Source organism: Streptomyces gossypii, assembly GCF_025165795.1.
GTDB lineage: Bacteria > Actinomycetota > Actinomycetes > Streptomycetales > Streptomycetaceae > Streptomyces > Streptomyces gossypii.
This window is the reverse complement of sequence record NZ_JAJAGO010000005.1, coordinates 230,686-346,028: the sequence shown is the minus strand read 5'-3', so window position 1 is coordinate 346,028 and position 115,343 is coordinate 230,686. Positions and strand designations below refer to the sequence as shown.

General features: G+C 71.2%; 91 protein-coding genes and 1 pseudogene (2 of these 92 only partly in view). 38 read left to right on the top strand and 54 right to left on the bottom strand.

The genetic code is table 11. The annotated features are described in order from the left end of the window. From LHJ74_RS13065 to LHJ74_RS13030, 5 genes and pseudogenes are all read right to left on the bottom strand, one after another. On the bottom strand, window positions 1-287 hold the 5' end (the start) of the coding sequence (locus tag LHJ74_RS13065; RefSeq protein ID WP_260218135.1) for an S-(hydroxymethyl)mycothiol dehydrogenase. The gene continues 805 nt to the left of window position 1, outside the view; the window shows 287 of its 1,092 coding nt (coding positions 1-287); the start codon lies at window positions 285-287; its stop codon lies off the left edge, out of view. A gap of 3 nt (window positions 288-290) precedes the next feature. Continuing rightward, entirely contained in the window at window positions 291-1,019 is a 729-nt protein-coding gene (locus LHJ74_RS13060; RefSeq protein WP_260218134.1) for a sarcosine oxidase subunit gamma, read from the bottom strand. Then, window positions 1,012-4,160: pseudogene (locus LHJ74_RS34165) on the bottom strand (sarcosine oxidase subunit delta family protein). Before LHJ74_RS34165 ends, LHJ74_RS13060 begins: the two are co-directional and overlap by 8 nt. A gap of 57 nt (window positions 4,161-4,217) precedes the next feature. Continuing rightward, window positions 4,218-5,438, bottom strand: a complete 1,221-nt coding sequence (locus tag LHJ74_RS13035; protein ID WP_260218132.1) for a sarcosine oxidase subunit beta family protein — start codon at window positions 5,436-5,438, stop codon at window positions 4,218-4,220. Window positions 5,439-5,619: 181 nt separating this feature from the next. Continuing rightward, window positions 5,620-6,420, bottom strand: a complete 801-nt coding sequence (locus tag LHJ74_RS13030) for an IclR family transcriptional regulator (protein WP_260218131.1) — start codon at window positions 6,418-6,420, stop codon at window positions 5,620-5,622. 206 nt (window positions 6,421-6,626) lie between these two features. Here LHJ74_RS13030 and LHJ74_RS13025 point away from each other — a divergent pair, with 206 nt between their 5' ends. Together LHJ74_RS13025 and LHJ74_RS13020 are read left to right on the top strand one after the other, a co-directional pair. Next, the gene (locus tag LHJ74_RS13025) at window positions 6,627-6,989 is read left to right on the top strand and encodes a bifunctional 3-phenylpropionate/cinnamic acid dioxygenase ferredoxin subunit (RefSeq protein WP_260218130.1); all 363 of its coding nucleotides are present in this window, start codon (window positions 6,627-6,629) and stop codon (window positions 6,987-6,989) included. Continuing rightward, on the top strand, window positions 6,989-8,194 hold the full coding sequence (locus LHJ74_RS13020; RefSeq protein WP_260218129.1) for an NAD(P)/FAD-dependent oxidoreductase: 1,206 nt from the start codon (window positions 6,989-6,991) through the stop codon (window positions 8,192-8,194). Before LHJ74_RS13025 ends, LHJ74_RS13020 begins: the two co-directional genes overlap by 1 nt. A gap of 16 nt (window positions 8,195-8,210) precedes the next feature. On the opposite strand, the gene LHJ74_RS13015 is transcribed toward LHJ74_RS13020, so the two are convergent. Beyond that, a complete protein-coding gene (locus tag LHJ74_RS13015; protein ID WP_311203289.1) occupies window positions 8,211-8,996 on the bottom strand; it encodes an IclR family transcriptional regulator in 786 nt (261 codons plus the stop codon). A 94-nt stretch (window positions 8,997-9,090) separates the two neighbouring features. On the opposite strand from LHJ74_RS13015, the gene LHJ74_RS13010 reads away from it, so the two are divergent. Next, window positions 9,091-10,275 (top strand): zinc-dependent alcohol dehydrogenase, encoded by a 1,185-nt coding sequence (locus LHJ74_RS13010; protein ID WP_260218128.1) that lies wholly within the window; start codon window positions 9,091-9,093, stop codon window positions 10,273-10,275. Window positions 10,276-10,316: 41 nt separating this feature from the next. Beyond that, entirely contained in the window at window positions 10,317-11,426 is a 1,110-nt protein-coding gene (locus tag LHJ74_RS13005; RefSeq protein WP_260218127.1) for an NAD-dependent epimerase/dehydratase family protein, read from the top strand. A 98-nt stretch (window positions 11,427-11,524) separates the two neighbouring features. Here LHJ74_RS13005 and LHJ74_RS13000 read toward each other — a convergent pair whose 3' ends face one another. Continuing rightward, entirely contained in the window at window positions 11,525-11,899 is a 375-nt protein-coding gene (locus tag LHJ74_RS13000; RefSeq protein WP_260218126.1) for a DUF2795 domain-containing protein, read from the bottom strand. Between the two features lie 471 nt (window positions 11,900-12,370). Here LHJ74_RS13000 and LHJ74_RS12995 point away from each other — a divergent pair, with 471 nt between their 5' ends. The 5 genes from LHJ74_RS12995 (at window position 12,371) to LHJ74_RS12975 (ending at window position 18,466) form a co-directional block, all read left to right on the top strand. After that, window positions 12,371-13,663: an MFS transporter gene (locus LHJ74_RS12995; RefSeq protein ID WP_260218125.1), complete on the top strand. Its 1,293-nt coding sequence runs from the start codon at window positions 12,371-12,373 to the stop codon at window positions 13,661-13,663. Beyond that, window positions 13,660-15,567, top strand: a complete 1,908-nt coding sequence (locus tag LHJ74_RS12990) for an alpha/beta hydrolase family protein (RefSeq protein WP_260218124.1) — start codon at window positions 13,660-13,662, stop codon at window positions 15,565-15,567. Before LHJ74_RS12995 ends, LHJ74_RS12990 begins: the two co-directional genes overlap by 4 nt. Further along, entirely contained in the window at window positions 15,564-15,689 is a 126-nt protein-coding gene (locus tag LHJ74_RS12985) for a hypothetical protein (RefSeq protein WP_260218123.1), read from the top strand. Before LHJ74_RS12990 ends, LHJ74_RS12985 begins: the two co-directional genes overlap by 4 nt. A 115-nt stretch (window positions 15,690-15,804) precedes the next feature. After that, window positions 15,805-17,739 (top strand): RiPP maturation radical SAM C-methyltransferase, encoded by a 1,935-nt coding sequence (locus LHJ74_RS12980; protein WP_260218122.1) that lies wholly within the window; start codon window positions 15,805-15,807, stop codon window positions 17,737-17,739. A gap of 79 nt (window positions 17,740-17,818) precedes the next feature. Then, window positions 17,819-18,466, top strand: a complete 648-nt coding sequence (locus tag LHJ74_RS12975; RefSeq protein WP_260218121.1) for a DUF5825 family protein — start codon at window positions 17,819-17,821, stop codon at window positions 18,464-18,466. A 403-nt stretch (window positions 18,467-18,869) separates the two neighbouring features. Here LHJ74_RS12975 and LHJ74_RS12965 read toward each other — a convergent pair whose 3' ends face one another. The 3 genes from LHJ74_RS12965 to LHJ74_RS12955 form a co-directional block, all read right to left on the bottom strand. Continuing rightward, window positions 18,870-19,502 (bottom strand): GNAT family N-acetyltransferase, encoded by a 633-nt coding sequence (locus LHJ74_RS12965; protein ID WP_260218120.1) that lies wholly within the window; start codon window positions 19,500-19,502, stop codon window positions 18,870-18,872. A gap of 310 nt (window positions 19,503-19,812) precedes the next feature. After that, window positions 19,813-21,018, bottom strand: a complete 1,206-nt coding sequence (locus LHJ74_RS12960) for an MFS transporter (protein WP_260218119.1) — start codon at window positions 21,016-21,018, stop codon at window positions 19,813-19,815. 96 nt (window positions 21,019-21,114) lie between these two features. Then, the gene (locus tag LHJ74_RS12955) at window positions 21,115-21,540 is read right to left on the bottom strand and encodes a carboxymuconolactone decarboxylase family protein (protein WP_375546742.1); all 426 of its coding nucleotides are present in this window, start codon (window positions 21,538-21,540) and stop codon (window positions 21,115-21,117) included. 73 nt (window positions 21,541-21,613) lie between these two features. Between LHJ74_RS12955 and pdxR the strand changes: the two genes are divergently transcribed. Continuing rightward, window positions 21,614-23,131, top strand: a complete 1,518-nt coding sequence (gene pdxR, locus LHJ74_RS12950; RefSeq protein ID WP_260218117.1) for a MocR-like pyridoxine biosynthesis transcription factor PdxR — start codon at window positions 21,614-21,616, stop codon at window positions 23,129-23,131. A 115-nt stretch (window positions 23,132-23,246) separates the two neighbouring features. Here pdxR and kilB read toward each other — a convergent pair whose 3' ends face one another. Both kilB and LHJ74_RS12940 read right to left on the bottom strand, forming a co-directional pair. Beyond that, entirely contained in the window at window positions 23,247-23,714 is a 468-nt protein-coding gene (gene kilB, locus LHJ74_RS12945) for a plasmid transfer protein KilB (protein ID WP_260218116.1), read from the bottom strand. 4 nt (window positions 23,715-23,718) lie between these two features. Beyond that, window positions 23,719-24,207, bottom strand: a complete 489-nt coding sequence (locus tag LHJ74_RS12940; RefSeq protein ID WP_260218115.1) for a hypothetical protein — start codon at window positions 24,205-24,207, stop codon at window positions 23,719-23,721. 246 nt (window positions 24,208-24,453) lie between these two features. Between LHJ74_RS12940 and LHJ74_RS12935 the strand changes: the two genes are divergently transcribed. Further along, entirely contained in the window at window positions 24,454-26,115 is a 1,662-nt protein-coding gene (locus tag LHJ74_RS12935; RefSeq protein WP_260218114.1) for a translation initiation factor 2, read from the top strand. Between the two features lie 45 nt (window positions 26,116-26,160). Here LHJ74_RS12935 and LHJ74_RS12930 read toward each other — a convergent pair whose 3' ends face one another. Beyond that, window positions 26,161-28,164 carry a hypothetical protein gene (locus LHJ74_RS12930; protein WP_260218113.1) on the bottom strand — a complete coding sequence of 668 codons (2,004 nt, stop codon included), beginning with the start codon at window positions 28,162-28,164 and terminating at the stop codon, window positions 26,161-26,163. A gap of 311 nt (window positions 28,165-28,475) precedes the next feature. Between LHJ74_RS12930 and LHJ74_RS12925 the strand changes: the two genes are divergently transcribed. After that, a complete protein-coding gene (locus tag LHJ74_RS12925) occupies window positions 28,476-28,820 on the top strand; it encodes a VOC family protein (RefSeq protein ID WP_260218112.1) in 345 nt (114 codons plus the stop codon). Between the two features lie 18 nt (window positions 28,821-28,838). On the opposite strand, the gene LHJ74_RS12920 is transcribed toward LHJ74_RS12925, so the two are convergent. Both LHJ74_RS12920 and LHJ74_RS12915 read right to left on the bottom strand, forming a co-directional pair. Then, on the bottom strand, window positions 28,839-29,714 hold the full coding sequence (locus LHJ74_RS12920) for a sigma-70 family RNA polymerase sigma factor (protein WP_260218111.1): 876 nt from the start codon (window positions 29,712-29,714) through the stop codon (window positions 28,839-28,841). A 304-nt stretch (window positions 29,715-30,018) separates the two neighbouring features. Further along, complete coding sequence (locus LHJ74_RS12915; RefSeq protein ID WP_260218109.1) at window positions 30,019-30,456, bottom strand: hypothetical protein; 438 nt, start codon at window positions 30,454-30,456, stop codon at window positions 30,019-30,021. A 292-nt stretch (window positions 30,457-30,748) separates the two neighbouring features. On the opposite strand from LHJ74_RS12915, the gene LHJ74_RS12910 reads away from it, so the two are divergent. The 4 genes from LHJ74_RS12910 (at window position 30,749) to LHJ74_RS12895 (ending at window position 35,569) form a co-directional block, all read left to right on the top strand. Beyond that, a complete protein-coding gene (locus tag LHJ74_RS12910) occupies window positions 30,749-33,079 on the top strand; it encodes a serine/threonine-protein kinase (protein ID WP_260218108.1) in 2,331 nt (776 codons plus the stop codon). Window positions 33,080-33,284: 205 nt separating this feature from the next. Then, entirely contained in the window at window positions 33,285-34,226 is a 942-nt protein-coding gene (locus LHJ74_RS12905; protein ID WP_260218107.1) for a glycoside hydrolase family 113 protein, read from the top strand. 67 nt (window positions 34,227-34,293) lie between these two features. Next, entirely contained in the window at window positions 34,294-35,031 is a 738-nt protein-coding gene (locus LHJ74_RS12900) for an ArsR/SmtB family transcription factor (RefSeq protein WP_260218106.1), read from the top strand. 115 nt (window positions 35,032-35,146) lie between these two features. Then, window positions 35,147-35,569 (top strand): VOC family protein, encoded by a 423-nt coding sequence (locus tag LHJ74_RS12895; protein ID WP_260218105.1) that lies wholly within the window; start codon window positions 35,147-35,149, stop codon window positions 35,567-35,569. Between the two features lie 8 nt (window positions 35,570-35,577). Here LHJ74_RS12895 and LHJ74_RS12890 read toward each other — a convergent pair whose 3' ends face one another. Together LHJ74_RS12890 and LHJ74_RS12885 are read right to left on the bottom strand one after the other, a co-directional pair. Then, a complete protein-coding gene (locus LHJ74_RS12890; protein ID WP_260218104.1) occupies window positions 35,578-35,976 on the bottom strand; it encodes a RidA family protein in 399 nt (132 codons plus the stop codon). Next, entirely contained in the window at window positions 35,973-37,148 is a 1,176-nt protein-coding gene (locus LHJ74_RS12885; RefSeq protein WP_260218103.1) for an acyl-CoA dehydrogenase family protein, read from the bottom strand. Before LHJ74_RS12885 ends, LHJ74_RS12890 begins: the two co-directional genes overlap by 4 nt. Before the next feature lie 144 nt (window positions 37,149-37,292). On the opposite strand from LHJ74_RS12885, the gene LHJ74_RS12880 reads away from it, so the two are divergent. Genes LHJ74_RS12880 through LHJ74_RS12870 form a run of 3 tightly spaced genes read left to right on the top strand, consistent with a single transcriptional unit; the run spans window position 37,293 to window position 40,031 of the window. Continuing rightward, window positions 37,293-38,981, top strand: a complete 1,689-nt coding sequence (locus LHJ74_RS12880) for an AMP-binding protein (RefSeq protein WP_260218238.1) — start codon at window positions 37,293-37,295, stop codon at window positions 38,979-38,981. After that, window positions 38,951-39,829 carry a PaaX family transcriptional regulator gene (locus LHJ74_RS12875; protein ID WP_260218102.1) on the top strand — a complete coding sequence of 293 codons (879 nt, stop codon included), beginning with the start codon at window positions 38,951-38,953 and terminating at the stop codon, window positions 39,827-39,829. Before LHJ74_RS12880 ends, LHJ74_RS12875 begins: the two co-directional genes overlap by 31 nt. 4 nt (window positions 39,830-39,833) lie before the next feature. Continuing rightward, window positions 39,834-40,031, top strand: a complete 198-nt coding sequence (locus LHJ74_RS12870) for a DUF3099 domain-containing protein (protein WP_260218101.1) — start codon at window positions 39,834-39,836, stop codon at window positions 40,029-40,031. A 70-nt stretch (window positions 40,032-40,101) separates the two neighbouring features. On the opposite strand, the gene LHJ74_RS12865 is transcribed toward LHJ74_RS12870, so the two are convergent. The 3 genes from LHJ74_RS12865 to LHJ74_RS12855 all read right to left on the bottom strand — a co-directional run bounded on the left by LHJ74_RS12865 (window position 40,102) and on the right by LHJ74_RS12855 (window position 43,724). Continuing rightward, window positions 40,102-41,724, bottom strand: a complete 1,623-nt coding sequence (locus LHJ74_RS12865; protein WP_260218100.1) for an MFS transporter — start codon at window positions 41,722-41,724, stop codon at window positions 40,102-40,104. A gap of 27 nt (window positions 41,725-41,751) precedes the next feature. Beyond that, window positions 41,752-42,966, bottom strand: coding sequence for an MFS transporter (locus LHJ74_RS12860; protein WP_260218099.1), 1,215 nt, complete (start codon window positions 42,964-42,966; stop codon window positions 41,752-41,754). Between the two features lie 125 nt (window positions 42,967-43,091). After that, window positions 43,092-43,724 carry an NADPH-dependent FMN reductase gene (locus tag LHJ74_RS12855; protein WP_260218098.1) on the bottom strand — a complete coding sequence of 211 codons (633 nt, stop codon included), beginning with the start codon at window positions 43,722-43,724 and terminating at the stop codon, window positions 43,092-43,094. Between the two features lie 118 nt (window positions 43,725-43,842). On the opposite strand from LHJ74_RS12855, the gene LHJ74_RS12850 reads away from it, so the two are divergent. Further along, complete coding sequence (locus LHJ74_RS12850) at window positions 43,843-47,244, top strand: ATP-binding protein (protein ID WP_260218097.1); 3,402 nt, start codon at window positions 43,843-43,845, stop codon at window positions 47,242-47,244. 33 nt (window positions 47,245-47,277) lie between these two features. On the opposite strand, the gene LHJ74_RS12845 is transcribed toward LHJ74_RS12850, so the two are convergent. From LHJ74_RS12845 to LHJ74_RS12800, 10 genes are all read right to left on the bottom strand, one after another. After that, window positions 47,278-49,563 (bottom strand): bifunctional salicylyl-CoA 5-hydroxylase/oxidoreductase, encoded by a 2,286-nt coding sequence (locus LHJ74_RS12845; protein WP_260218096.1) that lies wholly within the window; start codon window positions 49,561-49,563, stop codon window positions 47,278-47,280. A gap of 52 nt (window positions 49,564-49,615) precedes the next feature. After that, window positions 49,616-50,443, bottom strand: coding sequence for an enoyl-CoA hydratase family protein (locus LHJ74_RS12840; RefSeq protein ID WP_260218095.1), 828 nt, complete (start codon window positions 50,441-50,443; stop codon window positions 49,616-49,618). A 113-nt stretch (window positions 50,444-50,556) separates the two neighbouring features. Then, window positions 50,557-51,567: an ornithine carbamoyltransferase gene (gene argF, locus LHJ74_RS12835; RefSeq protein ID WP_260218094.1), complete on the bottom strand. Its 1,011-nt coding sequence runs from the start codon at window positions 51,565-51,567 to the stop codon at window positions 50,557-50,559. Window positions 51,568-51,628: 61 nt separating this feature from the next. Then, window positions 51,629-52,852, bottom strand: a complete 1,224-nt coding sequence (locus tag LHJ74_RS12830) for an arginine deiminase (protein WP_260218093.1) — start codon at window positions 52,850-52,852, stop codon at window positions 51,629-51,631. A gap of 59 nt (window positions 52,853-52,911) precedes the next feature. Continuing rightward, entirely contained in the window at window positions 52,912-53,841 is a 930-nt protein-coding gene (mmuM, locus tag LHJ74_RS12825) for a homocysteine S-methyltransferase (RefSeq protein ID WP_260218092.1), read from the bottom strand. Continuing rightward, window positions 53,838-54,761 (bottom strand): LLM class F420-dependent oxidoreductase, encoded by a 924-nt coding sequence (locus LHJ74_RS12820; protein ID WP_260218091.1) that lies wholly within the window; start codon window positions 54,759-54,761, stop codon window positions 53,838-53,840. The genes mmuM and LHJ74_RS12820 overlap by 4 nt, the downstream gene beginning before the upstream one ends. A gap of 76 nt (window positions 54,762-54,837) precedes the next feature. Continuing rightward, entirely contained in the window at window positions 54,838-55,302 is a 465-nt protein-coding gene (locus tag LHJ74_RS12815; RefSeq protein WP_260218090.1) for a DUF6099 family protein, read from the bottom strand. 103 nt (window positions 55,303-55,405) lie between these two features. Further along, complete coding sequence (locus tag LHJ74_RS12810; RefSeq protein ID WP_260218237.1) at window positions 55,406-55,738, bottom strand: nucleotide pyrophosphohydrolase; 333 nt, start codon at window positions 55,736-55,738, stop codon at window positions 55,406-55,408. Window positions 55,739-55,835: 97 nt separating this feature from the next. Then, on the bottom strand, window positions 55,836-57,002 hold the full coding sequence (locus LHJ74_RS12805; RefSeq protein ID WP_260218089.1) for an AAA family ATPase: 1,167 nt from the start codon (window positions 57,000-57,002) through the stop codon (window positions 55,836-55,838). A 149-nt stretch (window positions 57,003-57,151) separates the two neighbouring features. Then, on the bottom strand, window positions 57,152-60,592 hold the full coding sequence (locus LHJ74_RS12800; RefSeq protein WP_260218088.1) for a HelD family protein: 3,441 nt from the start codon (window positions 60,590-60,592) through the stop codon (window positions 57,152-57,154). A 375-nt stretch (window positions 60,593-60,967) separates the two neighbouring features. On the opposite strand from LHJ74_RS12800, the gene LHJ74_RS12795 reads away from it, so the two are divergent. Beyond that, the gene (locus LHJ74_RS12795) at window positions 60,968-61,456 is read left to right on the top strand and encodes a GtrA domain-containing protein (protein WP_260218087.1); all 489 of its coding nucleotides are present in this window, start codon (window positions 60,968-60,970) and stop codon (window positions 61,454-61,456) included. Window positions 61,457-61,600: 144 nt separating this feature from the next. Here LHJ74_RS12795 and LHJ74_RS12790 read toward each other — a convergent pair whose 3' ends face one another. Genes LHJ74_RS12790 through LHJ74_RS12775 form a run of 4 tightly spaced genes read right to left on the bottom strand, consistent with a single transcriptional unit; the run spans window position 61,601 to window position 65,640 of the window. Further along, window positions 61,601-62,473 carry an ABC transporter ATP-binding protein gene (locus tag LHJ74_RS12790; RefSeq protein WP_375546735.1) on the bottom strand — a complete coding sequence of 291 codons (873 nt, stop codon included), beginning with the start codon at window positions 62,471-62,473 and terminating at the stop codon, window positions 61,601-61,603. Next, complete coding sequence (locus LHJ74_RS12785; RefSeq protein ID WP_375546734.1) at window positions 62,452-63,537, bottom strand: FecCD family ABC transporter permease; 1,086 nt, start codon at window positions 63,535-63,537, stop codon at window positions 62,452-62,454. The genes LHJ74_RS12790 and LHJ74_RS12785 overlap by 22 nt, the downstream gene beginning before the upstream one ends. Beyond that, window positions 63,534-64,571: a FecCD family ABC transporter permease gene (locus LHJ74_RS12780; RefSeq protein WP_260218085.1), complete on the bottom strand. Its 1,038-nt coding sequence runs from the start codon at window positions 64,569-64,571 to the stop codon at window positions 63,534-63,536. The genes LHJ74_RS12785 and LHJ74_RS12780 overlap by 4 nt, the downstream gene beginning before the upstream one ends. 16 nt (window positions 64,572-64,587) lie before the next feature. After that, on the bottom strand, window positions 64,588-65,640 hold the full coding sequence (locus LHJ74_RS12775; RefSeq protein WP_260218084.1) for an iron-siderophore ABC transporter substrate-binding protein: 1,053 nt from the start codon (window positions 65,638-65,640) through the stop codon (window positions 64,588-64,590). Window positions 65,641-65,862: 222 nt separating this feature from the next. Here LHJ74_RS12775 and LHJ74_RS12770 point away from each other — a divergent pair, with 222 nt between their 5' ends. Beyond that, on the top strand, window positions 65,863-66,225 hold the full coding sequence (locus LHJ74_RS12770) for a carbohydrate ABC transporter permease (RefSeq protein ID WP_260218083.1): 363 nt from the start codon (window positions 65,863-65,865) through the stop codon (window positions 66,223-66,225). Between the two features lie 25 nt (window positions 66,226-66,250). Here the strand turns inward: LHJ74_RS12770 and LHJ74_RS12765 are convergent, their stop codons facing one another. Next, window positions 66,251-67,087, bottom strand: a complete 837-nt coding sequence (locus tag LHJ74_RS12765) for a helix-turn-helix domain-containing protein (RefSeq protein WP_260218082.1) — start codon at window positions 67,085-67,087, stop codon at window positions 66,251-66,253. Window positions 67,088-67,149: 62 nt separating this feature from the next. On the opposite strand from LHJ74_RS12765, the gene LHJ74_RS12760 reads away from it, so the two are divergent. Then, window positions 67,150-67,596 (top strand): ATP-binding protein, encoded by a 447-nt coding sequence (locus LHJ74_RS12760; protein ID WP_260218081.1) that lies wholly within the window; start codon window positions 67,150-67,152, stop codon window positions 67,594-67,596. A 65-nt stretch (window positions 67,597-67,661) separates the two neighbouring features. Here LHJ74_RS12760 and LHJ74_RS12755 read toward each other — a convergent pair whose 3' ends face one another. The 9 genes from LHJ74_RS12755 to LHJ74_RS12715 all read right to left on the bottom strand — a co-directional run bounded on the left by LHJ74_RS12755 (window position 67,662) and on the right by LHJ74_RS12715 (window position 77,486). Further along, window positions 67,662-68,756, bottom strand: a complete 1,095-nt coding sequence (locus tag LHJ74_RS12755; protein ID WP_260218080.1) for a hypothetical protein — start codon at window positions 68,754-68,756, stop codon at window positions 67,662-67,664. 168 nt (window positions 68,757-68,924) lie between these two features. Further along, window positions 68,925-70,511 (bottom strand): cytochrome P450, encoded by a 1,587-nt coding sequence (locus LHJ74_RS12750; RefSeq protein WP_375546733.1) that lies wholly within the window; start codon window positions 70,509-70,511, stop codon window positions 68,925-68,927. Then, window positions 70,504-71,130 carry a GTP-binding protein gene (locus LHJ74_RS12745; protein ID WP_260218079.1) on the bottom strand — a complete coding sequence of 209 codons (627 nt, stop codon included), beginning with the start codon at window positions 71,128-71,130 and terminating at the stop codon, window positions 70,504-70,506. The genes LHJ74_RS12750 and LHJ74_RS12745 overlap by 8 nt, the downstream gene beginning before the upstream one ends. Then, window positions 71,111-71,497 carry a DUF742 domain-containing protein gene (locus LHJ74_RS12740; RefSeq protein WP_375546732.1) on the bottom strand — a complete coding sequence of 129 codons (387 nt, stop codon included), beginning with the start codon at window positions 71,495-71,497 and terminating at the stop codon, window positions 71,111-71,113. Before LHJ74_RS12740 ends, LHJ74_RS12745 begins: the two co-directional genes overlap by 20 nt. Beyond that, on the bottom strand, window positions 71,494-71,910 hold the full coding sequence (locus LHJ74_RS12735; RefSeq protein WP_260218078.1) for a roadblock/LC7 domain-containing protein: 417 nt from the start codon (window positions 71,908-71,910) through the stop codon (window positions 71,494-71,496). Before LHJ74_RS12735 ends, LHJ74_RS12740 begins: the two co-directional genes overlap by 4 nt. Before the next feature lie 3 nt (window positions 71,911-71,913). Continuing rightward, window positions 71,914-73,407 carry a sensor histidine kinase gene (locus LHJ74_RS12730; protein ID WP_260218077.1) on the bottom strand — a complete coding sequence of 498 codons (1,494 nt, stop codon included), beginning with the start codon at window positions 73,405-73,407 and terminating at the stop codon, window positions 71,914-71,916. A 284-nt stretch (window positions 73,408-73,691) separates the two neighbouring features. After that, on the bottom strand, window positions 73,692-74,210 hold the full coding sequence (locus LHJ74_RS12725) for a hypothetical protein (RefSeq protein ID WP_260218076.1): 519 nt from the start codon (window positions 74,208-74,210) through the stop codon (window positions 73,692-73,694). A 5-nt stretch (window positions 74,211-74,215) separates the two neighbouring features. Next, window positions 74,216-76,459: a CHAT domain-containing WD40 repeat protein gene (locus LHJ74_RS12720; protein WP_260218075.1), complete on the bottom strand. Its 2,244-nt coding sequence runs from the start codon at window positions 76,457-76,459 to the stop codon at window positions 74,216-74,218. A 136-nt stretch (window positions 76,460-76,595) separates the two neighbouring features. Continuing rightward, window positions 76,596-77,486, bottom strand: a complete 891-nt coding sequence (locus LHJ74_RS12715) for a hypothetical protein (RefSeq protein WP_260218074.1) — start codon at window positions 77,484-77,486, stop codon at window positions 76,596-76,598. 367 nt (window positions 77,487-77,853) lie between these two features. Between LHJ74_RS12715 and LHJ74_RS12710 the strand changes: the two genes are divergently transcribed. Continuing rightward, a complete protein-coding gene (locus tag LHJ74_RS12710) occupies window positions 77,854-79,752 on the top strand; it encodes a sugar-binding protein (RefSeq protein WP_260218073.1) in 1,899 nt (632 codons plus the stop codon). A 492-nt stretch (window positions 79,753-80,244) separates the two neighbouring features. Beyond that, window positions 80,245-81,507 (top strand): PQQ-binding-like beta-propeller repeat protein, encoded by a 1,263-nt coding sequence (locus LHJ74_RS12705; protein ID WP_260218072.1) that lies wholly within the window; start codon window positions 80,245-80,247, stop codon window positions 81,505-81,507. A 311-nt stretch (window positions 81,508-81,818) separates the two neighbouring features. Here the strand turns inward: LHJ74_RS12705 and LHJ74_RS12700 are convergent, their stop codons facing one another. From LHJ74_RS12700 to LHJ74_RS12675, 6 genes are all read right to left on the bottom strand, one after another. After that, window positions 81,819-82,757: a S8 family serine peptidase gene (locus LHJ74_RS12700; RefSeq protein ID WP_260218071.1), complete on the bottom strand. Its 939-nt coding sequence runs from the start codon at window positions 82,755-82,757 to the stop codon at window positions 81,819-81,821. Between the two features lie 153 nt (window positions 82,758-82,910). Beyond that, window positions 82,911-83,117, bottom strand: a complete 207-nt coding sequence (locus LHJ74_RS12695; protein ID WP_260218070.1) for a hypothetical protein — start codon at window positions 83,115-83,117, stop codon at window positions 82,911-82,913. A 295-nt stretch (window positions 83,118-83,412) separates the two neighbouring features. Continuing rightward, a complete protein-coding gene (locus LHJ74_RS12690) occupies window positions 83,413-83,592 on the bottom strand; it encodes a hypothetical protein (protein ID WP_260218069.1) in 180 nt (59 codons plus the stop codon). A 55-nt stretch (window positions 83,593-83,647) separates the two neighbouring features. Further along, the gene (locus LHJ74_RS12685) at window positions 83,648-83,836 is read right to left on the bottom strand and encodes a hypothetical protein (protein ID WP_260218068.1); all 189 of its coding nucleotides are present in this window, start codon (window positions 83,834-83,836) and stop codon (window positions 83,648-83,650) included. A 25-nt stretch (window positions 83,837-83,861) separates the two neighbouring features. Next, window positions 83,862-84,839, bottom strand: a complete 978-nt coding sequence (locus LHJ74_RS12680) for a cyanobactin maturation protease PatG family protein (protein ID WP_260218067.1) — start codon at window positions 84,837-84,839, stop codon at window positions 83,862-83,864. A gap of 98 nt (window positions 84,840-84,937) precedes the next feature. After that, window positions 84,938-85,210, bottom strand: coding sequence for a hypothetical protein (locus tag LHJ74_RS12675; protein WP_260218066.1), 273 nt, complete (start codon window positions 85,208-85,210; stop codon window positions 84,938-84,940). A 578-nt stretch (window positions 85,211-85,788) separates the two neighbouring features. Between LHJ74_RS12675 and LHJ74_RS12670 the strand changes: the two genes are divergently transcribed. The 3 genes from LHJ74_RS12670 (at window position 85,789) to LHJ74_RS12660 (ending at window position 88,488) form a co-directional block, all read left to right on the top strand. Beyond that, window positions 85,789-87,483 (top strand): MFS transporter, encoded by a 1,695-nt coding sequence (locus LHJ74_RS12670; RefSeq protein WP_260218065.1) that lies wholly within the window; start codon window positions 85,789-85,791, stop codon window positions 87,481-87,483. A 262-nt stretch (window positions 87,484-87,745) separates the two neighbouring features. Further along, window positions 87,746-87,964, top strand: coding sequence for a hypervirulence associated TUDOR domain-containing protein (locus LHJ74_RS12665; RefSeq protein WP_260218064.1), 219 nt, complete (start codon window positions 87,746-87,748; stop codon window positions 87,962-87,964). After that, a complete protein-coding gene (locus LHJ74_RS12660) occupies window positions 87,961-88,488 on the top strand; it encodes a DUF488 domain-containing protein (protein WP_260218063.1) in 528 nt (175 codons plus the stop codon). The genes LHJ74_RS12665 and LHJ74_RS12660 overlap by 4 nt, the downstream gene beginning before the upstream one ends. Before the next feature lie 106 nt (window positions 88,489-88,594). Here the strand turns inward: LHJ74_RS12660 and LHJ74_RS12655 are convergent, their stop codons facing one another. Next, the gene (locus LHJ74_RS12655; RefSeq protein WP_260218062.1) at window positions 88,595-91,177 is read right to left on the bottom strand and encodes a GmrSD restriction endonuclease domain-containing protein; all 2,583 of its coding nucleotides are present in this window, start codon (window positions 91,175-91,177) and stop codon (window positions 88,595-88,597) included. 188 nt (window positions 91,178-91,365) lie between these two features. Here LHJ74_RS12655 and LHJ74_RS12650 point away from each other — a divergent pair, with 188 nt between their 5' ends. The 3 genes from LHJ74_RS12650 to LHJ74_RS12640 all read left to right on the top strand — a co-directional run bounded on the left by LHJ74_RS12650 (window position 91,366) and on the right by LHJ74_RS12640 (window position 100,823). Next, window positions 91,366-92,556 (top strand): serine/threonine-protein kinase, encoded by a 1,191-nt coding sequence (locus LHJ74_RS12650; protein ID WP_260218061.1) that lies wholly within the window; start codon window positions 91,366-91,368, stop codon window positions 92,554-92,556. Window positions 92,557-92,701: 145 nt separating this feature from the next. Continuing rightward, window positions 92,702-95,683, top strand: a complete 2,982-nt coding sequence (locus tag LHJ74_RS12645; protein WP_260218060.1) for a DEAD/DEAH box helicase — start codon at window positions 92,702-92,704, stop codon at window positions 95,681-95,683. A gap of 25 nt (window positions 95,684-95,708) precedes the next feature. Continuing rightward, the gene (locus LHJ74_RS12640) at window positions 95,709-100,823 is read left to right on the top strand and encodes a class I SAM-dependent DNA methyltransferase (protein ID WP_260218059.1); all 5,115 of its coding nucleotides are present in this window, start codon (window positions 95,709-95,711) and stop codon (window positions 100,821-100,823) included. Between the two features lie 66 nt (window positions 100,824-100,889). On the opposite strand, the gene LHJ74_RS12635 is transcribed toward LHJ74_RS12640, so the two are convergent. Both LHJ74_RS12635 and LHJ74_RS12630 read right to left on the bottom strand, forming a co-directional pair. Then, the gene (locus LHJ74_RS12635; protein WP_260218058.1) at window positions 100,890-101,090 is read right to left on the bottom strand and encodes a DUF397 domain-containing protein; all 201 of its coding nucleotides are present in this window, start codon (window positions 101,088-101,090) and stop codon (window positions 100,890-100,892) included. Then, the gene (locus LHJ74_RS12630) at window positions 101,087-101,902 is read right to left on the bottom strand and encodes a helix-turn-helix domain-containing protein (RefSeq protein WP_260218057.1); all 816 of its coding nucleotides are present in this window, start codon (window positions 101,900-101,902) and stop codon (window positions 101,087-101,089) included. Before LHJ74_RS12630 ends, LHJ74_RS12635 begins: the two co-directional genes overlap by 4 nt. 382 nt (window positions 101,903-102,284) lie before the next feature. On the opposite strand from LHJ74_RS12630, the gene LHJ74_RS12625 reads away from it, so the two are divergent. The 6 genes from LHJ74_RS12625 to LHJ74_RS12600 all read left to right on the top strand — a co-directional run bounded on the left by LHJ74_RS12625 (window position 102,285) and on the right by LHJ74_RS12600 (window position 108,061). Further along, window positions 102,285-103,271, top strand: coding sequence for a hypothetical protein (locus LHJ74_RS12625; RefSeq protein WP_260218056.1), 987 nt, complete (start codon window positions 102,285-102,287; stop codon window positions 103,269-103,271). 36 nt (window positions 103,272-103,307) lie between these two features. Next, complete coding sequence (locus LHJ74_RS12620) at window positions 103,308-104,534, top strand: AAA family ATPase (protein ID WP_260218055.1); 1,227 nt, start codon at window positions 103,308-103,310, stop codon at window positions 104,532-104,534. Continuing rightward, a complete protein-coding gene (locus LHJ74_RS12615) occupies window positions 104,531-105,199 on the top strand; it encodes a hypothetical protein (RefSeq protein ID WP_260218054.1) in 669 nt (222 codons plus the stop codon). Before LHJ74_RS12620 ends, LHJ74_RS12615 begins: the two co-directional genes overlap by 4 nt. 52 nt (window positions 105,200-105,251) lie before the next feature. Next, window positions 105,252-107,216 carry an SMI1/KNR4 family protein gene (locus LHJ74_RS12610; protein WP_260218053.1) on the top strand — a complete coding sequence of 655 codons (1,965 nt, stop codon included), beginning with the start codon at window positions 105,252-105,254 and terminating at the stop codon, window positions 107,214-107,216. A 165-nt stretch (window positions 107,217-107,381) separates the two neighbouring features. Beyond that, a complete protein-coding gene (locus tag LHJ74_RS12605) occupies window positions 107,382-107,516 on the top strand; it encodes a hypothetical protein (protein WP_260218052.1) in 135 nt (44 codons plus the stop codon). An 80-nt stretch (window positions 107,517-107,596) separates the two neighbouring features. After that, window positions 107,597-108,061: an ATP-binding protein gene (locus LHJ74_RS12600; RefSeq protein ID WP_260218051.1), complete on the top strand. Its 465-nt coding sequence runs from the start codon at window positions 107,597-107,599 to the stop codon at window positions 108,059-108,061. A gap of 11 nt (window positions 108,062-108,072) precedes the next feature. On the opposite strand, the gene LHJ74_RS12595 is transcribed toward LHJ74_RS12600, so the two are convergent. Next, window positions 108,073-109,653, bottom strand: coding sequence for a hypothetical protein (locus LHJ74_RS12595; protein WP_260218050.1), 1,581 nt, complete (start codon window positions 109,651-109,653; stop codon window positions 108,073-108,075). A gap of 156 nt (window positions 109,654-109,809) precedes the next feature. On the opposite strand from LHJ74_RS12595, the gene LHJ74_RS12590 reads away from it, so the two are divergent. After that, window positions 109,810-115,343, top strand: the 5' portion of a protein-coding gene (locus LHJ74_RS12590) for a DEAD/DEAH box helicase (RefSeq protein WP_260218049.1). The gene runs 1,519 nt beyond the window's last position; the window shows 5,534 of its 7,053 coding nt (coding positions 1-5,534); it begins with the start codon at window positions 109,810-109,812; its stop codon lies off the right edge, out of view.

The following is a 115,343-nucleotide window of genomic DNA, read 5'->3' as shown; positions in this document are numbered from 1 at the left end:
CACCGGCCGCACACCGCACGCCAGTTGAGGATCACGAAGTCGTCGGCGGCCACCTCGGTGACTCCCTCGCCCACCGCTTCGACCACCCCCGCGGCCTCGTGCCCCAGCAGGAACGGGAACTCGTCGTTGATCGCGCCCTGCTTGTAATGCAGGTCGGTATGGCACACCCCGCACGCCTGGACCGCCACCACGGCCTCCCCGGGCCCCGGGTCCGGCACGACCACCGTCTCCATTCGCACCGGCTCATCCCGGCCAGGAGCCACGAGCCCGCGAACATGCTGCACCATGAGTTACCTTTCCTCGTTCTTGAACGGGCTGTCCCCGGCCGCGTATTCGGCCATCGAGTCGAGGAGCCAGTCGGTGACGTAGTCGGCGAAGGAGGCACGTACGAAGAGCAGGAAACCGTCCGGCTCGCGATCCGCCACGAGCAGCACCCGGGCGCCGCGCGCCAGCAGCGTCTGCGCGCACGCGTCGCCGCCGAAAGCCCGCGGATGCAGGTCGATCGGGCAGACCTTGCGCAGCACGTCCCGTGCGCGGGCGCCGCTGATCCGCAGCGTGGTGCTGTGCGCGGACACCTCGGTGTACGCGGTGTACACGGTGTCCGCCTCGCCGTCCGGACCGGCCGACGCCTCAGCGACCGCGCGCAGCGTGTTCCCGGTCTCGGCTGCCGTGCCGGGCGGGGTGACGATCAGCCACTCGTCCGGGCCCAGCCAGACGGCCATCCGGTCGCCGGAGCGGCGCACGGTACCGGGTGTGCGGGGCAGTGCCAGCGGCGGTGTGAAGCCGAGAGTCGCCGCCGCGTTGTGCCCGGACCGCTGCCGGCGGCGGAGGTTGAACTGGGTGAGGAACGGAACTTCCCGCAGCTCCACCCCCGACCGTCCGGGCCGTCCGGCCCGCGCCAGCTCGTCCGCCCGGTGCTGGAGTGGGGAGTGCCGCCCGTGCGGCCCTGCCGCCGGAGGCTCCGGCGGCGGTGCTGCGCGGGTGAGTGCTCCGGGGAGTGTCGCGACCGTGTCAGCCATCCCTGCGGCTCCCTTCCCTGTCGTAGAAGACCGGCTCGGTGACCTGGGCGGCCACTGTCCGGTCGCCGAGCGCCACGTGCACCGTGCCGCCGATGCGGTCCCGTCCGCCCCGTACGAGGGCGAGCGCGAAGGTGCGGCCCAGCGCGGCGCTGCGGTAGCTGGAGGTGACGTGGCCGAGCGACGGCACCGGTGTCCGGGCCTCCGGCTCCCCGGAACCGGCGCAGACGAGGTGGCTGCCTTCGGGGAGAAGTTCACCCGTGTCCCACGGCAGCAGTCCGACGAGGTGTTTGCGGTCCGGCCGCGAGGTGTCCGGGCGACGGTGGGACCGTCTGCCGATGAAGTCCTTGCGCGTGGAGACCGCCCAGTCCATGCCCAAGTCCTGCGGCGTCACGCTGCCGTCGGTGTCCTGGCCGACGATCACATAGCCTTTCTCCGCCCGCAGCACGTGCATCGTCTCGGTGCCGTAGGGCGTGATGCCCTCCACCGCTCCGGTCTCCAGGACCGCCTCCCACAGGGCCGCCCCGTCCCAGCCGGAGACGTAGACCTCGAAGGCCAGTTCGCCGGAGAAGCTGATCCGCGCTACCCGCGCGGGCAGCCCGGCGACCTCGGCGTCCCGCCAGGCCATGAAGGGAAAGTCGCCGTTTTCCAGCGGCAGTTGCGGGGCAAGCCGGGCGAGTACGGCACGGGCCCGGGGGCCGACGACGGCGACGCCGGCCCACTGCTCCGTCACGGAGGTGCAGAACACGCGAAGCTGGGGCCACTCCGTCTGGAGCCACTCCTCCAGCCAGTCGAGTACCGCCGCGGCGTTGCCCGTGGTGGTGCTCATCTGGAAGCGGTCCTCGGCCAGTCGCATGGTCACGCCGTCGTCGAAGACCATGCCGTCGGCGGTGCACATGACGCCGTAACGGCAGGAGCCGACGCGGAGTTTGGCGAAGCCTCCTGTGTAGACGCGGTTCAGGAACTCGGCGGCGTCCGGCCCCTGGATGTCGATCTTGCCGAGGGTGGAGACGTCCATGGCAGCGACACCCTCGCGGGCGGCCCGGCACTCGCGGTCCACCGCGGTCGCCATGTCCTCGCCGGGACGCGGGTAGTAGCGGGGTCGCTTCCACTGCCCGACGTTCTCGAAGACGGCGCCCCGCGCGAGGTGCCAGGCGTGCAGCGGCGTGGTGCGGACCGGGTCGTGCAGCCGCCCCCGTGCACGGCCCGCCAGCAGCGCGAACGGCACGGGCGTGTACGGCGGCCGGTTGGTGGTCGTGCCCAGCTCCGCCACCGGCACGCCCAGTACGCCGGCCGTGGCCGCCGCGGCGGTGACGCCCGAGGTACGGCCCTGGTCGTGCGCGGTGCCGATCGTGGTGTAGCGCTTGACGTGTTCGACGGAGCGCATGCCGCCGCCGACGGCCCGTTCGATGTCCGCGAGGGTGGCGTCCCGCTGCATGTCGACGTACTGGGCGGCCGGATCGCCCGCCGCCGGGCACGCGGGCAGCGGCCACAGCGGAGGCAGCGGTGCGGGTTCCCAGGCGCCCGGTGGCTGTGGCGTCTGCCCGGCGCTCAGGCCCAGGTCGGATGCGGCGTCCGCGCCGGCGGCGGCGCCGTCGGCGAGGCAGTCGCCGAGCCGTGCCAGGCCCCGCGCGGCGCCCGCCACCCGGCGGCGCGGATCCGGCTCGTGGGGGACGTGGCAGCACAGCCGCTCGTCGTAGCGCGTGCGGCCGCCCGACTGCGTGTGCAGTTGCACCGCCGGGTTCCAGCCGCCGCTGACCAGCAGCAGGTCGCAGTCGGCTGCCGAGGATGCGGTGCCGTCCCCCTCGCGTGCCGCCAGCAGTGCGGCCGTGACCGTACCGTCGCCGCCCCGGCTGCCGACCACCACGTGCCCGGCGGACACGTCGATGTGCCGGTCCGCGCAGCGCGCCGCCCAGTACGGCGGCACGTGGTCGCGTGCGTCGACGATGCGGGCGATCTCCAGGCCGGCGTCGGCGAGTTCGAGTGCGGCGGCGTACGCGCTGTCGTTGTTCGCGGCGACGACGGCGCGGCGGCCGGGGAGCGTCCCGTAGCGGTTGGCGTAGGTGCGGGCCGCGCCGGCCAGCATGACGCCCGGCCGGTCGTTGTCGGCGAACAGCAGCGGCCGTTCGTGGGCGCCGGTCGCGAACACGATGCGGCGTGCCCTGATCTGCCACAGACGCCCGCCCCCGCCGGCCGCGGGCAGGCGCCGTTCGGCGGCAACGACGTAGTTGTGGTCGTAGCAGCCCACCGCGGTGGTGCGGGTAAGCAGGGTGGTCTCGGCGCGGCCCGCGAGTTCGGCGAGGGCGTGCCGCACCCACTCGAGCGCGGGCCGGTCCGCGATGTGTTCGCGGGTGCCGAGGAGGCTGCCGCCCATCTCCGGCTGCTCGTCGAGGAGTACGACTCTCGCCCCGGTCGAGGCGGCCGTGCGGGCTGCGGTGAGCCCGGCCGGTCCGGCGCCGACGACGAGCACGTCGCAGTGGGCGTGCATGGCGTCGTGCCTCCCGTGGTCGCCCGGCCGGCCGGCCTCCAGCCGCCCCTTTCCGCGCAGGGAGGTGGCGCGCAGGCCGTCGTACAGTTCGGTCACGGTGGCCTGTGTCATCGGCTCGGCGGGCCGTGCGGCGGCGTCCGGCGCGTGCGGGTCCGGGTGCAGTCCCACCAGGGCGTTGGGCTCGTCCACGCCTGCGGCGTAGATGCCGCGCGGGCGGCCGTGCGTGAGGCTCGTGGTGAAGGTGCGGACGCCGTTCGCGAGCAGGGCGGAGGCGAGGGTGTCGCCCTGGTAGCCGGTGTGGACGGTGCCGTCGAAGGTGAACGTGAGCGGGTGGGCGCGGTCGATGCGACCGCCGGTACGGAGCCGGTGGGAGTTCATGACGCGATCACCGGGACCGGCTCGCCGGGGAGGTAGGCGCCGTACACCTCGTGGGTGACGGTGTGCCGGAGGACGTTGAACCAGCGGCGGCAGCCCGCCGCGTGGCTCCAGCGCTCGGCGAACCAGCCCGCCGGGTTGTCCCGCAGGAACAGATAGCCGGCCCACTCCTCGTCGCTCAGCGCGTCCGGGTCCGCCGGGTGCACGAGGTGCGCCTGACCGCCGTAGTGGAACTCCACTTCGTCCCGGTCACCGCACCACGGGCAGGGAATCAGTTGCATGGTGTCTCCAGTGCTCGTCCGCGTGGGTGCCGTGTCGCGGCCGCGGGGCCCGAGGTATCAGTGAGCGACGGCCGCCGCGCCGTGCTCGTCGATCAGTGCGCCCGTGGTGAAGCGCTCCAGCGAGTAGGGCTCGTTCAGCGGGTGCGGCCGGTCGTGCGCGATGGTGTGCGCGTACACCCAGCCCGCGCCGGGGGTGGCCTTGAAACCGCCCGTCCCCCACCCGCAGTTGAGGTAGAGGCCGTCGACCGGCGTACGGCCGACGATCGGTGAGGCGTCGGGTGACACGTCCACCACGCCGCCCCAGGTGCGCAGCACCCGGGCCCGTGCGAACGCGGGGAACAGCTCCAATGCGGCCGCCATCTGCTGCTGGATCACGTGGAAGCCACCGCGCCGGCCGTACGAGTTGTACTGGTCCACGCCCGCGCCCAGCACCAGTTCACCCTTGTGCGCCTGACTGACGTACACGTGCACGGCGTTGGACATCACGACGCACGGGAGCACGGGTTCGAGCAGTTCGGAGACTAGCGCCTGCAGCGGGTGGCTCTGGACGGGCAGCCGCAGCCCGGCCATTTCGGCCAGCAGCGTGGAGTGGCCGGCGACGGCGAGCGCGACCCGGCCCGCGGTGACCGGCCCGCGGTCCGTCTCCACCCCCGTCACCCGGTCTCCGCGCACCGTGATGCCCGTGACCTCGCAGTTCTGGATGAGGTCGACGCCGAGCGCGTCCGCGGCGCGGGCGTACGCCCAGGCAACGTGGTCGTGTCTGGCGATGCCCGCCCGGCGCTGCAGCGTGGCACCGAGCACCGGATAGCGCGCCTTTGGTGAGACGTTGACGACCGGGCAGAACTCCTTGACCTGCTCCGGAGTAAGCCACTCGGCGTCGACGCCCTGCAGCCGGTTGGCCTCGACGCGCCGCACTCCGTCGCGCACGTCCTGCAGGCTGTGGGCGAGGTTGAGCACACCGCGCTGGCTGAACAGGACGTCGTAGTCCAGCTCTTCGGACAGGCCCTCCCAGAGTTTCATGGCGTGTTCGTAGAGGGCCGCGCTCTCGTCCCACAGGTAGTTGGAGCGGATGATCGCGGTGTTGCGGGCCATGTTGCCGCCCGCCAGCCAGCCGCGTTCGATGACGGCGACGTCTTCGATCCCGTGGTTCTTGGCGAGGTAGTAGGCGGTGGCCAGGCCGTGTCCGCCCGCTCCCACGATCACCACGTCGTACGTGCGCCGCGGTTCGGGGTTGCGCCAGAGGCTGGCGGGATGTCCGGGGGGTTCCGCAAGTGCCATGGACGGACCTTTCTGTCAGCGCGGGGACAGGTCCAGGCAGAGAGGGTGCGCGAGAGCGGCGCGGAAAATCGTTTCGCATTGCGCAACTCAGAGCTTCATGAGAAACGAACTGCGAGCACGAGTATGGAGCTTCATAGCCGTGCGTCGTCAACCCCCCACGGAAGGAAATCCAGCGAGTGGCTCAGGCGCGGCGGCCGATGCGGGCGCTGACCTCCGCCGCCGCCTCGCCCACCGTGCGCGCGAGCTGCGGGAAGACGTCCGTCGACAGCCGGTACGACGGACCCGAGATGCTCAGCGCGGCGACGACCTCGCCCCCGGCACCGTGGACCGGGCACGCGATCGCGTTGAGGCCGAGCTCCAGCTCCTCCGTCGTGCTGCTCCACCCCCGGCGGCGCACCTGTTCGAGCTCGGCCTGCAGGTCACGGACGTCACAGACGGTGTGCTCGGTGAACCGCTCGAGCCTGCCGGAGATCAGTTCGCGTTCCCGCTCGGGCCGTTCGAAGGCGAGCAGCACCTTGCCGCTGGAGGTTGCATGCAACGGGGTGCGCTGGCCGACCCAGTTGTAGGCGCTGACGGAGCGCAGAGCGCGGATCTGGCTGACGTTGATGGCCTCGTCCCGGTCCAGAACGGCGATGTTGACGCCCTCCCCGGACTCATCGGCCAGCCGCTGGCACACGGCGCTGCTCTCCCGCGTGATCTCCAGTTGGGCGCTGGCGGCTCCGGCGAGCCGCACGATGCCGTACGCCAGCTGGTACTTGCCGCGGTCCTCGGTCTGCTCCACGAGGCCGCGCTGCTCCAGGGCGCTGACAAGCCGGAAGGCCGTGGACTTGTGTACGTCCAGCTCCTTGGCGATCTCGGTGACTCCGGCCTCGCCGTGCCGGGCCAGGATGTCCAGCACGGTGACGGCCCGGTCCACCGACTGCACGGGCGAGGCCCCGCCGTTCCCGCCGGACGTCACGGCGTTCTGCGTCTCGTTGCCCATGGGCGAACGGTATACCGCGTGTCGCGAACTGCCGCTTGACACCGGCTCCCCCGCGCCCGCATCGTTTGTTGCGTATAGCCAACCAGGTTGCGCTATGCGGAACAAACGAGTGGCGACTCGTCCAACGCCGTGTTCCCCCACCGCTCTTGCATCCCCTTGTCGTATCCGCGGAGGCGCCTGCCACCGCCCGCGTACGGAGGAATGACATGGAACACAGTGAAACCCTCACCCGCGAAGGCACCGTCCTCGTCGCATGCCGCATCGAGGACCTGCCGCCCGGAGAGTCCGTCCGGATCGACGCGGCCGACGGCACCCAGGCCGTCGCAGTCTTCAACGCCGACGGCGAGTTGTACGCGATCGACGACACCTGCACCCACCAGGACGCCTCCCTGGCGGACGGCTGGCTCGAAGGCTGCACGGTGGAGTGCCCGTTGCACGCCGCCTGCTTCGACCTGCGCACCGGGATGCCCAACGGTCCGCCCGCCAAGCGGCCCGTGCGCACGCACCGGGTGACCGTCGAGGACGGCTTCGTGCGCGTGCACGTCGCCGTGCCCGTCCAGGCGTTCTGATGCGGTCCGTCGCGGTCGTCGGCGCCTCGCTGGCGGGGCTGACGGCGGCGCGCGCGCTGCGCGCGCAGGGGTACGACGGCGGGATCACGCTGATCGGGGACGAGCGGCAAGCGCCGTACGACCGTCCGCCGCTGTCCAAGGACTTCCTGCTGTCCCGGACGTCCGCCGAGGACTTGGCGCTGACCACCGAGGACGACCAGTCCCTCGGCATCGACTGGCGACTGGCCACCGCGGCGACCGCCCTCGACACGGCCGGGCGCCGGATCACGCTTTCCGACGGCGGCGAGGTGCGCGCCGACGGTGTCGTCATCGCGACCGGCGCGCGGGCCAGAACGCTGCCCGGTGCCGGCGGAATGTCCGGTGTGCACACGCTCCGCACCCTGGACGACGCACTCGCGCTCCGCGAATCGCTGTGCGCGGGCGGGCCGTTGGTCATCGTCGGTGCCGGGTTCATCGGTTCCGAGGTCGCCTCGGCGGCGCTCGCCGCCGGCGTCGGGGTCACCGTGGTCGAGGCACTGCCCGTGCCGCTGGCCGGGCCGCTCGGCGCCGAGATGGGCGCGGCCTGCGCCGGGTTGCACGCCGATCACGGGATCCCGGTGCTGTGCGGCTCGCCCGTGCGCGAACTGCTGGGCGGCGCACGGGTGGAGGGCGTACGGCTGGAGGACGGGACCGTGCTCCCCGCCGCGGCCGTCCTCGTCGGCATGGGCTCGGTGCCCAACACGGAGTGGCTCGCGGGCTCCGGCCTGGACCTGCGCGGCGGCGTACGGACCGACTCCCGGGGTGCCACCGGGCTCCCGCACGTCGTGGCCGTCGGCGACTGCGCCGCCTCCTACCGGCCGGACGCGGCCCGGCACGTACGGACGGAGCACTGGACGGACGCGCTACGGCAGCCGGAGACCGCCGTACGCACTCTGCTCGCCGGGCCGGACACGGCGCCGGGGACCGCCTCCGCGGGGGGCGGTTCGGTGCGCGGCCTGCTGCCCTACTTCTGGTCCGAACAGTACGGCGTGCGCATCCAGTTCGCGGGCGCCCGCCGGGACGGGGACAGCGTGCGGATCGATTCGGGCGACCCGGAGGACCGGTGCTTCCTGGCGGTCTACGAGCGGGACGGCCGTCCGACGGCCGTCCTGGGGATGGACCAGCCGAAGCAGTTCACCTGGTGGCGCCGGCAACTCGCGGCCCAGTGGGCTGCGGTGGCGACATGACCGCTTCCGGTGGGACTCACTCGGGGAGGTAACCGAGCAGCCAGGAGAGTTCCGTCGCCGTGTCGATCACCGACTTCGCCACGTCCGGCAGCCGTTCCGCGGTGAGGCGGTACGAGGGCCCCGACGCGCTCACGGCGAAGACCACGGTGCCGTCGGCGGCACGTACCGGCGCCGCCGCCGCGTTCAGCCCCAACTCCAGCTCCTCCGAGGCCAGTCCGTAGCCCTGTGCGGTGATCCGGGCCAGCTCCTCTTCCAGCGCCGCCAGGTCCGTCACCGTCGAGGAGGTGTACTCCTCCAGCCCCGCCGCGAACAGGTCGGAACGCTCCCGCGCGGGCGTGAACGCCAGCAGCACCTTGCCGCTGGCCGTCGCGTGCAGGGGCGTGCGGCGCCCCAGCCAGTTCTGCGTGATGACCGCGGCCAGTCCGCGCGCCTGTGCGATGTTCACGGCCATGCCGTCCTCGGAGACGGCGATGTTCACCGTCTCTCCGACCTCTTCGGCGAGCCGCTCGCAGACCGGGTTCGCCAGCGTGATCATGTCCGGCTGGAAGCGCTTGGCGCCGCCCAGCCGGATCAGTTCGAAGCCGAGGCAGTACTTGCCCCGCGGCGTCCGCTGCTCCACCAGTCCCCGCGCCACCAGCGCGTTCACCAACCGGAACGCCGTCGATTTGTGCACACCCAGCGCCGCGGCGATCTCCGTGCCTCCCGCTCGCCGCCTGGCGGCCAGGAATTCGAGCACGTCGACCGCCCGGTCGACCGCCTGCACGGTCGCGGTGGTGGACGGATCGCGCGATCTGTTGCTCATGCTGCGACTATACGGCGCCCCAGCCTCCTTCCCCAGGCCAGCGTCCGGCGGTGGCCGTATGTGTAGCCCGCCCGGAATCTGGTACCCGGCACAGATGAAGGCAGCTGTGTGGCATGGCAAGCGCGACGTCCGGATCGACAACGTTCCCGATCCGGAAGTGGAGAAGTCCACGGACGCCGTCATCAAGGTGACGTCGAGTGGTCTCTGCGGTTCTGATCTGCATCTTTACGAGGTACTCGCCCCGTTCATGACGCCCGGCGACATCCTTGGGCACGAGCCGCTCGGGCGGGTGGAGGAGGTGGGCTCGGCGGTACCCGGTCTGGCCGTGGGCGACCGGGTCGTCGTACCTTTCCAGATCGCGTGCGGCTCCTGTTACATGTGTGACCTCGGCCTGCAGACCCAGTGCGAGACCACCCAGGTGAGGAGCCAGAACGCGGGGGCCGCGCTCTTCGGCTTCAGCAGGATCTACGGTGCCGTGCCCGGCGGCCAGGCGGAGTACCTCAGAGTGCCCCAGGCGCACTACGGCCCTGTCAAGGTGCCCCCCGACGTGCCCGACGACCGTTTCCTCTTCCTCTCCGACGTGCTGCCCACCGCCTGGCAGGCGGTGGCCTACGCGGAGGTACCCGAGGGCGGAACGCTGGCCGTCCTGGGGCTCGGCCCCATCGGCGACATGGCCTGCCGCATCGCGCTGCACCAGGGGGTGCGGAAGGTGATCGGCGTGGACCTCGTCCCCGAACGGCTGGAACGCGCCCGGTCCTTCGGCGTACACACCCTGGACCTCAAGGAAGTGGACGACGTGACGGGGGCGGTACGTGAACTGACGGACGGCCGCGGTGCGGACAGCGTGATCGATGCGGTCGGCATGGAGGCGCACGGCGGCAGGGCGGGCAAGCTGTTGCAGGACGCCGTAACGCTGCTGCCGGACAAGGCGGCGGAGAAGACGGCCGGCACCCTCGGGGTCGACCGGCTCGCGGCTCTGCTGACGGCCATCGACATCGTCCGCCGTGGCGGCACGGTCTCGCTGAGCGGCGTCTACGGCGGGATGATCGATCCGCTGCCGATGCTGAAGCTGTTCGACAAGCAGATCCAGCTGCGTATGGGACAGGCCAACGTGAAGCACTGGATTCCGCACATTCTCCCGCTGCTGACCGGCGACGGGGACCCACTGGGCGTCGACGGCTTCGCCACCCACCACCTCCCGCTGTCGGACGCTCCGGAGGCGTACCGGATGTTCCAGCAGAAGGAGGACGGGGCGGTCAAGGTCGTCTTCCGTCCCTGAGCCTCGGTGCCCCGCACCGCTCGCGACCCGAGGGAGAAGCGATGCCGAAGTCCCAGCGTGAGGAGCCCCGCCCCCCGCAGATCCGGGTGGTGGTGACCGGCGCCAGCGGGAACATCGGGACGAGCGTGGTGAACGCGCTTGCAGCCGCACCCGGGATCAGCTCGGTCCTCGGCCTGGCACGGCGGTCCCCGGACTGGCACCCGCCGAAGACCCGCTGGCACCGGGTCGATGTGGGCCAGGAGGACGCCGAGCGGGAACTGACCGGAATCTTCCGGGATGCCGATGCCGTCATTCACCTGGCCTGGCTGATCCAGCCGAGCCACGATTCCCGCGTGACGTGGCGGACCAACGTACTGGGCACCGACCGGGTGCTCCGGGCGGTCGCCGCCGCCGAGGTGCCCGTTTTCGCCTGCGCTTCCTCGGTCGCCGCATACTCGCCCCGGCCGGACGGCGCACGAGGCGGGTGGGTGGACGAGTCCTGGCCCACCCATGGCTGGCCGACGGCGGCCTACAGCCGGGAGAAGGCGTACGTCGAACGCCTGCTGGACGTCTTCGAGCAGAGGTGTCCCGGCATCCACGTGACCCGGATGCGCCCCAGTTTCGTCTTCAAGAGGGGCTCGGCGATGGAGCAGCGGCGGCTGTTCGCCGGTCCGCTGCTTCCGCACCGGCTGGTCCGCCCCGGCCTGGTGCCCGTGGTGCCGGATGTTCCGGGGCTCCGTTTCCAGGCCGTCCACGCGGACGACGTGGCGGACGCGTTCGTCCGGGCCGTCACCCGGAAGACGCGTGGGCCGTTCAACCTGGCCGGTGAGCAACCGCTGAACGCCCAGAGCCTGGCCCGTCTCCTGGGCGCCCGGACGGTCCGGGTGCCGCTGCTACCGGTGCGTTCCGCACTCTCACTCGCCTGGAGGCTCCGGCTCGTCCCCGCCTCGCCGTACCTTTTCGACGCCCTGCTACGGCTGCCCCTGCTCAGCACCGACCGGGCGCGAGGGGAGGAACTGGGCTGGACGCCGAGCCTGACGGGCCCCGAAGCGATTGCCGAGATGCTCGCCGGCATGAGGGAGGGCTCCGGACTGGACACCCCTCCGCTGACTCCTCGCGTGCCCGGCGGCCGGTTCGGGGAGATCGCGACCGGCGTGGGCGGCCAGCCGTGACGAGGTGAGCTTCTGCTGTCACTCCCGCGGTCCCGGGGTCCCGTGCGGCGGCTGGTGGCGCGGTTCGGACGCCGGCTGGTGGCGCGGTTCGGACGCCTTCACCCTCCTGCCAGCTCGTTGATCAGGGCCTGCATGTCGCTGACGGTGCGCTCGGCGGGCAGCCGGTCCACCGCGTCCACCAGCGAGTCCGGTGCGTGGTCGCGCCGGAGCCGCTCGGCCAGGTGTTCCGGGCCGGCCGGGAAGTCGCTGCGGGTCAGGTACCGGGTCACCTCCATCCGAAGCGCCTCGGGGTCGGCTTCGCCGCCCGGCGGCGGCACCGGGTCCTCCGCCGCCAGAGGATCGTCGTCCGCGGGCGGCTCGGCGTCGTTCCACTCGTGGGCGCGGGTCGGGTGTGCGGACCGGAGCCGGCCCTCCAGGCTCTGCTTGAGTTCGTCGTCCTGCCGGGCGCTGTGCTTGTCGCTCTCTCGCTCCACTGCGGCCTCCTGACTCGATCCTCCGTGCAGGGCACACACGGACGCGGGTAGCCGCCCTTGCCGCTTCGAAACGAAGGCCGCCCGCGCCCTGGGAACGGTCCGACAGGGAGACTTTCTCGTTCGGAATGCCGAACGATGGACGACCCGCGTGGCAGCTGTACGCCGAAAGACACCGGAGAAGGGTCGTCGAACCGGTTCGACGCCACACTCCGGCCGCTCCCACCAGCGCTCCGGCCTGATGCGCCTACAGGCCCCAGTGTCATATGTCTTGCGCGAAGATGACGACCACTGATATTTCTCAAGACCCCCACATGTGAGTCACAGAACCTTCGCACGATCCGACTCGTGGACCGGAGGACGACCCATGGCGCGTCACCACGGCAAGAGCTTCTTAGCCGACCTGACCGACTCAGCCGATCCAGCCGTACTGCCGCCACCGCCCCTGACACCACGGCGCTCTCCCACTGCCTGATGAGCCCGGCAGCCGCCCGCTTCCGCAAGCGGACGACGGACGACGCCACCGACCGCGACTTCCGCCGCTTCTGGTGGGCCGGCACCACCGACGCCCTCGGCACCCAGACCTCCGGCCTCGCCCTCCCGCTGCTGCTGCTCGCCCTCGGTGAATCACCGGCGGTCGTCGGCACGGTGGCCGGGGTGTCGGCCGGGTGCGGCATCCTGGCCGGCCCGTTCGCCGCCGTCCTCGCCGACCGCGGGGCCCGCAGAACGGTGATGGTGCTCGCCGCGCTGACCGCGGCCACTGCCATGGCCTCGGTCGCCGCCGGCACGCTGCTCGGCGATCCACCGCTGTGGCACCTCTTCGCCGCCGTGCTCGTGGAGCGCACCGCGACCTCCTGCCAGGAGGCAGCCTCGGCCGGAACCGTGGCCGTCATCGTGCCGCCGGACCGCTATCCGCAGGCGGTCTCGCGTCTCCAGGCGGGGGAACAGGCCGGACTCGTAGTCGGACCGGCGCTGGGCGGGGCACTCTTCCAGCTCGGCCGCTGGCTGCCGTTCCTCGCCGACGCGCTCTCGTACCTGGTCTCCGCGCTCTGCGTGGCGGCCATGCGGTCGGACCTCCGCCCTCGCCGGGACGGCGAAGCGAGCAGCGAATCAAAGCGGCCCTCGCCCGCCCCGCGCGGCGGACTCGCCGCGGCCGGCCACGGCTTCCTCCGGGAACTGGGAGCCGGGGCCGTCTTCGCCCGACGGCAGCCCTTCCTCCGCTTCGTGCTCCTCTGGTCGACGGTGATGAGCGTCCTGCTGGCCGCCCTCTCCTACGGCACGCTCTTCACGCTGCGGGACGCGGGCGCGGCCGGCGGCCCCATCGGGGCGGTGCTCGCGGTGGCCGGGGCCGCCGGACTGGCCGGTGCGCTCCTCGCGCCCCGCCTTGCCCGCGCACTTCCCGGCCCCCGCCTGGTGGTCACCGTCTCCTGGCTGCTGGTGGCACCCGCCGTCGGCCTCGCGCTCACCACCCGCGTCTGGGTCTCCGCCCTGCTGTTCGGGCTGATCTCGCTGCTGCTGCCCGCAGCAGCCGTCGTCCTGCAGTCCCGGGCGATCCAGGTGACTCCACAGGAACTCCAGTCCCGCACCGGCACGGTGCTCGCCACCACCACCGGACTCGCCGCCGCCGCGGGCCCCGTCGCCGCAGGTGCGCTCGAAGGGTCCGCGGGCACCGGAGGTACGGCGCTGAGCTGCGCCGCGGTGCTGGCCCTGCTGGCCCTGTGGTCCACGACGGCCGCACCCCGGGTGCTGGGAAAGGAGACCGCATGACGACCGGCGGGACGGGAACGAGGGAACCGGAGCCCGGCGGAGCGGAGACGGAACGCGGCTACCGCGTCTACCGCGCCGTCATCCCGGAGGTCTGCCCCACCGACCCCACCCGGATGGTTCTCACCGCCGACGCCGGCGGTCGCTGCGAGGTGTTCGCCCACGACGCCGCGACCGGCCGCGACCGCCAGGTGACCGACCGGCCGCACGGCACACTGCACGGCACCCTCGACCGTGACGGCGTGGTGTGGTGGTTCGACGAGGACCTCGCCGGCCACGGCGTTTGGCGGATCCAGGACTTCGGCGGCGGCCCGGACAGCCCAGGGCTGCCGCCCGCACCCGCCGGCACTCCTCGCGGGCTGGCGATGAACGCCGCCGGGCAGGTGGCCGCCGGCATCGGCGGTCCGGACGGGCTCACCGTCTGGCTCGGGCGGCGCGGCGGCCCGGCGCGGATCGTCCACCGGGCCCCGGGCCCGCGGCGCCTGACCGGACTCTCGCCGGACGGGGAGCTGCTGACCGTCGCCGGACCGCCGTCCGCCGACCGCGCCGTGACGGTGCTGACGCGGGACGGCGGGACGGTGGCGGAGTTCGGCGGCGGCGGCCTGCGCATCTGGGCACTGGGCTTCGCACCCGCCGCCTCGCCCTCCGAACTGCTCCTGGTCACCGAGCACGGCGCCCGTTACCGCCTCGCCACCTGGGACGTCCGGCACGGTCTGCGCGAGCACGACTGGTGCGCCTTCGACACCGAGATCGACGCCTCCTGGTACCCCGACACCCACCGGGTCCTGATCCGGCAGGACCGCCACGGCCGGAGCCTGCTGCACACCGCCGACCTGGACCGGCGCACCCTGAGCGCCGTCACCACGCCGCCGGGCAGCATTCCCGACGCCGCCCCGCGCACCGGCGGTGAGATCCACTATCTGTGGACGGACAGCGCCACCCCGCCCCGGCTGCGTACCACGGCGCCCGCCGGCACCGCCCGTACCGGGCCGCCGGTGCTCGGCACGCTGCCCGGCCGCGTCCCCGGCGTGCACAGCGACCTCTGGACACCGGGCCCGGACGGCCCGGTGCACACACTGCTCAGCCTCCCGGAACGCACCGGCGCGCGGCCCGCACCGCTGGTGTTCCTGCTGCACGGCGGCCCCGCCGACCACGACCGGGACGCCTACGACGGCATCGTGCACTCCCTCGTCGCCTCCGGCCTCGGCGTCGCACGGGTCAACTACCGCGGTTCCACCGGCTACGGGCCCCGCTGGCGAGCCGCCTTCAGCCGCGGCGTCGGGCTCACCCAGGTGGACGATCTGGTGGCGGTACGCGCCGACCTGCTGCGCCGCGGCCTCGCGCGGGAGGACGGCGTCGGACTCTGGGGCACCTCGTGGGGCGGGGCGCTGGCCCTGCTGGCACTAGGGGTGCGGCCCGCGCTGTGGCAGGCGGGCATCGCGGTCAAGCCGATCGCCGACTTCGCCGCCGCGCACCGGACCGGCCTGCCGGCCCTGCGGGCCCTGGACGAGCGGCTGTTCGGCGGCACCCCGGACGCCGTACCGGAACGCTACGCGCGAAGTTCGCCGGTCACCTACGCCGCCCGCGTCACCGCTCCCGTGCTGGTCGTCGCCGCCAGCCAAGACGCCAAGTGCCCGCCGCAGCAGATCGCCGACTACCTGACGGCGCTGCGGAAGGCGGGCGTACCGCACGAGTCCGTATGGCTGGAGTCCGGCCACGACGGCTACCGGGGCGCCGACCACGTGGCCACGCTGCGCCGCGCCCTGGAGTTCCTGCACCGCCACCTGGGCGCGCGGGCGCGCCCGGCGGCTCCCGAAGCTCCCCGCTCCGAGCGGAGCGGGGCCCGTCAGGCCGGTGACCCGGAAGTGTCCGGCACCGGCCGTCAGAGCACCGAGGGGAGGAGATGACCATGCAGAAGGACGTCATTCACAACAACCCGCTCGAGGACGACGAGGAGAACCGCAAGCCGGGCATCAGCATCACGATCACGGTTCCGATCCGCAACGCGGAGGAGACCGAGGAGATCTGATCCGCGGTCCCGGTCCGGCCGCTCCGGCGCCGGACCGGGACCGTACCCGCCGTCCCCACGGGCCGACCCAGCCCGGCCGCCCCAGCCCGACCGCGACTGTTCGAGGAGCCCGCCCATGCGTGTGCTGCTGGTCAACATGCCCTGGTCCCCCATCGACGTGCCCTCGCTCGCCCTGGGCATTCTCAAGCGCAGCGCCACCGAGAACCGGCCGGACACCACGGCGGAGGTCTACCACGCCAACCTCGAGTACACGGACTGGATCACCGAGCGCACCGAGTTCGGCAGGGACGACTACGAGTACTACGCGCTCTCCTCCTACTTCCTCGGCTGCGGCGACTGGGTCTTCTCCTCGGCGCTCTACGACGACCCCGACTGGCGCACCGAGGAGTTCACCGCGGCGATGCGCGGCAAGCTCTCCGCCTCCCGGATGCGGCTGAGTCACGAACTGCACCGCACCGCGCCGGAGTTCGTGCAGCGGATCGCCCGCGAGATCGTGGCGTGGGAGCCCGACGTGGTGGGCTTCTGCTCGACCTTCCAGCAGAACACCGCCGCGCTGGCGGCCGCCAAGTACGTCAAACGGCTCGCCCCGCACCTCACCACCGTCATGGGCGGCGCCAACTGCGACGCCGAGCAGGGGCACGCGGCGCACCGCAACTTCCCCTTCGTCGACTACGTGGTGCGCGGCGAGGGCGAGTCCGCGTTCCCACGGCTGCTCTCCGTGCTGGAGGGCTCGGGCAGTCCCCGTGCGATACCCGGACTCTGCTGGCGGGACGGCGAGGGCGCCTCGGTCGCCAACCCGATGGCCACCTCCCCGCTGCCGCCCGCCGCCATCACCTCCCCCGACTACTCCGGCTACTTCGAGCGGCTCGCCTCCTCGGCCGCCCGGCACTGGGTGGAGCCCAAGCTCGTGGTGGAGGGCGCCCGCGGCTGCTGGTGGGGCGAGAAACACCACTGCACGTTCTGCGGGCTCAACGGCACCTTCATGGAGTTCCGCAGCAAGACCCCTGACCGGTTCTACGACGAGATCATGGAACTCGCTCGCAAGCACCGGGTGCTGGACATGTACGTCGTCGACAACATCCTGGACATGGGGTACGTGAAGACGGTGCTGCCGCGCATCGCGGAGAGCGGCTACGACCTGCGTCTGCACGTCGAGATCAAGGCGAACATGCGCCGCTCCCAGCTCCAGACCCTCGCCGACGCCGGAATGATCTACGTCCAGCCGGGCATCGAGAGCCTCAACAGCCGCGTGCTGGACCTGATGGACAAGGGCGTGAGCGGCTGCCAGAACGTACGGATGCTGCGCGACGGCGCCGAGACCGGCCTGGCCGTCTCCTGGAACTACCTGCACGGCTTCCCGCACGAACGCGACGAGGACTACGACCCGGTCATCGCGCAACTGCCGGCGCTGGAGCACCTCACGCCGCCCGTCGACCTCTCCGCCCGCATCGCCATCGAGCGCTTCAGCCCCTACTTCAACCGCCCCGAACTGGGCTACGACGGGCTGCGCCCGGACGTCCACTACCGCTTCACCTACGACCTGCCGGAATCCGAACTCTACGACCTCGCCTACGTGTTCGAGGCCCCCGACCGCGGGATCGGGGAGGAGACGGCGAAGCGGCTCAACGAGGGCATCAAGACCTGGCACGAGGCGTACGCGTCCAGCCGTCTCACGCACACCGACCTGGAGGACCGGATCGTCCTGGTCAGCCGGCGCCGGGCATTCGACTGGCGCACCCGCGAACTGACCCGGCCGGCGGAACTGGCGGCCTTCCGCCTGCTGGACCAGCCGCACACCCCGGCGGCCCTCGCCCGGAAGATCACCGCACGGCTCGGAACCGTCGTGGACCAGGCGGCGGTGCGGGAGCTGCTGAAGCGCTGGACGGAGTGGGGAGTGGTCTTCACCGACGCGGGCCAGTACGTGCACCTCGCACCGGCGGCCGTCAACGAGGACCTGCTGCGCCTGGAGTTCAGGCGCAGCATGGCGCCCGTACCCGAGACCCCGTCCGAAGAGCAGCCCGGAGTCCGGCTCGCCGCTCCCGTCCCCTGACTCGCCCAGTCCGGCCCCCGCCGCACCCCGTTTCCGCCGCACCCCACCCCACCCGTCCGCACCGGCACCGAGGAGCACCATGCACACCGTCACCGCCTGGCGCGACTACGAGCTCGAGGCCGCCGGCCTGCCCGGCATGTCCCTGGGCGAGCTGGAGGCATCCGGCCCGGCCTCCGACACCGCCGCCCGCCTGTGGAAGGACGGTGCCCGGCGCGTCCGCCTGCCCGGCACCACCGACCTGCGGGCCGCCGCCAACGAGGACCCCGCGGCCGCCGCCCGTACGGTGCGTGCGCTGTGCCTGGTGCGGGACCTGACGGCCCACGCCGTCTACGTCGAATGGGAGCTGCGCACCGGCCCCGAACCCGAGGCGTGGCGCCCGCTCAACCACCTCCAGCCGCCGCTCGCCCTGGCCGGCCCTCCCGAGCCGGACGCCGTGCTGCGCACCTGGCGCGAGGAGCACTACCTGTGCAAGTGCCTCTGGCGGCAGGGGCCGGGCTTCATCCAGATCCGGGACCGGCGCTGGGACGAGCTCTACCGCTTCACCGTGGACGAGCCGGAGTACCAGGAGGCCATCGAGCTGCTCGCCGAGGGGGCACCGGCCTCCGCGGTGGCGCCGGAGATCCTCGACGACTTCCGTTCCGAGCAGTTGGTGGGGGATGTCGGTCCGCTTGTCTGGTGGCTCCCCTACCGGGTACGGCGGTGGATCCAGGAGGCGATGGCCATCTAGGGTCTCCCGTGCTGCTCCGTATCGCCGGAGCTTCCGGCTGCGGCACGCCATCGGCGTCGCGGTGCCGGAGCCCAGACTCCGCTGGACGGCGGTGTCGACACCGTCCACCCCGCCGACATCGCCACCGCAGCGCACCTAGGCGCCCGTGTCGCCCGCCAGGCCACCCTCGTGACGGCCGGACGCCACACCGCATCCGTCACCGCCTGACGCCGCTGCCGTCCGGCGGCACCGGGTGAGGCGTAGCCGTCCGGGCCGCCATAGCGGGTGGCGGCACGGGCCACCGCCTGCTGTGGGGTGAGGGAGCGCCCGGCATGGGCGGCGATCAGGCGCCCCGCCCGGGCGGCGCGGGCCGCATGCCGTGGACCACCGCACGGCTGGTCAGCGTGAGAGCGCCGACCTGCCGTCACAGCCTGTCGAGGTCCTTCGTCGTGCGCCCGAGATAGGTGAGGATTCCGGGGTCCGGGACTTCGATCTCGTGGAAGCCGAGGCGGTCGTAGAAGGCTCTGGCCGGGGTGTTGGCCGTCACCATGCTCAAATGGGCGGCCGGGACCGCGCGTTCGGCCAGGGTTCGCAGAAACGACCGCATGAGCGCCCTGCCATGGCCGCGGCCCTGCCACTCGGGGAGCAGATCGATATGCAGATGCGCAGGGTAGGCCGCGGCCTGCGGGACGACCATCCGCTCGGGGCGGTGCAGGAGTTGGATCATCGACTCGTCCGGGGTGCCCGGGGCTCCGCTCGGCTCCGGATAGCGGTCGGCCACCAGGGGCAGCCACTTGGTGCGGAAGTCCTCGGCGAAGCGCGGGGTGTCGGCGGCCCCGACGATGTAGCCGACGGCCTGCCCCCGCCCGTCGTCCAGCACGAACGCCAGCCCCGGCTCCAGATGGACGTACGGGACCGCGAAAATCACCGGAAAGATACCGGGGTCGGCGTAGAAGGGCCTGCTGTCCCCACCGTTGTGCGCGGTGCGGACGCAGATGTCCTCAAGGGCCTCGCGGTCCTCGGGCCGGTAGGGACGGACGGCGGGAGACGAAGTCACGGCACCATCCTGCACACCTGGGAGCGCTCCCACAACCCGTCGGCGGATCAGCGGGCCAGCGGATCAACGGTGCACGGGCCAGGAACCCTCCGATCGCCCGCCTCGCCTGGACGTCCAGCGAGTCCCGCTCCGTCCGCTCCTGAGCTGTCGAGAGGTCCCGCGTGCCCTGGTGACCGACGTACTGTCCGGTTCGTTTTCGCAAAGACGAGGGCCGAACATGGAGAACCGGGGGGAGCCCGTCCCCCGTGCACGGGGGACGTGAAGCACGGGGAGCGGGCGTTCGTCGGGGCCGGGCGGACGACCCCTGGTCTCACTCGGCGGCGACGGCCGCCCCGCGCCGGGAGCTGCCCACGACGAAGAGCGTGAGGACGGCGAGCGCGGCACCGATCCACAGCACGCTCGTGGTGGAGATGCCGTCGACGGCGAGTCCTCCGAAGAGCGCGCCGAGCGCGATCGAGAGGTTGAAGGTGGAGACGTACAGCGAGGAGGCCGCCTCGGTGGCGTCCGGGGCGGCTTCGAGGATCCAGGTCTGGAAGGTGACCGGCACCGCGCCGTACCCCAGGCCCCACAGGATCAGGATCGCGGCGGCGGTGGGGACCGAGGTGTCGGCGAGGGCCAGGACGGCCATAGCCACGGTGAGGATCACGGAGATCCCCATGACGGTCTGGCGCAGCCGCTTGGCGATGAGCGCTCCGGCGATGAAGTTGCCGCAGATTCCGGCGACGCCGAAGGCCAGCAGCAGGGCGCCGACCATGTTCTCGCCGACGCTGTCGTCCTGGAGGATCGGCCGGACGAACGTGTAGGCCAGGAAGTGGCCGGTGATGACGAGGAAGGTCATGGCGATCCCGGTCCGGACGCCCGCGTTGCCCTTGAGCACCTTCGACAGGTCGGCGAAAGCGATGGTCCGCTCGGCCGGGACCTTCGGCATCAGGAACACCATGCAGACCAGGGAGACCAGGCCGAGGATGCCGACGACCGCGAAGGCGGTACGCCAGCTGCTGAGGTCGCCGATGAACGTGCCGGTCGGCACGCCCAGGACGGAGGCGGTCTCGACACCGCCGAAGATGACGGCCGTGGCACGGGGGACGTGCTTCGCGGGCACCAGCCGCATCGCGATGCCGCCGGCGATCGGCCAGAAACCGCCGACGCTGATGCCGACGAGGAACCGGGCGGCGAGGACGACGGCGAAGCTGTCCGCGAACGCCGACGCGAGGTTGGCGGCGCCGACCAGGCCGATCAGGACGACGAGGACGAGACGGCGGTCGACACGGCCGGTGGCCACGGTGACCAGGGGCGCCGAGATGGCGGCGACGAGACCGGGAACGGTCACCATCAGGCCCGCGGTGCCCTCTGACACGTTCAGGGCCGAACCGACCGGGGTGAGCAGGCCCACGGGCAGCAGCTCGGAGGTCATCAGGGAGAAGATGCCCAGGGTCACCGCGAGGACGGCGAGCCAGCCCTTCACGGGCGAATGGTCCCCGCTGGTGGCGGGCGCCGGGGTGTCGACGGAGGTCACGGCTTCAACAGCCCTTCATGAGGAGAATGGTCCACGGCTGCCAGGGAGCGGGGGTCGCGGGGGTCGGCCCCCGCCCCGTGGGGTGGAGCTGCGCGGCTACTCGGTGCCGGGGGTCTTGCGCGTGGCGACGTTCATGCGGTTCCACGCGTTGGTGGTGAAGATCAGCGCGATCAGCTGGGCGAGTTCCTTCTCAGCGAAGTGCTTCGCGGCCTCTTCGTAGACCGCGTCCGGCACGCCCTCGGGGAGACGGGTGACGGCCTCGGTCAGCGCGACGGCGGCCCGCTCCCGCACGGTGAACAGGCTCGACTCCTCCCACGCGGAGAGCTGGTGGATCCGCTCCTCCGTCTCCCCCGCCTTGCGGGCGTCGGAGGTGTGGTAGTCGATGCAGTACGCACAGCGGTTGACCTGGGAGGCGCGGATCTGCACCAGCTCCAGGAGGACGGGGTCGATGCCGTCGCGGGCGGCGGCGTCCAGGGCGAGGACAGCCTTGAAGACCTTGGGAGCGACAGCGGAGAAGTTCATGCGCTCTGGTACCTGAAAAATGGACATGCCATGAACCTAGGAGCGGAAACGGCCCAAGATATGGTGCATTCCCATGGAGGACTCATGGGTCAATTCCTCGGAGCCGGACACCGCTGACGCCGCAGCGGGTACGAGGCCGCCCGTCGGGACCGACCTCCATCTGGAACTCACCGGGGAGGGCAGTCTGCGGACCCAGCTCATGCACGCCCTGCGCGAAGCCGTCCGCTCCGGCCGGCTCCTCCCCGGGACCCGGCTGCCGCCCTACCGCAGCCTCGCCGTCGACCTGGGGATCGCCCGCAACACCGTGGCCCACGCCTACGCAGAGCTGTGCGAGGAGGGTTGGCTCTCCGCCCGGCAGGGCTCCGGCACCCGGGTGGCCCAGCGGGCCGTCCCCTCCCAGCCGGAGCTCGCCCGACGCCCGCAGCGCCCCACCCGCCGGCGCACCGTGCACGACCTGCGGCCCAGCTCGCCCGACGCGGCCGCCTTCCCGCGTGCCGCCTGGCTCACGGCGACCCGGCGGGCCGTCGCGGCGGCCCCCAACAGCGCCTTCGGCGTCGGCGATCCGCGTGGCCGGCCCGAACTGCGAGAGGCGCTCGCGGAGTACCTGGCGCGGGCTCGAGGGGTACGCACGGAGCCCGACCGGATCGTGATCTGCGCCGGGTTCGCGCACGGGCTGCGGCTGGTCGGCGGGCTGCGCGAGGGCCGGGTCGCGGTGGAGTCGTACGGGCTCGACTTTCACCGTGACGTGCTCGACGAGCCGGGGCCGCGCACGGTCCCGCTGACCGTGGACTCGCACGGGGCCCGGATCGAGGAACTGCCCGGGACCGGGGCGAGGACGGTGCTGCTCACGCCGGCGCACCAGTTCCCGACCGGCGGGCCGCTGCACCCCGAGCGGCGGGCGGGGGTCGTCGACTGGGCGCGCGCGTCGGGCGGGCTGATCGTGGAGGATGACTACGATGGCGAGTTCCGCTATGACCGGCAGCCGGTCGGCGCGGTGCAGGGCCTCGACCCTGACCGGGTGGTCTATCTCGGTTCGGCGAGCAAGAGCCTGTCGCCGGCGCTGCGGCTCGGATGGATGGTGCTCCCGGGGTGGATGGTCGACGACGTGCTGGCCGCGAAGGGCTCCCGCGAGATGTGGTCCGGGGTCGTCGACCAGCTGACGCTCGCCGACTTCGTCGCCTGCGGAGCGTACGACAGGCATCTGCGGCGGATGCGGCAGAGCTACCGGCGGCGGCGCGACCTGCTGGCGAGCACCCTCGCCGTACGCGCGCCGCACATCCGGGTGAGCGGGATCGCGGCCGGACTGCACGCGGTTCTGGAACTGCCGGAGGGCACCGAGGACGAGGCGCTGCGGGCGGCCAGGCGGCAGGGTCTCGCCCTCGACGGGCTGCGCTCCTACCGCCACCCCGACAGCGCGATGCCGCCCCGCGACGGCCTGGTCATCGGCTACGGCACCCCACCGGACCACGCCTTCTCCGCTGCCCTGGACGCCCTCTGCCTCGCCGTCCCGGACTCCCCGCAGGAGGACCGCCCGGAGCCCCCGCCGATGCGCGGGGGTGATCCCCGCAAGGGACGGGCCCCTCAGAGCTGACCGGCGAAAGCCGGTCATGGCGTGGCCCGATGGCTCCAGGTGGACGTACGGGACCGCGAAGACCGCCGGAGGGATTCCCGGTTCGGCGTGGAAGGGCCTGCCGTCCCTGGACGGATCAGCGGGTCAGCGGTGCGGCACGGGCCACGAACCCTTCGATCGCCCGCCTCGCCCGGGCGTCCAGCGGGTCCCGCTCCGTCCGCTCCTGAGCTGTCGAGATGTCCCGCGTGCACTGATAGGCGCGCTCGGCCGCGAGGATCACCTCCCGGTCATCAGTGACGAGTTTGACCCGGTAGAGCGCCTGCCGTGCCACCGTGCGGAGACGGTGCGCCTCGTCCCGTGCCGCGAGGTAGGCCGCTCCGTCCGGATCCTCCTGGCCGCTGTACCAGCGTCCCGCCTGGCCGTGGCGGTAGTCCTCCAGCACGGCGGCGAACGAACTGTAGGTGGTCATGCGCTCCTGCCGGAGCGCCTCGGACCGCGCGAACAGCTCACCGCGCTGGGAGGCGGAACGCTGGAAGACGTGCGTGATCACGGCACCCATGAGCGTGCCACCGACCGCTACGACACTCGCCCAGAGCGCTTCCACGGCTTCAGCTGATCACAGGGGATGCCAGTGCCGTTCCGGAGGGTTCCAAGGTGCCCCGGGCCGTCGTGATGAAGTTGCGGCGGGCGTCCTCGAGATCGTCGGGCCGACCACCGGTGCGCAGACAGCGGTCCAGCTCCTGCGCCGCTCCGGCCACTTCGGAAGGGCCCTCCAACATGACGGCCCCGAGGGCCCGTTGCAGGGCAGGGCCGTCGCCGGACTGCCCCGCGCCGCTGCTCCGCCGGGCCAGGAGGACCACCTCCGCGGCTTCCAGAAACCGCAGGTAGGTCTGGCGGCGCAGGTCCAGCAACCTGACGGTGCGCTGCTCCTCGAATGTCCTGCGGACCGTTTCGAGCAGCGCGTCCGCCTGACGGTCACCCGCGTGGCGTGCCGCGTCCGCCTGTCGGACGCCCGCGCTGCGGGCGAACCACCCGGTGACCAGACCGCCCGCGAGCGCCGAACCTGCCGAGATCAAGGCGATCCCCCACTCACTCATGAGCCACATCCTCCCCGCTGGGCTCGGGTGCACACGCGGTACGCCCTCAGGGCCTGTTTCGCGCGCTGCGGATACCATCTGCGCATGCCGCCGGACGACGCGAGGACATCATCACTGATCTGCGGAAACGCAGGTCAGGTAAAGGCCCGCCCAGTAGCATGAACACTACGGGCGACGGGCGACGGGCGACGGGCGACGGGCGACGGGCGACGGGCGACGGGCGACGGGCGACGGGCGACGGGCGACGTGACCGACGGAACGGTGCTCTTCGCTGCCCGGTCGGCGACCGCGCTCTACCGGCTGCTCGACGTGCTGCCGGTCTTCGCGGGTGACGCCCGCATCGACCGGCGCTTCACCCTCGTCCCCGGTTCGGATTTCGGCATCGACGCCCTCGCCGCCATCGAGCACGCCCGGGCCCGGACCATTCCCTGGGACGAGGCACTCCGCCACACTCACGACCTGATCCTGGCCGCGAGCCCGAAAGGCGAGCTCCGGCTGCTGCGCGGCACCCGCGCGCTCCTGCCGCACGGGGCGGGCTTCAGCAAGAGCCTGCGCGGCGAGGGTTCGGGCGATTCCGCCTCCGGGCTCGATCCCGCCTATCTGCTGCCCGACGGGAATGCCCTTGCCTCCTTCCACGCGCTGGCGCACCCCAGCCAGGTCGCCCAGCTGGCAGCCGCCAGTCCGCAGGCCGCCGCACGTGCCGCAGTGGTCGGTGACCCGACCCTGGAACGGATCCTCGCCTCCCGCGACCACCGCGACCGCTATCGGGCCGCACTGGGCACCGGCGCGCGGAAACTGATCGTCCTCACGTCCACCTGGGGGCCGGAATCCCTCTTCCGGCGCCGCCCCGGGCTGCTTTCCGGCCTCGCGCTCCACCTCCCGTACGACACCTATCAGTTGGCGTTGGTCCTCCACCCCAACGAGCGCAGCCTCATCGGCGCCTTCGATCTGACGGAGCGTCTGGCGCCCGCCATCGACGCCGGGATGGCCCTCGCTGGCCCCTACGAGGAATGGGGTGCCCTGCTCACCGCCGCCGACGCCGTGGTCACCGACCACGGATCGACCGCGTTGTACGCGGCGGCACTGGGCTGTCCGCTGATCGGCGCATACGACGGCGGTGACGAGCTGATACCCGGCAGCCCGATGGCCGAACTCCTCTCCCAGAGCCCCCGCCTGGAGGAGCCCGGCGATACGGGGAGTCTCGAAGCCGCACTCGGCGCGCCCCACCGCCCCGGTGCCGTACGCGCCCTCGCGGACACGGTCTTCGCCGAACAGGGGCGCGCGCTGGGGAGGTTGCGGGAGGAGCTGTACGGACTGCTCCGGCTGGCCCCGCCGCCCCAGCCGGTCGCCGCCCGGCTCCTGCCGTCTCCGTCCCCGCCCGCCCGTACCCCTGCTGCTTTCGCGGTGCGTACCGAGGTGTCCGGCGAGGAGATACGGGTGGAGCGTCTTCCCGCCCACACGGACGCGCCCGCGCAGTACCTCGCCGCCGAGCACGGCGCGGCCGGGGAGCCGTACGCCCAGAGCGCCGGGCTCCTCTACCGCCGCCGTGCGCCGCAGCCCGCCGCGGCCCCGCACAGCGTGGCCTGGACGGCGGCCGGATGGACCGCCCACGCGCTGGGCGGCTATCCGGGGTGCCGGACGGCCGCGGCCATTCTGGAACCCTGGCTGTGCGTGGTGCGCGCCCGCTCCCGTTCGCTGCTGTCGGTCCGTATCGAGCCCCGACAGGAGGACGGGCGTGTGGTGCGTGCGGATCCGGCCGCGGTGCTGTGCGCGGTGCACGCCTGGCTTGCCGGGCGTGCCGGACCGCGCGCCGAATCCGCCGAACTCAGCTGTGTGATCGGGGGCGTGGCCTTCCGCGCACGGCTCTCCCCCGCCACCGCCGACGAGGCGGCACACGTGCTCGACTAGGGTCTCTCGGCCAACAGCACCAGCAGCACCAGCAGCACCGAAGCGTCAGCCCGCCCCCTCGTCGGCGGTGTTCCGCTCGCGCGCGGCGCGGGCGGCCTCGCGGTGCTCACGGGCCTCGGCCTCGTTGCCGTCCTCCTGCGCCAGCGCGGCGAGCGCGTCCAGAGTCCGGGCCTCGTCCTGACCGGAACCGCGGGCTCGGGCGCTTCCGAGCGACTCCAGATACAGCTCGCGGGCCCGCGCGGGCTGCCCGATCCGGCGCAGGACACCGGCGAGCGCGAATCCCGTACGCGCGGTCATGCGGGCACGGTCGAGTGCGGCGGCCGTCGCATGCGCCTCCTCCAACAGCTCGGCGGCCTGCTCCAGCCGCCCCAGCTCGGCCGTTGCCTGCCCGAGCCGGTAGGTCTGGAGCATGACTCCGTACGGGTTGGGGATGGCGCGGTGTGTCTCGCGGGACGCTCGGAAGAGCTCCGCCGCCCCGGCCCAGTCGCCCTGAGCGGAGAGCAGCATGCCCCGGAACTCCATCACCGACGCCCGCAGCTTGTCGCGGTCCCCGAAGGTTGCCGGCAGGGCCTCGGCGGCACCGCCTGCCTGGTCCAGTTCGTTCGCCGCCTCCTCGAACCTCTCCTGCTCCCACAGGGGGCGGGCACGCTGGCAGCGCATGCGCACCAGCGCGGGGAGGAGCCCGGCGCGCTGGGCGGAGGCCACGCCGGTCCCGAACGCGTCGACGGTGTCGGCGTGGTGAGGGTGGTCGAGGAAGTGCGTCCACAGCGGTTCGCACAGCGCGACCACCTCGGCGTCGGCACCCGAGGCGTAGGCGAGGCGCACGCATCCGTACAACGCGTGCCGTTCGTTCTCCAGCCAGTGATACGCCTGTGCCGCGCGCTCGAACTGCACATCGGGCGCGCTGGGGAGCGGCGGCACGAGGCCCGCCACGGTCAGCCGGCTGCCCGCCGCCAGCGCGTCGGCCCGCTGGGCCTGCCGCAGATACCAGCGGACGATGCGCGTGCGCGTGTCGCCGGATTCCTGCGCGTTCCCGTCCTGTCGGGCCCGGCGCTCCGCGTGCGCGCGCAGCAGCCCCGGCAGCCGCATCCGGCCGTCTCTGGTGTGCAGCACATCCCTGGTGTCCAGCAGCCCGGCGGCTTCCAGTTCGTCCAGCGCGTCGTCGGCGGCGTCCCGCCCCCGGTCCAGCAGCGCGGCCGCGGATTCCGGCGAGAAGGTCGGCCCAGGAGCGAGCGGCAGCGACCGGTAGAGCAGAGCGGCGTCCGGCGTGAGCTCCCGGTAGGCCGCGTCCCACACCCGCTCCACCACGGGCAGCCCCTTCCCCTGGAGTTCGGTGGTGAGCTCGGCGAGCAGGCGTGACAGCGGACGGCGGCCGTGCTTGCGCATCCAGTGCCCGGCGACGCGCACGGCGGCAGGCAGGCCGGAGCACAGGTGTACGAGTCCGGTTACCGCTTCGGGCTCGGCGGACAGCCGCCTGTCGCCCGGGTCCACGAGGCGCGTCAGCAGCTCCCGTGCATCGTCGTCGTCCAGTGGGTCCAACGGGAGCGGTACCGTCGCGCCGTGTTCCAGGTCGTGCAGCGGACCATGGCTCATCATGATCACCAGGCTGGCGCCGGACGCCGGGAGCAGCGGCACGGCCTCGGACCCGTAGCGCACGTTGTCGACGATGACGATCAGCCGCTTGCCGTCCGTCCGCGACCAGTACGCGCGGCAGCGGTCCTGGAACGCGAGGCCCCACTGCTCCGGCTCCACCCGGAGTCCGCGCAGCAGCATGCCCAGCGCGTCGAGGACGTCCACCGCCCCGTCCCGCCGCAGGTCGTCGAGGTCGACGTAGAGGGTGTCGTCGGGATAGTGCTGCCGCTGTGCACGGGCGATGAGGAGACCCAGCTCCGTCTTGCCGACTCCGGCCAGGCCGCTCAGCGCGAGACACAGCGGCCGGGACGTCGGGCCGTGCTGCTCGCCGCGTTCCGCGACGGCCTGGAACGCCAGCGCCTGCTGGCCCTCCCGGTCGACGAAGTGCGGTACCTCCGGCGGGATCTCATATGCCATGGGGAGCCTGCTCCGATGCTCACGCCGGTCCGGACGCGCGTGCCGACGGGGAGCCCGGAGCCTCAGCACGCTGCCGCGCGCCCCTCGACCGCCACCCAACTCTAGGGGAGAACAGCCCCGTTGAGCTGGAGGTCGGTGCGATGTGCCGGTTGCGGAGAACGGCAGGGGCCGCCCGGCCTCTTCCGCCGCGCCAGGGACATCCCGTGTGTCCCGGGCCGATTCGTCCGGTAACGGCCTAACGTACCCGTGACGGGGGAACCGCGTCGGTGCGAGGAACGGCACAGCACCGGACACACCACGAGGAGCAGTTCATGACCAAAGGTGTCCAGACGATCATCTACCCCGTCGACGACCTGGCGCGTGCCAAAGCGGTCTTCCGTGCGCTTCTGGGCACCGACCCCTACATGGACGAGTCCTACTACGTCGCCTTCAGCGCCGGTGGCCAGGACGTCGGGCTGGACCCGCACGGGCACAGCAAGGGGATGACCGGCCCGGTCGGCTACTGGCACGTCGAGGACATCAACGGCAGCGTGCGCCTGCTCCTGGACGCCGGAGCGGAATCGCTGCAGGAGGTGCAGGACGTGGGCGGTGGCAAGCTGACCGCCTCCGTCCTGGACGCGGACGGCAACGTCATCGGGCTCATCCAGCCTGCCTGACGCGGCCCTGGTGCCGCGTCAGCCGGCCACGGCTGCCGGGGGAAGCCGGGCGAGGACGACGGGGTCGGCGAGAAGCTCGATCTCGACGACCCTGCCGTCCTCGATCGTGAAGCCGAAGGCGATGCGCGGCTGTCCGTTCGGCGCCCAGACGGCACCCGCCGACCCGTCCAGCAGCACCGGCTGCGCGTACTTGCTGCGCCCCGAGAAGGTGCGGGCGACCGAGCGCGCGCCGCGGACCTCGCTGTCCGCGCCGACCCGCACCGCCGCGTCGTCGGCACGCAGCATGACGTCCGGGTCGAGCATCGTCAGCAGCGCGTCGAAGTCGCCGCCGCGCGAGGCGGCCAGGAACGCCTCCACAACCCGCCGCTGACGGTGCAGATCGACCTCGGGCGCGGGGGCCGACCCCTGCACCCGGCGGCGGGCACGGCTGGCGAGCTGCCGCGCCGCGGCGGTGGAGCGGCCCACCATGGGGGCGATCTCGTCGAAAGGCACGGCGAACATGTCGTGCAGCACGAACGCGAGGCGTTCGGCGGGAGCGAGCGTGTCCAGTACGACGAGCAGCGCGGGACCGACCGAGTCGGCCAGCACGGCCTGCCCCTCGGGGTCCCCTTCGTACCGGCCGGTCAGCACGGGTTCGGGCACGAACTCGTCCAGCGGCTCCTCGCGCCGCGACTCCCGTGAGCGCAGCATGTCCAGACAGACGCGGGCGACGACCGTGGTCAGCCAGCCGCCCAGGTTCTCCACCGGGGAGGTCTGGGAACGGCTCAGCCGGAACCACGCCTCCTGGACCGCGTCGTCGGCCTCACCCGGCGATCCGAGCATCCGGTATGCCACCGCGCGCAGCCGCGGCCGGTGCTCCTCGAAACGCTCCGCCAGCCAATCGCCTTGGTCCATCAGTCACGATCCTCCACCGAGTCCGCCGTGGCAGCGACATACCGGATCCAGCCTAAGGGGTGTCCTGTCACTCTTGGCGACAAGGCGGACACGCCGCCCGGTACGTGGCGTGGCGGACGGGTGCCCGGCCAGGGCCTGTCCTGTGGGTCTTGCCGGGTTCGCGTGCCCCGGCACGCGACCTCGCCGCGTTGTCGTCGGTCACCAACGGTCCGCGTCGGCTCCCTCCTCCGCCTTGCGACCCCACGCACCAGACCCCGCTCACTCATCCAGCCTGACCCGGACGACAGACCCTGAGGGCCAGCCCTCAGGAGAACTTGCTCTCCATCTCGGCGAAGAACGCCTTGGCGAGCCGCTCGAAGTCGTCCGCGCTCAGCCGGACCTCGTCGCCGACCGCATAGCCCAGCACCGACCGCTCGGGCTTGAGCTTGATCTGCTTGTCGGCCGCCAGCCTCCCGTTGTTGGCGGCGAGTGAGGTGCACAGGACCCGCACCTCGTTGAGTGCGTTGCCGTCCTTCAGCTCCAGCGTCCGGCTCCGGTGCTCGAAGTAGCGGTCCATGGCCAGCACCATGTTGTTGAAGAACACTGGTTCGAATGCTTCGAGTGCGGCGGCGGCCTGAGCCTTGCCCTTGCCGCTCGTGCCGCCCACGGCAGTCGCCAGCTCGCGGTACGAGGCGATGTCCTCGTCGACCGCCATCCGGCATTCCGTGATGTATTCGCGGCTGTACTGATTGACACACAGCATGAGGGCTGCCTCCTGGTACTCGGTCGCACGGTCCGCTTCCGGCGGCCGGGCGCCATGGGTGCCGTACCGAGGGGCGGCTTGCCGCGCGGCACGGAAACTCCTACGTCACTGCTATGACGGATGCCGGCGGAGATGTGTGACAGCCCGGCGGAGAGCGTCCGCGCCGCACCGCCGAGAACCGTGTGCAAGGGTTCACCGGACCGTGCCCGGGAGGGGCACTCCAGGCTTTACGATCATGTCTCGTACACGGCGGGAGCGGGCAGCACCCGGTCGCCCGAGGAGGGGAGACGGCATGAGGACGCTGCGGGCGGGCGACCCTGAGCGGATCGGCGGCTACCGGCTGCTGGGCCGGCTCGGCGAAGGCGGCATGGGCCTCGTGTATCTGGCCCAGTCGCCACGGGGGCGCACGGTGGCGGTCAAACTCGTCAAGCCCGAGCTGGCCGGGCTTGCCGACTTCCGGACCCGGTTCGAACGCGAGGTCAGCGCGGCACGGCGGGTCGGAGGCGAGTGGACCGCTCCGGTCCTGGACGCCGACACGGCCGCGGACCAGCCCTGGGTGGCCACCGGATACGTCCCCGGCCTCTCCCTCCACGAGATCGTCTCCGGCCGTACGCGCCCGCTGCCCGCCCGTACGCTGCGCATTCTGGCGAACCGGCTGGCGCTCGCGCTGCGGGCCATCCATGAGGCGGGGCTCATCCACCGCGATCTGAAGCCCTCGAACATCCTGATGACCATCGACGGCCCCCGTGTGATCGACTTCGGCATCGCCCGCGCGCTGGAGACCGTGGCCGACGGGCAGCTCACCCGTACGGGGGCGGTCGTCGGTTCGCCGGGCTTCATGTCGCCGGAGCAGGTGCGCGGTGTGCGGCTGACCCCGGCGAGCGACGTGTTCTGTCTGGGATCGGTACTGGCGTTCGCCGCCACCGGCCGCACGCCCTTCGGTGCGGCCGACAGCGCGGGCCACGCGCTGCTGTTCCGCGTCGTGCAGGACGAGGCCGAAATCTCGGGCGTACCGGAGGACGTGCGGGAGCTGGTGGGCGACTGCCTCGCCAAGGACCCGTCCGACCGGCCCGGCCTGGACGACGTGCTGCGGCGTACGGCGGACGAGGAGAACGCGGCGGAACCGGGCGATCCCTGGCTGCCCGGCGATCTGGTCGCGCAACTGGGGCGGCACGCGGCGCGGTTGCTGGATGTGGAGGTCCCGGAGGCGGCGGAGGTGGTGCGCGCCGCGGACGCGGGAGGCGTGCCGTACGTGCCGCTGCCTCCGGCCGTACCCCCGCGCGTGGCACTCGGCCCACCGCCACCCAACCCGCCGCCCCGCGCGCCGTCCACACCGCCGCCCCCGCCGCAGCCGCCGGACACTCCCCCCGCTCCGGACACTCCCCCCGCCCCGGAGACACCCCCGGTTCCGGCGACGCCGCCCCCGCCCGCGGCTCCGCCGGTGCCGCCTCCGGGCGCGGTCCGGGCCGCCCCTACGGTCACGGGCTCTCCCGCCACTCCGGCCGGCCGCCCTTCGGCCGCCGGCCCGGTACCGACCGCCGGCCCGGCCGACCAGGGCACGCCGGACGTACCGGCGCACGGCATGACCACGGTGACAAGCGGGCTCGCCGGTCCGGTGCCGCCCGGCCACGGGGCGGGCTCCCCGGCCGGGTACGGCGCGGGCGGCAGCAGCACCGGACCGGGGCCCGGTGAGCGTGGAACGGGCTTCCGCCGGGGCCTGCTGCTGGTCGCCGTCGCTGTCGTCGGCACCCTGATCTCCGGTGCCGCCACCTTCTTCGTCCTGCGCGGCGTCGACGACGACGGCGGCGGCAACGACAACGCCGGTGAATCCGGAGGCGTCCGAGAGCAGCCGACCGCCGATCCGGACTCCGGAAGCCAGGACGGATCGTCCGACGGCGCGTCCGGAGCACCCTCCTCGGAACCGTCCGCCGCCGGCGCCGTCCCGCAGAAGTACATGGGTTCCTGGCAGGGGAAGGTCAAGGAGCCCGGGAGCGACGCGGAGATCACCCGCCGGTTCGAGATCGGCTCGGGCGACGAGGGTGACGTGGTCGCCACGACCATCAACCTCCACAAGGACCTGCTGTGCGAGGGGGAGGCGACTCTCGTCTCGTTCGAGGAGCACATGGTGGTCACCAGCGAGATCACCGACAGCTCCCCGGCCGACAGCTGCGCCCCGTACGGCGAGCAGCGGCTGAAGGTGCTGGGCGACGGCTCCATGGAGTGGTCCTATCCGGCGAGGAACCTCAGTGCGACGCTGGTACGGGTCAGCAGCTCCAAGGCGGCTGTGCCCAAGGAATTCCTGGGCGACTGGGAGGGGTTCACTGACTCCGACGAGGAGCACAAGCGCCTCCTGACCTTCACTCAGGGCCCCGTCGGCAGCGTCCGTATGGCCATCGACGGTGACGGCCCCGGCTACCGGTGTGCGTGGGAGAAGACTCTGGCGGCGGTGGAGGACGAGACGCTGAGCTTCGGCCCCGGCAAGGTCACCTCGGCCGGTCCGGACCCGGAGTGCACGTCCGACACCGCGTCGACCGTCGTCACCGTCCGGGGGGAGAACGAGCTGGTCGTCGACAGTTCGACGGGGAACCGTCCACCCCGTACCTACCGCCGCGCCGCCGGCTGACGGTGCCGAGCCTGCCCGGCGTTCACGAATCGGCCACCCACCAGACCCGGACGGGTGAACGTGTCCCGCAGCATGCTGCACGCTGCGGGACTTGCTCAGTGGTCGGCTCCGGAAGTCCTTCGGGGATTGGCTGCGGAGCCGGTGTCGTGCGTGGTGCCGGGTCAGATGCTGGAACACGGCAACAGTGATGTGAAGGGGCAACGACGTGCGCGCACGGGGCATCAACTACGACACCGGTTTCCTCCCTGGGGAAGAGCTCTCCCGCAAGAACTTCACCCCTGGGACGGTCCGGCACGACATGGCGGTGATCTCCGGGGAACTGCACTGTGACGCCGTTCGTATCTCCGGGAGAGAGCCCGAACGGCTGAGCGTCGCTGCCCGGCACGCTGCGGACGCCGGACTTGAGGTCTGGTTCTCCCCCTTTCCCGTGGACCTGCCGCCCGACCAGCTACTCCCGTACTTCGCCGACTGTGCCCGTCGGGCCGAAGCCGTACGGGAGGCCGGCGCCGAGGTGGTGTTCGTGGCCGGCTGCGAGATCAGCGCGTTCTGCGGCGGTTTCATTCCGGGCGACACCTACGGCGACCGTCTGCGGGCCATGGCCGCCGCCGACATGGAGTGGTGGTCCTCCCTCGGGCCGGTGCAGGAGCGCCTCAACGCATTCCTCGCCCAGGTCGCCGCGCGTGTCCGCGCGCACTTCGGCGGGCGGGTCACGTATGCCTCCGCTCCCTGGGAGTTCGCCGACTGGAGTCCGTTCGACATCGTCGGCATCGACGCCTACCGGGCCGCCTACAACGTCGACAGCCTCCGGGACGAACTGCGGGGGCACCTCGCCCACGGCAAGCCCGTTGCGGTGACCGAGTACGGAACCTGCGCATACCGGGGAGCGGGAGAGCGCGGCGGCATGGCCTGGCAGGTGCCGCACGGTGCGGTACCGGATGAGGAGGAGCAGGTGCGCTACCTCACCGAGCTGCTGGACATCTTCGAGGCGGAAGGCGTGGACACCGCGCTCTGGTTCACCTTCGCCGGTTACAGCAGGCCCCGGGAGCAGGACCTCGGCTCCTACGGCGTCGTCCGGATGCTCGACGAGACCCGCTGGGAACAGAAGAAGGTATTCCGCACGATGGCGGCCAGGTATCGACGGAGCTGAGGCGCCAAGCCCCCAGCCCCTGACAGCACCTGCTCTGCAACACCCGATTGCCGGTCATGATGGGTGGATGGAGCGAAGCGAAGCCCCCGCCCAGGCCGGTCCGGTTCCGGCGCTGGCGCGGCTGGCCGGGCTGCTGGCGGACGAGACGCGCGCCCGGTTCTGTCTGGCGCTGCTGGACGGGCGTGCCTGGACGGCGGGTGAGCTGGCGCGGGCGGCGGGAGTCGCGGCGTCCACCGCGAGCGGGCATCTGGACAAGCTGGTGGCGGGCGGCCTGCTGGCCGAGGAGCGGCAGGGGCGGCACCGGTACGTACGGCTGGCCGGTCCGCAGAGCGCGCAGCTGATCGAGGACCTGGCGGCGCACGCGGGCCCGGCGCCCGTCCCGCGCGGTCTGCGGGAGATGTCGGCGAGCGCGGCCATGGCGCGGGCCCGTACCTGCTACGACCATCTGGCCGGGCGGCTGGGGGTGGCCGTCACGGACGCGCTGCTGGAGCGTGGCCTGCTCCAGCATTCGACGGGCTTCGCGGTGACCGAACGGGGCATCGACTGGTTCCGCGGCCTGGGCGTCGACCTCGCGGTCCGTCCGCGCGGCCGCCGTCCGATGGCCCGCTCGTGCCTGGACTGGACGGAGCGCCGCCCCCATCTGGCGGGCCTGGCGGGCGCCGAGCTGTGCACGTACGCCCTGACGGAGGGCTGGTGCGAGCGGATCGGCAGCGGCCGGGCCCTGCGGGTGACCGCACGGGGCGGGGAGGCGCTGCACGGGCTGCTGGGCGTCGCGCACCGGGAGTTCGAAAGAAATATCGACTGATGGTGCGTGGAGCGATGAGTTCCGCCGCGACCTGCCGTCTGTCTCTGTGAAAGCCACCGCACGGTGGCGGCAGCGGGTCCGCGCACACGCGGTACCGAGAGAGACGAGGCAGACCATGTCAAAGATGATCTTCGTGAACCTTCCCGTGCGGGACCTGACCCGATCCCGTGAGTTCTTCGGCAAGCTCGGCTTCACGTTCAACGAGCAGTTCTCCGACGACAACGCGGCGTCCCTCGTCATCGACGCCGACAACGGCATCTACGCGATGCTGCTGACGGAGCCGTTCTTCAAGACGTTCACGACGAAGGAGGTCGCCGACGCCGCGACGACCGCCGAGGTGATCGTGGCACTGGGCGTCGAGAGCCGTCAGGAGGTCGACGACCTGGCGGACAAGGCGCTGGCGGCGGGCGGAAAGTCCTCGAAGGACCCGATGGACGAGGGCTTCATGTACGGGCGCTCCTTCCAGGACCTGGACGGCCATCTGTGGGAGGTCATGTGGATGGACCCGGCCGCGGTCCAGGATCCGGCGGCGAGCTGAGGCTCCCGTCACGGCAGCACGGCGATGCCGTCGAGTTCGACCAGCGCCTCCTCGTCCCAGAGGCGCACGACACCGACGAGCGCCATCGCCGGATAGTCCCGCCCCGCCTGGTCGCGCCACACGCGCCCCAGCTCACGGGCGTGCTCCCGGTAGGCCGCGACGTCGGTGGTGTAGACGGTGACGCGGGTGAGGTCGGCCGGGGTGCCGCCGGAGGCGTGCAGCGCGGCCAGCAGGTTGCTCAGCGCCCTGGCGAACTGGGCGGGCAGATCAGCGCCGGTGATTCTGCCCGCCGGGTCGAGCGCCGTCTGACCGGCCAGGAAGACCAGCCGGGAGCCGGTGGCGGTGACCGCGTGCGAGAAGCCGGTGGGCGGTGCCAGGTGCGCGGGGTTCGTCCGGCGGAGAGTCAACGGTAGAGCTCCTTGGCGATGATCGAGCGCTGCACCTCGGTCGCGCCCTCGTAGATGCGGGGGGCGCGGACCTCACGGTACAAACGCTCGAGGAGATGTCCTCGCTGAAGGGCGGCGGCGCCATGGATCTGCACGGCGGCGTCGACGACGTACTGAGCCGTCTCGGTGGCCAGCAGCTTGGCCATCGCCGCGCGCTTGGCGACCCCGGCGTCTCCCCTGTCGTAGGCCGCCGCCGCCGCGTAGACGAGCAGCCGGGCGGACTCGGTGCGGGTGGCCATCTCGGCGAGCTGGTGGGAGACCGCCTGCAGGTCCCCGAGCACGCCGCCGAAGGCGGTGCGGGTGGCGGCGTGGGCGAGCGCCGCGTCGAGCGCGGCCTGTGCCATGCCCACGGCGAAGGCGCCGACGCTCGGGCGGAAGAGGTTGAGGGTGCGCATGGCGACGCCGAAGCCCTGACCGGGCTCGCCGAGCATGTCGTCGGCGGTGACGGGCACGGCGTCGAAGGTGAGAGTGCCGATGGGGTGCGGCGAGAGCATGTCCAGCGGCTCTCCGGTCAGGCCGGCGCGGTCCGCGGGCACGAGAAACGCGGTGATGCCGCGGGCGCCCGCCTCCTCACCCGTACGGGCGAAGACGGAGTAGACGTCGGCGTACGGTGCGTTGGAGATCCAGGTCTTGGTGCCGCTGAGCAGCCAGCCGCCGGACCCGGACCCGGACCTGGACGCGGGCGCGGACGTGGGCGCGGGCGTGGGCGTGGCGGTGAGGGACAACGCGGCGGCGTCGGAGCCCGCGCCGGGCTCGCTGAGCGCGAACGCGGCGATCGCGCGCCCGGCGGTGATCTCGGGGAGCCAGCGGCGCCGCTGTATCTCGCTGCCGGACTGGGCCAGCGGACAGGCTCCGAGGCCCTGCAACGCGAGCGCGGTCTCCGCCTCCGTGCAGCCACGGGCCAGGGATTCGCGCAGCAGGCACAGGTCGAGCGCGGAGACCGGAGAGCCGTCGGGCGGGAAGATCCGCGCGAGCAGGCCCAGCTCGCCCAGCGCGGCGACCAGCGGCCGGTTGATCCGGCCGTGCGCGGGTGGGTCCGTGCCGTCGGTGAGCGGACGCAGCCGCTCCGTCGCGAGGGTGCGCAGCTCCTCGCACCACCGGTCCTGCTCGGCTTCCAGCGCGAACGCCCGCATCGGCGACCCTCCTTCACGGTGCTCTGCCGTCCGCTTTATCGCGGCCCGTTGACTGCCGTCAACAACACGTTACGCTCATCGGCACACCGGCGACCGGCGCCAGAACCCTCTCCCTCGGGAATGCCGCAAGGGGGCATGAACGCCATGCAGCTGAGCCCGTCCGCGCATGTCGACACCTTCACGCGTGACCATCTGCCACCCCCCGAGCAGTGGCCGCAGCTCACCTCCGACCTGCCGGAGCTGCGCTATCCCGCCCGGCTCAACTGCGGCGAGGAACTGCTCGACCGCACCGTGGAGCGGTACGGCGGCGACCGGCCCGCGATCCTCGGTGCCGCCGAGAGCTGGACGTACGGCGAACTGCGCTCGCGCGTCGACCGCATCGCCCATGTGCTGACCGAGGAGCTCGGGGTGCTGCCCGGCAACCGGGTGCTGCTGCGCGGCCCGACCACGCCGCAGCTCGCCGCCTGCTGGCTGGCGGTGATGAAGGCGGGTGCGGTGGCGGTGACCGTGCTGGCCGTGCAGCGTCCCAAGGAGCTGCGGACGGTCTGCGAGATCGCCCGGGTGAGTCACGCACTCTGCGATGCGGGGGCGATGGACGACCTGGTCAAAGCGGAGGTGCCGGGGCTGCGGCTGACGGCCTTCGGCGGTGCGGCCTCCGACGATCTGCTGCGCCGGGCCGAGGGGCGGCCGGCGCGCTACCAGGCCGTCCGGACCGCCGCCGACGACGTGGCGCTGATCGCCTTCACCTCCGGCACCACGGGCCGCCCCAAGGGCTGTATGCACTTCCACCGCGATGTGCTGGCAATCGCCGACACCTTCTCCGCACGGATCATTCACCCGCGCCCGGACGACCTGTTCGCTGGCAGCCCGCCGCTGGGCTTCACCTTCGGACTCGGCGGCCTGCTCGTCTTCCCGCTGAGGGCGGGCGCCGCGGCGCTGCTGGAGCAGTGGAGCGGCCCGGAGCAGATACTCGGCGCCGTCGCACGGCACCGGATATCCGTGCTGTTCACGGCGCCGACCGCCTACCGGGCGATGCTCGCCAAGCTGGGCGGCGGCTCGTACGACCTCTCCTCGCTGCGCCGATGTGTCTCAGCGGGCGAGAACCTCCCCGCCGCCACCTGGCAGGCATGGCACGAGCACACCGGACTGCGCCTGATCGACGGCATCGGGGCGACCGAGATGCTGCACATCTTCATCTCCGCCGCCGATGACGCGGTCCGGCCGGGCTGTACGGGCATACCCGTGCCCGGCTTCGAGGCGCGGATAGTGGAGGAGGACGGGGTGACCGGGGTACCGGACGGTACCCCGGGCCTGCTCGCCGTACGCGGTCCGGTCGGCTGCCGCTACCTTTCCGACGAACGGCAGCGGGAGTACGTACGCGGCGGCTGGAACATCACCGGCGACACGTATGTCCGCGAACCGGACGGCTACTTCCGCTATCTGGCCCGTGCCGACGACATGATCATCTCTTCCGGGTACAACATCGCGGGCCCGGAGGTCGAAGGGGCGCTGCTGCACCACCCCGAAGTCGCCGAGGCGGCCGTGGTGGGGGTACCGGACGAACGGCGCGGTCAGCGGGTTGTCGCTCACGTGGTGCTGCGCGAGGGCGTGCCGCGCGGGGACGCGCCCCGCTCCTCCGCCGAAATCGCCGACGAACTGCGGGAGTTCGTCCAGGCGGAGCTGACGCCGTACAAGTGCCCGCGCGAGATCGTCTTCACGGCCTCGCTGCCGCGCACCCCGACCGGCAAGGTCCAGCGCTTCCGGCTGCGCGGCGCCGATCCGGCAGCCTCTAAAGTGACGCCGTGGCACAGCACCCCTCCCCCGGCTCCCTGATCGTCACCTTCTACGGCGCGTACGGGCGCGAGTTCGGCGACGGCGGCACCGTGCCCGTATCCGTACTGATCCAGCTGCTCGGGGCGCTCGGCGTCGATCCGCCGTCGGTGCGCTCCGCGGTCTCCCGGCTGAAGCGGCGCGGGCTGCTTGTCGCCGTACACCCCGGCAGCAGGTCGGCCGGTTACGCGCCCTCGGCGGCGGCCCGGCAGTTGCTGGAGGACGGCGACCGGCGGATCTACAGCCGCCCCCGTCCGGACGGCAGCTGGCTGCTCGCGGTCTTCTCGGTGCCGGAGAGCGAGCGGCGGCGGCGCCATGTGCTGCGCTCCCACCTCGCCCGCCTGGGCTTCGGCAACGCCGCACCGGGTGTCTGGATCGCACCCTCCCATCTGGAGGAGGAGACCCGGCACACCTTGCGGCGGCTGGAGCTGGCCGCGTACGTGGAGCTGTTCCGGGGCACGCACACGGGCTTCGCGGCGACCGCGGAGGCTGTCGCCCGCTGGTGGGACCTCGAGTCGCTGGCACGGCTGCACCAGGAGTTCCTCGACACCCACGAGCCGGTGCTCCGCTCCTGGTCACGGCGGCGTACGCGGCCCACGCGGGAGGCGTACCGGGACTATCTGCTCGCGCTGGACGCCTGGCGCAGGCTGCCGTACGCCGACCCGGGGCTGCCTGCCGAGCTGCTGCCCTCCGGCTGGCCCGGCGAGCGCTCGGCCCGGGTGTTCGCGGAGCTGCACGACAGGCTGCGGGAGCCGGGGGCCCGATATCCGGCGGAGCTGCGCGAGGGAGGCGTGACGGCAGCGCCGCACGGGCGACCGCACACGAGAGCGGCTGCGCGCGCTCTACCCTGAAGGCGTGTACGCGCGACGGCGACGACGCTACCTCGTGCTGATGGGAGTCTGCCTGACGCTCTTCATCAGCGCCTGGGCCTTCGTGCGCCTGTGGTCCGTGCCGGTCGCGGTGGGCATGTGCGTGGCCGCCATGGTCATTCCGCCCGTCGCGGTGATCGTCGGAAACCGCCGGGAGCCGGACGACCGCTGGTGGGACGAGTAGCACGCAGGCTGTGCCCCGTCCCACCCAGGGCGGCGGGGTCGGCGCGTCGACCTGCCGCCCCAGCGTCCCGTCATCGGGCGGAGAGCGAGCCCTCGGCCTCCTCGGACGGGTCAGCCTCGGACGGGTCAGCCTCGGACGCCTCCTGCTGCGGCGGAGCCCCGCCGGCCGGGTCGGCGCCGCGGCTCTCGCGCAGCATGGTGAGCGCGAGGACCGCGCTGATGGCGGCGATAACCGCGCAGGCGACTCCGATGGTGTTGAGCCCGTTGGTGTAGGCGTCCCCGGCGGCGGTCAGCAGCTCCCGCCCGGCGGCGTCCGGCAGGTCCCGGGCGGCCGTCATGGCGTCCTCCATGCTTTCCCGGGCGGCGACTTCGGCGCCGCCCGGGGTGTCGGCGGGCACGCTGACCGTATCGCGGTAGACGGCGGTACCGAGGCTGCCGAGGGTGGCGACGCCGAGCGCGGTGCCCAGGTCACCGCTGATGGAGGAGAGTGCCGCCGCGGATCCGCCCTTCTCCGGCGGCACGGACCCGACGACCAGGTCGGTGCCCAGCGCCCCGATGGTGCCGACACCAATAAAGATGATCACCAGACCGGCGATCAGCAGCGGCAACCCGCCGACCGGGTCGACGAAGACGATCAGCAGGTAGCCGATCGTGCCGGTGATCAGGCTCACTCCGATGACGATGCTGAGCGGGTGCCGCCTGGCGAGGGCCGGAGCCAGCTGCGCGGCGAGGATGGACGCGACAGCCGAGGGCACCATCCACAGACCGGCCTCCATCGGCGACAGCCCCTGAACCATCTGGAGGAAGCCGGTGATGAAGAGGTAGCCGCCGCCGGTGCCGAGCATCGCGACCATCAGGATCAACAGCGCGGCGGTGAACGCGCCCACCTTGAACAGCTTCAGGTCGAGCAGCGGATCGGCCAGTCTGCCCTGCCGGGAGATGAACACCGCGCCGACGGCCAGGCCGACGACGAGCGCGGCGGCCGGCACCGGCTCGAGGCCGTAGCGCGCCAGCTCCTTGAGCCCGTAGATGACCGGCAGGATCGACGCCAGCGACAGCACGACGCTGAACAGGTCGAGCTTGCCGGCGCTCGGGTCCTTGTACTCCGGCAGCAGGAAGGGAGCGACGATCAGCAGCACCACCATGACGGGCACGCCGATCAGGAACACCGAGCCCCACCAGAAGTACTCCAGCAACGCGCCGCCGATCACGGGGCCGAGCGCGGTGCCCCCCATGAAGCAGCTGGCCCACACGGCGATGGCACGGCCGCGCTGGTACTTGTCAGGGAACATGTTGCTGATCAGGGCGAGGGAGGACGGCATCAGCGTCGCGGCGGCGATGCCGAGCAGGCCGCGGGTGACGATCAGCTGCTCGGCGCTGTCCGAGTAGGCGGCCAGCACGGAGGTGATGCCGACGGCCGCGGCGCCGATCATCAGCAGCTTGCGGCGTCCGATCCGGTCCCCCAGTGTGCCCATGGTGATGAGGAAGCCGGCGATCAGGAAGCCATAGATGTCCATGATCCATAGCGTCTGGGTGCCGGTGGGGTTCAACCCCTCGGCGAGGTGGGGCAGGGCCAGGAACAGCACGCTCTGGTCGAGGGCGATCAGCAGGGTGGGCAGGGCGAGCGCGGCAAGCCCCAGCCACTGACGGACCCCGGCCTTCGGGACGGCGGCCCCGGGGGCGTTCGACGACATGGAATGTCCTTTCTTGGTCCGTGATCCTCAGGAGCTGACGGCGAGGGCGGCGATCGCCGGACCGAATGCGGCGCCGAGCAGGTAGCACAGGTTGAACAGGCCCATCGCGGTGACCCGTTGGGGCTCCTGCACGGCCGCTCCGGCGTGCAGGGCGAGCGCACCCTGCCCGGTGGAGGCGGCGAGTGAGCCCGTGGCCATGCCCGCGAACAGCAGCGGCAGCACGGCAGCGCCGAAGACCACAGCAGCCACCGCGGCCGCGGCCGCGCAGGCCAGCGCGGTGGCCAGGACCGGGTAGGCGAGGCGCCCGGAGCGGGCGACCAGGTACCAGGACAGCACGCCGCCTGCCAGGTAGGGCACGGCGACGGCGATGCCGAGCCCGCCATCGCTCCACCCGGTGAGATCGTCGAGCAGCTCGGGTGCGGCGTAGACGATCCCGAAGTTGGCCACGGCGAGCAGGAACGCGATCCCCGCGCTGAAGACGAACCGGTGGTTGGTGAGCAGTGCGGCAGGCAGGAAGCCGTGCGGGGTGCGGCGCAGGTGCGCGGCCAGCAGTACCACCGCCGCGAGCGCAACGCCGCCCGCGGGCAGCGGGTGCCGCGGCACCAGCACCAGGGCGGTCACCAGGCCGACGAGCAGGGTGGCGCCCAGGGCGTCGAACCGGCTCCCCGCGCCGGTGGCGCGGTCCGCCGCGCGCCCGCGGTCTTGCGGCAGCCGAGAGGCCCCGGGCCGGTGGCGTTCCGCGCCGCGGAGCACGGCGGGTATCGCCGCGAGGCTCAGCACGGTCATGGCCAGCGCGGCGGGCCACGAGAGTGCCGAGCTGACCCGGGTGCCGATCAGTGGCGCGAGGGCGCCCAGCCCGGCCATCGACGAGGTCACCATGCCCATCGCCCGTGCGGAGTCGGCCAGGCTCATCGCGACGACCACCATCCCGGCCGCGCCCAGCGCCTGGAGTCCGGCGCCGACGACGAGGGCCGCCAGCACCGGAACGGTCAGCACCAGCCCCGCGCCGACGGCGATGAGCAGCGCACACACGGCCAGCGCGGCGCGTACGCCGCGACGGGCCACCAGCACGCCCATCGTGGGCGTGCCCACCGCGATGCCCCAGCCGTACGCGGTGACCACGGATGTGGCCGCCGGGATCGAGACTTCGAGGTCGTGCGCGATGTCGCCGAGCACGAGCGTGGGCCCGGTGATGCCGAACGACACCGGACCGGCCAGTGCCGCGAGAGCCACCGCCGGCACGCGCCGCCTCCCCACCCGGGACCCGGGGCCGTCCGGTCCCGCGCCGCGTGTCGTCCGGGGCGGCTCGCTCGCGCCCCGCGAAGTGGAGATCTCCTCGGTCGGGCGGCTCGGTGTCATGGCGGCGCTCACGCGGTGTAGGCCGAGGCGGTACGGGCGGAGTGCAGCGCATCCGCCCACCATTCGAGCCGCTCCAGCAGCCTCTTCGCGGCGGTGGACGCGCCCGTGTGCTCGCGGACCCAGCCGAGGTCGTCGACCTCGCCGTCGCTGACGTTGACGCTCACCGAATCGCGCAGCGTCACCGCGTGCAGCTCGGCGAACACCTGCCGCAGCTGCTCCACCGCTCGCAGCCCCCGCCCGACGCCGCCGTAGGAGACGAACCCGACGGGCTTGGCGTGCCACTCGCGGTAGAGCAGGTCGATCGCGTGCTTGAGGGCGGCCGGGTAGCCGTGGTTGTACTCGGGCGTGACGATGACGAACGCGTCCGCGCGGTCGATGCGGGCCGACCAGGCGTCGAGCTCCGGCGTGACCTCCTCGGTGAGGCGCACCGGGAGCGGCACCTCGAGCAGGTCCACCATGTCGAGCTCGAAGGCGTCGTACTGCTGTGCGTGAGTGGCGAACCAGCGGGCGACCGCCGCGCCGACGCGGCCCTCCCGGGTGCTGCCGATGATGACGGCGACCCGCAGCCTCTCCCCGGCGCCGGCCGAAGTGCCGGAGTCTCCGCCGCGGGTTTCGCGCGTGGTCAGCAGATCAGTGCTCATGATGCCTCCCGTAGGATCGGTGTCTCACCCCTTTGGGCGCGAGAGCTGCTCCCACAGCCGTGAGACCGGATCTCACGGGCACATCGCATGGACGAATCGGAGAGGCGCGGGCCACGCCATGTCGTACTCCCTCATCGGGCGTGAGCATCCCGCCGCGATCCTCCGGACCGAGGTCGGCCGGGTGCTGGACAGCCACGGAGGGCTGGTCTTCGTGACCGGGGAAGCCGGGATCGGCAAGACCACGCTGCTGGCCGAGGCCGCCGAGGACGCGGCCCGGCGCGGTGCACGGGTGCTGAGCGCCTCGTGCTGGGAGGGCGACGGCGCACCGGGCTGCTGGCCGTGGGTCCAGGTCGTACGGGATCTCGCGCGGACCGCGACCACGAGGGAGTGGGCGCTGGCGTCCGCGACGGCCGGAGACCGCCTGCCGGTGCTGCTCGGGGAAACCGTGCAGCCCTCCGCGGCGGCGCGGCCCGCTGCGGACAACGTGTCCTTCCGGCTGTACGACGCGTTCACCACGCTGCTCGTCACCGCCGCCCGCAGCAAGCCGACCGTGATCGTGCTGGACGATCTGCACTGGGCGGACCCGGCCTCCTTGCGCTTGCTCGACTTCCTGGCACGGCATGCCTGGTTCGAACCGCTGCTGGTGATGGGTACCTACCGCGATGTCGAGGTCGAGCAGCCGGCCCATCGGGCGCGCGGCCTCCTGCTGCCGCTCGCGTCACGCGCCAGGACCGTACGGCTGTCCGGCCTGGACGTGGCGCAGGTCGGCGCGCTGATCGAGCGCACGACCGGCAGCGCGGCCGGGGCCGGGCCGGTGGCCGAGATACACCGGCGCACCGGCGGCAACCCGTTCTTCGTCGAGCAGACCGCGCACCTCGGTGCGGGCGGGGCGGGCGGGGCGGGCGGGGAGCCGGTGGGGGCGAGCGTGCGGGACGCAGTGCAGCAGCGCCTGGGGCTGCTGCCACCCGCCGTCGTGCAGATGCTGGTCACCGCCGCCGTCATCGGCCATGAGTTCACCGGGGGTCTGCTGGCGGCAACCCACGCCGCCCGCCTCGTCCGCCCCGGCCGCCCGCCTCGCACCGAGCCGCCCGCGTCCGCGGGTCCGCACCCTCCCGCGGACCTGCCGGGCGAGATTTCCGCGCTGCTGGAACCCGCACTCGCGACCCGGCTCGTCAGTCGTACCGGAGACCGTCGGTACGCCTTCACGCACGATCTCGTGCGCGAATGTCTGTACACCTCACTCGACGCCCACCAGCGCCGCGCAGGCCATCTCGCCGTGCTCCGTGTGCTCGACGGGCAACCCGAACTGAGCCCGGCCGCCCTCGCCCACCATGGGCGGCTGGCCATGCCCCTGCTGCCGGGCGGCGAGGCCGCCGGATATCTGCTGGCAGCAGCTCGGCACGCCTGCAGCCGCCTGGCCTCGGAGGAGGCCGTGGGGCACTACCGCGCTGCCCTGGAGGCCGCCGGCCACGGCCCGGGCCGCGACCGGGCCCGGATCGAGCTGGAGCTCGCCGCCCAGCTGGACCGCGCAGGTGAACTGACCGCCGCCCGCGCGACCTTCACCTCCGTGCTCGATACGGGCCGCGAGCTGGCCGATGCCGGACTCGTCGCCCGAGCCGCCCTCGGACTGCACCGGCTCGGTAACCCGTCCCACCAGGCCAACGACGAGATCGACCTGATGGACGAGGCCCGTGCCGGGCTCGAACACCGGCCGATCCGTGGCGGCCACCAGGAGCGCGGCGACGCCGCGCTGCGTGCACGCGTGCTGGCCGCGGGCAGCATGGCCCGCACGCACCGGGCCGTCGAGCCGCACACCGCGCGAAAGCTGGGCCACGCGGCCGTCACCCTGGCTCGTGAGCAGGGCGACGAGGAGACACTCGGCTGGTGCCTGCTCGCCCACCACGACGCGATCTGGGGCCCGGGCAGCGAAGAGGAGCGAATCACCATACTGGACGAGCTCACCGCCGCCGCCCGTCGCGCCGCCGACCGCGAACTGGAGTCGCTGGCCTCGTTCCTGCGCACTCTCGCACTCCTGGAGCAGGGCAGCCCGGCCAGCCACGACGAACTCGACACCTTCACCGCGCTGACCGAACGCACCCGGCTGCCCCGCCACCGGTTCCTGGCGATATCGCGGCGCGGCACGCTGGCCGCGCTGCGGGGACGTTTCGACGAGGCGCGTCGTCACACGGACGCGGCACGCGTCCTGGGCGAACGTGTCGGCGAGGTCGACAGCCACCGGGTCTGGCGGGACCAGGTGTGGGCGCTGGAGCTGCTGCGCGGCGAGACCGACCAGGCGAGGGAAGTGGCGCGGACGGCCACACCGGGCGACCCGTTCGTCGCGGTGCTGGAGGGCATCACCGCGGCGTACCGGGGCGATGTCGACACTGCCGTACGACGCTTCCCCGAAGTCGAGGCGCTGCTGAGCAGAATGCCCTCTCGCTACGCACCGATGCTGCTGGTCTGCCGGGCCCAGCTCGCCGCCGCAACCGGCGACGACGAGCGGTGCGAACAGGCCCGCCGGGCCATCGCGCCCGTCGTGGACCGGTGGGCGGTGTTCTCCGGTTGCACCGTCTTTGGCCCGATGGCCCACTGGGCGGGCAGCATCGACGCGGCCCAGGGGCGGTGGGACGCCGCCGTCGGGCACTTCGGCGCAGCCGCCGCAGCCGCCGACCGCCTCGGCGCGCGCCCCTGGTCCGTCCTGGCGCGCGCGCAGCTCGCCCGTGCGCTGCGGGCACGCGGCGACGCCGCGGCGGCGGAGACCACACTTGCCGCGGCGGCGGACGAAGCCGCACAGCTCGGCATGTCCGCCGCGATCGAGGACGTCACCCGTGCCGTGGCGCGGCCCGCGTCGGGCGGCGGTGACGGAACCGGGCGTGGGCGGCGTACCGGCGGAGGCGGCGGCTTCGACGACGGCCCGGACAACAACAGCCCTGGCACCGACAGCTCTGCCGCCACCGACGCCGACGCCGACGCCGATCGCATATTCCGGCCCGATGGGCAGGTGTGGACCCTGCGCTACGCGGGACGTACCGCCCATGTCCGCGACGCCAAGGGCCTGCACGATCTGCGCGTCCTGCTGGGACGGCCCGGTGTGGAGGTCCCGGCCACCGAACTGCTGGCCCCGTCCGCCGCACACGAGGCGGCCGGCCCCCGCCGTCTCGGGGCTGATCCCCTGCTGGACGAGCAGGCGCGGGCCACGTACCGCGATCACGTGCGCAAGCTCGACGACGCCATCCATGAGGCCGTGGCCCGCAACGACGAGCACCGGGCCGCGGCGCTCGACGAGGAGCGCTCGGCTCTGCTGGACGAGCTGCGCCGGGCCACCGGACTCGGCGGCCGCCCGCGCAGGCTGGGTGACGACGCGGAACGGGCGCGGCAGGCGGTGACCGCCCGCATCCGGGACGTCCTGCGCAAACTCGGCACGGCGCACCCGGAACTGCACGAGCATCTCGCCGCCGCCCTCTCGACCGGTGCCCAGTGCAGTTACCGCCCCGGGACCCCGATCCGCTGGTCTCTTTGAACGTGTTCCTCGCGGTCGCACTGCCGGCGTGGTTCAGCGGCCCAGGGTGAGACGTGGCCTCGGTGCGTCCGTGCGGCCGGCCGGCGGCTTGCGGCTGCCCGCGCGGTACGGCTGCGGCCAGGGCGCTCCCGGCCCCTGGTAGCCCTGGTCGGCGGCGGCGTGCAGCGTCCAGTGCGGGTCGTAGAGGTGCGGCCTGCCCAGGGCGCACAGGTCGGCGCGGCCTGCCAGGATCAGCGAGTTCACGTCGTCCCAGGAGGAGAGGGCGCCGACGGCGACGACGGGGATGCCGGCGGAGTTGCGGATGCGGTCGGCGTACGGGGTCTGGAAGGAGCGGCCGTATTCGGGCTGCTCGTCGGAGACGACCTGGCCGGTGGAGACGTCGACGGCGTCGGCGCCGTGCACGGTCAGGGCACGTGCGACGGCGACGGCGTCCTCGCCCGTCATGCCGCCCTCGGCCCAGTCGGTTGCGGAGATGCGGACGGTCAGCGGGCGGTCGTCCGGCCAGATCTCCCGTACGGCGTCGAGCACTTCGAGGGGGAAGCGGAGCCGTCCGTCCAGGTCGCCGCCGTAGGCGTCGGTGCGCAGGTTGGTCAGCGGGGAGAGGAAGCCGGAGAGCAGATAGCCGTGTGCGCAGTGGAGTTCGAGCAGATCGAATCCGGCGGTGGCGGCGCGGCGGGCGGCGTCCGTGAACTGCCGGCGCAGCGCGGCGAGTTCGTGCCGCTCCAGTTCCTTCGGCAGTTGGCTGATCCCCGGCCGGTACGGGAGCGGGGAGGGCGCGACGAGCGGCCAGTTGCCGTCCGGGAGAGGGTCGTCCATGCCCTCCCACATCAGCCGGGTGGAGCCCTTGCGGCCCGAGTGGCCGAGCTGGATACCGATCGCCGTGTCGGGGCTGCGGGTGTGCACGAAGTCGGTGATCCGGCGCCAGCCGTCCTGCTGGCGGGAGTTCCACAGACCCGTGCAGCCCGGGGTGATCCGGCCCTCGGGCGACACGCACACCATCTCGGTCATCACCAGTCCCGCGCCGCCGAGCGCGCGGGCGCCGAGATGGACGAGGTGGAAGTCGCCGGGGAGGCCGTCCTCGGCGGAGTACATGTCCATGGCGGAGACGACGACCCGGTTGCGCAGAGTCAGGGGACCGAGCCGGAAGGGGGTGAACATCGGGGGCGTGCCCTCGGGGACGCCCGCCGCGCGCTCCACGCCGGAGACGAAGCCCGGGTCCCTCAGCCGGAGGTTGTCGTGCGTGACCCGGCGGCTGCGGGTGAGCAGGTTAAAGGCGAACTGGTACGGCGGCTGGTCCGCGTAGACCGCCAGATCCTCGAACCATTCAAGGCTGGCGCGGGCGGCGCGCTGCGTGGAGCGGACGACGGGGCGCCGCTCGGCTTCGTAGGCGGCCAGCGCCGAGGGCACGTCGGGGTGCTCCTCCAGGCAGGCGGCCAGCGCGAGGGCGTCCTCGACGGCGAGCTTGGTGCCGGAGCCGATGGAGAAGTGGGCGGTGTGCGCGGCGTCCCCGATGAGCACGGTGTTCCCGTGCGACCAGCGCTCGTTGACGACGGTGCGGAAGGCCGTCCACTGGGAGTCGTTGCCGCGCAGCGGGCGCCCGTCGAGGGTGTGCGGGAAGAGCGCGGCGCAGTGGGCGGCGGATGCCGCCTCGTCGAGCCGGTCCAGCCCGGCCGCGCGCCACACCTCCTCGCGCATCTCGACGATCACGGTGGAGGCGTCCCCCGCATAGGGGTAGGCGTGCAGTTGGGCGATGCCGTGGGGGGTCTCGGCGATCTCGAAGCGGAAGGAGTCCAGCGCGAAGCCGGCGGCCAGCCAGATGTACCGGCAGCCGTGCCGGGTGATCCGGGGGCGGAACGCCTCGGCGTGTGCCGTACGGGTGGTGCTGTGCACGCCGTCGGCGGCGATGACCAGGTCGTAGTCGGCGGCCAGCAGGGCCGCCGGAGGTGCCTCGGTGCGGAAGCGGAGCCGGACGCCGAGGGTGCGGCAGCGGTCGTGCAGGACGGCGAGCAGCTGGCGCCGCCCCAGCGCGGAGAAGCCGTGGCCGCCGGAGGTGAGGGTGCGGCCCCGGTGGGTGATGTCGATGTCGTCCCAGTGGACGAACTCCGCTCCCAGGGCGGTGTAGACGGCCGGATCGGCGTGTTCGATGCCGCCGAGGGTCTCGTCGGAGAGCACCACGCCGAAGCCGAAGGTCTCTTCGGGACCGTTGCGTTCGAAGACGGTGATGTCGCGGGCCGGGGCGAGGCGTTTGAGGAGGACGGCGGCGTAGAGCCCGCCGGGGCCGCCGCCGATGACGGCGACACGGCGCGCGGGCCGTGTCATGTCCTCGGCCCCGTCACGTCTCCGGCCCCTTCATGTCCCCAGCCCTGTCATGTCACGCCCCCCGCCACTGCGGTTCACGCTTCTCGGTGAAGGCGGCGTGGAACTCGGCGTAGTCCGCGCTGTTCATCAGCAGCGCCTGCGTCGCGGCGTCGAGTTCGACGGCGGCGGAGAGCGGCAGGTCCAGTTCGGCGGTGAGCAGGGCCTTGGTCTGCGCGTGGGCGAGGGCGGGGCCGTCGGCGAGGCGCCGGGCGAGCGCGGACGCCTCGGGGTGCGCCTCGCCCTCCTCGGTCAGCCGGCTGAGCAGCCCGATGCGCTCTGCCTCCGGGGCCCGTACGGGCTCGCCGAGCATCAGGATGCGGGTGGCGTGGCCCAGGCCGACGACGCGGGGCAGCAGGTAGGCGGCTCCCATGTCCCCGCCGGAGAGGCCGACCTTGGTGAAGAGGAACGAGAAGCGGGTCGTCGGGTCGGCGAGCCGGAAGTCGGCGGCCAGCGCGAGCACGGCGCCCGCGCCCGCGGCCACGCCGTGCACGGCGGCGATCACCGGGAACGGCGCCTCCCGGATCGCCCGTACGACCTGGCCGGTCATCCGGTTGAAGTCGAGGAGCTGCGCGGTGTCCATGCCGAGGGTGGCGCCGATGATCTCGTCGACGTCGCCGCCGGAGCAGAAGCCGCGCCCCTCGCCGCCGAGTACGAGCGCGCGGGCGCGTCTGGTGCGGGACAGCTCGGCGAGCAGGTCGCGGAGATCGGCGTACGCCTCGAAGGTGAGCGCGTTGAGCTTGTCGGGCCGGGCGAGGGTGACGGTGACGACGCCGTCCTCCTCGCCGACCCGGAGGTGCTCCCAGTGGGCGCTGGCGCGGACAGAACCGGTGAACGGGCTCATGAGGCGTGCTCCTCGGGCCGGACGGCGGGCATGCCTGCGCCGTGCCCGCCTTCCGAAAGTATCACCAGTTCGTGACTGTCGTCAGGGGCGCGCGATAGACCACGGGCGGCGCCTCACGCCGCCGGGCCCGCCAGCGTGGCGACCAGCACCGCCTTGATGGTGTGCATCCGGTTCTCGGCCTGGTCGAAGACGACCGAGTGGGCCGATTCGAAGACCTCGTCGGAGACCTCCAGGGAGTCGAGCCCGTACCGCTGGTGGATCTCGCGGCCCACCGCCGTGCCGAGGTCGTGGAAGGCGGGGAGGCAGTGCAGGAACCGCACCTCGTCGTTGCCGGTGGCCCGGAGCACGTCCATGGTGACGGCGTACGGGCGGAGCAGGCCGATCCGCTCGTCCCAGATCTCCTTGGGCTCCCCCATCGACACCCAGACGTCGGTGGCCACGAAGTCCGCGCCGCGCACGCCCTCGGCGACGTCCTCGGTGAGGGTGATCCGCGCCCCGCTGCTGCCGGCGAGCCCGCGCGCGTGGGCGATCACCGACTCCTGCGGCCAGAGGGCGCGGGGCGCCACGATCCGGACGTCCATGCCGAGCAGGGCGCCGGTCACCAGGCTGGAGTTGCCCATGTTGCTGCGGGCGTCACCTAGGTAGGCGTAGGCGGTCCGATCCAGCGGCCCGGTGCCGTGCTCGGTCATGGTGAGCACGTCGGCGAGCATCTGGGTGGGGTGCCACTCGTCGGTGAGCCCGTTGTAGACCGGGACTCCGGCGTGGGCGGCGAGTTCCTCGGCGGTCGTCTGCGCGCTGCCGCGGTACTCGATGCCGTCGAACATCCGCCCGAGCACCCGGGCGGAGTCCCGGGCCGACTCCTTGTGCCCTGTGTGCGAACCGGACGGGTCGAGGTAGGTGGTGGCCGCGCCCTGATCGGCCGCGGCCACCTCGAACGCGCAGCGGGTACGAGTCGACGCCTTCTCGAAGATCAGTGCGATGTGGCGACCGCTGAGGCGCCGCCGCTCCGTCCCGGCTCTTCGGGCGGCCTTCAGCTCCGCGGCGAGATCGATCAGGTGGCGGAACTCCTCGGGAGTGAAGTCCAGCTCCTTGAGGAAGTGGCGTCCCGTGAGGTCTGTCGCCATGAGGATGCTCCTAGTCGATTACGGCAGCACAAACCGTAAGTCTATACGTCAACCCGTATCTCTATACAGGCCCCCTCTCGACGGGGCAGCTCATGCAGCGCGGCCCGCCGCGCCCCCGCCCCAGCTCGCTGCCCGGTATCTCCAGCACTTCGATGCCCTGCTTCCGCAGGAAGGTGTTCGTCGTCGCGTTGCGTTCGTAGGCGACCACCACCCCCGGTTCGACGGCCAGCACGTTGCAGCCGTCGTCCCACTGCTCCCGCTCGGCGGAGTGCACGTCCTGGGTGGCGGTCAGCACCCGGATCGAGTCCAGCCCCAGGGCGGCGGCGATCGCCCGGTGCATGTGCTCCGGCGGGTGGTCGGTGACCTTCAGGTCGTTCGTACCGCCGCCCGGCTCGATCGTGTAGGACCGCAGCATGCCCAGGCCCTCGTACTTGCTGAAGGTGTCACCGTCGATCATCGTCATCACGGTGTCCAGATGCATGAACGCGCGGCGCTTGGGCAGGTCGAGCGCCACGATGCTGGTCGCGGAGCCCGCCTCGAACAGCCCCCGGGCCAGCGTCTCCACGGCCTGCGGGGTCGTCCGCTCGCTCATCCCGACGAGCACCGCGCCGTTGCCGATCACCAGGACGTCGCCGCCCTCGATGGTGGAGGGGTGGGCGCCCTGCCCCTCCGACCAGAAGCGGAAGGGGTTCTCGGTGAAGAGCGGGTGGTATCGGTAGATCGCCTCGAAGTGCACGGTCTCGCGGCGCCGCGCGAGCCACCGCATGTCGTTGATGGACACCCCGTCGTAGATCCAGGCGGAAGTGTCCCGGGTGAAGATGTGGTTGGGCAGCGGGGCGAGCAGGAAGTCGTCAAGATCCATCACATGGAAACGCACCGAGGCCGGCTCCGGGTACCCCTCCAGGAACTCCCGTTTGGTCATGCCGCCGATCAGCGCCTCGACCAGCTCGGTCAGCGCCATCTTGTCGAACGCCGCACGGAGACGGCCGGTGGCGAGCGGGCCGTACTCCCGCTCGTCGAAGACCCGGTCGAGCACCAGCGAGCGGGCCGCCGGGATGTCGAGGGCCTCGGTGAGCAGTTCGCCGAAGAGATGCACGGTGACCCCGCGGTCGCGGAGGACGTCGGCGAAGATGTCGTGCTCCTGACGGGCGCGGCGCACCCACAGGAGATCGTCGAACAGGAGATCGTCCTTGTTCGAGGGGGTGAGCCGCTTCAGCTCAAGATCGGGCCGGTGCACGATGACGCGGCGGAGCCGCCCGGCCTCGGAGTCGACATGGAATCCCATGAAGACATCCTGTCGGACGAGAGCGCTCCACGCCCGGCCATGCGAGCACGGATCTGAGGTCAGACGGTATCCGGCTCACGGCCCAGGGCACGTCCCACGGCCGCGATGCCGGCCGGGCCGACCTGGCAGCAGCCGCCGACCAGCCGGGCGCCGTGCGCCGCCCACCTTACCGCCAGCTCCGGCGCGAAGGTGGGCGTGCCCCGCCAGACGTGCCGTCCCGCATCCCAGCCCTCGCCGCTGTTCGGATACACGACGACGGGCTTGCCGGTGACGGCCACGGCGGCCTCCACGGCCGCGTCGACGTCCGCCGCGTCACAGCAGTTCACGCCGACGGCGAGCACCTGCTCACGGCCCGCCGCCACGGCGAAGGCGTCGGCCAGGGGCTGACCGGCTCTGGTCCGCTCGCCCTCGATGGTGTAGCTCAGCCACACCGGCACGCCACACCCCTCGGCCACGGCCAGCAGGGCCGCCGCCTCCTCGGTGTCCGGCACCGTCTCCAGGGCGAGCACGTCGGGCCCGGCCTCGGCCAGCGCCGCGATCCTCGGCCGGTGGAACCGCCGCAGCTCCGCCTCACTCAGCCCGTACCGGCCCCGGTACTCGCTGCCGTCCGCGAGCACCGCGCCGTACGGCCCGACCGAGGCGGCCACCCAGACCTCACGGCCGCCTGCCTCGGCACGGGCCGCCCGCCGGGCCAGCTCCACGCTGCGCCGGAAGAGCCCGGCCGCCGCCACCAGGCCGAGCCCTCGTCGGGCGAAACCCTCGAAGGACGCCTGATAGCTGCTGGTGATCAGGACCCGCGCCCCCGCCCGTACGTACGCCCGGTGGGCCGCCTCGATCTGCTCGGGGGCGTCGGCCAGCAGCCGAGCCGACCACAGGGCGTCGGCGAGATCGCATCCCTGGGCCTCCAGCTGATTGGAGAGCCCGCCGTCCAGGACCAGGGGAGGTCCGGCGGCGAGGGCGCCGGCGAGCGGGAGCACGGGAGTGGTCATACCAGGCGGCTCTGCACCTGGTCGGAGATCAGCTCCAGATGGTCCAGGTCGGAGAGGTCGAGGATCTGGAGGTACATCCTCGAGGCGCCCGCCTCCTGGTAGCGGCCGATCCGGTCGACGACCTCCGCCGGGGAACCGGCCAGGCCGTTCTCCTTGAGCTCCGTCACCTCCCGGCCGATGGCGCGGGCACGGCGGGCCACTTCGGCGTCGTCCCGCCCCACGCAGGCGACCAGGGCGTTGGAGTACACCAGGTCGTCCGCCTTGCGGCCGTGCTCCACCGTGGCGTCCCGCACCCGCTCGATCTGGCGCGCGGAATCCTCGGCCGAGGCGAAGGGGATGTTGAACTCGTCGGCGTATTGCGCGGCGAGCCGGGGAGTGCGAACGGGCCCCATGCCACCCACCAGCACCGGCACCCGGGACTGGGCGGGCTTGGGCAGCGCGGGCGAGTCGGTGAGCGTGTAGTGCTCCCCCGCGAAGCTGAAGGTCTCACCGGCCGGCGTGCCCCAGAGCCCGGTGACGATCGCGAGCTGCTCCTCCAGCCTGCCGAACTTCGCGGCCGGGAAGGGGATGCCGTACGCCGTGTGCTCCTCCTCGAACCACCCGGCGCCGAGGCCGAACTCCACCCGCCCGCCGGACATGGCGTCGACCTGCGCCACCTGGATGGCCAGCGGGCCGGGCAGCCGGAAGGTGCCCGCCGTCATCAGGGTGCCCAGCCGGATGCGGCTGGTCTCCCGGGCGAGCCCGGCGAGCGTGATCCAGGCGTCCGTCGGTCCGGGCAGCCCGTCGGCGTCACCCATGGGCAGATAGTGGTCGGAGCGGAAGAACGCGTCGAAACCGAGATCCTCGGTTGCCCTCGCGACGGCCAGCAGGGTGTCGTAGTCGGCGCCCTGCTGCGGTTCGGTGAAAATTCTCAGGTCCATGTCTCCATCCTGCCTGCGCCTCCGACGGATCACCGTGCCCGGGGCTGGGTGCGAGCCCTGGTTCTGCGGGCGGCCGTCAGGTGACGACGCGTGCGCCGCCGCGCTCCGGGAGGGCGAGGCTCCGGAGTATCCCGGCTACCCGGTCCCCGGATTCGTCCGCCGCGTCTATCGCGTCGAGGCACTGCCAGTACAGCCCCTCGTCCGCCGCCACCGCCACACCGACCAGCGCCACGCCGGACTCCCCGAGCAGCCCGGCGAGATCGACCAGCACCTGCCGCGGATCGGAGACGCCCGAGAGCCGCCGCGCCCGTATGTCCTCCTCGCTGCGGGCGGGGTGACGCAGAGAACCGCAGCCCCGCTTGCCCGCCTCGCTCAACCCGATCGCCTCCGCCCGGACCACCGGGGGCCCGCATGCAGCTAACCGGGAGCCGACCTCCGCCACCAGCGCCTGTGTCTGCCATGCCTCGGCGACGACGTCGGTCAACGCCTTGCTCTGCGCCAGGGCCTGTCTCGAAACTTCGATGAGTCTTACAGCTTCCATCTCTCGTCCCCCTCCACTGGTCGCTACCCAGCGTGACTACCAACGGCCGTGTCCGCCAGGGAGTTTGGGAAATCTGTGGATAATCCGACACCTCTGAATAACTCTACCACTCCATAGAGTGACCGTTTTCGACTGCCGGGAAACGCTTCTCGTTCCTGTCGATCTTCGCGGCCAGTGCGGCGAGGGGGTCGACGCCCAACACCTCGCAGAACTGCAGCAGATAGGCGAGAACGTCCGCGACCTCGTCCTCCACCCTCCCGGCCGACTCCTCGCCGGCCATCACACGGACCGATTCGTCCGGTGTCAGCCACTGAAAGATTTCCACCAGTTCCCCGGCCTCGACGCTCAGCGCGGCGGCCAGGTTCTTGGGCGTGTGGTATTTGCCCCAGTCGCGGGCTACCGCGAACTCGGCCAGCCGCCGCTGCAACTGCGCCACCGTGGGCTCAGCAGGCTCAGCAGGCTCAGTCGCTTCAGTCGGTTCAGTTGCGTCGGTCGGTTCAGTTGCGTCGGTCGGTTCAGCTGCGTCAGTCGGTTCAGTCACTCCCCAGGTCTACCAGGGCGGCCTCGGGCACCTCCGCCGTGCCCCGCAGGGTGCCGACGCCCTGCAAGGTGCCGATCAGCCGGACGTGTCCGCGTGCACACATCCGCCCCGCGAGGGCGAGCAGCTCCCGCGTCTGCCGCTGGTCCAGCCCGCAGTCCAGGCCGTCGGCGAGCACGGTCAGCGCCTGCCGCCCGTACGGCTCCTCGGCGACGCCCTCCGCCGTCAGCGCGTCCGGCCCGGCCAGCAGCACCAACGCCAGCGCCATGTAACGCAGTTCACCGTCCCCCAGCCATTCGGCGGGGGTGTAGCGCGTCTCACCGCGCTCCACGAACACCCGCACCAGGGCCGCTCTCTGCCGGTCGTCCCGCGCCACCAGTCCGCCGACCGGCCCGGCGCAGCCCGCCCGTACGGCGTCGACGAGTGCCGCGTGCCGACTGCCGCTCTCGGCGTGCGTACGGCGCAGCACGGCGGCGAAGTTGTCGCAGCCGCCGCGCAGCAGCGCGTCGGTGAGAGCCACCGCGTTGCGCATCCGCTCCGGCCGCGGGTCGCAGGGGAAGGCGGCGCGCAGCGCGTACACCACCTGCTCGGCGGCGGCCAGTACCCGGCGCTGGCCCGCGGTGGTGCCCGCGACGCGCAGCGGCAGCAGGGCGGTGGCGAGCCGGTCGTCGGGAAGCGGCGCGCGGGTCACCCCGGTAGCTCCGGCGGTGTGCCACTCGGCCTGCACCGACCGTCTGCCCGGGTCACGCAGCGCCGTGGAGAGCAGGGTCCGCCCGTCAGAGGCGGTCAACCGCTCCCCGGCGATGCGCAGTTCGGGCTCGGCCTGGACGGCCAGGTCGATCCGCACCGGCCCGACCCGCCCGTCCACGGTGCAGCCCAGCCGGAATCCGCGCCTGCCCTGCGGGTCGGCCCGCGCCCCCTGCGGCACGTACGCGGACGGGCCGCCCCGCACCTCGCCGAAAACCTGCCCGAGCTCCGCGCCGTCACCGAGCCGGGCCAGCGCCTCGTAGCCTTCCAGCAGGCTCGACTTGCCGCTGCCGCTCGCCCCGGTGAACAGGGTGAGCGGGGCGAGCTTCACGGTCCGGCCACGGTGCGAACGGAAGGCGGAGAGCCGCAGTTCGGTGACGACGGCGGACGGGAACACGGCGGGGGTCGGGTCCATGGTCAGGGACCGTACGCACCCGGCCCGGTGCCGAACCGTTCCCGCACTTGCGGCTTCCCCCGATCGGGGGACCCGCGCGGCGTGGGTGCCGGGGAGCGTGGCGGATCGCGGCCACCATACGGCCGTCATCCGCCACGGTCCCCGAGGCGTCAGCCGCCCTGGCCCAGCGCGGTCTCCTCGTCCTGCCCGGCCCATTCCCGCCCCGTCCACCACAGGAGCGACACGCCGAAGACCTCCCGCACCGTCTCCGCCGCCCAGTCCTGGGCGGGCGGTCCGCAGAGCACCAGGTACAGGCGGGCGGCGGTGCGCGGCGCGAGGTGGTTGATCTCCAGCAGCCGGGCGGCTCCGGCACGGATGTCGGGATACGTCACCCGTCCGCGGCTGAGGACTTCGTAGAGGAAGAGACCGCCGTCCCCGTCCTCGCGGCTGACGTCGACGACGGGCGAGTCGGTGGGGCGATGCCCCGCGAAGTGCAGTGCCGACTGGAGCTGGCGGCGCACCGCCTCGTGCGTGTTGCAGTCGCGATCAGCCTCCGCCGAGGCCGTCAGCTCCGCGAGGAGAGCCTCGGGGGGAGCGGTCCGGTGGTGCTGCGTCTGCGTGTCGGCTTCCACGGGGCTGGCGTCTCTCGCTTCGGGTTCGGTTGCGGTTGCGGTTGGGGTCGGGGTTGGGGGTTCAGCCTCGGCGGGAGGGAGCCGCTGGGGCGGGGTGGGAGCAGGGGCGGGGTCCGTGCGAAGGCGCGCCCGGGCGCGGGAGAGTTCCTCCGCCCAGCCGCTGCGGGCCAGCTCGGTGGCGAGCCGGGCGCCGAGCGTGGCGTCCTTCGAGGCGATCGCGTCGCGCGTGCTCTGCGCCAAGTCCCGCAGCGCCCGCAGCCGTTCCGCTTCGGGTGCCCCGAGCAGCTGCCAGACGCCCAGCCAGTCGGCCCGGTCCCGGCGCAGGCACCGGTGCGCCATTCCCTTCAGCTCCGAGAGCCGGGCCGCAGCGTCGCCCGGGACGCCCTCGGTGCCGTGCGCGATCTCCCCCAGGATCTCCAGCGCCGCCCCGTAGCGCGCCGCCATGCCGGTGGAGACGGGCTTGCGTCCGAAGTCGCTGGCCGAGAGCAGACTCACCCGCCCCTCGTGGTGCGACACCCAGCACTCCAGCTCGGCCCCGATCCTCGGGGGCGTCGAACCGTGGCGGACGACGAGGAGCAGCGTGCGCTCCGTCGCCGGTTCGAGAGCCTGGACCCTCCAGTGGGCACCCTTGCCCGCGCCGAGCACCCGGACCCGGATGTCGGAGCCGACCGCGAGTTCGCCCGGCACATGGCCGCCCTCGCGCCCGCCGTCTGGTCCCCCGCCCTGCCCGGACAGGGCATCCGGCAGGGGCGAGGGGTGCAGGACGGTCAACGACTGGGTGCTGCGCGTCAGGGCGACATAGAGCTGACGCAGACCGGCGGGACCGCGCTCGGCGATCGCCGTCGGGTCCAGGACGAGCACGTGGTCGAATTCCATGCCCTTGGCCTGGGCCGCCGCCAGCACGGACACCGTCTGCCGTCCCTGCGGTGTCATGCTCTCGGCCTGGTCCACACGGCGGCGGACCTCGCCGAGCCAGTCGGAGTCGTCCGGCACGATGACGGCGATGGACCGCAGCGACCGGCCCGCCTCGTCGGTGCCGATGAGGCGCGCCGTGCGGGAAACGGCCTCGTCCAGCAGCTCCCAGGGCGTCGTCCGGACCAGGCGTACGGATTCGTCACCGGCGCGGCGGACGGCCACCGGGTAGGGCAGTGAGGGCGCGATCGTACGGGCCAGCGGGGCGACGAAGTCCATGATCTCGGCGGGCACCCGGTAGCTGGTGTTCAACTCGGCCACCTGCCAGTCGCCCTGGTCGCCCAGCAGTTGGCCCAGCCGGTCCCAGTCGGTGTACCCGTGGGCGCCGGTGGCCTGTGCCAGGTCGCCGAGCACGGTCATCGAGCCGGACGGGCAGCGCCTGCGCAGGGACTTCGCCTGCATCGGGGTCAGGTCCTGCGCCTCGTCCACGACGATGTGCCGGTATCGCTGCGGGGTCTCGCCCGCGAGGAGGAAGCGCAGTTCCTCCAGACATACGAGATCGTCGAGTGTCCAGGCCTCCTCGGCCGCCCGCTCCGCCCTCGGCCTCCGCAGCACGGCCTGATCGCCGTCGTCGAAGACTCCGTCCGCGCATTCCCGCAGCCTGTCCGGGGAGTTGAGCAGGCTCCGGAGCGCTTCCTCGGGGCTCAGCGACGGCCAGGTCCGCTCGATGAGCGAGGTGACCTGCCGATGGCGTTCCAGGTCGCGGCGCACCTTGGTGTCACGGCTGCGGCGCGGGGCGAGCTGAGCGAGTGCGGCCAGCAGCCGGTCGACCAGCAGGTTGCGGAAGCGGTCTCTGCGCAGCCGGTACGCGCCGGTGCCCTCGCGGGCCTCCCGGAGGAGTTCGAGTACCTCCGAGCGCGGCAGCCGCAGCGAGGTGCTGCCGACGGCGACGGTGAAAGCGGGCTCGTCCCGCTCGTCCGAGGGGGCGGTGGTGAGGGAGTCCACGGCCTCCGGCCTGCACTCACCCTCCACTCGCCGCCTCAGCACCTCGGCCATCCGCTCGTTTGACTTCACCAGCCTGGCCCGGGGGGAGTCGGTGCCACGGATGTCACCTGCCCAGAGCCGGGAGAGCTGGACCGCGTTGACGTTGCGGGTGCCGAGAGTGGGCAGGACCCGCCCGACGTACTCCAGGAAGCTCTGATGCGGGCCGACCACCAGGATGTCCTGGGCAGGGAAGTGGTCGTTGTCGACGAGCCAGGTCACCCGGTGCAGACCGACAGCGGACTTGCCGGTGCCCGGCCCGCCCTGGATCACGAGCAGTCCGGCCGGTGAGCCGGTGACCAGCGCCATCTGGTCGCGTCTGATCGTCTCGACGATGTCCCGCATCCGGCCGCTGCGGGCCCGCCTCAGCTCGCGCAGCAGGAACTCGTCCACCGGCTGCGGCTTCTTCCGCGGCTTGCGCGCAACCCCGCGCGGCCCGGGGACGCGCCCCGCAGCGGCCTCCTCCCCGTCGTCAGGGCGTTCCGCCTCGGCAGAGCCTTCCGCTTCGACGGCGCTCGCCTCACCGGTGGCGGGCTCCGGTACGGCGTCGTCACCGGCGCCCGGCTGATCACCGGGGCTGAGAAGGGGCGCGATCTCGTCCAGATAGTCCTCGACCGTGCGCTCCACGCACCGCAACTGCCGCCGGAGGGAGACCTCTCCGGGCGCCTGGGGCAGCGCGTTGCGCCACTGGACAGCCAGCGGGTTGGTCCAGGAGACGACCACCTGGTCGCGGGTCTCGACGTCGAAGACGCTCCGCCGCCCGACGTACCAGGTCTCCGGCTCCGCCTGCCCGCCCTCCTGGGTGTCGACCCGCATGACCACCAGGGACTCCCCGCCCAGGCCCCCGTACTCCTGCGCGCGGGCCTCGGCCTCGACTCGGACGGCGATGCCGTCCTTGCCACTCGCCGACGCCGACGCGGCGGTCTGCCCGCCCATCTCGGCGAGGCGTGCCTCATAGCAGTCGTACGCGCGGTCGACCGCCTTCTGCTCGTTGGCGATGACCGCTTCCCGTGAAGTGCCGCTCACGTGTCTCCCCTCCCCTGCGGCACAACGGCGCTGCTTCTCTCGGCCGACGTACCGCGCATCCCTGCGGAAAGACTTAGCAGAATCCATATGACGCCGCGTCACTAACCGGCCAACAGCCCGCCAGCGCAGAGATCCTGGTTCTTGTCCGGCCCGGCGTGCCGATGAAAATCGGTGGCGAGAGGAGTCAGTCCAGTAGACCGTTGAAGAGCGTGGCAGCAGCCTCCCCAAGAAGCCCTGAGGGTCAGCACCCTGAGATCTATGGGTGATAACCCCACCATGAGAGGGGGACCACCCTGATCGCTGGAGCGGCGCCGGATCCGTAAGTTCTTACTCAGTAGCACAGCAGCGCTCCACACCCCGACTCGGAGGACCCCCGTGACCAGGCGACAGAACCGGCAGACGCCCTCGACCAGCCCGGTCATCGCGGCCTTCGTCCGCTTCGTCGTCTGCGGCGGCGGCGTGGGGCTGGCCTCCAGCGGAGCGCTCCTGCTGCTCAGCGACCGGATGCCGATGATGCTGGCCAACGCCCTGATCACCGTCGTCTCCACCGTCATCGCCACCGAGCTGCACGGCCGGGTGTCCTTCCGCAGCGAGCGCCGCGGCTGGGGCGTCCACCTCCAGTCCGGGCTCACCGTGGCCGTCAGCTACGCCTTCACCACCGGCGCCCTGCTGGGCCTGTACGCGGTGCAGTCCGCACCGTCGGCGCTGACCGAGCAGACCGTCTACCTGTCGGCATCCGCGCTGGCGGGCGTCGGACGCTTCGCCGTCCTGCGCGCCGTCGTCTACGCCGAGCGGACGACGAAGCACGAGCGGACGCACCTCCGCCTCCGCCTCAACCGGACGTCCGTGACCATGGCGGCGTAGCAGCCGCCCCGGCCGGCCAGGCGCGAACTGTCAGCGATCCTGTCCGGTCGACGTTCCGACCAGGAATCGGGTGCGGGAGCGGTGATTTCGTCGACCGATGAAGATCGGCCCAGTGGCTGCCTCCCCGCAGAACCCCCGCCCGGGTCAGCCCACCGCAGCGCCGCGCTCGTGGGGGCGGCGCTCGTGGGGGATGACCATGGGAGTGCCGGTCCGGGGGTCCGGGACGATGTCGGAGGCGAGGTGGAACACCTCCGACACCAGCTCGGCCGTCAGCACCTGATGGGGCGGGCCTTCGGCCACGATCCGGCCCTCGTCCATGACGACGAGGTGGGAGGCGAAGCGTGCCGCCTGGTTGAGGTCGTGCAGTACGGCGACGATGGTGCGGCCCTCCCGGTTCAGCTCGGCGCACAACTCCAGCAGGTCGTACTGGTGGGCGATGTCGAGGAACGTGGTGGGTTCGTCCAGCAGGATCAGACCGGTGTCCTGGGCGAGGACCATCGCGATCCAGGCGCGCTGCCGCTGCCCGCCGGAGAGGGCCCCGGCCTGGGCTTCGGCCAGTTCGGTCATGCCCGCGCGGTCGAGCGCGAGGGTGATGGCGCGGTCGTCGTCGGGCGACCACTGGCGCAGCAGGGTGTGGTGCGGATGGCGGCCCCGCCCCACCAGGCCGCGCACGGTGATGCCCTCGGGCGCGAGCGGGCTCTGCGGCAGCAGCGCGACCCGGCGGGCGAACTCCTTGCCGCGCAGGGTGCGGATGTCCGTGCCGTCCAGCGTGATGTGTCCGCGCTCGGGCTTGAGGACGCGCGCGAAGGACTTGAGCAGGGTCGACTTCCCGCAGCCGTTGGGGCCGACGATGACGGTGAGTCCGCCGTGCGGGAGGTCGAGGCTGACGTCCGAGACCACGGGGCTGCTGCCGTAGGAGAGGGTGACCTTCTCGGCGCTGAGCCCCTGTGCGGCGGGCGGCTCGGTCTTCCGGGTCTGCGTACCCGCTTCGGTTGTCACAGGGTTCCCTTTCTCCATTCACGCGTGAGCAGGTAGCCGAGGTAGATGCCGCCGACGGCCATGGTGTAGATGCCCGCGGGCAGGTCGTCGAAGAGGGTCAGCTGCTGCGAGGCGAGGTCGGCCAGAACCAGCAGCAGCGCCCCCAGCAGGGCGGAGAGCAGCTGTCTGGGCCCGGCTCCCCGGGTGATCCGGCGGGCTATCTGCGGAGCGGTCAGTGCGATGAAGGCGATGGGCCCCGCCACACTCACCGCGCCCGCGGCCAGGGCGACGGACAGGAGGACGGCCGCCGTTCGGGTGCGCCCCGGGTCGCTGCCGAGCGCCGCGGAGATCTCGTCGCCCATCTCGGCGATGGTGAGTCGCCGCGAGACGAGTGCGGCCAGCGGGCCCGCGACGAGCAGGACGAGCCAGATGGTGCCGGCGTCGGTCCAGGAGCGGGCGGCCAGGCTGCCGTTGAGGTAGGCGGTCAGCACGGTTGCCTTGTCACGCTCGACGACGTAGACGACGTACTGGGTGAGCGCGGTGGCCAGCGCCGCGACGCCGATGCCCGCGACGACGAGGCGGCCCGGGTCGCGGAAGCCGGTGCCCGTGGAGACATAGACCAGGCACATCGCGAGGAGCGCGCCGAGCAGCGCGCCGGACCACACCGGCACACCGGGCAGCAGCAGCGCGAAGGCCGCCGCGCCCGCGCCCGCACCGCCGCTCAGCCCGATCACGTCCGGGCTGGCGAGCGGGTTGCGGGTCACCGACTGGAAGAGGGCACCGGAGAGGCCGAACGCTGCGCCGGTCGCGATGCCGGTGACGAGGCGGGGGCCGCGCAGCCGGTCGAAGACGAAGGCGTCCTTGCCCTGCGCATCGCCCAGCACCGTGGAGGGCAGATCGCCCAGTGCTATGCCGAGGCGGCCGAGCGTCAGGGTGGCGGCGGCGGCCAGGAGAAGAGTGGCGGCGGCGAAGAGCGAAGCGATGACGGTGCTGCGCTCGACGGGGAGTACGACGTGGTGGCCGAGGCGCAGGTATCCCTTCGGCGCGGTCGGCTTCACGTCTGCCGCGGAAGACTGGTCCGGCGTCATGCGGTCCGGCGTCATGCGGTGCCCTTCATCCGGCGCACGGCGTACAGCAGCGCGGGCGCGCCGACGAACGCCGTGACGACGCCGACCATGAGTTCCTGCGGGCGCAGCAGGACCCGGCCGATCACGTCCGCGATGAGCAGCAGCGCGGGACCGGCCAGCGCCGAGAGCATGATCTGTGTGCGGAAGTCCACGCCTCCGAGGGCCCGCACGATGTGCGGAACGGCGAGTCCGACGAACGCGATGGGGCCGACCGCCGCGGTGGCGGCCGCGCTGAGCACCGTCGCGGTCATGAAGCCCGCGCCGCGGACGAGCGCGGCGTTGGTGCCCAGCGAGGCGGCGGCCTCGTCGCCCAGCGCCAGGGTGTTCAGTGCGGGGCCGAGCAGCAGTGCGACGGCCAGGCCGACTGCGGCGAAGGGCAGCACGGACCAGAAGACGTCATAGCCCCGGCCGCCCAGCGCGCCGACCACCCAGTAGCGGTAGCTGTCGAACACCTTGGGGCGGCTGAGCGTGACGGCCTGGATGAAGGCGGTGAGGACGGCCGTCAGCACCGCTCCGGCCAGGACGAGCCGCACCAGGCCGGTGTTGGCTCCCGCCGCCCCGATGACATGGACGAGGAGGCCGGCGAGCAGCGCGCCGGGCAGCGCCCACCACACGGTGTCGGACTGTCCGGAGGCGCCGAAGAAGGCGGTCCCCGCGACGATGCTCGCGGAGGCACCCGCGTTGATGCCCAGCAGTCCGGGATCGGCCAGCGGGTTGCGAGTGACGCCCTGCATGAGGGTGCCGGCCACGGCGAGGCACGCCCCGGCGAGCACGCCCAGCACGGTCCGCGGGTAGCGGCTCTCGATGACGGTGCGCAGGTACGGGTCGCCGTCGCCGGCGAGGGCGTCGAGGACCTCGCCGAAGGAGGTGCTCAGGTTGCCGAACATGACGCTCGCGAAGGCCGCGAGGACGAGCAGCACGAGCGCGCCGGTCAGGCAGAGCGCCGCCCGGGCGGCACCGGTGCGCGGGGCAGCGGCGCCGCCGGGGCGGTGGTCCACGGAAGTGGTCATCCGGCCGGACCGCGTCCTACTTCTCGGCCTTGGCGATGGCGTCGTCGATCATCGGCAGGTAGCGCTCGATGCTCCACGGCACGGTCAGCGGGTTGATCATCGAGGAGGCCGTGACGAAAGGGTTGTCGCGGCCCGCGACGACGGCTCCCTTGTCGATGGCCGGGATCGCCTTGTACAGCTTCTGCCCCTCGATCTGCTTGCGGGACTTCTCGTCGCTGTAGAAGGTGAAGATCAGGTCGCTCTTGTTGAGCTTGTTGCCGTTCTCCAGGCCGATGAGAGCGGAGTCCGTGCCGTCGGTCTCCTTGAAGGTGTCCACGACGGGGTCGGTCTTCAGGCCGAGCGAGGAGACCATCTCGGACCGCTGCTCCTCGGAGCGGAAGACGCCGAGCGTGCCGGGGCCGGTGTTGTAGATGTAGGAGAAGGTGTACTTCTCGTAGTCGGGGCGGGTCTTGGCCGCGGCGGCGAACTGCTTCTCGATCTTGCTGATCAGCTTCGCGCCGTCCTTCGGCTGCCCGAGCGCCTTGGCGATGATCTTGATCTGCTGGTCCCAGTTGGTGCTCCACGCCTTGTCCGGGTAGGCGACCGTGGGGGCGATGTCCTTGAGGATGTCGTACTGCTTCTCGGTCACGCCGGACCACGGGGCGAGGATGACGTCCGGTTCGAGTTCGGTGATGGCCTCGATGTCGAGTTCCTCGCCTCCGGTGAACTGCTCGGGCAGGTCGTCGCCCTTCTTCTTCACCGCCTCGTGGACCCAGGGCAGGTAGCCGGTCTTGTCGCTGCCCCACTCGTACTCCTCCACGCCCACCGGGGTGTGGCCCAGCGCGATCGCGGTTTCGGCCGAGCCCTGGCCGAGGGTGACGACGCGTTCTGGCTGCTCGGTGATCTCAGCCGTGCCGAGCGCGCTCTTGATGCTGACGGGGAACGCCCCGCCGGACTTCGCGGTACCGGACCCGGAGTCGGAGGACTTGTCATCGTCCGCGCCGCACGCTCCGAGCACGAGACACAGGGCCGCGGTCAGAGCGGGCACCGTAAGAGCGCGACGGCTCGGCCGAGTTGAAAGGGGCAGCATGAAAGATCCTCTTGTCCTGTCCAGTTGTCACCCGCCCGGGGCGGACGCGCGCAGCACGAACTGCGCGGCCTCGGGCCGCGAAGGCGGGTGACGCGAAGCAGAATCGCTTAGCAAGGGGACCCTAAGTTAAAGATTTGATCAACGTCAAGCTCGGCCCGGCACAGCACGGGCGGGACCGTCTCGCGCTCCACCGCCTCGCGCTACTTCGCCACCACGAGGGAGATGCGGACCCACTTCCGCAGCACCCCGCCCTCACTGGTGGAGGCGGCCCGCATCGACGGCGCCTCGTCCGGCACGGTCCTCTTCCGCGTGCTGCTGCCGCTGGCCCGGCCCTCCCTGATGACCCTCGGGGTGCTGGTCTTCATGTGGTCCTGGAACCAGTTCCCGCTGGTCCTGGTCCTGATCCAGGACGCGAGCATGCGTACGGCTCCGGCCGGGCTGGGCTTCTTCGTCGGGCAGAACAGCACCGATGTGCCGACGCTGGCGGCGGGCACCATCATCGTGATGCTGCCGATCACGGTGGTCTACCTGCTCTTCCGGCGCAGCTTCGTCGCGGGGCTGCTCCAGGGAGCCATGAAGGGATGAACCGCTGCCATCACGGCTCCTTCCCTCAGGGGACGGGCAGCGGGGTGTCCGGGTGGGGGACGGCGGCACACGCCGTGTCCAGTGCCACGCGGCAGCGTCCGACACCGACGGGATCGTCGCTCACCTCGGTACGGCCGGGGGCGATCTCCAGTACGGCCAGGTCGCCGATCTCGGGTGCCGGGAGGCGCAGCACGCTCAGCGGGGGTGTGCCGGTCAGCGCGTGCGGCGGGGCGGCCAGCGGGCTGACCTGCACGGTGCAGCCGGGCCGTGCGGCGGCGGACCGCAGTGAGGCGAGCTGCTCGCGCATCACCGTGACGCCCCCGACCTCGGTGTGCAGCGCGGCCTCGGGAATCAGCACCCACAGCGGTGCGGAACGCTCCGCCAGACGGGCCTGCCGCTGCTGGAGCAGCTCCACCGCCAGGTCGCGGTGCCCCGGCGGACGGCCCGGATGCCGCAGCAGTTGAACGGCGGCGGCGTAGGCCGGGGTCTGGAGCAGATCCGGGATCAGCGCGGGATGCCACACCCGCACCACGCTCGCGGAGGACTCGGTGCCGATCCACTCCTGCTGGGCGGCGTCCATCACCTCGCGGTACCGGTGCCACCAGCCGGGCAGATTCGCCTCCGCCAGGCTGGTGAGGATGCGCTCGGTCTCCGCCTGCGTTACCCGGTAGCGGGCCAGCAGCAGCTGGACCTGCCCGGCGTCCAGCCCCGTCTCGGCACGCTCGATCCTCCGTACGGTCGCCGGATGCGATCCCAGCGCGCCGGCGGCCTGCCCCAGGGTGAGCCCGGCGCCCTCGCGCAGCACACGCAGGCGGGTAGCCAGGACCCGGTGCGCCACCGTAGGGCCGGATCTCGCTCTCATCCGATCCCGCTCCCCTGATTGCGTGAATTGCAGAATCTGCCCATCACACCCATAGTGGCATTATGTGTGACTTTGATACGAGTGAGGCGGATGCCGGTATCAGCCACTTGCCGGACACGCATACTCCGAACGGCTGCCTGGTGCCCTGTACCCCCGAGGGCGTGCGACAGGCCCGGCAGCACGCCCGTTCGACGATGGCCCGGTGGGGGGAGCCGGGAGAGCGGACCGAGACCGCCGCCCTGCTGACCACCGAGCTGGTCACCAACGCGGTACTGCACGGCAGAGGCCCGGAGGTGCGGTGTCATCTGCGACGGCGTCCAGAGGGAGACGTCCAGCTCCGGGTGTGGAGCGGACCGGGCACCACCGTGCCGCGCCCCCGCCCGGCCCGGGACCAGGCGGTGGCGGACCTGGAGGAGACAGGGCGCGGGCTGCTGATAGTCGACGGACTCAGCAGCGCCTGGGGTACCCGTACCGGCTCGGAGGGGCGCCTGGTGTGGGCTGATCTCTAGGGCGTGCTGGAGAAGTAGCGCCGGCCGCCCGGAGGGCGAGACAGGCGGGACTTCTCCAGCACCACCTAGTACGGGCCCGCAGCGGCTGTGCTCTTCCCGGCCAGCTCAGCCAGCAGGGCCAGCGCCTTCCGGGCCGCGGGTTCGCTGTGCCGGCCCAGTCCGCAGGCGGTGGCCACCGCCTCGGCCTGTCGCCCGGAGTGCTTCTCCACGAGGTCCAGGGCGGTGTGCGACGCGCCCGGGTCGTTCTCGTCGGCCACTCCGGCGATCAGGCGCCACTTTGGGTCGAGATCCTTCAGCGGAGCGTAAGGGTGCGCCAGCGTCGGCGGTGGCCTGGTCCCGTAGGCGAACGGGATATGGACCGGAGGCAGGGGCCTCTTCTGACGTCTCAGGCGGCGGGCGAGCGCGTTGAGAAAGATCACCGCGGGCCGGGTGCTGCGCGGCGCTATGAGTTCGGCGCGCCCCAGCCCGCCGTAGCACAGGTGCAGCACGGCGGACTCGCGCGGAATCAGCGCGAGGACACCGGCGACCTGGCGGGCCAGCAGCCGGGCGGCCACCGGACGCAGGGGCGGGGGCAGGAGGTTCAGCGCGTAGAGCACCGCAGGGGTCTCCAACTGCCAGACCACGGGCACATCATGTTCCCGGGCCAGCCGTGCCGCGTGGCGTATCTCCTGCCGGGCCGCCCGGTTCAGCGTGGGAAGCTGACCCAGCATCAGGAATGTGCCCCGCAGGGTCCGCAGTGCATGACGCAGCTGCGGCTTGCCCACCATGGTCATCAGACCGAGGTCCAGCGGGTTGGGCCGGGAGAGCTGGACGGGGGCACCTCCGGTGTCCGAACGCCGGTAGTCCCCCACCAGTTCGCGGGCCCGGTCGGCGCGCGCATCATCGCGCATCATCGCCGGGCCGGGCCGTTCCTCTCCGGCCAGTCGGTAGATCGGGACGGAGTCGTAGTCGGAGAAGTCACCGCCCCTTATCGCCCGGACGGTCCCCCGCTCGTCGAGGCCCTGCATGTAGCGCACGATCCAGCGGGGGTCGTCGTCGAAGGGCCAGGCCAGCAGTTCGGTGTCGCCGACGTTCTCGCGCACCCAGGCCCACGCCTCGCGCGGCTCCCGCCCGGTGATCTCCGGAGGGAAGCTTCCGACGAGATGGATCTTGCGCCGCATCCAGTACCTCCGTCATTCGCCCCTGCGCGGTGCCGGGCCTCAGGAGAGGATGCCCATCGGAGCCCCGGCAACCCCGAATCGTGAGGCTCTCCCCTTGGGTAAGTGCGTGGCGGCGCCCGTCCGAGGAGCCCGTCCGAGGAGCCCGCCAGGGAACGCGGCCAAGTCCGGTCAGCGCCGCAGGAGGCGGCGTCGCACCGAGGCCCAGCCCCGCGGAGCGCCCGGCGGGGAAGCCGGAGTCGCCGCCCCCGCTGGAGCGGCACCCTCGGGTGCCCGGACCGCCGGTGGCAGCGCGGCGGACGGAGGTATGGCGGACGGAGGTATGGCGGACGGAGGTGTGGCGGACGGCAGAGGGGCTTGGGTTGCAGAGGCGTCCTTCCTCGCGCCGGGCCGTGACCGGTCCTTCGGTGGCACGGGGGTGAACTCCACGGGCAGGGCGGCCAGGTGGCGGGTCACCCAGGCCTGGTTCCAGCGCAGTTCTTCCTCCTCCACGGTCATCCGCAGATCGGGCAGGCGCATCAGCAGGGTGTCGATGCCGGTGTCCGCGATGGCGCGGCTGATGTCCTGGCCCGGACACTCGTGCGCGCCGCCGCCGAACGTGAGGTGCGAACGGTTGCCGTGCATGGGCGTGTTGCGGTCGGGCCGGATCGCCGGGTCCACGTTTCCCGCCGCGATGCCCAGCAGCAGCAGGTCTCCCGCCTTGATCCTCTGACCGCCGACCTCGGTGTCCCCGGTGGCCCATCGGCCGGGCAGGGTCAGGAACGGCGGCTCTTCCCACAGGACTTGCTCGACCGCGTCCGGCAGCGTCATGTGACCGCCCGTCAGCGAGGCGCGGAACCGGAGGTCGGTGAACACCATCCGCAGTGTGCTCGCGATCAGGCTGATCGTCGTCTCGTTCGTGATGACGAGGATGACCCGCAGGTGCTGCATCACCTCCGTGTCGCTGAGTTCCTCGGGATGGCCGATGAGCCAGGACGCGAGGTCGTTGCCCGGCGAGATCCGCTTGCGCGCCACCAGCGAACGCAGCGTCTCTACGAGGTACTCGTTGCTCTCGACCGCGGTACTCGCGCCGTTCATCAGATCGCGGGAGGCGTCGACGAGTCGCGGGCCGTCCTCCTCGGGGATGCCGAGCAGCTGCGTCATCACGAGCATGGGCAGATGCTCGATGAACTCGGCGACCAGATCGGCCTCGCCGTTGCCGGAGAGGCCGTCGATCAGCTGGTCGGCGAAGCGGGTGACATGGCGCCGGATGCCACGGCGGTTGAAGCGGCCGATGCTGTCGTTGATCGCCGAGCGCAGCCGCCGGTGGTCCTCACCGTCGACGAAGCGGCACAGCGGCTTCCAGTCGGTCATCGGCAGCAGGGGTGAGGTCGCCGGGACCCGGCCCTCCTGGAAGAGCCGCCAGACGCGGGAGTCACGGGTGAAGCGGGAGGGCGTACGGGCGACCTCCAGGTTCTCGCGGTAGCCGAGCACGAGCCAGGCGGGGAGATCGTCGGCGAGCAGGACGGGCGCCACCGGACCGTGCTCGGCCCGCAGCCTCTCGTAGGTGGCCCTCGGGTCGGCCACCGCCTCGGCGGCGAACAGGTTCACCAGGCCGTCGGGGGCACCGCCGGACGCGGGTGCCGGGCCTGCGGCGGGTGCCGGTTCTGCGGCGGGTGCCGGGTGTCCTGCGTGTGCGGGGCAGCCCGGCGGCGGACCGGGTGTGTCGTCCGTGGGCCCGGGGGTGTCGGGGCCGGGTTCGGCCGGGGTGTCAGTCACTGTCGCTCCGGGGCGCGGTGGTCAGGGAGTGGAGGTAGCGCATCAGGGCCATCAGGACGTCGCGGCTGGAGGACCGGTCGCGGGCGTCGCAGGTCACCATCGGTACGTGGTCGGGAAGGTCCAGCGCCGCCCGGATGTCGGACATGGGGTGGCAGGGGCTGTCGGGGAAGTTGTTGACGGCGATGACGAACGGCACCCCCCGCTCCTCCAGCCGGTTGACCACGCTGAAACTGATCTCCAGCCGCCGGGTGTCGATCAGGACGACCGCACCCAGGGCCCCTTCGAACAGCCCCTTCCACAGGAACCAGAAGCGCTCCTGCCCGGGCGTGCCGAAGAGGTAGAGGACCAGCCGTTCGTCGATGCTGATCCGTCCGAAGTCCATCGCCACGGTCGTCTCGGTCTTGTGTTCCGCTCCGACGAGGCTGTCGACCCCGGCACCGGCCTGCGTCATCGTCTCCTCGGTGGTGAGCGGCCTGATCTCACTCACCGCGCCGACCAGGGTGGTCTTCCCGACCCCGAAGCCGCCCACGACGACGACCTTCACCGCTGACCGGGCCGAAGCCGGCAGGGCATCCCCGGCCTGAGGTCCGGCCGCCGCCTCAGAGTTTGCGAAGTCCATCCATCACCGCTTCCAGAAGTTTCGGGTCGGGCAGCTCGGCCGCCGGGACCGGAGCCCGTGTCTCCACCTGTCCCCCGTCCACCAGATCCGTGAGCAGGACGGAGACCGTGCTGGCGGGGAGCCCCGTGTACGCCGAGATCTCGACCAAGGACAGCGGCCGCGTGCACATCCGGAGGATGGCGGCGTGCTCGGGCTGCATCCCCCTCGCGGGCTTACCACGGGAGACGATCAGCGTCACCAGGTCCAGGGGGACCGGTTCGGCCGCTCTGTCGCGGCCCGCCGTGACCACATAGAGCCGTTCGGGGCCGCCTTCGATCCCCTGGCCCTTTCCCTGTCCCTGGTACCGCGGGGGGTCGCCTCCGCTCACGTGTCCTGCTCGTCGGCACGCGGCGGGCTGCTGAGGTGCTCACCGATGCGCGCCACCAGGTCCCGCATGCGCTGCCCCATCAGCCCGGCGTCCACCCCGCTGTCGGCCAGTACCGCAAGATAGGCACCGGCGCCGGCCGCCATCAGGTAGAAGAAGCCGCCGGAGACCTCGATCACGACAAGCCGCATCTGGCCGTCACCGTGCGGGAACTCGGTGGCGATGGCGGCCGAGAGGCTCTGCAGCCCGGCACAGGCCGCCGCGAGCCGGTCGGCGGTGCCGTCCTCTTCCCCGTCCGTACTGAACTGGGCGATGCACAGACCGTCCGAGGACAGCACCACCACATGACGCGTCTGGGGGACGCCGGCTGCCAGGTCCTTGAGTATCCAGTCCATGTTGAGTCGCTGCTGTGTCACGCTCTACTCACCTTCGCTCGTCGCCTCGTCCCCGTTACGCATGGGATCGGCTGCGGCGGGCTCAGCCGAAACACCGCTCTGGAAGGCGGCAAGCCACATCCCGGGCTCCGTTGGCGGCTCGGAAGGCCCGGCGGTCGCGGCGGCCCCGGCGGCCGACGGCGCGGGCACCGCCCCGGCGGGTCTGGCGGGCGGCGGCGCGGCGGCGCGGTGACGGCGCCGCTGGGGCAGTCCGTTCGCCGCGCGCGGAACAGCGGCCTCCAGTTCCTCCGCGGGCGTCTCGCTGGGCCCGGTCATGGGCCTCGGCCGTGGCCGGATCGGCGGCAGCGTGGCGGCCCGGGCGATCTGCCCGCCGGGCGAGGGTGTCACCGTGAGCAGGCGCTGCGGCACCGTCAGCACGGCCCGTACGCCACCGTAGGCCGAGGGCCGCAGGGAGACCGTGAAGTCGTTGGCCTGGGACAGGCGCCCGACGACGGCCAGGCCGAGGCGCGGGGTCTCCCCCAGGTCGTTCAGGTCCAGCCCGGCGGACGCCTGCGCGAGCGCGCGCTCGGCACGGCTGCGCGCCTCGTCGGTCAGGCCGATCCCCGCGTCCTCGATCTCCACGGCGACACCCGTCTGGGTCTCCATCGCCGTGAGGTGGACGCGTGTCTGCGGCGGCGAGTAACGGGTCGCGTTGTCGAGGAGTTCGGCCACCGCGTGGATCAGCGGCTCCACGGCGGGCCCGACGACGGCGAACTCCGCCACCGAGTGGAGGTCGATGCGCCGGTAATCCATGATCCGCGACATGGCGCCGCGCAGTACGTTGAACATCGGTACGTCCTGCTGCCACTGGCGGCCGGGACGTGCGCTGCCGAGCACGGCGATGCTGTCCGCGAGGCGTCCGATCAGCGCGGTGCCGTGATCGAGGTGGAGCAGATCGCCGAAGACGTCCGGGTTCTCGCCGTGCTTGTCCTCCATCTCCCGCAGGTCCTGGGACTGCTGGTGGACGATTGCCTGCACGCGCCGGGCGATGTTCACGAACGCCCGTTGCGCGGAGTCGCGGAGGCCCTCCTCGGCCTCCACCGCCTCCAGCACCGAACGCAGCACCGCCTGGTGAGCCTCTTCGAGTTCCGGGGCCGACCCCACGCCTGGGACCAGGCCCGAGAGCGCCTCCTCGGCGAGCGCCCCCTCCTGGAGCCGGGCGACCGCTGCGGGCAACTCCTTGGCCAGTCGTACGGCTTGGGCCTCCTGTGCGGCCAGCCGGCGTCGCAGCTCCGCCTCGTCGGCGGCGCTCCGCTCGCGCAGCGCGGCGAGCTGACGGCCCCGGCGCACGGCCTCCCGCGCGAGCAGTGCCACGACGAGCACCGCTGCCGCGCCGCACCAGGCGACGGCCGCGCGCAGGTGGCCGGGAACGAGCGCCAGTGCCACCACCGCGGAGCCGCCGAGCAGCGCCGGAGGGATGAGCCAGATGGGCGCGGAGGAGGGCACCCGGACTTCGGTGGACGTACCGGCGCGGACCATCGGCATTCCTCAATGACTGTGGGACGAAGGTGGAGAGGAGGCGGGGCAACCGGGCCACGAGGAGTCTCCGGCGACTGTGGAGCGCAGCGTCCTGCGTCCCTGCGTCGGGGCAGAGCCGAACCGTCGCGGTCGATGACACCTGCCAGTCGATCACTGCCGGGCATGTTTCCATACAAGCGGCTTTACATACAGGTCAGTTGCCCAAGCCGTCTGATCGTCACCCTTCTCTCCCCTGCTCTCCCCTGCTCTTCCCTCACGCGCCGATGTGGGGACGCCCGCTGTGGTCACGATCCCGGCGTGTTGTCCTGCGCCGCGTCCAGATCCGAGAGCCAGCGGCTTTGGTCGCGGTCGTAGCGGACCGGGCCCTGCCGGAACCTGGAGAGGTCCAGGGTCAGCAACTGCTGGTAACCCCCGTCGGGCAGCTCGGGATCGAGCACGATCTGCAGGCCGGTGGCAGGGTCCTGCAGCACGATGGGCCGGTTCTCGCTCTGCGGGTCCGTGTCCTGCGGCGCTGCCGGCACTCGGCGCCCGGAACCACGGCGTCGGAAGAGGCCGCGTACGGCGGCACGGAACCCTTCGTACAGGTCCCCGGCGGCCCTGTCCCCGAGCCCGTTCAGGAAGCCCGTCAACGGGAGCACGAGTACGAGCAACGCGGTCAGCTGATCGTTGCGCTGCCTCGGTGCCACCTTGACCTGTGGCTCATAGCCCAGAGCTGTCAGGACCTGCCGCAGTGGTTCGTCCTGTTCCTCGGTTACCTGCGCGTCGACGTACAGTTCGGCCGGTGCCGATCCGGTCTCAGCCACTGCCCTCACCCCTCGGATTCCCAGATGAGCATTTCCGTATCCCTGACACTGACCAGTCGCGTCCCCTCCGGACTGAAGGCGACCGACGGCGCGTACTCGGCACGATGTGCGATCCGAAAGAGCGGACCTCCTCCGGAATCGAGATCCCAGACGTCTGTGCTTCCCAGGGCGATGGCCACGGCGAGCAACTCTCCATCCGGACTGAACGCCAATCCGTACGCACCCTTCCGGTGCGGAAGGGTGCGTTGGTGGCTATGGCCCTCGGCGTCCCAGACGTACACGTCGCCTTCCGCGTCCGCGGTGACCAGCCGTCTGCCATCGGGGCTGAAGGCCACCGCACTCACTCCCTTCCCCCACCCTGAGCTGGCATGACGGAAGCTGAAGAGCCGCTCTCCGGTGCTGACGGCGAACATCTCGGCGAACCCGTAGGTATTGCCGGTGGCGAGACGAGTGCCGTCCGGACTGAACGCCAGGTTCCTGACCCAGCCTCTTTCGAGCCGTTGCCGCAAGGACCAGTCGGTGGTCAGTTCCTGACACAGATCCCCTGTCGCCGCATCCCAGACGCGAACAGTCCGCCCGCCGGTTCCGGTGGCGATGAGTGCGCCGTCGGGGCTGAACGCCAGCCGCTCGATTCTTCTCGGATGACGGACCCCGCACAGCGGCCGGCCGGTGGCCACATCCCACGTGCGCAGGTATCTGTCGGCGCCTTCGGTGGCAAGCAGACGTCCCTCCGTGCTGAAGTCGGCGGACCATACGTCCCGGTGCGGGATCTGCTGCCGTTCCCGCCCGTCGGCATCAGCGATGACGAGGCTGTGCCGCCGCCCCATCCTCATCGCCAGCCGCAGCTCACCCGAGGAGAACCCGACGGCCCTCACTCGCCAGGGAAGGGTGACCGTCGTCAGCCGCTTCCAGGCAGCCGGGTCGCGTCGCCTCTGTGGCGGGGACGGTGGCGGTGGCGGCGGCACGGTGACGGTCTGCCGAGGACGGCTTCCGCCGGGCGCCGGCGCCCTCTCGGTCTCCACCGGCGGTGCGCTCCCAAAGCCGCCCTGCGGCAGGACCGTCGCGCCGCCCCCGGCCGTGGTGACAACAGCGGAGTCGAGGTCGAACAGCAGCCCGTCCGCGGACCGCATGTACAGCACAGGCGTGCCCCACTCCAAGGTGGTGGGCAGTGCCAGACGCATGCTCTGCCGGGCGCCCAGGACGGCGTCGTCGACGGACTGCTGGGAGGCCAGCCCCTTGTAGAAGGTGGCGCCGAACTCGATCGCGACCTCGTCGGAGACCGGATACCGCATCGCCAGCACGGCCGGGGTTCCGCGCCTGGTCAACGCTCCGGCGACGCTGGAGAAGGGGTCGCTCGGCGCGCCGCGGTCCGTTTCACACGCGTTCAGCACCACCAGCCGCAGCGAGGGGTGCCCGGCCAGCATCGTGGCGAGCATCTCCGCACCGAGATGATAGGCCCCGCCGTCCTCCCCGACCAGAGCCACGGTGCCCTCCTGCGCCGCCTCGTCGTAGCCGCCATGGCCGATGAAGTGGAGCACATGCCACGGCCCGCGCGGCTGGGCCGGTTCCGTCTCCCCCCGCCCGTTCGCGGCGCCGGTCCCGCGTCGCGGGCGCAGGGCCGCCTGGAGATGCCGCCAGGACTGCCCCTCCACGAAACCCAGTTCGACCTTCCTCGCATCCACCAGGCCGGCCAGTGACTCCCGTATTCGCTGCTGCTCGTGCTCCGTCTGCAAGGGGCCCTGGTCATCGGGCCTGGCGATCATGCACAGCACACGCAGCGGTGATTCGACTCGCAGCGGGCGCACCGGTGTCGGCAGCTGCGGGTACCGGACCAGCGGCATGGCGAGGCAGAGATAGCCGTCCTCGCCGGTGTCGTACATGAACTCCCATGGCAGCCGGGCCAGCTCCGGCGGCTGTATCCGCAGTACGATGCGCAGCCTCCTGCCCTGCTGGGCGGCACGGCCGCGGCTCGCCGTCAGCAGCCCGCGCCCGTCGCCGCTCAGCAGTGCGTCGAACAGCGCGCGGCCAAGGTCCCGCACCGGCTGCTCCGCAGCGGTCGCGCTGCGCCGCAGGCGTGCCGACGACTTCCAGAGAGCCTCAGGGACCCGAGCGAGGAGTTCCTCCAGCTCCGGCTTCGAAGGAAGCCGGAGATCCGTGGTGGCCTCGCCGTCGTCAGGCGCCTCGACGATCACCTGGTATCCGTGCTCACCACGCCCCACGACTCGCACCCGAAGATCGAGATCGCCCACGGCTCCCCCTCCGCTCCGCATCCGCCGCTCAAGCTCCGGGCCCCGCCCGCCGACAGCCTCCAGGCCCAGGACCGCTCAGGACCGCCTGCAAGGCGGGAGACCCTGCTCGCAGGGCTGTGCGGGCTGCTTCCACACGTCATGTCCCGGTCGCGACCGCCCGGTAAACGGCTTCCTCGAACGCCGAGACGGCGTCCTTCAGCTCCTGGACCGCCTCCCGGGCGTCGCGGCGGGCGACCGCACCCGTACAGGCCAGCACGTGGCAGCGCTTACGCTTCGCCTCGCAGGCCCGGACCGCGGGCTCGACGCGCAGCGCGGCGCTGAGGTCACGCAGCATCGGTGCGCGTGTGGACGGCAGGGGCGGGGCGAAGACGAAGGCGTACCAGGACCCGACGTGAACGTCGTAGGTCGCCACAGCACCGGCGAGCGCCCGTGCCCGCTGGGCGGCGGTGAGTCGCACAACGATCCAGGGCATCGAGGCGGGCGGCGGGACGGCGCGGTAGTGAGCGCCGATGGTCTGCGATATGTGCTGGGCGTCCGCCAGCGCGGGTTCGGTCAGCTCGGCGGCCCTGCTCCGCACCCGGAACTTCTCGTGCTGACGCATCACGTCCCTGGCATTGGTGAGCCTGCGCAGGTGCGCCGAGAGCCCGGGCAGCAGCCTCGACAGCTCCGCCTCCGCTGCGAGCCCCCAGTTCCACTGGCCCAGGCAGTAGACCGCGACGTCGTCCAGGAAGGCACCGGCTGCGTCACCCGCGCGCTTCACGTTCCACCGGGGGCCCTGCCTGGCCTTCTCCTTGCGGTGGTTGCTGATGAGCCGCAGGCCGACCCTGGCCATGGCGGCCCCCGGAGGCACCTTGTTGAGAAGGTCGTTGTTGTTTTTGATGTGCATGTGCATGGTGTCTGTTTGCGCCGAGCCGGGCGGAGCCGTGTCCACCGGCTGGAATGCCTTGTCGTCGGGCACGGGCAGACGCTTGCCGCGTACTCCCCAGGTACCCAGTGCGATCAGCTTGTCGTTCCGCGTGTACTCCATGACAGGCCCCCCTGCTCCTCGCAGCTGATTCCCCCGCGGGGCCGGACCCACACCCGGAACCGGCTTCCATCGCCTCAGCTCGATTGTTCGATGTCATCGGTGTGACGGACGAGGCGCCCGAAGGCAGCGCGGAGTCCGACGTCGTGACCCGTGAAACCCGTGACCCGTGACCCGAGGACGGGCCGCCGGGCTGGTGCCGCGACAGTTCGCGGCTCCGCGGCAACCGGTCGCGGGTAGTCAGTGACGGTTCGTTAGACAAGATGTCCTGACAAACCCCTTGCCGAATGGAGGGCCCGGCAGTAGAAAAACTCCTCACGAGCCTCAACACGCACAGGCGTACCAGGCACGGCACATGGGAGGGACGCGGGTGACGAACTCGACGCAGGGGGACGGCAGGGAGCCCGGAGGGGGACCAGCCGAAGGTGAGGCGGCCCGTCGCGGCATGGCGGACTCCGCACCGAGCCGCCGTACCGTCTCGGCCGCGCTCGTCGCGGGCCTGGCGGGCACGGCACTGGCCGCGGCCTCACCCTTGGCCCAGGCGGAAGGCTGGAGCGCCCCGCGCCCGCGCCGCGGGGCACGCGGGCGGCATGACCGCGCCCACAACGACGTGCTGTTCGTCGGCGCCCACCCCGACGACGAGCACGGCAACTTCTCCACGTTCGGGCAGTGGCGGGAGCGGTACGGGGTCAGCACCGGCGTCCTGACCGTCACCCGCGGCGAGGGCGGCGGGAACGCGGTCGGGCTCGAGGAGGGCGCCGAGCTCGGGCTGATCCGGGAGGACGAGGAACGGAAGGCGACCGCGCCCGCCGGGATCACCAACGTCTACTACCTCGACAAGCCGGACTTCTGGTACACTCTGTCGGGGCCGCTGACGGCTGCGATCTGGGATGAACGGGACACCCTGGAGCGGATGGTCCGGCTGATCCGCGCCACCACCCCGTACACCGTGGTCACCATGGACCCGCGCCCGTTCAACCAGCACGGTGGTCACCAGCTTTCGGCACGGCTGGCGATCGAGGCGTTCTTCCTGGCCGGTGACCCCCGGGCGTTCCCCTCGCAGATCACCCGTGAGCACTACCGGCCCTGGCAGCCCCGGCTGCTGCTGGCCCAGAACTACCGCTTCGGCAAGCTCCTCGGCCCCGACGCGCCGAAGCGGCGCCGCACCGACCCGGACAGCGGGCTACCGGTCTTCGGCGTCTGGTCGGGCACCAAGTCCTCCGAGCACGGCGCCAGTTGGGCGCAGGTGGAACGGGATGCAGCCCGCGAGTACCGCAGTCAGGGGTTCGCCACCCTGCCGCCGAAGGTGCCCACTGATCCCGCCGAACTCGGCTCCGACTGGTTCACGGTGCTGGCCGCCGACGGACGGGCCGTGGAGGCAGAGGTGCGGCCCCAGTCCGGACTCCGGCCGCTGTACGCGGAATTCAAGGGCTGGACCGCGCGCGTCGGCCTTCCCTGGCTCGCGAACAACGCCCAGCCCGACTACCCGGCCGGCCCCTCCACCACCATTCCCGAGGTGTCCGGCGCGCCGGTGCTGGACGGCGTGGAGCGGGACGGCGAGTACCCGGGCCCCGAGCTGCCGCTGGTGCACTGGCAGGGCACGGAGGCCGGCGCCGACGACGTGTCGGCCACGGCCAAGCTGGCACGGCACGGTGACGACCTGTACGTGCTGGTCAAGGTCACCGACGACCGCAAGGGCGCCGCACTGGGCGGGGAGGACATCAAACGGCACTGGCGTACCGACTCGGTGGAGATCACCCTCGACCCGCGCGGCACGGCCGATGACACCTCGACCACCTTCAAGGCCGGCATCTTCCCGTTCACGGCGCACGGCGGCGGGCCTGCGGCGGAACGCGACGGTGACAACCGCCAGGGTCCGGCGAAGGAGACCGCACCCGGCATGCGGGTCGCCGCCACGGTCACCGAGCCGTACCGGAGCTACACGGTCGAAACGAAGATCCCGCTCGCCGAACTGCCCGCCGCCGCCGACCCGGAGGCGTTCGCAGTCAACGTGCTCGTCTACGACTCCGACACCGAGGACAAGACCGGCCAGACCCGGCTCGCCTGGTCCCCGTTCGGCAGCGCCCAGGCCGACCCGTACGTATGGGGAAACGCCCGGCTGACGGGCTACACCCCGCCGCCGGACCGGCCCACCACCCCGGCCGAGCCGGACATCCCGCAGGAGGCGGCCCGCAGCGAGGACTCGCCCGCCTCCGTGGCCCAGTACCACCGCACCGGAGTCCCGCTGGCAGTCGGCCCCCGCTCCTGAGGACGGACCCCGCGGCTCCGGAGCCCCCACGGCCCCGGCCCTCGTCAGAGGGCCGGGGCCGTGCGCAGCGGCAAGGCGGGAAAGTCATTGCCCTTCTCGTGTCGCTCCATCCAGGAGTGACCGGGAACGCGTCATCCCCATGTCCGCGAAACCGTTCGGTGTCATCGCGTGCTGGACGGAGTATCTCCGTGCCCAAGCGCGCCTGGTCAGCCACGACGCCCCGCTTTGCAAGGACCGCAACGCCGTCGAGCCCGGCAGCGACCGATTCGTCGCCCACGGAGGTGGCGTACCGGAGGGCTACGGGCCGCCCACGGGGGACGGAGCGGCGTGCGGGGATGATGTCCCGGTTGGTTCACGGCGTTGTCCCGGTTGGGACCTGGCGTCTCCCGTAGCGCCCGCCAGCGCCTAACGTTCCTGGTCGCAGGGCCGTACGCCAGTACGGCATCGGCCTGCGCATGTTTCTGCTCTGACGACTCACGGGGGTACGGCGCGATGACCATGGGAGAGCGCACATCGGGTGGCAGCACGTCGGGCGGCAGGTCTTCCCGGCGGCGAGTACTGCGGCTGGCAGGGGGCGGCCTCTCTCTGGCAGTCCTGACGGTCGGGGCGACCGGCTGCCGCGAGGAAGCGGCGGATGGCGGGAGCTCAGGAGGATCCGGGGGTGACAAGCCGTCCAGCGACGGCACACCCTCCGAGGGCGGCGCCCGCGAGGACGGAAAGGCCCCCGAGCCGCTGTGGACGAAGACGACCTCGGCGGAGACCTACGGTGACAACGACGAGCTCGTGGCCGTGGGAGGCGTGGTGATCGCGAGCGGTGATCCGCTCGCCGCCCTTGACGGGGCGACCGGCAAGGAGCGGTGGTCGCTGAAGGACGGTGCGGTCCCCGGTGCGCCGCTGCTGGTCGGCAACGGCACCCTGTACCTGGCCAGCGGCAAGTACGACGGCACCGTCGCCGGTTACGACCCGGCTTCTGGCAAGGAGACCTGGCGCAGCCACCTGGGCAAGGGCGTCCGGCAGCCGAGGCCGATCGCGGTGGACGAGAAGCAGGTGTACGTCATCGCCGAGATACTCGAGGACGACGGCTCATCCCGGACCAACGTGATCGCCGCGCTGGACAGCAGCACGGGCAAACCGGCCTGGAGCGAACAGCGCGACTTCGGCACCAAGCAGAACGGGATTCACGCCGCCGTCAAGGGCCGCCATCTCGTCTACACCGACTTCAAGAAGAACCTCACGGTGCGCGACACCGCCACCGGTAAGCAGGTGTGGACACACAAGACGACAAAGACGAACTACGGCTTCTTCGTCGTCCACCAGGACCTGGTGATCGTCCCGCAGGGGCAGAAACTTCAGGCCTTCAACCTGTCCGACGGCGCCGAGAAGTGGTCCATGAAGTCCGAGCACCTCACCACGTTCAAGGAGCCGGGCATCGTGGACGGCGTGCTCTACATCGCCGACAGCAGCCGGACCCTGCGGGCCGTCGATCCGCAGAACGGCAAGAAGATCTGGCAGTCCAAGGCCCTCGCGGACGCGGAGGTCCATGTGCCCCGGCAGTACGTCAAGGCGGGTGGCGTCCTCTACGGCGCCACGGACCTCGACAAGCAGGGCGGTATCGTCGCCATCGACCCGAAGACCGGTGACCTGCACTGGACGTTCAACGACAAGTCCGGCGACCATCACGCGTGGCTGGTGGCCACCGACGGCAAGCGTGTCTTCGCCCTGCACGGCAAGAAGCTGCATGCCCTGCCCGCCTAGCGGAAACGTCCGTGACGCGTCCGTTTTCCTGCCCGCACCCGCACACGCGGCAGACGACGCGTGTCTGACGATCACGAGGGCAATTGCGATCGGGACATGCTGGCCTGGCGGTTTGGCTGTCGGGTGATCAGCAGGCCGTCGTGCGGACAGGCACCAGCTCGGTACTCGTCCTGCGGCGGGTCGCCCTGCGGGCGGAACGGTCGGACCTCGCGGATCGCAGTGGAGATGGTGGAGCGGTCGGCATCGAACGGCTCGGCCAGTCGAGCAAATCGCCGCAGGATGGGAACAGGCCGTACGGGCCCAGGTCAGCTTCACAACGCACTTGACCCGTACGGCCCTTCCCCCGGCCCGGCCTGACCTGACCCGCTCGCATTCGATGACATGCCGCGGAGTGCCGTGTACGCGGCCCACGCGTCCAGCAGCGGCGGGGAGACCGAACGCCGCCGGCCGGGGCCGTGGGTGACCACGTACCGCACGGCTGCCGCGGTGGCCTCGGGGAAGGCCGAGCGGAGGAGGGCGACCGTGCCTGTGACGAACGGCGCTGCGGCGCTCGTACCGCTCAGCAGGAAGGGGCGGCCGCCGAGTCCCGGGCCGGGGATGCGGTCGCCGGGGGCGCCGACTCCGTGGCGGCCGATGGACGCGCTCAGATTGGACTGCGGCATGGGGCGTCCGGCGCGGTCGCATGCCGTCACCGGGATGACCCACGGGTGGTCGGTGAAACCGGAGGAGCCCGTCCGGCCCTGGTTTCCGGCGGCGACGACGAGGATCACGCCCCGGTCGGCGGCGTGGTCGAGGGCCGTCTCCAGTGCCTGGTCGCGGAACCCGGAGGGCGCGGGCTGGGCCATGCTGAGGTTCAGGACATGGGCCCCCGCGTCGACGGTTTCCGTGATCGCCTCGGCCAGCTCTCCCGTCCGCACTCCGGAGAGGCAGGTGGCAGGCCCGCCGTCGGCCGGACGATCCGTGAAGAGGGGTCGGGATACCAGGGTGCAGCGGGGGCAGACGCCCCCGCTCGCGGCGATGATCCCGGCGACGGCGGTGCCGTGCGCGCAGCACGCGTCGCCGCGGCGGCAGCCTCCCGTACCGGCGGCCGCGCGCAGTTCCCGGACCGGGTGGCCCGCGAAGGCAGAGTGCTCCAAGGCCACACGACCGTCGATCAGGCCGACGACGACCGAGGGCCCGCCGAGGGTGCGCGCCATGACAGGCGTGAGGCCTACCAAGTCCATGGGATCTGCCGGATCCAGGGGTTCCATGGGCGCCCTTTCCTCTGGCCGCCGGGTGGGGCGGCCGGACTACCCGGGCAGGTCCCGGCAGTCGTCGGCTCGCACAGTGGTACGCAACGTGTCGCAGTGTGAGTCGAGTTGTGAGTGCAGCTCGTCACCTGGTGTGTCCTGCCGTCGGGGTCATCACCAGACGGGGTCCTGGGGCCACCAGGCGGGGTCCCGGCAGCGGTCCGCCAGGCAGCTTTGGTAGCACTCGTCGAAATTGTCGAGTCCTTCGCAGCGCCAGCGGCAGGTCGGGCCCTCGACGTGCTCACAGGTGATGTCCTGGAGGTGGACGTGGTCGCCGGGGCTGCCGGGACGGGGGTGAGGTGCGAAGCCGGGCAAGGTCATGTCGACTCCACGGGGACGGAGCAGAACCTGTCGATGCATTCCTGGAAGCAATCGGGGTTCCAGGAACCTGCGCAGTCGTCCTCACATATGCGCCCGAACTCTTCCGGGCAGGTGATCTTCTGGGGGACGAGTCGGTCGCCGGGTACGGCAGTCGTGTGTGGGCGGGTGAATCCTGGGAGGCTCATATCGGGTCACCGGGCCAGTAGTCGCATACATCGCGGATGTATTTTGCGAAACCTTCGGACGGAAGGGTGTCTCGCACTTGCTCTCGCATCATCCTCCCGTGACCATACGGTCAGTGGCATGTCTCCATGCAGAAGTCGAAGCACTCGAACCAAGCGGGCGAGTGGTGCTCGTAATTGTTGTCGCAGTCGGCCCGGCATTCCCTGGTGCAGTACGACTCCAACTGCGGAAAGAGCCGGTCACCGAGCGTTTCCGGGATCGGAAGCGTGCGCTCGAATCCGGGGATAGGCATCTGAGGTCACCTCTCTGTTCTGGGCAGCGGCTACCGCGAGCGCGTGGCTAGCGGGTCACTTCTTTTTCGAGCAGGCTTCCGTCAGGCACCTTCGCACGCACACACGGAAGTTGGCCGTGCCCCGGCACCGGTGGCGGCAGACCGGAGCCAGTTCCTCCTCGCAGGTGAACTGCTGGGGGAGGACCAGATCACCGGCGTTCACTCCGTATGCCGCCGGTTCGACGGCGAATCCGGGGATACGCATGTCGGTTCGCCTCTTTCTCTCGTCGTCATCGGCTGTAGTAGCCCTGAAGTGGGGTCACTCGGAAGGGGAAGAGCCCGGCGAGGCCGACGCGGACGAACCACTTCTCGGTGACGTTGGTCTGGAGGTGGGTGTAGGAGAATATGACCGTGATGACGGTCTGCGTCCCGGCACTGAGCCGGGAGGGTCCGGCTTCCACCGCGGAGAGGGTGTAGCCCTCTTTGTATTTCTGGTTGGTCTTCCGGTAGATCTCCTGGTCCCTTACGGTCAGATAATTCAGAGCCCGATCGGTCGGTCCTGTGCCCGCGTTGTCGCCGAGCTGAAGCAAGCGGTCGAGCAGAGCTTCGGCAGACCTCTCGAACTCCTCGCTGGGAGTGTCCTCGGGGCGGTCGATCGCCTGGATCAGATCCCTGCTGTCGAAGGCCCAGACATGCTGGACGCTGACGATCCGGACGGAAAGTCCCTGACAGGCGTCCGGGGGCGCGACCGGGCCGAGATGGCCGACGATCACGGCGAGGTCGCGCTGGTCGTCGACGGGGCGCAGGGCCTCCACGAGGTCGTCCAGCACGGTGGGGTCACCGGGCTCCAGGATGTAGGTGTCGACACCCTGGACGGCGAGGACGTAGCACATCTGCCGCGCGATGTAGCGGTTCTCCGGGGCGGAGAGGATGCGGTGGAGCGCGTCCGCGTCGGTGGTGTAGGTGGTACCGTCGGCGCCCGCCACCTGGAGGAACTCACGCTGGACGGACAGGTCGGGGAAGACGGCGTGGACGCGGCCCAGGACGTAGACGCTGCCTCCGGTCCCGCCGTTTCCCCCGCCGCCCCCGCCGTGGTCGCGGGAGTCGGCCGTGGCGCAGTCGCAGCCGGCCTGGGAGACGGTGGGCTCGGCAGGTGCGGTGTGCGAGTCCTCGGGGTCGAGCGTGGCGGCAGTTGAGGGCGAGGGTCGTACCTCGGCTTCCGGCTGGGTGCTCAAGGTGGTGACGGTGTCAGTGGTCTCGGGGTCCATCGATCTCTCCTCAGGCGCACTCTGTCCAGCTCCGCGGCCGGAGCGGGTCCCCCGTCGGCCGCCGTGTCGTGTACGCGCGGTGCTTCACGCACGGTGCTTCAGCGGTCCGGTCTGCCGCCGAACGCCATCCACCGGTTCAGCGCCGCGGCCCTGCGGGCGCAGCCGCCACAGGGACGGATCCCCACCGTCGTGGTCACCCGGGTGAGGGCGTCGCCCAGTCCCATCTCCGCACCCTCACGCGCGAAGCCGGGGATGCGGGCCCGGTGGCGGGGTGTGCCGCGGTGGGCTCTCTCGTCACGGTGGGCTCTACGGGAGTCGCGTGCCGGGTCTTCCTCACCCGCACCCCGGTATCCGGTTGCACCGTCAACCATCCTGCTCACATCCCGGTATTGAACCATTTATCCGTCGCCACCGAGGCGTCATGTCCTCTTCCAGGTTCCTCCTGGGGCGCTCCGGGCGCAACCTAGTCAAACCGGCCGACTGCGTGCTGCGCAGCAGCCGCCCCTGCTCCTTGATGTCATCGACATGAAGGAGTCCATGTCCACCTCCGACTGCGTCCTCCAGCTGTCAGAGGCGACAGCCCCCGGAGGGGCCGAACACCGAGACCGAACCGGACGGCTTGCCGCAGTCGGCCGGCGCCGGCCAGATCCTCGAATCCCTCGCCGCATACTGCCGGCGCAGCGGGCTGCGCCGACCAGACAGCGCGGCGAGCATGCGTACCGGCCACCGCGAGCCAAGACGGGACTTATGAACCTCACTTTCTGCGCTCGTGGTGCACTTAAAAACAAGCTCAAGAATTGACAGAGGCGTGACGATATGCCCCGGCGACTCGCAGGAACCAGCAGTTTATTCACGGGCACTCAAGAATTGACAGAGAGCGTGACAACATGCCCCCGCGACTCGCCGGAACCAGCATTTTGTTTACCCGCACTCAAGAATTGACAGAGGCGTGACGATTGCCTACGGTCCCATCGCGTCAGGTTTTTACCGATCGCATCCGAGGGAATTCGTGACCACGTCCCCAACGCTGCCGAAGTTCAGGCAGCAGTTGATCCTTGCCGTTCTCATGTTGTGCTCGCTGCTGATCTGGCTGGACAACACCGTCCTGAGTACCGCCTTGGAAACCCTCGCGGACCCGGTCCGTGGACTGGATGCCAGCCCGGCCGAGCTTCAATGGGCCACGGGCTCGTACATTCTGGTCTTCGCCGCCCTGATGTTCACCGCAGGCGCACTGGGTGATCGCTTCGGTCACCGGACTGTGCTCGTCACGGGGTTGGTGGTCTTCGCCGGGTCCTCGGTGTGGGCGGCGTACGCAGGCGACGCAGGCCAGCTGATCGCCGCCCGAGCCGCGATGGGCATCGGCAGCGCGCTGATCGTGCCCGCCAACCTGGCCATCCTCATGTGGACCTTCACCGGCCCCGCGCGGACAACCGCGATCGCCATCTCCTCGACATCCGCAGGTGTCGGAATGGCAGCGGGCCCAGTGTTGGCCGGGCTGCTTCTCGACCATTTCTGGTGGGGCTCGGTCTTTCTGGTGAACGTCCCGGTCGTGGCGCTGGCGCTGGTCGGGATCGCCGTGCTGGTACCGAATTTCCGCAGTCCCGTCCCGCGGCCGCTGGACCCGGCCGGGATGCTGCTGTCGATCAGCGGGCTCGCGGCCTTGGCCTACGGGCTGATCCGTGCGGGGCAGGTGGCCGCCTGGAGCCGTACGGATGTCTGGGCGCCGATCGCCGTCGGACTGGTCCTGCTGGCCGCTTTCGTACTCGTCGAACTGCGGATCAAGGTGCCCAGCTTTGATCCCCGACTGCTCGCGCAACGTGCGTTCGGTGGCGGCAACGCAGCGCTCGGGCTGCTCCTCTTCGCTGTGACCGCCATCACCTTCTACGGCGCGTTCTACCTGCAGGGCGCGCGGGGCTTTTCGCCGATGGCGGCGGGCTTGGCCAGTCTCCCGACCGCGCTCGGCGCGATCGTGGGGGCGCCCCTTGGCGCGCGTCTGGTTCACCGCTGGTCGCTACGCTCTGTCACCGTACCGGCGCTGACCATTGCGGCGCTGGCCATGGGCGGGTACGGGCTCCTCGGGCTGCACACCCCGCTCGTCTGGGTCGAGATCATGTTGTTGGTCCAGGGGCTCTCCATCGGCATGGTGCTCGGCCCGGTGACGGCAGCATTGATCAGCTCCCTGCCGTTGGAACGGGCCGGTGCCGGGTCGGCTGTCACCAACACCGTGCGACAGACCGGCAGCGTGATCGGGATCGCGGTGGGCGGCACGATCATGTCGATCGTGTACCGGCGCGCGATCGAATCCTCACTGAGCGACGTACCTGGACCGGTGCAGGACCAGGCGCGCGTTTCCGCCGAACAGGCCCGGCATGCCGCCACCTCGATCGACCGGCCCGCTCTTGCGCGCGCCGCCGATGACGCGTTCATCCACGCCATGCACGTCGGCGCGGTCTGGATCATGCTCATCGCACTCTTCGGAGCAGCTGTGCTGGTGATCGCCCTGCGTCCTGCCGGAAAGCCCACAGGGCTGGTACCGGAGCCGGACTGCGATCGAGGAGACAGCCGCTCTGTGGCTGGGGCGACCCCCCGTTCCGGGGCCGATAGCCGACCCGCTTATGAGGGCGATGACGTGGGCAGCCACTGACACAACGGAAATCGGGCAAGAACTTCCTGGTCTCCGGGGCCGCACCTCGTCCACTCCGGCGGGACATCGATGTCTCGGATCGGTTGTTCGCGGTCTGTGTCGTCGCTCAACATTCCCCATTTCGCATAGCCGACCCGGTCTGACCGAGCGCGAGGCCGATGTGATGCGACGGCGCAGGGCGGCATCTCGCCGCTGTGGCGCGCCCCGGCGGTGCGGGTGACGATGCTGTTGGTGCCCGGAATTCCTGAGGAGGGAGCATCCCATGGCAGAGCAGTTCTCCGTCGGAGATCACGTCAGGTGGAACTCCGAGGCCGGATACGTCTCGGGCCTCATCATCAGGAAGCACACGAAGGACGTGGATTACAAGGGCCGCACACGTCGGTGCTCCCCGGACGATCCGCAGTACGAGGTCAGGAGCGACAAGACCGACCACATCGCCATGCACAAGGGAGGCGCCCTCACGAAGATCGAGTCGGGATGACGCTCCGGATCTGCACCGTGGGCCACTCGACGCGCGATTTCGGCGACGTGGTGACCGCGCTGCGGAACAACGGCGTCGACTGCCTGGCCGACGTCCGTTCGTTCCCGTCGTCGCGGAAGTTCCCGCAGTGGAATCAGGAGGCGATCATCGAGGCGCTGCCGCCCGACATCGAGTACCACTGGATCCGGAAGCTGGGCGGCCGCCGCTACACCCCCAAGGACGTCCCGACGGAAAACGGTGCCTGGCGGGTCAAGGCGTTCCGCGACTACGCGGACCACATGGCGAGCGACGCCTTCGCGGAAGGGCTGGCCGAACTGCTGGAGCTGGCCCGGCACGGGACACCCGCGATCATGTGCAGCGAAGCGGTGCCCTGGCGCTGCCACCGCCGCCTGATCACCGACGCGCTGCTCGTCGCGGGCGCGGACGTGCACCACATCATGTCGCCCACCTCCACGAAACGGGCCACCCTCAACAAGGAGGCCCGCGTCGAGGCCGGCCGCCTCACCTACCCGGCGGACCCGTGAGGGCACCCGCTCCCCTTCAAGACCGCTTCCCTCCGCAGCAGCTGGTCGAGATCGGCGTCACCGGCCCATGTCCTGAGGCTCCGCGCGGTCATCGCGCAGCCGCGCGTCAGAACACGGCGGGCCCGTCGTGCACTGGTCGCTTTGCCTCGTCGAGCGCGACGGTATGGAGGAACCACTCCAGTACGGTACTGATCTCCTCACTGTGTTCCGCGAAGACCTCCAAAGGGAAGGAGGGCCGCAGATCCAGCTTCGCCTCGGCCAGCTCAATGCCGTCGATGTCGTTCAGCCGGGTCATCAACTCGCGCCGCAGCGGCTCGTCGTCGAAGGGCGGGCGGCGCTTCAGATACTGGAAGACGACCTCGGCCACACCGCTCACGGGATAGAGCGTGACCGGCCACAGGACGCGTGCACGGGGGCCGGCGTCCGCCACCAGCGCCGGATAGCAGCTGGTCTCACTCGATTCGCCGTAGTCGCGATACCCGCCCAGCCGCTCCCAGGCCGTCAACGCGGCGGCTACGCCCCGCACCGTCTCCGGAGTCTGGTTCTCGGACAGTTGCGCCTCGAAGCGGGCTGCTGCCGGCAGCAGATCGTGCTCCGGCGAGTGTGCCGGGACGGCGCCGCTCTCGGAGTCCTTGCCCAGGAGAGTGGCCAGATCGGCGGCGGTCAGCTGCTGGGAGCGGCGGGCCCGGTCAGCCTCGTCAAAAGCGATACCCTCGGCTTCGAGGAGTGCTCGCGGATTGCCCTTGTCGTGGCCGCCGGGCCAGCGGAACCCCGCAGCGACCCGGCCGTCGGCCGTCAGCACACGGTGGACTCCGTGCACCCCGGGCTTCGACGCCAGATGGTTGCCGACAGCGATGGCGTGGGTGCCGATGAGCGCGGCGACCTCGCCATACGTCGTCCAAGTCCCGGTCGGCATGGCACGCAGGGCCACGCGCAGCTCGGTCCAGACCGGCGACTCGACGTCGGCAGGCATCAGATCCTCGATCGGACCGGGCCACAGCTCCAGTGCACGATCGGCCAGCTCATCGGCGCGGGCGAGGATCTCGGCCCGGCCCCAGCGCTCCTCGGCTGCGATCCGCTGGTTCATCCGCAGCGCACTCGCGTCGAGGATTTCCTGCTTGCGGCGAAAGGGGTGGTTGGAGAGTCTCGCGTTGTCGGCGGAGAGGGTGAGGTTGCCGAGCGTATGGACGAGCGCGGTGTGGAGTTCGCCCGGGCTCTGGGCCTCCTCGGTCTCCTTTGAGAGAAGCTCGAACCACTCCAGGGCCGGGTTCTGCGGCAGGACGTGCTCCACCGTGAGCCGCGCCTTGGCGTAGTCCACCGGTTCGCGGGCCCCGTAGCTGTCCTCAAGCCTGCGCAGCACCTGGAACCGCTGGTTGCTACGGCCTGCCTTGTAGAAGGGACGGGCGCGGATCGCTTCACGAACGGCCTCGTCCCGGGGCCAGAGGCGGGCCCCGGTCGTATTCCGTGAGAGGTGACGGCGTACGGCTTCGGCTGGTGCGCCGTCCTTGTCCAGCTCCTTGGGGAGTTCCATGAAGACCCGGTTGTTGCCCGTCGTGGACAGGCCGGCGAGCAGCCGCCGGACCATATAGCTCTCCGCATAGGCGAGGGCCCGGGCCGCGTCCTCGGCGGTGACTCGGCCCTCGTCCACTTGGTCAAGGAGGTGCAGGGCCAGCGGGTAATGGGTCTGACCGCCCCACCGAGCTAGCCGCTCCAGCATCTGGCGCAGGTCCGGGTCCTGCTCCCGTTCGGGTTCCAGGATCCGCATCAGCCGTTCGGCGCGCCGCGCCAGCGCGGCGACTTCCTGTTCGAGGGAGGCTTCGTTCCCGTTCAGCACCCCCAGGCGCTTCTTCTGGTCCCGGTACGTCTCGCTCTGCTTGGCCCGGCTGTCGCCACTGATCACCAGGTCGAGCCAGACGAGGAGTTCGAGATGGTCCGGGCCGAGGAGCTCCTGCATGGGCAGCCAGAGGCTGCGATAGACGACTTCGCCACGGGTGGGCAGGCACATGAAGACGTAGTTGCGCAGCAGATCACTCTGGCTGAGCCCGACCCCAGTGTTGTTGATCGACTCGAAGATCCGGTAGACGTTGTCGCCCTCCGCCGCGGTGATCGCGACGATGGACAGCTGTCCGCCCAGCACGGTCTCCACCGTCTCGGTCCATGCCTCGCCACCGCTCTCGGCGCCCTCGGCCAGCACCCCGAGGAAGAAGCGGTACGCGGCCCCGATGTTGCCCGGGCCGCCCGCTCTCGGAGTGCTCTCGATACAGGCGGTGAAGGCGTCCCGGTCGGCCTGGGTCGGCAGCAGCCGGTAGTGGTCGTCGCCGTCACGGTAGCCGTTGACCAGTAGAAGGTCATTGATGCGGGCGGCCTTCTTGCCCGCTCCTTTCTCCCGGTAGTGGTCCCGCAGGGCGGTGAACGCGAGCATCAGCGTGGTGAGTCGCTGCTGCCCGTCGACGACCAACCAGCGCTGCATGGCACCTGCGGCGACCCCCGTCGGCGCAAGCACCACCGACCCCAGGAAATGGCCCGCCGCCGGGCGGTCCGCAGGCTGCTCCTCGACGAGTTCGAGCACGTCGTCCCAGAGCTGCCTGAGCTCCTCCTGCTGCCAGCTGTAGGTGCGCTGGTACAACGGCACCTGGAACTGCACCTCGCCCTGGATGAGCTGACTGAACGAAGTCTCCTGAGCGTGCATGTGCGTCCCTCTCCGGCAAGGTGCGACAAGAGCCTCGCCATCCTCCCCCATCCGGGCGCGGTGATCAGGAGAACCAGCTCGACTCCCCCCGATCGAGCGTTCCGGTGACCGCGTCGGTTGCGTCCCACTACCCTGTGCTCAGTCAGCATTCTGAGCTGATCGTCGCAGCGCCGAGGACCGAGGACGACGTGCAGATCACCCCTCTCAGCCCCGAGGACCCCGTCCGGCTGGGCGACTTCGAGATTCAGCGGCGCATCGGCCAGGGCGGGATGGGGCAGGTGTTCCTCGGGGAGTCGCCGGGCGGCGAGCCGGCTGCTGTGAAGGTGATCCGACCTTCCGTGGTGGACAGCGTCTCCCGGCAGCGGTTCGCGCAGGAGGTCGAGGTACTCAAGACGGTCTGGGGGCCGCGGATCGCCGCCTTCCTCGGCGCGGACGCCGAAGCCGAACAGCCGTGGCTGGCGACGGAGTATGTCGAAGGCCCCGATCTCGGCAGCCACGTGAAGCGGCACGGCCCCCTGCCGACGCTCCTCACGGCCGCGCTGGGTGCGGTGATCGCCGAAGGGCTGGTCCCGGTGCATCAGCAGGGGCTGCTGCACCGGGACTTGAAGCCGACCAATATTCTGCTCGGTCCCAACGGACCGAAGATCATCGATTTCGGACTCGCGGTCTTCTCCGAGTCGAACCTCTCCCTCACCGCGTCGAACCAGGTGGTGGGTACGCCGGTCTGCATGGCCCCGGAGCAGGCCGCGGGCGAGAAGCCGCTGAGTGAGGCAGTCGATGTGTACGCGCTCGGCACCCTGCTGCTTTTCGCCGCCACCGGTCGCTACCCCTACCAGGCGGCGAACGCCTACATGGTGTTCAGGCTCGTCACCGACCCGAAGGTGGCGCCCGACCTGTCGGGAGCACCGGAGGAGCTGGTGCCGCTGGTGTCCGCCATGCTGGCCCGGACGGCGGCCGACCGGCCGTCGCTCGCCGAGGTGGTGCGGGGCTGCCGCGAGGTGGTCGAAGGCCAGGGCATGAAGATCGCGCAGGCACGTCGCCGCCTCACCTCGCACACGATGTCCCTTGCCTGGCAGGACCTGTCGCCCGTGCCGGAGCCGCTGACGCCGACCGTGCCCTGTACGAATCCGCCGGAGGCGACCGCCGTCACCGTGCCGCAGCAGCCCTCACCGACGGAGCCCGAGCCACGGCAGGCGGCGCATGCCGAAGTCCCCGGCACAGGCAGGACTCAGCCGCCCGCCACCCGGGGGGCCGTTCCGGAGCCCGCCCCGGAGCAGCCCCGGGAGCCGTCGTCGTCCGGGACGGTGCTGCACTCCGCGCAGGCCCGCAGGACCGCTGAGCAGCTCCGCCGCGCCTACGCCGCGAGCGCTTCTTTGTGAGGGGGCACTGCCCCGCGCCTCCTGCTCGACCGTCACACTTTCTTCAACTCGCTTGCCCTGTAAGGCCACACGGGCGAGAGTGACTGATCGACGACGGGGAGCCACCGCCCCCGCCCCCGCATGACGAACCGCAGGAGACCCCCGGGTGACCGCCGAACAGTCCCTCGCCGAAGCACCCAGCGGGAAGGACGCACAGTACCCGCCGGGTGCCCAGGTACTCGTGCGCGACGAGGTGTGGCTGGTGCGCAATTCGAGCCGGACGGAGCACGACGGTGCCCGGATCGAGGTCGTCGGCGTCTCGGACTTCGTGCGCGACCAGGAGGCGATATTCCTCACGGAGTTGGATGAGGTGGAGCTGCTCGATCCACGCAAGACCCGCCTGGTACGCGACGATTCGCCCCACTTCCGCCGCTCCCGGCTCTTCCTGGAGGCGGTGCTGCGCAAGACGGCGCTACCGCAGGGCGAACGCGGCCTCGCGCTCGCCGACTCCTTCCTCCTCGACCCGCTCCCCTACCAGCAGCGCCCGGCTCAACTCGCCTTATCTGGACGCAACTTGCGCCCCCGCATGCTGATAGCGGACGTCGTCGGCCTCGGTAAGACCCTCGAAATCGGCCTCACCCTCGCGGAGTTGATCCGCCGCGGCCGGGGCGAGCGCATCCTCATCGTCACGCCACAGCACGTCCTGGAGCAGTTCCAGCACGAGCTGTGGACGCGTTTCGCGATCCCGCTGGTACGGCTGGACTCCGTCGGCATCGAGCGCATCCAGCGTGAAATACCCGCCGGCCGCAACCCGTTCACGTACTTCAAGCGCGTCATCATCTCCATCGACACGCTGAAGAACCCGGATCAGTACAAGCACCACCTGGAGCGCATCCGCTGGGACGCGGTCGTCATCGACGAGTCCCACAACCTCATCAACGCCGGCTCCCTGCGCAACCAGCTCGCCCACACCCTGGCCCCGCAGACGGACGCCCTGATCCTGGCGTCCGCGACCCCGCACAACGGTGACGCCCGCTCCTTCGCCGAGCTGATATCCCTGCTCGACCCGGCCGCCATCCGCGACCCCGCCCACTACCGGGCGGAGGACATCGAGCACCTCTTCATCCGCCGCACCAAGATCAGCCCCGAGGTGCGGGAGCAGATGAAGGGACAGTGGGCCGACCGTGGCCCGTCCCGCTCCGTGCGCGTCGCCGCCACCCCGGCCGAGGAGAGAATCTTCGACGAGCTGGCGTCGGTGTGGCTGCCCGCCGACGGCAGCCCGTCGGTCAGCGACAGCTCCCTCTTCCCCTACACGCTGCTCAAGTCCTTCCTCTCTTCCCACCGTGCGCTGCAGACCACGGCCACCACCCGCATCAAGACGCTGAAGCGGAAGGCCAGGGAGGCGGACGACGACCAGGCGGTCGCCGCCGAGCTCACCGCCCTGCACCGGCTGCGTGTCCTGGCGGACGCCATGACGGACGACGACTCCGGCAAGCTGGGCGCCCTGCTCGAACAGCTCCGCGAGATCGGAGTCGGCCCCGGCTCCGACACCCGCGTCGTCGTCTTCTCCGAGCGTGTGCAGACGCTGGAATGGCTGGCCGACGTCGTCCCCGCGGCGCTCGGCTTCCAGGGCAAGGCCGCGAAGGAGGCCGCACGCGTCATGCACGGCGGCCTCTCCGACGAGCAGCAGATGCAGTGCGTGGAGGACTTCGGCCTCGCCGACACCCCGGTGCGCATCCTGGTCACCGGTGACGTGGCCTCCGAGGGTGTCAACCTGCACCGGCAGTGCCACCAGCTGATCCACTTCGATATGCCCTGGTCCCTGATCCGGATCGAGCAGCGCAACGGCCGTATCGACCGCTACGGGCAGGCCCGCGCCCCCGAGTTCCGCGCCCTGATCCTCACCAGCGAGGTGGACGGCGCCAAGGACGACACGCTCGTCGCCGAGCGCCTGCTGCTGCGGGAGGACGAGGCCCACCGCACGATGGGCACGGCCGAGGCCGTCACGGGCCTGTACCGGGCGGAGGCCGAGGAACGGTCGCTCGTCAAGGACCTGCTGCGCGGCCGCACGGTCGAGGAGTCGCTCGCCGACCCGTACGAGCGGCCCGCCGCCGACGACGGCATGGACGACTTCCTCGCCGACTTCCTCGGCTCCGTGGGCGACGAGCCCGCCGGGGACGGCGAGTCGGCCGAAGGCGAAGCCGGCGGCGGGAGCGGGGGCGGCTCCGTGCCCCGGGCGCAGGTGCCGCGCCTCTTCACCTCGACCCGCGAGTTCCTGGACGAGGCCCTGCGCGAAGTCTTCCCCGACGCCCGCGACAGCCTGGATCTGTCCACGGACGACGAGTCGGGCCTGCTGTCCTTCGTCCCACCACCGGACCTGGTACACCGCCTCAAGGCGCTGCCGCCGGACTACGTGCGCGAACAGCGCTTGCGCGAACGGCTGCTGGTGACCCTCAACCGGCGGCTCGCCGAGCACAGCCTCCAGCGGGCCCGCTCCTCGGGGACGTCCAGCTGGCCTGAGATCTCGCTGCTGACCGACCTGCACCCGGTGGTGGAGTGGCTGACCGACAAGGTGCTGGTGCGCCTGGACCGCCAGGAGGCGCCGGTCGTCGCCGCCGACGTCGACCGCACCACGTTCCTGGTCCAGGGCGTCTACTCCAACGCCCAGGGCCGCCCCACGGTGGTGAAGTGGATGGCCCTCACCCCGCAGGAGGACGGCGAGGTGTCCGTCGACGACGACATGGTCGCCGTCCTGCAACGGGCCGGAGTCGGCCCGTCCATGGCCAACCCGAGCAAGCCGTACGACACCGCGCGTCTCGCCGAGCCGCTGCCGCGCGTGCTGGACGCAGCCGAGGAGTTCCTGGAACAGCACCGCGAGGCATGGGACGCGCCGCTGCGCGGACCCATCGAGGAGTACAAGCAGCGCCTGGGCGACTGGCAGCAGCCGACGCTGACGGCCGCCTCCGCGACGCCCGGTGCGGAGGCCGGTGCCGACGCGGGTGCCGGTGCCCCGGCTGCCGGTGCGGGCGGCTCAGGTGGCACCCGGGCCGCGCACACCAGGGACAGCCTGGTCTCCCTCGCCGACTCCCTGCTCACCACCGGACGCCCGATGCTCCGCGTCCTGGCCGTCCTCGCCCCCGCCGGCTGACCGACTTCCGCAGAGGCTTCACACGATGACGTACGACTCCCTGGTCAACCGCGGCGACTACTTCTCCGCCCATTACCTCGCCGAGGTCCTCCCCAAGGACCTCAAGTCCGGCCTGCTGGCCCAGTGGAAGCAGCGCGAGGCGGACGCCGCCGAGCGCGCCGCCGAGAGCCGTTCCGAGAGCACCGCCGACGCGGAGCGGCCCGACGACGCCCTGCCCGTCACCCCGAGGGCCGGGTTGCGTGCGCTGCGCCGCCCCTACTTCCGGGCCCGCTCGTACTTCGCCCTGGGCGAGGAGCGGGAGCTCGCGGACGACGACACGGCGGGCGTCCACGACGACAGCGTCACCTACGACTCGCCGCCGTGGCGGGAGGCGGTACGCGCGCTGAACGCGAACGTGCTGCGGGCGCTGGGCTTCGACGCCAAGCCGGGCACGCTCACCGTCGAACGGGCCGACCAGGCCCACGAAGTGCGGGTCGCGCACCGCGAGAAGGGCCTGATCGCCCTGGACTGCGGCTGGTCCCCGGAGCCGGACGACGCACTCGACCCGGCCGGCGCGGGCCGCCTGCTGGAGCCCCTGCGGCTGGACGGGCAGCACACCGTCGCCACCGGCGCCAAACTGGCGTCCTTCCTCTTCGCCTGCGAGGACGCACCGCGCTATGTGCTGCTGCTCGTCGGCGGCGTGGTGGTGCTGGCCGACCGCGCGACCTGGGGCGAGGGCCGCTACCTCGCCGTCTCCCTCGACACCGCCCTGGAGCGCCACGACACCAAGGCGGGCGGCGAACTCGACACCGTGGCGGCGCTGTTCGGCGCGGACTCGCTGCGCACCCCGGAGGAGGGCGGCGAGAACCCGCTCGCCGAGCTGGTCGACAAGTCGTCCAAGCACGCGGTGGGCGTCTCCGGCGAGCTGCGCGACGGCCTCAAGGAGAGCGTCGAGCTGATCGCCAACGAGGTGCTCCAACGCATGCGGGACGCGGGGGTACGCCCAGGCGACGTACGGGAGCTGCCCGAGCTGGGCCGGGAGCTGACCCGGGAGGCGCTGCGGTACCTGTACCGCATCCTGTTCCTGCTGTATGCGGAGACCCGCCCGGAGCTGGGCATCCTGCCGTCCGACTACCCCGAGTACCAGCAGGGTTACGGCCTGGGACGGCTCGGCGAACTGGTCGCCGAACGCGACCTGGTGGACGAGAAGTCCCGCAACGGCTACTACCTCTACGAATCCCTGGACCTCCTCTTCCGCAAGGTCCAGGTCGGCTACCGCTCCCGCCGCACGCACGGCGCCGAGGCGCAGACCGGCCTTGACGGGAGGCTCTCGGAGGGCGAGGGGCTGCGGTTCGAGCCGCTGCACTCCAAGCTGTTCGAGCCCGAGTCGATCCGCCTCATCGGCAAGCGCACGGTCCGCGACCCGCGCGTGGACGCCGACGACGACAACGAGACCGTGGACGGCGGCGAGGAGCGTTTCGTCGACACCCGCCTGCGCAACGCCACCCTGTACCGGGTACTGCGCAAGCTGATGCTCACGAAGGGCAAGAAGCGCGAACGCGGCGGCTTCATCTCGTACGCGCAGCTGGGCATCAACCAGCTCGGGGCGGTGTACGAGGGGCTGATGTCGTACACGGGCTTCGTCGCGGGTGAGGAGCTGTACGAGGTCGCCAAGAACGGCGACGCGAAGGACGGCTCCTGGCTGGTCCCGGCGACCAAGGCGGGCGAGTACCCGGACGAGGTGTTCGTGCGGGAGCGGGACGAGGACACGGGCGAGGAGCGGCGGGTGCGCTACGCGCCCGGCGCGTTCGTCTACCGCCTCTCCGGCCGCGACCGCCAGACCTCGGCGTCGTACTACACGCCCGAGTCCCTGACCCGCGTGACCGTCCAGCTGGCGCTTCAGCACCGCCTCGACCAGGACGACACGGTAACGCCCGCGCGGGAGCTGCTGGACTGGAAGATCTGCGAACCGGCCCTCGGCTCGGGTGCGTTCCTCAACGAGGCCATCAACCAGGTAGCGGCCGAGTACCTGCGCCGCCGCCAGGACGAGTTGGGCCTCGCGGTCGACACCGAGAAGTACGCCATCGAGTACCAGAAGGCGAAGGCGTATATCGCGCTGCACAACTCCTACGGCGTGGACCTCAACTCCACGGCCGTGGAGTTGGCGGAGGTCTCGCTGTGGCTGAACACGATGCATCCGGGCATGGAGGCGCCGTGGTTCGGCCTCCACCTGCGTCGCGGCAACTCGCTCATCGGTGGACGACGGGAGATCTACCCGGCGGAGAAGCTGAAGAAGAAGGCGTGGCTGGGCACGACACCGGAACGCTTCACGCTGGCGGACGCGGTCGGTGGCGCGACGCTGCCGGAGGGGGCTGTGCACCACTTCCTGTTGCCAGCAAAGGAGTGGGGCGCGGTCGCCGGGGAGAAGGAGGCGAAGGCGCTTGCCCCGGAGGCGGCGAAGGCGCTGGGCGCCTGGCGCCGAGCCCTCACCAAGTCGCCGACCACGACGCAGACCAAGCGCCTCCAGGGGCTGGCCCGTCGGGCGGAGTACCTGTGGGGGTTGGTCGTCCAGCGTCTGGAGATCTCCGAGCGCGACATCTCGCGTCGCATAGACGTGTGGGGCGCGGAGGACGGCTGGCTGCGGTCGCCCGAGGTAGCTGTTCAGCGGGACGACGTTTTAGCGGATCTGGAGGGGGCGGACAGTCCGTACTGGCGGCTGAAGAAGCTGATGGACGCCTGGTGCGCGCTGTGGTTCTGGCCGGTGCAGGACGCGGGCCTGCTGGACGGCACGGACGAGCGCTACGCGCGCGAGGCGCAGGTTGCGAGCGTGGCGCAGGAGTTCGACGCGTCGGATGTGGTGCGTTCCTACGAGAAGCAGGACCTCTTCGGCGGAGTCGAGACGGTCGAGGTCACCCAGGCCGACATCGCCAAGCGCCGCGCCCGTGCTGGCAAGGACCGCACCCGCAAAGAACGCCGCCCGGTCATCCCCCTCGCCGATCTCGACGACTGGCTCGACTTCGCCGAGTCCCTCCTCGGCACGCACGACGTCCCCGCAGATTCACTGATTACCCAGTTCGCCACACTGGCAGAGTTGACCCCGTACGAGGATGCTCTCCCCGACCTGATGGGCATGGACAGCGCTCATAGGTTGGAGTCCCGCTACCCGTGGTCGGGCGTGGTGAACGACATCGCGGAACGGCAGGGATTCTTCCACTGGGAGCTGGAGTTCGCCCAGATCTTCGCCAGCGGTGGCTACGACCTCCAGGTGGGCAACCCGCCTTGGGTCCGGCCACGGTGGCTTGAGAACGAGATTTTTGCTGAGCTCGATCCCTGGTTCATGCTCGCTGACAAACCGAACGTGGCAGAGTGGCGACTGCGGAAACAAGAGTCCCTGTCGGAATGGCACGCGCACAACTACTTCCTCAACGAGCTCGCAACGAACGTCGGCATTGGGGCCGTGCTAAGCGACGCAGTGACGTATCCGCTACTCGTGGGCACGCAACCCGACCTGTACCGGGCCTTCATGTGTCGAGTGTGGAAGCACTCAAAGGCAACCGGCATGACGGGGCTAATCCACCCAGACAGCCACTTCAATGGCGCGCTTGAGGGAAGCCTACGAGGGGACGCCTATCGGCATTTGCGCTTCCACGCCCACTTCATTAACAAGCGGGACATTTTTCCTGATATCGACCGGAACGCTCAATTTGGCGTACACATCTACGGACGAGCAGTCAGCATCTCATTCACTCACATGAGCTGGCTATATGACCCAGCTACAATTGTGGGGTCGCTCAACCATGACGGCGGTGGGGCACCGCCGGGAGTGAAGCACGAGGGCGCATGGGATATGCGACCACATGCTGGTCGACTCATCCAAGTAAACGCAGAACGTTTGAAGGAGTGGAACCGACTCGCTGGTGAATCACAAACCAGCGACCGAGAGGCGCCACTGCTGTACCCCATTACGGATAACGAGCAGGCCGCAATCTCCACGCTATCACTAGTAAGCAATCGACTAGGTAGTTACGGACCTCAAATCAGCGCCGGATACCACGAAAAGACAGGCAAGGAGGAGGGTCTCATCACTTGGAACACGACGGATACCCTTGCCCTCACCGACCTGATCCTACAGGGACCGCATTTTATCGGCGCAACCCCCTTCAACAAGCAGCCAAATAATCCTTGCAAGACGAATCGCGACTGGGCACCCTTCGACCTGACGACACTCCCGGCCGACGCCGCACCGAGGACAAATTATGTCCGCGCCTGCACCGAGGCCCGCTACCAATCAGCCCAAGACCTGTGGGACGGGCACCCGTATACAAGCTACTACCGGCTTGCCTGGCGAGAGATGGTACCGCCAGCCAACGAACGCAGTCTATTCGCTACACTCATCCCACCCGGGCCAGCGCATATTCACGCCGTGCGGAGCATGACGGTCCGTGATAACCAGACCACGGTTTTGAATGGAGGGTTCTGGGCCGCGCTGCCGCTTGACTATCTACTGCGCATTACCGGTCGAGGGCACCTGGACGTATCCGAGGCTCGCAAAATGCCAACTGCACGCGCGGGCCATCCCCTCACTCACGCTCTCCTTCTCCGCACGCTCCGCCTCAACACTCTCACCGACGCCTATGCGCCGCTCTGGGAGGAGCTGTATAACCCGACTTGGCCCGCATACGAGGACTGGGCCAATCGCGAGTGGCCGAACCTCAGACCGCTTGCTAGTCATCTCACTCCCAACTGGGAGTACGAAACACCGCTGCGCACTGAGCATGAGCGCCGCGCGGCCCTTGTCGAGCTGGACTCGCTGGTTTCCGTCTGGCTCGGCATCACCGCCGATCAACTCGTCGCAATTTACAGGTCCCGGTATCCGGTCCTCTCGGACTACGAATCCGTGACTTACTTCGACGCCAACGGCCGCAAAATCGCCGGAAACCACAACACGTACGGCTACGGTCAGACCAAGCAGGACTATGTCGATCTACTCGTCCACCTGGAGAATCCCGACACCGCTCAGCCTCCCGAGGGCTACACCGCGCCCTTCTACAAAGCTGACCGCGAGGCCGAGATGCGCGCGGCGCACGCGCACTTCAAGGCACGCCTGGACAAGGAGATCGCCGCCGGTCGCTGGGTACCACCGGAGCGGCAGATGGTCTGACGGGTTCCATGCGAAGGCCCCGGCTGCCGCTCGGCAGGCGGCCAACCGAGGCTTAGGCTCGCGGCGTCAGAGGTCCTTCAGGAACGCGTCCCACGCTTCCGCAGTGACGCGGAGTCGCGGACTCTCCACGCCAGACTTGGAGTCACGCACAAGCACGAAGGCGGGCGTGAGCGCGACCTCAACGCACTCGCCACCCTCCTCACTGCTGTAGCTGCTCGTGTACCACCGCAGCTCGGCGCATTGTGACTTGCATTTCTCGGCGTTCACAGCTCCCCCAACACCTTCTCCACATAGTCCAACGAGGCGCGCGGTGACAGCGCCTGGGCTCGCAGTGTGCCGTACTTGGCCTCCAAGGCCCGGACCGGGGCCCGGTCGGTGAGCACGCGGCTGACGTTCTGCACCTCCACATAAGCGATCCTGCGCGCCTTCTCCGTTTCGAGCAAGGTGAAGGGGCCAGCCATACCGGCGTTTTCGTCTCGCTCCAGCGGCATAACCTGGATCTCAACCGTCGGGTGCTCCCCGATCAGCCGAACATGCTCCAGCTGGCCGCGCAGGACTCCCTTGCCGCCAACAGGTCGACGCAACACGGACTCGTCGATGACGAAGCTCATCAACGGGCTGGGCTTGCACTGGAAGATCTCCTGCCGCGCGAGCCGTGCTGCCACACGCTGCTCGGCGACCTCTTCGCCAAGGGGTGGCCGCATCATCCCGAACACTGCTCGGGCGTACTCCTCCGTCTGCAACAACCCCGGCACGGCCTGGTTCGCGTACACGTGCAGCTCGACTGCCTCCCGCTCCAGGCGGGCCGCGTCGCGGAAGAAGGCCGGATACCGGGCCCGCGCGACCTCCTCCTTCATCGCGGTCAGGATGCCGCCGCCCTCCAACACCGCGTCCGCCGCGTCGATCAGCTCCGGCTTCGGGATGCGTCGGCCCAGCTCCACCGACGTGATCTGGTCCTCGCTGTATCCCAGCCGCGCGCCCAACTCCGCCCGCGTCAGACCCGCCCGCTCCCGCAACACCCGCAACTGCTGCCCGAAGCACCGCAGGAACCCCGCCGTCCCCTCGTCCCGCTCCGCCACGCGCCCACCTCCCGGTCCACTCCGAGCGTGCACCCGCCACCACCGCGCGCAGGCCACCCTCCGTCGCTTTCCGGCCACGCTAAGCACAAATCCGCCCCCCTGTCCCACCGTCAGCCGAAGTGCCTCCCCACGAGCGACCAGCAGACGCCATCAGCGCGCACGGCCTCACCTCTGCGCCAGGGAAACGGCCGTCGACCTCTCGGGCATACGGTCACCGGGTCGATCATCACACTGCGCGACAGGCAATCGCCGCATCGTCACGTGCGGGGTACGCTGCCGTCTGAACGGGTTGCCTCATACGGAACATGAGGCGGCCCCCGGAGGTGCTACCAACACCCACCCGAGGGCCTACACCCCGAGGACTTAAGCAGGAGTCCCCACGATGCTTCGGCATGTTATCGCCCCTGCGCATGCGTTCGCGCAGATCCCGAACGCCATCCTGCGCCATCCGCGCCTGTCACCGGATGCGAAGACGCTCCTCAACTGGCAGCTCTCCCTGCCCTCCGAGGAGAAGCAGTGCCTCAGCGGCACCGCGCACAAGGCGGGAATCAAGAAGGTCGCCTTCCAGAAGGCCAAGCGCCAGCTCCGCGAAGAGGGCTATCTCCACGAGTGGACGACGCGAGGCGCCCGTGGGCATTTCCTCACCGTCCAACTGGTCTCCAACACCCCTCTGAGCGCGAACGAAGCGCTCGCCGTACGCGACGGCCTGCTGCCCGCGCCGGGCGGAGCACGGCTCACCACGGCGGCCGACGCGCAACCGAGTGCCGTTCGACGGGCCGCCCGTCAGCGGACCGATCGGCCCGTCGGCCGTCTACCAGAGAAGAACATCTGGGAAAACACCACCCAACCAACCGCCCCGGCAGCCGAAGAGGCGGACGAGCCAGGCACCCTCGCCGCCGCAGAGACGCTGCTGTTCTCCCTCGCCAAGGTCGACCCGGATCTCGCACTGCCCCTCCGCACGGCCCGCAACTGGGCGCCATTGGCCGCGAAGTGGCTGGAGAGCGGCCTCTCCCGCCCACAGGTGCGCCATGCCCTCACCGAGGGTCTGACCAGCGCCCGCAAACCGCTCGGCGCCCTGCGCTGGCGCCTCGAACACGCACTGCCCGAGCCGCCGCCGCCCCTGCAACTGTCACCAGCGATGCCGAAGCCCCAACCCCGCATCACCGGCATGCGCGAGTGCCGCACCCGCCACACCCAGCCCCGCCTGTTCCGGCCGGAACAGGGCGGCGACCAGGACCTGTGCCCCGACTGCCGCACCGCGCAGGACCGCACCACCGCCCACGCTCCACAGCCCCGGGAGCACACCGGCCTCGCCGCGTTCCGCGACGCCCGCGAACGCAAGCGCAAGCGCCTCCGCCCGGCCACGTAACCAGCGGTGACCATGGCGGCCCGGTAGGTTGGGATCATGCCTGGCCGTCTCCTCGAACTCCACGTCGAGAACTTCCGAAGCCTGCGCGACGTCACCATTCCGCTCGGCCCGCTCACCGTTCTCGTCGGGCCGAACGGCGTCGGCAAGTCGAATGTGCTCAAGGTCTTCGACCTGCTCGCCGACATCATCCGCACGGACCTTGAACCGGCGCTGGATGCGCGCGGTGGATTCGACGAGGTGTCGTTCTGGGGCGGCTCCCGTCCGCCGACGTCCATGACCATCCGGGTCAAGGCGGCCTGGACGACGCATGCGAGTCCCAGTGCCCCGGACGAATACGGCCTGACGATCCGGCGGCGCTCGCTTCCGCACAACCCGGGCTCGTACACGCTCTCGCGCGAGGAGACGTTCGCCTTCAAACGCACCCGAGGCCGTGGCCGCCGCATCACCATCGCGGGTGAAGAGGCCAGGGTGCGGGACAAGCAGGCGGCCGGCACAGAGGAGGACAGCGGAAGCTTCGGCATCCAGAAGCTGAGCAGTGGGCTGTCGACCCTGCCGCGCCTCACCAGCTCCGACGGCGGCGAGGAGGTGGCAAGGGTTGCCCAGGAACTGTCCGCCTTCCGGGTCTTCGACGTCGACGTGGAGGCTGCGCGCGCGCCGTCGCGCGTACTTCGCAGGCGGTACCACGAACTGTCGCCGCAGGCCGACAACCTGGCGGAATTCCTGCTGCACCTCAGCTCCGAGGACGAGAGCTGGGAAGATCTCGTTGCCGACGCCCGAGCCATCCTTCCCCAGCTGGAGGACATCGAGTTCGCTGCGGTGGGCGGCTCCTCGCAGCAGGTGCACGTGATGCTCCGTGAGCGAGGTCTGCGCCACTCCACACCGCTCAAGGACGCTTCCTACGGCACCGTCCGTCTGCTGGGCCTTCTCGCCCTGCTCTACGACCCCGATCCACCGGCCTTCACCTGCATCGAAGAGATCGACCACGGACTCCACCCGCAGGCCCTCACGCTCATCGTCGAACGACTCAGGGAGGCCGCCGAGCGCACACAGTTCATTGTCGCCACCCACTCCCCCGCGCTGGTCGACCGACTCCGCCCGGACGAGTTCATCGTCTGCGACCGGGACGAGAACGGCGCGTCGATCATCCCGGCGCTCACTGAGCAAGAGGTCGAAGCGATCGTCGAGGAATCCGGGGACCAGCCCCTCGGTGAGCTGTGGTTCTCCGGGGTGCTCGGCGGCGACCTGACCGGAGACGAGCTGTGACACGGAAGGGCAAGGGCCGGAACACACCGTCGTCGCCGAAGCACCGTGGCGTCGTCGTGCTCGCCGGGGAGGACCGACACGACTGCGAGATCCTTGCGGCCCTCATACGTGCCCATCGCCCCGACCTCACCGATACCGCAAAGCTGGTCCGGGTCAACGATCCCGTCCGCCTCCGCAAGAAGACCGGCGCGAAACTGACGGCCGCAGTGGAGACCCTTGTCGGCAAGGCACGGGCCAAGGCCCTCCAGCAGCGCGCACAGCTGTACGGCATCGTCGTCCATGAGGATCTCGACCAGGTGACCGACTCCGACTACCGCGCCGTACGGCGGCGGGTGGCGGACGCCCTGGACCGCCAGCGCGGCTCATCCCACGCGGTCTTCGCGCTCGCCGCGTGGGAATCGGAAGCGTGGCTGCTTCTCTTTCCGGACGCCTTCCCGAAGGTGAGGCTGCACTGGAAGGTCCCGGCGAGGCTGCGGGGCAAGGACTCCGGCAGGATCAGGGATCCGAAAGAGGAGCTCAAGCGCACTCTCGGAAACCCGCGGTTCCGTGAGAGCGACGGCCCGCTCGTTGCTCAGGCGGCCCTGGACAACGGCTTACTCGCCTCGCCGGTCGGCACCAACCGTTCCTACGGCGACTTCCTGGCCGACCTGGACGCCTGGGCCTGATCGTCGAGCGACGGTGCTGTCGCTGTCAGTGCCGGGTGACAGCATCAGGCGTATGACAGACACCACGGCGACGGACACCACGGCATTCGACTGGCGGCCATTCCTGCTCGGGTGGAGCGGGGAGTGGGCGGATTCCCTCCCGGAGGACGAGGCGCGGGGCGCGGACGAGGAGGCCGCGCGACGGGCGCGGTGGCTGGGGTTTCCGCCCGCGTCCGAGGAGCGGATCGCAGCCATGGAGGCGCGCCTCGGCCAGCGGATGCCCCCGTCGTACCGGGAGTTCCTCAAGGTCAGCGATGGTTGGCGGCACGCGGGCGGGTTCGTGTCGCTGCTGGCGGGGGCCAAGGACGCGTGCTGGCACGACAACAACACGTCAGGGCTCGCGGACATGTTCGAGGAGTTCCTGGACGAGGATGCCGGTCCCGAGGAGTGGCGGGAGGCGGACATCTGGCGGCGCGGGCTCCAGCTCGACGTCGAGTCCGACGCGACCCATGTCCTCATGGACCCCGAGGATGTGGATGAGGACGGCGAGTGGGCCGTGTACACGTGGGCGGGCTGGCGGGCCGCGCCACCCGAACGGCACGCGAACTTCCACGAGTTCATGCGGGACATGCACCGGGAGTTCCACAGTCTGCGGGCGGTGCCCGGCGACGGGGAGCCGGTGTTCGACAACGACACGACGCGAAAGCTGGACGGCCTGGTGGAAGAAGCCCGGCTGGACGCGCTGCGCGGCGACTGGGAACAGGCCCTGAAGGCGCTGGACGAGGCCAAGGAGTACGGCAGACCGCGAGCAGCCGGGCTGGGCGACCAGATACGCCGCCTGCTCGGGCAGACCTACATGGTGTACTTCGAGCACTTGGTGACGGATCCGCGGTACGCGCCCGAGGTGCTGCCGGCTCTGGTCGCCGAGCACGCGGCGCACTCGCACCGGGACGACTCCACGCTGACGTTCCCTTTGCGGGGAGCCGACGACGACCTGGTGTCCCTGGCTTACGCGACGCTGGATCAGGTGCGGGACGGCACCTACCGGTACACGACGGCCGGACCGTTCGGGGAGGCGGTCGAGCGGGCGCGGGAGCTGGCGCGCTGGGGAGAGACCGACGGTGCGTGGCGGACGCTGATGGACGCACTCCCCTTGTGGGAGCCGCTGGGACCAGACCATCTGGCGCCGCTGGGGTGGGTGGCCGACCCGGTGCTCGGGCCGCTGCTGACCAAGGAGCGGGGCCGCGAACTGCTGGCCACCCCGAGAGGCGGGCAGCCGGGCGCGGCTCCGAGGCGCACGGCTGGGCTCGATCCGAGCGGCCTGGCGTGGCTCGCGGAGTCGGACCCGGGCAACAACCGCACTTTCTACCGGTTCGTACTGGTAGAGGGTGTGGAGCCGGGGGATTTGCTCGGGCGTCTAGCGGAGGCGGACGGCACCGTGCTGAACGAGCCCATGAACTTCTGGGAAGCGAGCAGGAAGCTGTCGGACGGCCAAGGGAAGTTCTCGTCCTACGACGACAGGGCTCTCATGGCGGTCGGCCGGGCCGGCGCCGGCTGGAGCTTCGCCTTCGACGGTGCCCCCGCCCGGTTCGACCGGCGGCGGCTCGTCTCCCCGGCTGCGGCCGCCGGTGCGGGCACTCGCGCGGTGGTGGTGTGGAGCGGTCTGAGGGCCCGGCATGGGGAGCCGTTCTTCCACCTCTCCGTGGCCCGGGGCGGCGTCGAGCAGTACGCGTTCACGTACGCCGATGCAGAGGTCCGGTCAAGCGGTGAGATACCCCGAGCGCTGGACCCGCGCCGGTTCTTCAGCGACCTCGAGGACGACGCCGAGGTGGAACGGTCGCTGCTGGAAGCGGTGGCCGGGGAGTTCGGTGTCCATCTGCCGCGTCACGCAATCGTGAGCGGTCGGCTGCACACGTTCACCAGCCGCTCCTGGACACGGCCGCCCGGGGAAGGAGAGGCGTACGTGGTGATCGGCATGCACCAAGAATCCGCGCGCCCGACGGACGGCGAGCGGAGGGGCCAACGGCCGCGGCCGTGACGCCGCCGCGTCCCCAGGGCGAGGAGGATCACAAAGTGCTCTGCGGTGGCCCCGGCAACGACGACATCGATGCCGTGCTGGGTGACGGGCGTGCACGCGCGGTCGTCACCCATGCCCTCCGTGTTCGTGTCCCCGCTCGTTCCCCGACCGAGCAGTTTCGGTCGTGTGGCCTTCGCGCTCGCCGCGTGGGAATCGGAAGCGTGGCTGCTTCTCTTCCCGGACGCCTTCCCCAGGAGGCTCGCCTCGCCGGTCGGCACCAACCGTTCCTACGGCGACTTCCTGGCTGACCTGGACGCCTGAACCTGAGAAAATGTACAGAGAGTCGCCGTACAACCGCGTCGGGTAGTTATCAGGGTGTGCGCGGCACCAGGCTTTCCGCCGTGGACACCGACCAGATCACCTCGCCCGTGTGCGAGTTCGCCATGGCCTTCACCTCGACGCGGCGCGGCGCCCGCCTCGCACGGCGGCTCGTCTCCAACCGGCTCGACGCGTGGGGGCACCCGTACGACAGCCCGGTCAACGAGACCGTCACCCTTCTCGCAGCCGAGCTCTCCGCCAACGCCGTCAGCCACGGTCACGTACCGGGCCGCGACTTCCATCTCCGCCTCACCCGCGCGGCCGACCGCGTCCGCGTCGAGGTGAGCGACACCCGCACCGAACGCCGCCCCGACCCGCGCCTCCTCGACCTGCCGGACGACGAATCCGAATCCGGCCGTGGCCTGCTGCTCGTCGCCGCACTGAGCGACGCGTGGGGCGTGCACGATCGCCTGTCGGGGCCGGGCAAGACCGTCTGGGCAGAAGTCTCGGCGGCTGCGCAGGGCGGCGGATGGCCGGGCCCGTGGTGACGTCGCCCGAGTCAGCAGCCACCATCGTGCTTCGGCGCCGTCAGTGAGACATCCTCAAGCCGGACGCTCGACGCCGCCCACCGATCCTCCGCACCCGACGACTCTTGCGGCCCCCACAGCCAGACGCGGTCGCCCGCGCTGCCGAAGGTCAACACGGGACGATCGGTGGACAGCGGACCGTTGTACACGGACAGCTCGTCTCCGAGCGGCCGCACGCACATCAGCGCTGGGTCCAGGCCGAAGTACGCAGCAGGCTGCTTTCCTTGCTGGACCGCTTCCGCGGTGTCGTACGCCGCTTCACCGACCGCGAGCAATCCGAAGGACAGCGCGGTGATCACGTACAGGAGCGTCAGCAGCGGAAGGAACAGGGAAGGCATCCTGTCGCCAGGCCCGCTCAGGTAGGTGTACCGGGCCCAGCCCGCCACAGCGAGAAAGAACAGGGCGCAGCCGGTCGCCACACCGACCGGTCTGAGCGTCACAAGAAACAACGACCACTGCGGGAGCGGCACCGCACCGGCCGGGATGCCAAAGACATAGTCCAGATATACGGCGAAAAGAACCTTGCCGAACCACATCAGGACGAGGGGGACGGGCACGACCAGAGCCGGGACCAACCAGTGGGCGTTGCGGCTGAACCACGAGTGGGCTATGGCCTGCCAGATGCCGAAGAGCATCCACACAGCAATTCCTCCGCCCAGAAACGAGAGGGGCAGGAACACCAGCACGTCACCGTCATCGACCGGGCTGGCCGAAAGCAGCATGTAGCCGAAGGCGAACGACGCTGCGGCGCCTCCGGCGCCCGCTGCCAGCCGAGCGCTGCGTCGCGTCGCATATGCGCCGAACACCGAGCCCATGGGGCCGCTGAGCAGCGCCGTCGGTGCCAGCAGGGCCCAGCGCCAAGGCGAATCCCACTGGTGGAAGACGCCGCCACACGCCAGGCCCACCATGAAAGTGCCGACGAAGGCCGCGATCGAGAGACACAGGGCGAGAAAGCCGTCCGCCCCCGCCGTCTCCGGGCGGGTGTCCTGCGAGGTGTCCGGCTCATCGTCGGCGACGTCGGCGGGGCCGTGCAGGAACTCGGCTTCCTGATTGAACGGACGGCTGCCCTTGAGCGGGCTGTTCGCCAGTTCGCTGCGCGCGGCTTGCTTGTCCGGAGTACCGGGTCTGGTGATGGAGCGCTGCCCTTGGGCTCCGCCCAGCCAGCGTGCCGCGCGCAAGGTCCAACGCGCGAGGAAGCGCCCTTCGTCGGGCGGACTCAGCCGGACCTCATACGCAGTCCGGCGCTGATGCGGGGGCTCCAGCACGAGGGCCTGGCGTACCCACAGCGCGAGCTTGGCCCGTTCGGCCACCCGTGCGACGCGCTTCTCGGCAGCCCGACGTGCTCCTCTCCGAGCTCCCTGCATTCTCACTTCGACGACGAAGCCACGACGGCGCTCGCCGATGGGGTCGGCCTCCGACGCCGAGGCGTCGCGCACCAGCCAGCCTTCGGCGCCGAGCAGCTCCCTGGCAAGTGCCTCCTCGTCGTCGTCATCGACGACCTCGACAAGGACGCGGACACGTCGGTTGAACGGAGGAGAGGGCGAGGCGGCCATGCGGAGGTCGGATCCCTTTCGGAGGGTAATCGGATCTGTACTCACCTCATTGCAGCACTCAGCACTGACACCGCCGAAACCGGTGCACGTGGGGCCGAACGGGCGATAGGTTTGGTGATCCCGTACGCCCCCCAACCGGCCCCGAAAGGCGCGTCGTTGAAGCCCACCCTGGCCGCCGCGCAGCTGCGCGGCAGTCTCATGCAGTACCTCACGACGACGTACGCGCTGGCGGACGAGGACACCCGGCGGGCGCTGGAGCGGTTCCTCGGCGATCCGGAGTCGGGCATCTTCCGGGGGCCGTATCTGCGCATCCGTACGCCCTTCCACCAGGCGGACGAGACGTGGCGGTCCGCACTGGAGTGGGATCCGGGTCTTCCGCCGTACCGGCACCAGGCCCAGGCGTGGCAGCGGCTGAGCACGCTGCACAGCCCGGCCCAGCCGACGCTGGTGACCACGGGCACCGGCTCGGGCAAGACGGAGTCGTTCCTCGTCCCGGTGCTCGACCACTGCCGGCGGGAGAAGGCCCGGGGCCGCAGCGGCGTGAAGGCCGTGCTGCTCTACCCGATGAACGCGCTGGCCACCGACCAGGCCGGGCGTATCGGGGAGTACCTGGAGCGGCCGGAGTTGGCGCAGGTAACGGCGGGACTGTACATCGGCGACCGGCCGGACACCGACTTCCGGCGGGTGCTCACCCGGCGGGAGGAGATGCGGATATCGCCACCGGACGTGCTGGTCACCAACTACAAGATGCTGGACCTGCTGCTGCAGCGTGCCGAGGACCGGCCGCTGTGGGAGGGTGCCGAACCGGCGTATGTGGTGCTGGACGAGTTCCACACCTACGACGGTGCGCAGGGCACGGATGTGGCGATGCTGCTGCGCAGGCTCGGCGCCTCGGTGGGCGCGAGCCGCGAGGGGCGGCCGCTCGGGTCGGCCTGCCCGGTCGCCACGTCCGCCACCCTCGGTGAAGGCGGCGGCGATTCGGACGGCATCCGGCAGGTCGCCGAGCAGGTCTTCGGCGTGCCCTTCGGCCCGGAGTCGGTGATCGGGGAGAGGCGGCAGAGCGCGGACGAGTTCGTCGGCGAGGTGGACTACGAGCTGCCGGAGCCGCCGGGACCCCGGAAGGTCATCGAGGCTTCAGGCGGCCCGGGTGTCGAGTCGGACCCCGACCGGCTGGATCTGGACGGTCTGGCCGAAGCGATGCTGGGCCGCCGGGGGCTGGACGCGTTCCAGATCGGGCGGCTGCTGAAGAAGCACGACTTCACGCACGGCGTGCTGGCGCTGCTGGGCGGCGACCCGCTCGACGAGTGGGGGCTGCGGGACCGCATGGCGCGGTTCGGCTACGCGTGGGCGCGTACCGCGAAGGAGAACCCGCGGCTGGCGCTGGAGGCGCTGTCCCGGTTCGTGGCGCTGCTGGCGTCGGCGCGCGACCCGGAATCGACCGAGCGGCGCCCGCGTCCGCTGGTGCACATCGAGGCGCACTTATGGGTACGGCCCGTGAGCCGGGTGCTCTCCGGGGTCAGCGGGGTGCCGGAGTTCCGCTGGTACGAGGACGAGCGGACGACGGCGCGCACCGCGGCACTCCAGTCGGCGCCCTCCGCGGAGGACGAGAGCGGTGACTGGCCATCCGGGGATGCGCGGCGGCCCGATCCGCTGCCCGGCTCGGACACCGTACGGCGGTCGGCGCAGGCGTTCCTGCCCGCGGTCTACTGCCGTACGTGCGGGCGTTCGGGGTGGGCGGCGCTTTCTCCGGAGGCCGATCCGCAGAAGCTGGAGACCAACCCGCAGAAGATCTGGCGGGCGGGCGTCGGCCGTGACAAGCGGCGGCTGCGGTACTTCATCTCCGCGACCCCGGCCGAGGCCCGGGAGGCGTTGGGGCGTGTTTCCCGGATCGCCGCGGGCCCGCAACGCCTGGCACCGCGCCTCGCTGCGTTGTCGGGCCCGTCCGAATACGCCCAGTATGAGGACGACCCTCCGCCTTGCGAGGCACGGCACCAGACGCCGCGGGCTGATCCGCGGCAATCCGGGAAACACGCCCCAGGCGCGCTCACCGGCGGGAGCGGCAGGCCGGCGGCGGGCGGGGTGGACCCGATGTCGGTGGTGGTGCTGGACGGGGCCCAGAGTACGTACAGGATGCCGGTAGCCGAGGACGCGGAGGATCTGCAGGACGCCTGGTTCGCCCGCGCCATCCTGGAGAAGAAGACGGCCGACCGGTCAGCGATGGACGACCGGTGTCCGGCCTGCGCCACCGACAACGGCATCCGCTTCCTCGGTACCGCGCTGGCCGCGCTGGCCTCTGCCGCGGTGACACAGCTGTTCACCGGCGGGCACGAGATCGCGCTGGCGCCCGAGGAGCGCAAGACACTGCTCTTCAACGACTCGACGCAGGACGCGGCGCACCGTGCGGGCTATGTGGCGAACGCGTCGTACAAGTTCTCGCTGCGGTCCCTGCTGGCACACGAGTTGGGCGCCGGCAACGAGCCGCTGCGGCTGAACGACCTGATCGGCAACGTGCTGGACTCCGTCGACGACGCGCAGGCGCTCGCGGCCGTGGTGCCGCCCGACCTGCACGACGAGGCGGGGGTGGACCGCCTGCTGTCCGGGCGGGGCACCGGGAACGCGGCCACCTGGAAGCTGATCGGGGAACGGCTCGCCTTCGCGACGGTGATGGAGTTCGGGCTGCGCTCGCGGCTGGGCCGCACCCTGGAGCTGACGCGCACGACAGCGGCGGAGGTGGTGATCGAGAACCCGGCGCGGATCGCCTCTCTGGCGCGAGACGTCCACCTGCAGCTGCCCGGGCAGCTGGTGACGGGTGACTCCCTGCCGTCGGTCGACCGCTACCTGGCCTTCGTGCGCGGGGTGCTGGAGCGGATGCGGTTACGCGGCGCGGTGCGGCACCGCTGGCTGGAGACGTGGATCAAGGAGGCGGGCGTCAATCAGTACCTGATCTCCGGCGGCCGCCCTCCGGGCATGCCCGCCTTCCCCGAGGGGTATGTGGCACCGCCGCGGTTCCTGCTCGACGGCGTCAAGGAGAAGAGCCGCTTCGACTCGGTGGCCGGCCGGGGCGCCTGGTACCAGGACTGGACGCGCCGCTGCCTGGGCCTCGACGACGCGGGCGCGACGGAGTATCTGCGCCGGCTGCTGCCCGTCCTCGCGGAGGAGGACCTGCTCGCGGCGCGCACCGCGCAGGACCGCACGACTCGGGTGTACGGGCTCCAGCCGGGCCATATCGAAGTGCGGCTGCTGGACGACGCGGTCGTCAACAAGGCGTTCGTGGCGTGCGAGGACTGCGGCTGGCAGCAGGTCGTCGCACCCGAGCGGCGCACTCGCTGGTACGGGCATCCGTGCCCCCGCTACCGGTGCAAGGGGTTCCTGACGCCGCCGCAGGACGGCGCGGCTTCGACGGGTTCGGGCAGCGGCAGCTTCGGCAGCAGGCTGGAGCGGGACTACCGGGGCGACTACTACCGGCGGCTGTACCTGACGGGCGGCACGTACCGGGTGGTGACGGCCGAGCACACCGGCATGCTCACCCGTCCCGAACGGGAGTCGGTGGAGCGCACGTTCCGGGCGGGCACGCACTACACGGACCCCAACGTGCTGTCCTGCACGCCGACCCTGGAACTCGGTATCGACATCGGCGACCTGTCGGCGGTGCTGCTCGGCTCGCTGCCGAAGGGGCCGGCCAACTACGTGCAGCGCGCCGGGCGTGCCGGGCGGAAGACCGGCAACGCGCTGGTGGTGGCCTTCGGCGGGCGGCAGGCCCGCGACCGGTACTACCTGGACGACCCGGCGGAGATGATCGCCGGGGACATCGTGCCGCCGGGCTGCTATCTGTCGGCGGTGGAGATCCTGCGCCGCCAGTACACCGCGCACCTGCTGGACCTTGCCGCACGCGGCGCTCTGACCACCGCGGACGGCGAGACGCTGATGCCCGCGCCGCGTCTGGCGTCGGCGCTGTTCGGGTCGACGGGCTGGGTCCGCGACCTGAGCGACGCGGCGCTGACCCACGGCGCCCGCCTGGTGGCAAGGTTCCTGGCGCTGTTCCCCGCCGCCCGCGACGGGGGCGACGACGGCGGGGTGTCCGAGCACGCGGCCGAGGAGCTACGGGTCTACGCGGCCGAGGGCATCGCGCGGGCGCTGGCGGACGCGGAGGAGGACTGGACGGCACGCCGGGAGGAGCTCCGCCGGCGTATCGCGGCCATCGACGAGGCGGTGGACCAGCTGGTGCCCGAGGACCGGGAGCAGGGCGCCGAGCGCAGGGAGCTGCTCGCCGAACGGCGCGTCACCGGCGGGCTGCTGGGCACGCTCAGCCGCGCCGCCGCAAACGGAGCGCTGGTGGATCTGGGGCTGCTGCCCAACTACAGCCTGACCGACAGCGTCACCCACCTGGAGGGCACGCTCTACTGGAAGGAGATGGCCGAGGAGGGCGGGGAGCCGACCTACCGCAGCGAGGTGCGGGACTATGAGCGGTCCCGCAAGCTGGCACTGACCGAGCTGGCGCCGGGCAACAGCTTTTATGTGGGCGGCTACAAACACGTCGTGCGGGCGCTGGACGTCGGCAGTCCCGAGCGGCGCGCCTGGAGGCTGTGGCGGCTGTGCCCGGGGTGCGGCTTCGTGCGCACGGAGAACGCGCAGGAGGACACCTCGCCTTGTCCGCGGTGCGGGTCGCGGGAGATCGCGGACGCCGGATGTGTCCAGTACGTACTGCAGCCCAAGCGGGTCTTCGCGCGCGACAAGCGGGACGACGCCCGGGTGCGGGACGACCGGGACGAGCGGGTCCGGAAGACGTATGCGGTGCTGGACGCCGTCGACATCGACCCGAAGCACCTGGCGCCCGGATCGTGGCGGCACACCAGTGCGGTGTTCGGCGCCGACTTCACCCGCCGGGCCGTGGTGCGGACACTCAACCTCGGCGTCGACCGGCAGGACGGCAGCAGCACGGTGCCGCTCGCGGGCGACGACGTGCGTCTCAATCCGTTCTACGTGTGCACCAGTTGCGGCGGCGCCACCGCCGACGGGCGTCCGGTCGCCGACCAGCCGCAGCACGCGCTGAGCGAATCCCTCGCCCGGTCGACACGAGCGAGCGCCCACCACCAGCTGTGGTGCCCCCGGCGGCGGCTGCGCGGCGGCGGCGAGGAGCAGGGCGCCGGGCAGGACGTCCCACTGCTGCTGGCCCACGAACTGACGACGGAGGCCGTGCGCATACTGCTGCCCGCCTCGGTCTCCCGCGTGACCGAGCGCATGGCCTCCTTCACCGCCGCCCTGTTCGCGGGCATCGCCGCCCGCTACGGCGGCGACCCCGACCACCTGGAGATCACGACGGCGTCGATGCCGGAGGCCGGATCGGACTGGCCGCGCCGCTTCCTGGTGGTGTACGACCGGCTGCCCGGCGGCACCGGGTACCTCCACCGGCTCGCCTCGCCCAGCGGGTTCAAGGAGGTGCTGCTGAAGGCCCGCGAGGTCATCGAGGGGTGCGAATGCCGCGAGAAGGGTCTCGACGGCTGCCACCGCTGCCTGCTGCGCGGGGTCCGCCCGGCGCTGTACGACAAGGTCAGCCGCCAGGAGGTCCGGCAGATGCTGGACGAGCTGCTGGGCACGGACGGCGAACGGTGGGACACCGCAGAGGTGGCCACCACGCAGCACATCCCGATGGAGGCACAGGCCGAAAGCGACCTGGAGGTGATGTTCCTCGA

Excerpts from the sequence above, each read along its gene's own strand:
- LHJ74_RS13060 (WP_260218134.1), bottom strand. The coding sequence starts at position 1,019 with ATGGCTGACACGGTCGCGACACTCCCCGGAGCACTCACCCGCGCAGCA.
- LHJ74_RS13035 (WP_260218132.1), bottom strand. The coding sequence starts at position 5,438 with ATGGCACTTGCGGAACCCCCCGGACATCCCGCCAGCCTCTGGCGCAAC.
- LHJ74_RS13030 (WP_260218131.1), bottom strand. The coding sequence starts at position 6,420 with ATGGGCAACGAGACGCAGAACGCCGTGACGTCCGGCGGGAACGGCGGG.
- LHJ74_RS13025 (WP_260218130.1), top strand. The coding sequence starts at position 6,627 with ATGGAACACAGTGAAACCCTCACCCGCGAAGGCACCGTCCTCGTCGCA.
- LHJ74_RS13020 (WP_260218129.1), top strand. The coding sequence starts at position 6,989 with ATGCGGTCCGTCGCGGTCGTCGGCGCCTCGCTGGCGGGGCTGACGGCG.
- LHJ74_RS13015 (WP_311203289.1), bottom strand. The coding sequence starts at position 8,996 with ATGAGCAACAGATCGCGCGATCCGTCCACCACCGCGACCGTGCAGGCG.
- LHJ74_RS13010 (WP_260218128.1), top strand. The coding sequence starts at position 9,091 with ATGAAGGCAGCTGTGTGGCATGGCAAGCGCGACGTCCGGATCGACAAC.
- LHJ74_RS13005 (WP_260218127.1), top strand. The coding sequence starts at position 10,317 with ATGCCGAAGTCCCAGCGTGAGGAGCCCCGCCCCCCGCAGATCCGGGTG.
- LHJ74_RS12995 (WP_260218125.1), top strand. The coding sequence starts at position 12,371 with ATGAGCCCGGCAGCCGCCCGCTTCCGCAAGCGGACGACGGACGACGCC.
- LHJ74_RS12990 (WP_260218124.1), top strand. The coding sequence starts at position 13,660 with ATGACGACCGGCGGGACGGGAACGAGGGAACCGGAGCCCGGCGGAGCG.
- LHJ74_RS12985 (WP_260218123.1), top strand. The coding sequence starts at position 15,564 with ATGACCATGCAGAAGGACGTCATTCACAACAACCCGCTCGAGGACGAC.
- LHJ74_RS12980 (WP_260218122.1), top strand. The coding sequence starts at position 15,805 with ATGCGTGTGCTGCTGGTCAACATGCCCTGGTCCCCCATCGACGTGCCC.
- LHJ74_RS12975 (WP_260218121.1), top strand. The coding sequence starts at position 17,819 with ATGCACACCGTCACCGCCTGGCGCGACTACGAGCTCGAGGCCGCCGGC.
- LHJ74_RS12955 (WP_375546742.1), bottom strand. The coding sequence starts at position 21,540 with ATGAACTTCTCCGCTGTCGCTCCCAAGGTCTTCAAGGCTGTCCTCGCC.
- pdxR (WP_260218117.1), top strand. The coding sequence starts at position 21,614 with ATGGAGGACTCATGGGTCAATTCCTCGGAGCCGGACACCGCTGACGCC.
- LHJ74_RS12940 (WP_260218115.1), bottom strand. The coding sequence starts at position 24,207 with ATGAGTGAGTGGGGGATCGCCTTGATCTCGGCAGGTTCGGCGCTCGCG.
- LHJ74_RS12930 (WP_260218113.1), bottom strand. The coding sequence starts at position 28,164 with ATGGCATATGAGATCCCGCCGGAGGTACCGCACTTCGTCGACCGGGAG.
- LHJ74_RS12925 (WP_260218112.1), top strand. The coding sequence starts at position 28,476 with ATGACCAAAGGTGTCCAGACGATCATCTACCCCGTCGACGACCTGGCG.
- LHJ74_RS12920 (WP_260218111.1), bottom strand. The coding sequence starts at position 29,714 with ATGGACCAAGGCGATTGGCTGGCGGAGCGTTTCGAGGAGCACCGGCCG.
- LHJ74_RS12915 (WP_260218109.1), bottom strand. The coding sequence starts at position 30,456 with ATGCTGTGTGTCAATCAGTACAGCCGCGAATACATCACGGAATGCCGG.
- LHJ74_RS12910 (WP_260218108.1), top strand. The coding sequence starts at position 30,749 with ATGAGGACGCTGCGGGCGGGCGACCCTGAGCGGATCGGCGGCTACCGG.
- LHJ74_RS12900 (WP_260218106.1), top strand. The coding sequence starts at position 34,294 with ATGGAGCGAAGCGAAGCCCCCGCCCAGGCCGGTCCGGTTCCGGCGCTG.
- LHJ74_RS12895 (WP_260218105.1), top strand. The coding sequence starts at position 35,147 with ATGTCAAAGATGATCTTCGTGAACCTTCCCGTGCGGGACCTGACCCGA.
- LHJ74_RS12885 (WP_260218103.1), bottom strand. The coding sequence starts at position 37,148 with ATGCGGGCGTTCGCGCTGGAAGCCGAGCAGGACCGGTGGTGCGAGGAG.
- LHJ74_RS12880 (WP_260218238.1), top strand. The coding sequence starts at position 37,293 with ATGCAGCTGAGCCCGTCCGCGCATGTCGACACCTTCACGCGTGACCAT.
- LHJ74_RS12865 (WP_260218100.1), bottom strand. The coding sequence starts at position 41,724 with ATGTCGTCGAACGCCCCCGGGGCCGCCGTCCCGAAGGCCGGGGTCCGT.
- LHJ74_RS12855 (WP_260218098.1), bottom strand. The coding sequence starts at position 43,724 with ATGAGCACTGATCTGCTGACCACGCGCGAAACCCGCGGCGGAGACTCC.
- LHJ74_RS12850 (WP_260218097.1), top strand. The coding sequence starts at position 43,843 with ATGTCGTACTCCCTCATCGGGCGTGAGCATCCCGCCGCGATCCTCCGG.
- LHJ74_RS12845 (WP_260218096.1), bottom strand. The coding sequence starts at position 49,563 with ATGACACGGCCCGCGCGCCGTGTCGCCGTCATCGGCGGCGGCCCCGGC.
- LHJ74_RS12840 (WP_260218095.1), bottom strand. The coding sequence starts at position 50,443 with ATGAGCCCGTTCACCGGTTCTGTCCGCGCCAGCGCCCACTGGGAGCAC.
- argF (WP_260218094.1), bottom strand. The coding sequence starts at position 51,567 with ATGGCGACAGACCTCACGGGACGCCACTTCCTCAAGGAGCTGGACTTC.
- LHJ74_RS12830 (WP_260218093.1), bottom strand. The coding sequence starts at position 52,852 with ATGGGATTCCATGTCGACTCCGAGGCCGGGCGGCTCCGCCGCGTCATC.
- mmuM (WP_260218092.1), bottom strand. The coding sequence starts at position 53,841 with ATGACCACTCCCGTGCTCCCGCTCGCCGGCGCCCTCGCCGCCGGACCT.
- LHJ74_RS12820 (WP_260218091.1), bottom strand. The coding sequence starts at position 54,761 with ATGGACCTGAGAATTTTCACCGAACCGCAGCAGGGCGCCGACTACGAC.
- LHJ74_RS12815 (WP_260218090.1), bottom strand. The coding sequence starts at position 55,302 with ATGGAAGCTGTAAGACTCATCGAAGTTTCGAGACAGGCCCTGGCGCAG.
- LHJ74_RS12805 (WP_260218089.1), bottom strand. The coding sequence starts at position 57,002 with ATGGACCCGACCCCCGCCGTGTTCCCGTCCGCCGTCGTCACCGAACTG.
- LHJ74_RS12790 (WP_375546735.1), bottom strand. The coding sequence starts at position 62,473 with ATGGAGAAAGGGAACCCTGTGACAACCGAAGCGGGTACGCAGACCCGG.
- LHJ74_RS12785 (WP_375546734.1), bottom strand. The coding sequence starts at position 63,537 with ATGACGCCGGACCGCATGACGCCGGACCAGTCTTCCGCGGCAGACGTG.
- LHJ74_RS12780 (WP_260218085.1), bottom strand. The coding sequence starts at position 64,571 with ATGACCACTTCCGTGGACCACCGCCCCGGCGGCGCCGCTGCCCCGCGC.
- LHJ74_RS12775 (WP_260218084.1), bottom strand. The coding sequence starts at position 65,640 with ATGCTGCCCCTTTCAACTCGGCCGAGCCGTCGCGCTCTTACGGTGCCC.
- LHJ74_RS12770 (WP_260218083.1), top strand. The coding sequence starts at position 65,863 with ATGCGGACCCACTTCCGCAGCACCCCGCCCTCACTGGTGGAGGCGGCC.
- LHJ74_RS12765 (WP_260218082.1), bottom strand. The coding sequence starts at position 67,087 with ATGAGAGCGAGATCCGGCCCTACGGTGGCGCACCGGGTCCTGGCTACC.
- LHJ74_RS12760 (WP_260218081.1), top strand. The coding sequence starts at position 67,150 with ATGTGTGACTTTGATACGAGTGAGGCGGATGCCGGTATCAGCCACTTG.
- LHJ74_RS12755 (WP_260218080.1), bottom strand. The coding sequence starts at position 68,756 with ATGCGGCGCAAGATCCATCTCGTCGGAAGCTTCCCTCCGGAGATCACC.
- LHJ74_RS12745 (WP_260218079.1), bottom strand. The coding sequence starts at position 71,130 with ATGGACTTCGCAAACTCTGAGGCGGCGGCCGGACCTCAGGCCGGGGAT.
- LHJ74_RS12730 (WP_260218077.1), bottom strand. The coding sequence starts at position 73,407 with ATGGTCCGCGCCGGTACGTCCACCGAAGTCCGGGTGCCCTCCTCCGCG.
- LHJ74_RS12715 (WP_260218074.1), bottom strand. The coding sequence starts at position 77,486 with ATGGAGTACACGCGGAACGACAAGCTGATCGCACTGGGTACCTGGGGA.
- LHJ74_RS12705 (WP_260218072.1), top strand. The coding sequence starts at position 80,245 with ATGACCATGGGAGAGCGCACATCGGGTGGCAGCACGTCGGGCGGCAGG.
- LHJ74_RS12700 (WP_260218071.1), bottom strand. The coding sequence starts at position 82,757 with ATGGAACCCCTGGATCCGGCAGATCCCATGGACTTGGTAGGCCTCACG.
- LHJ74_RS12695 (WP_260218070.1), bottom strand. The coding sequence starts at position 83,117 with ATGACCTTGCCCGGCTTCGCACCTCACCCCCGTCCCGGCAGCCCCGGC.
- LHJ74_RS12690 (WP_260218069.1), bottom strand. The coding sequence starts at position 83,592 with ATGCCTATCCCCGGATTCGAGCGCACGCTTCCGATCCCGGAAACGCTC.
- LHJ74_RS12685 (WP_260218068.1), bottom strand. The coding sequence starts at position 83,836 with ATGCGTATCCCCGGATTCGCCGTCGAACCGGCGGCATACGGAGTGAAC.
- LHJ74_RS12680 (WP_260218067.1), bottom strand. The coding sequence starts at position 84,839 with ATGGACCCCGAGACCACTGACACCGTCACCACCTTGAGCACCCAGCCG.
- LHJ74_RS12675 (WP_260218066.1), bottom strand. The coding sequence starts at position 85,210 with ATGGTTGACGGTGCAACCGGATACCGGGGTGCGGGTGAGGAAGACCCG.
- LHJ74_RS12665 (WP_260218064.1), top strand. The coding sequence starts at position 87,746 with ATGGCAGAGCAGTTCTCCGTCGGAGATCACGTCAGGTGGAACTCCGAG.
- LHJ74_RS12660 (WP_260218063.1), top strand. The coding sequence starts at position 87,961 with ATGACGCTCCGGATCTGCACCGTGGGCCACTCGACGCGCGATTTCGGC.
- LHJ74_RS12655 (WP_260218062.1), bottom strand. The coding sequence starts at position 91,177 with ATGCACGCTCAGGAGACTTCGTTCAGTCAGCTCATCCAGGGCGAGGTG.
- LHJ74_RS12640 (WP_260218059.1), top strand. The coding sequence starts at position 95,709 with ATGACGTACGACTCCCTGGTCAACCGCGGCGACTACTTCTCCGCCCAT.
- LHJ74_RS12625 (WP_260218056.1), top strand. The coding sequence starts at position 102,285 with ATGCTTCGGCATGTTATCGCCCCTGCGCATGCGTTCGCGCAGATCCCG.
- LHJ74_RS12620 (WP_260218055.1), top strand. The coding sequence starts at position 103,308 with ATGCCTGGCCGTCTCCTCGAACTCCACGTCGAGAACTTCCGAAGCCTG.
- LHJ74_RS12610 (WP_260218053.1), top strand. The coding sequence starts at position 105,252 with ATGACAGACACCACGGCGACGGACACCACGGCATTCGACTGGCGGCCA.
- LHJ74_RS12595 (WP_260218050.1), bottom strand. The coding sequence starts at position 109,653 with ATGGCCGCCTCGCCCTCTCCTCCGTTCAACCGACGTGTCCGCGTCCTT.